The organism is Terrilactibacillus laevilacticus (assembly GCF_006517395.1).
Classification (GTDB): domain Bacteria; phylum Bacillota; class Bacilli; order Bacillales; family Sporolactobacillaceae; genus Terrilactibacillus; species Terrilactibacillus laevilacticus.
Window position 1 is genome coordinate 346,028 of record NZ_VDCY01000001.1, and the last position, 115,343, is coordinate 461,370.

The 115,343-nt window shown below is 36.9% G+C and carries 107 protein-coding genes (2 of these 107 running past the window's edge); all 107 read left to right on the top strand.

Going from position 1 to position 115,343, the window contains the following annotated elements:
• Positions 1 to 1,580: the end of a chromosome segregation protein SMC gene (gene smc, locus FG390_RS01515; protein WP_141189246.1), read on the top strand. It extends 1,990 nt beyond the left edge of the window; the window shows 1,580 of its 3,570 coding nt (coding positions 1,991-3,570); its start codon lies beyond the left edge, outside the window; it ends in the stop codon at positions 1,578 to 1,580.
• A 10-nt stretch (positions 1,581 to 1,590) separates the two neighbouring features.
• On the top strand, positions 1,591 to 2,592 hold the full coding sequence (gene ftsY, locus FG390_RS01520; protein ID WP_141189247.1) for a signal recognition particle-docking protein FtsY: 1,002 nt from the start codon (positions 1,591 to 1,593) through the stop codon (positions 2,590 to 2,592).
• Positions 2,593 to 3,086: 494 nt separating this feature from the next.
• A complete protein-coding gene (locus tag FG390_RS01525; protein ID WP_141189248.1) occupies positions 3,087 to 3,422 on the top strand; it encodes a putative DNA-binding protein in 336 nt (111 codons plus the stop codon).
• A 10-nt stretch (positions 3,423 to 3,432) separates the two neighbouring features.
• A complete protein-coding gene (gene ffh / locus FG390_RS01530) occupies positions 3,433 to 4,779 on the top strand; it encodes a signal recognition particle protein (RefSeq protein ID WP_141189249.1) in 1,347 nt (448 codons plus the stop codon).
• 109 nt (positions 4,780 to 4,888) lie between these two features.
• A complete protein-coding gene (gene rpsP / locus FG390_RS01535) occupies positions 4,889 to 5,161 on the top strand; it encodes a 30S ribosomal protein S16 (RefSeq protein WP_141189250.1) in 273 nt (90 codons plus the stop codon).
• Positions 5,162 to 5,382: 221 nt separating this feature from the next.
• Positions 5,383 to 5,907 (top strand): ribosome maturation factor RimM, encoded by a 525-nt coding sequence (rimM, locus tag FG390_RS01540; protein ID WP_141189251.1) that lies wholly within the window; start codon positions 5,383 to 5,385, stop codon positions 5,905 to 5,907.
• On the top strand, positions 5,897 to 6,637 hold the full coding sequence (trmD, locus tag FG390_RS01545) for a tRNA (guanosine(37)-N1)-methyltransferase TrmD (RefSeq protein ID WP_141189252.1): 741 nt from the start codon (positions 5,897 to 5,899) through the stop codon (positions 6,635 to 6,637). The genes rimM and trmD overlap by 11 nt, the downstream gene beginning before the upstream one ends.
• A gap of 128 nt (positions 6,638 to 6,765) precedes the next feature.
• A complete protein-coding gene (gene rplS / locus FG390_RS01550) occupies positions 6,766 to 7,107 on the top strand; it encodes a 50S ribosomal protein L19 (protein ID WP_141189253.1) in 342 nt (113 codons plus the stop codon).
• A gap of 406 nt (positions 7,108 to 7,513) precedes the next feature.
• Positions 7,514 to 8,383, top strand: coding sequence for a ribosome biogenesis GTPase YlqF (gene ylqF, locus FG390_RS01555; protein ID WP_141189254.1), 870 nt, complete (start codon positions 7,514 to 7,516; stop codon positions 8,381 to 8,383).
• Between the two features lie 238 nt (positions 8,384 to 8,621).
• Entirely contained in the window at positions 8,622 to 9,386 is a 765-nt protein-coding gene (rnhB, locus tag FG390_RS01560; RefSeq protein WP_141189255.1) for a ribonuclease HII, read from the top strand.
• Positions 9,387 to 9,397: 11 nt separating this feature from the next.
• Positions 9,398 to 10,885 (top strand): hypothetical protein, encoded by a 1,488-nt coding sequence (locus FG390_RS01565; protein WP_141189256.1) that lies wholly within the window; start codon positions 9,398 to 9,400, stop codon positions 10,883 to 10,885.
• Between the two features lie 2 nt (positions 10,886 to 10,887).
• On the top strand, positions 10,888 to 11,178 hold the full coding sequence (locus tag FG390_RS01570) for an EscU/YscU/HrcU family type III secretion system export apparatus switch protein (RefSeq protein WP_141189257.1): 291 nt from the start codon (positions 10,888 to 10,890) through the stop codon (positions 11,176 to 11,178).
• 495 nt (positions 11,179 to 11,673) lie between these two features.
• Positions 11,674 to 12,543, top strand: a complete 870-nt coding sequence (dprA, locus tag FG390_RS01575) for a DNA-processing protein DprA (RefSeq protein ID WP_141189258.1) — start codon at positions 11,674 to 11,676, stop codon at positions 12,541 to 12,543.
• Between the two features lie 575 nt (positions 12,544 to 13,118).
• Positions 13,119 to 15,197, top strand: coding sequence for a type I DNA topoisomerase (topA, locus tag FG390_RS01580; protein ID WP_141189259.1), 2,079 nt, complete (start codon positions 13,119 to 13,121; stop codon positions 15,195 to 15,197).
• 17 nt (positions 15,198 to 15,214) lie between these two features.
• The gene (trmFO, locus tag FG390_RS01585) at positions 15,215 to 16,522 is read left to right on the top strand and encodes an FADH(2)-oxidizing methylenetetrahydrofolate--tRNA-(uracil(54)-C(5))-methyltransferase TrmFO (protein ID WP_141189260.1); all 1,308 of its coding nucleotides are present in this window, start codon (positions 15,215 to 15,217) and stop codon (positions 16,520 to 16,522) included.
• A 528-nt stretch (positions 16,523 to 17,050) separates the two neighbouring features.
• Entirely contained in the window at positions 17,051 to 17,593 is a 543-nt protein-coding gene (gene hslV / locus FG390_RS01590; RefSeq protein ID WP_141189261.1) for an ATP-dependent protease subunit HslV, read from the top strand.
• A gap of 16 nt (positions 17,594 to 17,609) precedes the next feature.
• The gene (gene hslU / locus FG390_RS01595; protein WP_141189262.1) at positions 17,610 to 19,001 is read left to right on the top strand and encodes an ATP-dependent protease ATPase subunit HslU; all 1,392 of its coding nucleotides are present in this window, start codon (positions 17,610 to 17,612) and stop codon (positions 18,999 to 19,001) included.
• A gap of 150 nt (positions 19,002 to 19,151) precedes the next feature.
• On the top strand, positions 19,152 to 19,928 hold the full coding sequence (gene codY / locus FG390_RS01600) for a GTP-sensing pleiotropic transcriptional regulator CodY (protein WP_141189263.1): 777 nt from the start codon (positions 19,152 to 19,154) through the stop codon (positions 19,926 to 19,928).
• 306 nt (positions 19,929 to 20,234) lie between these two features.
• A complete protein-coding gene (gene flgB / locus FG390_RS01605) occupies positions 20,235 to 20,615 on the top strand; it encodes a flagellar basal body rod protein FlgB (RefSeq protein WP_141189264.1) in 381 nt (126 codons plus the stop codon).
• 1 nt (position 20,616) lies between these two features.
• Entirely contained in the window at positions 20,617 to 21,063 is a 447-nt protein-coding gene (gene flgC / locus FG390_RS01610) for a flagellar basal body rod protein FlgC (RefSeq protein ID WP_141189265.1), read from the top strand.
• Between the two features lie 11 nt (positions 21,064 to 21,074).
• Complete coding sequence (fliE, locus tag FG390_RS01615; RefSeq protein WP_246092621.1) at positions 21,075 to 21,377, top strand: flagellar hook-basal body complex protein FliE; 303 nt, start codon at positions 21,075 to 21,077, stop codon at positions 21,375 to 21,377.
• A gap of 43 nt (positions 21,378 to 21,420) precedes the next feature.
• Positions 21,421 to 23,016, top strand: a complete 1,596-nt coding sequence (fliF, locus tag FG390_RS01620; RefSeq protein WP_141189266.1) for a flagellar basal-body MS-ring/collar protein FliF — start codon at positions 21,421 to 21,423, stop codon at positions 23,014 to 23,016.
• Between the two features lie 13 nt (positions 23,017 to 23,029).
• On the top strand, positions 23,030 to 24,040 hold the full coding sequence (gene fliG / locus FG390_RS01625; protein WP_141189267.1) for a flagellar motor switch protein FliG: 1,011 nt from the start codon (positions 23,030 to 23,032) through the stop codon (positions 24,038 to 24,040).
• Positions 24,033 to 24,770, top strand: coding sequence for a flagellar assembly protein FliH (fliH, locus tag FG390_RS01630; RefSeq protein ID WP_181406321.1), 738 nt, complete (start codon positions 24,033 to 24,035; stop codon positions 24,768 to 24,770). The genes fliG and fliH overlap by 8 nt, the downstream gene beginning before the upstream one ends.
• Positions 24,767 to 26,068, top strand: a complete 1,302-nt coding sequence (fliI, locus tag FG390_RS01635; protein WP_141189269.1) for a flagellar protein export ATPase FliI — start codon at positions 24,767 to 24,769, stop codon at positions 26,066 to 26,068. The genes fliH and fliI overlap by 4 nt, the downstream gene beginning before the upstream one ends.
• A 13-nt stretch (positions 26,069 to 26,081) precedes the next feature.
• The gene (gene fliJ, locus FG390_RS01640; RefSeq protein ID WP_141189270.1) at positions 26,082 to 26,519 is read left to right on the top strand and encodes a flagellar export protein FliJ; all 438 of its coding nucleotides are present in this window, start codon (positions 26,082 to 26,084) and stop codon (positions 26,517 to 26,519) included.
• Positions 26,520 to 26,542: 23 nt separating this feature from the next.
• The gene (locus FG390_RS01645; protein ID WP_141189271.1) at positions 26,543 to 27,172 is read left to right on the top strand and encodes a MotE family protein; all 630 of its coding nucleotides are present in this window, start codon (positions 26,543 to 26,545) and stop codon (positions 27,170 to 27,172) included.
• Between the two features lie 217 nt (positions 27,173 to 27,389).
• On the top strand, positions 27,390 to 30,020 hold the full coding sequence (locus FG390_RS01650; protein ID WP_141189272.1) for a flagellar hook-length control protein FliK: 2,631 nt from the start codon (positions 27,390 to 27,392) through the stop codon (positions 30,018 to 30,020).
• Between the two features lie 3 nt (positions 30,021 to 30,023).
• Entirely contained in the window at positions 30,024 to 30,488 is a 465-nt protein-coding gene (flgD, locus tag FG390_RS01655) for a flagellar hook assembly protein FlgD (RefSeq protein WP_141189273.1), read from the top strand.
• Positions 30,481 to 30,876 (top strand): TIGR02530 family flagellar biosynthesis protein, encoded by a 396-nt coding sequence (locus FG390_RS01660; RefSeq protein WP_141189274.1) that lies wholly within the window; start codon positions 30,481 to 30,483, stop codon positions 30,874 to 30,876. The genes flgD and FG390_RS01660 overlap by 8 nt, the downstream gene beginning before the upstream one ends.
• 69 nt (positions 30,877 to 30,945) lie before the next feature.
• On the top strand, positions 30,946 to 31,752 hold the full coding sequence (locus FG390_RS01665) for a flagellar hook-basal body complex protein (protein ID WP_141189275.1): 807 nt from the start codon (positions 30,946 to 30,948) through the stop codon (positions 31,750 to 31,752).
• A gap of 53 nt (positions 31,753 to 31,805) precedes the next feature.
• Positions 31,806 to 32,042 (top strand): flagellar FlbD family protein, encoded by a 237-nt coding sequence (locus FG390_RS01670; protein ID WP_141189276.1) that lies wholly within the window; start codon positions 31,806 to 31,808, stop codon positions 32,040 to 32,042.
• Complete coding sequence (locus tag FG390_RS01675; RefSeq protein ID WP_141189277.1) at positions 32,021 to 32,461, top strand: flagellar basal body-associated FliL family protein; 441 nt, start codon at positions 32,021 to 32,023, stop codon at positions 32,459 to 32,461. The genes FG390_RS01670 and FG390_RS01675 overlap by 22 nt, the downstream gene beginning before the upstream one ends.
• A gap of 36 nt (positions 32,462 to 32,497) precedes the next feature.
• Positions 32,498 to 33,493: a flagellar motor switch protein FliM gene (gene fliM, locus FG390_RS01680; protein WP_141189278.1), complete on the top strand. Its 996-nt coding sequence runs from the start codon at positions 32,498 to 32,500 to the stop codon at positions 33,491 to 33,493.
• Complete coding sequence (gene fliY / locus FG390_RS01685; RefSeq protein ID WP_141189279.1) at positions 33,486 to 34,700, top strand: flagellar motor switch phosphatase FliY; 1,215 nt, start codon at positions 33,486 to 33,488, stop codon at positions 34,698 to 34,700. Before fliM ends, fliY begins: the two co-directional genes overlap by 8 nt.
• A gap of 21 nt (positions 34,701 to 34,721) precedes the next feature.
• A complete protein-coding gene (locus FG390_RS01690) occupies positions 34,722 to 35,084 on the top strand; it encodes a response regulator (protein WP_141189280.1) in 363 nt (120 codons plus the stop codon).
• A gap of 11 nt (positions 35,085 to 35,095) precedes the next feature.
• Positions 35,096 to 35,758 carry a flagellar biosynthetic protein FliO gene (locus tag FG390_RS01695; RefSeq protein ID WP_141189281.1) on the top strand — a complete coding sequence of 221 codons (663 nt, stop codon included), beginning with the start codon at positions 35,096 to 35,098 and terminating at the stop codon, positions 35,756 to 35,758.
• Positions 35,751 to 36,428, top strand: a complete 678-nt coding sequence (gene fliP / locus FG390_RS01700) for a flagellar type III secretion system pore protein FliP (protein ID WP_141189282.1) — start codon at positions 35,751 to 35,753, stop codon at positions 36,426 to 36,428. The genes FG390_RS01695 and fliP overlap by 8 nt, the downstream gene beginning before the upstream one ends.
• Before the next feature lie 26 nt (positions 36,429 to 36,454).
• Positions 36,455 to 36,724 carry a flagellar biosynthesis protein FliQ gene (gene fliQ / locus FG390_RS01705; RefSeq protein WP_141189283.1) on the top strand — a complete coding sequence of 90 codons (270 nt, stop codon included), beginning with the start codon at positions 36,455 to 36,457 and terminating at the stop codon, positions 36,722 to 36,724.
• A 44-nt stretch (positions 36,725 to 36,768) separates the two neighbouring features.
• Entirely contained in the window at positions 36,769 to 37,518 is a 750-nt protein-coding gene (gene fliR / locus FG390_RS01710; protein WP_246092623.1) for a flagellar biosynthetic protein FliR, read from the top strand.
• The gene (gene flhB / locus FG390_RS01715) at positions 37,518 to 38,594 is read left to right on the top strand and encodes a flagellar biosynthesis protein FlhB (RefSeq protein WP_141189285.1); all 1,077 of its coding nucleotides are present in this window, start codon (positions 37,518 to 37,520) and stop codon (positions 38,592 to 38,594) included. The genes fliR and flhB overlap by 1 nt, the downstream gene beginning before the upstream one ends.
• 21 nt (positions 38,595 to 38,615) lie before the next feature.
• A complete protein-coding gene (gene flhA, locus FG390_RS01720; RefSeq protein ID WP_141189286.1) occupies positions 38,616 to 40,652 on the top strand; it encodes a flagellar biosynthesis protein FlhA in 2,037 nt (678 codons plus the stop codon).
• Entirely contained in the window at positions 40,649 to 41,746 is a 1,098-nt protein-coding gene (locus tag FG390_RS01725) for a flagellar biosynthesis protein FlhF (RefSeq protein ID WP_141189287.1), read from the top strand. The genes flhA and FG390_RS01725 overlap by 4 nt, the downstream gene beginning before the upstream one ends.
• Complete coding sequence (locus FG390_RS01730; protein ID WP_141189288.1) at positions 41,721 to 42,554, top strand: P-loop NTPase family protein; 834 nt, start codon at positions 41,721 to 41,723, stop codon at positions 42,552 to 42,554. The genes FG390_RS01725 and FG390_RS01730 overlap by 26 nt, the downstream gene beginning before the upstream one ends.
• On the top strand, positions 42,551 to 43,609 hold the full coding sequence (locus FG390_RS01735; RefSeq protein WP_141189289.1) for a protein-glutamate methylesterase/protein-glutamine glutaminase: 1,059 nt from the start codon (positions 42,551 to 42,553) through the stop codon (positions 43,607 to 43,609). Before FG390_RS01730 ends, FG390_RS01735 begins: the two co-directional genes overlap by 4 nt.
• Positions 43,610 to 43,914: 305 nt before the next feature.
• A complete protein-coding gene (locus FG390_RS01740; RefSeq protein ID WP_141189290.1) occupies positions 43,915 to 45,924 on the top strand; it encodes a chemotaxis protein CheA in 2,010 nt (669 codons plus the stop codon).
• A 58-nt stretch (positions 45,925 to 45,982) separates the two neighbouring features.
• Entirely contained in the window at positions 45,983 to 46,453 is a 471-nt protein-coding gene (locus tag FG390_RS01745; RefSeq protein WP_141189291.1) for a chemotaxis protein CheW, read from the top strand.
• Positions 46,453 to 47,070 (top strand): chemotaxis protein CheC, encoded by a 618-nt coding sequence (locus FG390_RS01750; RefSeq protein WP_258311540.1) that lies wholly within the window; start codon positions 46,453 to 46,455, stop codon positions 47,068 to 47,070. The genes FG390_RS01745 and FG390_RS01750 overlap by 1 nt, the downstream gene beginning before the upstream one ends.
• A gap of 4 nt (positions 47,071 to 47,074) precedes the next feature.
• Entirely contained in the window at positions 47,075 to 47,557 is a 483-nt protein-coding gene (locus tag FG390_RS01755; RefSeq protein WP_141189292.1) for a chemotaxis protein CheD, read from the top strand.
• A 37-nt stretch (positions 47,558 to 47,594) separates the two neighbouring features.
• A complete protein-coding gene (locus tag FG390_RS01760; protein ID WP_141189293.1) occupies positions 47,595 to 48,350 on the top strand; it encodes a FliA/WhiG family RNA polymerase sigma factor in 756 nt (251 codons plus the stop codon).
• Positions 48,351 to 48,433: 83 nt separating this feature from the next.
• Entirely contained in the window at positions 48,434 to 48,931 is a 498-nt protein-coding gene (locus FG390_RS01765; RefSeq protein WP_141189294.1) for a DUF6115 domain-containing protein, read from the top strand.
• Positions 48,932 to 49,074: 143 nt separating this feature from the next.
• Positions 49,075 to 49,833 carry a 30S ribosomal protein S2 gene (gene rpsB, locus FG390_RS01770; RefSeq protein WP_141189295.1) on the top strand — a complete coding sequence of 253 codons (759 nt, stop codon included), beginning with the start codon at positions 49,075 to 49,077 and terminating at the stop codon, positions 49,831 to 49,833.
• 213 nt (positions 49,834 to 50,046) lie between these two features.
• Entirely contained in the window at positions 50,047 to 50,931 is an 885-nt protein-coding gene (tsf, locus tag FG390_RS01775) for a translation elongation factor Ts (RefSeq protein ID WP_141189296.1), read from the top strand.
• 136 nt (positions 50,932 to 51,067) lie between these two features.
• Complete coding sequence (pyrH, locus tag FG390_RS01780) at positions 51,068 to 51,793, top strand: UMP kinase (protein WP_141189297.1); 726 nt, start codon at positions 51,068 to 51,070, stop codon at positions 51,791 to 51,793.
• Between the two features lie 2 nt (positions 51,794 to 51,795).
• Positions 51,796 to 52,353 carry a ribosome recycling factor gene (gene frr, locus FG390_RS01785; RefSeq protein ID WP_141189298.1) on the top strand — a complete coding sequence of 186 codons (558 nt, stop codon included), beginning with the start codon at positions 51,796 to 51,798 and terminating at the stop codon, positions 52,351 to 52,353.
• 454 nt (positions 52,354 to 52,807) lie between these two features.
• Positions 52,808 to 53,584, top strand: a complete 777-nt coding sequence (gene uppS / locus FG390_RS01790) for an undecaprenyl pyrophosphate synthase (RefSeq protein WP_141189299.1) — start codon at positions 52,808 to 52,810, stop codon at positions 53,582 to 53,584.
• A 13-nt stretch (positions 53,585 to 53,597) separates the two neighbouring features.
• Positions 53,598 to 54,389 (top strand): phosphatidate cytidylyltransferase, encoded by a 792-nt coding sequence (locus FG390_RS01795; protein WP_141189300.1) that lies wholly within the window; start codon positions 53,598 to 53,600, stop codon positions 54,387 to 54,389.
• 57 nt (positions 54,390 to 54,446) lie between these two features.
• The gene (locus FG390_RS01800; protein WP_141189301.1) at positions 54,447 to 55,604 is read left to right on the top strand and encodes a 1-deoxy-D-xylulose-5-phosphate reductoisomerase; all 1,158 of its coding nucleotides are present in this window, start codon (positions 54,447 to 54,449) and stop codon (positions 55,602 to 55,604) included.
• A gap of 39 nt (positions 55,605 to 55,643) precedes the next feature.
• The gene (gene rseP, locus FG390_RS01805) at positions 55,644 to 56,906 is read left to right on the top strand and encodes an RIP metalloprotease RseP (RefSeq protein ID WP_141189302.1); all 1,263 of its coding nucleotides are present in this window, start codon (positions 55,644 to 55,646) and stop codon (positions 56,904 to 56,906) included.
• 237 nt (positions 56,907 to 57,143) lie between these two features.
• Positions 57,144 to 58,790, top strand: a complete 1,647-nt coding sequence (locus FG390_RS01810) for a proline--tRNA ligase (RefSeq protein ID WP_141189303.1) — start codon at positions 57,144 to 57,146, stop codon at positions 58,788 to 58,790.
• A gap of 213 nt (positions 58,791 to 59,003) precedes the next feature.
• Entirely contained in the window at positions 59,004 to 63,296 is a 4,293-nt protein-coding gene (locus tag FG390_RS01815) for a PolC-type DNA polymerase III (RefSeq protein ID WP_141189304.1), read from the top strand.
• A 427-nt stretch (positions 63,297 to 63,723) separates the two neighbouring features.
• On the top strand, positions 63,724 to 64,194 hold the full coding sequence (rimP, locus tag FG390_RS01820) for a ribosome maturation factor RimP (RefSeq protein WP_141189305.1): 471 nt from the start codon (positions 63,724 to 63,726) through the stop codon (positions 64,192 to 64,194).
• A gap of 38 nt (positions 64,195 to 64,232) precedes the next feature.
• Entirely contained in the window at positions 64,233 to 65,381 is a 1,149-nt protein-coding gene (gene nusA / locus FG390_RS01825; protein WP_141189306.1) for a transcription termination factor NusA, read from the top strand.
• A gap of 14 nt (positions 65,382 to 65,395) precedes the next feature.
• Positions 65,396 to 65,671, top strand: coding sequence for an RNase P modulator RnpM (rnpM, locus tag FG390_RS01830; protein ID WP_246092624.1), 276 nt, complete (start codon positions 65,396 to 65,398; stop codon positions 65,669 to 65,671).
• Positions 65,664 to 65,978 (top strand): YlxQ family RNA-binding protein, encoded by a 315-nt coding sequence (locus tag FG390_RS01835; RefSeq protein ID WP_373681512.1) that lies wholly within the window; start codon positions 65,664 to 65,666, stop codon positions 65,976 to 65,978. The genes rnpM and FG390_RS01835 overlap by 8 nt, the downstream gene beginning before the upstream one ends.
• 4 nt (positions 65,979 to 65,982) lie before the next feature.
• Positions 65,983 to 68,130: a translation initiation factor IF-2 gene (gene infB, locus FG390_RS01840; RefSeq protein WP_141189308.1), complete on the top strand. Its 2,148-nt coding sequence runs from the start codon at positions 65,983 to 65,985 to the stop codon at positions 68,128 to 68,130.
• Positions 68,130 to 68,408: a DUF503 domain-containing protein gene (locus tag FG390_RS01845; RefSeq protein ID WP_181406344.1), complete on the top strand. Its 279-nt coding sequence runs from the start codon at positions 68,130 to 68,132 to the stop codon at positions 68,406 to 68,408. The genes infB and FG390_RS01845 overlap by 1 nt, the downstream gene beginning before the upstream one ends.
• A 13-nt stretch (positions 68,409 to 68,421) precedes the next feature.
• Positions 68,422 to 68,778: a 30S ribosome-binding factor RbfA gene (gene rbfA, locus FG390_RS01850; protein WP_141189310.1), complete on the top strand. Its 357-nt coding sequence runs from the start codon at positions 68,422 to 68,424 to the stop codon at positions 68,776 to 68,778.
• Between the two features lie 199 nt (positions 68,779 to 68,977).
• Entirely contained in the window at positions 68,978 to 69,901 is a 924-nt protein-coding gene (truB, locus tag FG390_RS01855; RefSeq protein ID WP_141189311.1) for a tRNA pseudouridine(55) synthase TruB, read from the top strand.
• Between the two features lie 5 nt (positions 69,902 to 69,906).
• Entirely contained in the window at positions 69,907 to 70,857 is a 951-nt protein-coding gene (locus FG390_RS01860; RefSeq protein WP_141189312.1) for a bifunctional riboflavin kinase/FAD synthetase, read from the top strand.
• Between the two features lie 173 nt (positions 70,858 to 71,030).
• A complete protein-coding gene (gene rpsO / locus FG390_RS01865; protein ID WP_141189313.1) occupies positions 71,031 to 71,300 on the top strand; it encodes a 30S ribosomal protein S15 in 270 nt (89 codons plus the stop codon).
• A 507-nt stretch (positions 71,301 to 71,807) separates the two neighbouring features.
• Positions 71,808 to 73,919 (top strand): polyribonucleotide nucleotidyltransferase, encoded by a 2,112-nt coding sequence (locus FG390_RS01870; protein ID WP_141189314.1) that lies wholly within the window; start codon positions 71,808 to 71,810, stop codon positions 73,917 to 73,919.
• Between the two features lie 517 nt (positions 73,920 to 74,436).
• On the top strand, positions 74,437 to 75,402 hold the full coding sequence (locus FG390_RS01875; protein WP_141189315.1) for a polysaccharide deacetylase family protein: 966 nt from the start codon (positions 74,437 to 74,439) through the stop codon (positions 75,400 to 75,402).
• Between the two features lie 156 nt (positions 75,403 to 75,558).
• A complete protein-coding gene (locus FG390_RS01880) occupies positions 75,559 to 76,818 on the top strand; it encodes a M16 family metallopeptidase (protein WP_141189316.1) in 1,260 nt (419 codons plus the stop codon).
• A 537-nt stretch (positions 76,819 to 77,355) separates the two neighbouring features.
• Positions 77,356 to 78,255, top strand: a complete 900-nt coding sequence (gene dpaA / locus FG390_RS01885) for a dipicolinic acid synthetase subunit A (RefSeq protein ID WP_141189317.1) — start codon at positions 77,356 to 77,358, stop codon at positions 78,253 to 78,255.
• Positions 78,252 to 78,845 (top strand): dipicolinate synthase subunit B, encoded by a 594-nt coding sequence (dpaB, locus tag FG390_RS01890; protein WP_141189318.1) that lies wholly within the window; start codon positions 78,252 to 78,254, stop codon positions 78,843 to 78,845. Before dpaA ends, dpaB begins: the two co-directional genes overlap by 4 nt.
• Positions 78,846 to 79,035: 190 nt before the next feature.
• Positions 79,036 to 80,088: an aspartate-semialdehyde dehydrogenase gene (asd, locus tag FG390_RS01895; protein ID WP_141189319.1), complete on the top strand. Its 1,053-nt coding sequence runs from the start codon at positions 79,036 to 79,038 to the stop codon at positions 80,086 to 80,088.
• Between the two features lie 18 nt (positions 80,089 to 80,106).
• Positions 80,107 to 81,348: an aspartate kinase gene (gene dapG / locus FG390_RS01900; protein ID WP_141189320.1), complete on the top strand. Its 1,242-nt coding sequence runs from the start codon at positions 80,107 to 80,109 to the stop codon at positions 81,346 to 81,348.
• A gap of 12 nt (positions 81,349 to 81,360) precedes the next feature.
• On the top strand, positions 81,361 to 82,245 hold the full coding sequence (gene dapA / locus FG390_RS01905) for a 4-hydroxy-tetrahydrodipicolinate synthase (protein WP_373681513.1): 885 nt from the start codon (positions 81,361 to 81,363) through the stop codon (positions 82,243 to 82,245).
• 323 nt (positions 82,246 to 82,568) lie between these two features.
• Positions 82,569 to 84,236 carry a ribonuclease J gene (locus tag FG390_RS01910; protein ID WP_141189322.1) on the top strand — a complete coding sequence of 556 codons (1,668 nt, stop codon included), beginning with the start codon at positions 82,569 to 82,571 and terminating at the stop codon, positions 84,234 to 84,236.
• A gap of 304 nt (positions 84,237 to 84,540) precedes the next feature.
• The gene (locus FG390_RS01915; protein ID WP_141189323.1) at positions 84,541 to 85,281 is read left to right on the top strand and encodes a ClpP family protease; all 741 of its coding nucleotides are present in this window, start codon (positions 84,541 to 84,543) and stop codon (positions 85,279 to 85,281) included.
• Positions 85,282 to 85,283: 2 nt separating this feature from the next.
• Complete coding sequence (locus FG390_RS01920) at positions 85,284 to 85,511, top strand: YlzJ-like family protein (protein ID WP_181406322.1); 228 nt, start codon at positions 85,284 to 85,286, stop codon at positions 85,509 to 85,511.
• 204 nt (positions 85,512 to 85,715) lie between these two features.
• A complete protein-coding gene (locus tag FG390_RS01925) occupies positions 85,716 to 88,031 on the top strand; it encodes a DNA translocase FtsK (protein ID WP_141189325.1) in 2,316 nt (771 codons plus the stop codon).
• Positions 88,032 to 88,186: 155 nt separating this feature from the next.
• A complete protein-coding gene (locus FG390_RS01930; protein WP_141189546.1) occupies positions 88,187 to 89,260 on the top strand; it encodes a BMP family lipoprotein in 1,074 nt (357 codons plus the stop codon).
• A 187-nt stretch (positions 89,261 to 89,447) separates the two neighbouring features.
• Positions 89,448 to 90,971, top strand: a complete 1,524-nt coding sequence (locus tag FG390_RS01935) for an ABC transporter ATP-binding protein (RefSeq protein WP_141189326.1) — start codon at positions 89,448 to 89,450, stop codon at positions 90,969 to 90,971.
• Positions 90,968 to 92,029 (top strand): ABC transporter permease, encoded by a 1,062-nt coding sequence (locus tag FG390_RS01940; protein WP_141189327.1) that lies wholly within the window; start codon positions 90,968 to 90,970, stop codon positions 92,027 to 92,029. Before FG390_RS01935 ends, FG390_RS01940 begins: the two co-directional genes overlap by 4 nt.
• Positions 92,030 to 92,995, top strand: a complete 966-nt coding sequence (locus FG390_RS01945) for an ABC transporter permease (protein WP_141189328.1) — start codon at positions 92,030 to 92,032, stop codon at positions 92,993 to 92,995. It abuts the gene before it with no gap.
• A gap of 148 nt (positions 92,996 to 93,143) precedes the next feature.
• Positions 93,144 to 94,238 (top strand): BMP family lipoprotein, encoded by a 1,095-nt coding sequence (locus FG390_RS01950; RefSeq protein ID WP_181406323.1) that lies wholly within the window; start codon positions 93,144 to 93,146, stop codon positions 94,236 to 94,238.
• 238 nt (positions 94,239 to 94,476) lie between these two features.
• Entirely contained in the window at positions 94,477 to 95,763 is a 1,287-nt protein-coding gene (yfmF, locus tag FG390_RS01955) for an EF-P 5-aminopentanol modification-associated protein YfmF (RefSeq protein WP_141189329.1), read from the top strand.
• Positions 95,760 to 97,043, top strand: a complete 1,284-nt coding sequence (yfmH, locus tag FG390_RS01960; RefSeq protein WP_141189330.1) for an EF-P 5-aminopentanol modification-associated protein YfmH — start codon at positions 95,760 to 95,762, stop codon at positions 97,041 to 97,043. Before yfmF ends, yfmH begins: the two co-directional genes overlap by 4 nt.
• 60 nt (positions 97,044 to 97,103) lie before the next feature.
• Positions 97,104 to 97,838 carry an elongation factor P 5-aminopentanone reductase gene (gene ymfI, locus FG390_RS01965; protein ID WP_141189331.1) on the top strand — a complete coding sequence of 245 codons (735 nt, stop codon included), beginning with the start codon at positions 97,104 to 97,106 and terminating at the stop codon, positions 97,836 to 97,838.
• A gap of 148 nt (positions 97,839 to 97,986) precedes the next feature.
• The gene (locus FG390_RS01970; RefSeq protein WP_141189332.1) at positions 97,987 to 98,244 is read left to right on the top strand and encodes a DUF3243 domain-containing protein; all 258 of its coding nucleotides are present in this window, start codon (positions 97,987 to 97,989) and stop codon (positions 98,242 to 98,244) included.
• A gap of 384 nt (positions 98,245 to 98,628) precedes the next feature.
• The gene (locus tag FG390_RS16185) at positions 98,629 to 98,742 is read left to right on the top strand and encodes a DUF3388 domain-containing protein (RefSeq protein ID WP_141189333.1); all 114 of its coding nucleotides are present in this window, start codon (positions 98,629 to 98,631) and stop codon (positions 98,740 to 98,742) included.
• A gap of 104 nt (positions 98,743 to 98,846) precedes the next feature.
• On the top strand, positions 98,847 to 99,722 hold the full coding sequence (locus tag FG390_RS01980) for a helix-turn-helix domain-containing protein (protein WP_141189334.1): 876 nt from the start codon (positions 98,847 to 98,849) through the stop codon (positions 99,720 to 99,722).
• Positions 99,723 to 100,023: 301 nt separating this feature from the next.
• A complete protein-coding gene (gene pgsA, locus FG390_RS01985; RefSeq protein WP_141189335.1) occupies positions 100,024 to 100,602 on the top strand; it encodes a CDP-diacylglycerol--glycerol-3-phosphate 3-phosphatidyltransferase in 579 nt (192 codons plus the stop codon).
• A gap of 116 nt (positions 100,603 to 100,718) precedes the next feature.
• On the top strand, positions 100,719 to 101,966 hold the full coding sequence (locus FG390_RS01990) for a competence/damage-inducible protein A (RefSeq protein WP_141189336.1): 1,248 nt from the start codon (positions 100,719 to 100,721) through the stop codon (positions 101,964 to 101,966).
• Positions 101,967 to 102,351: 385 nt separating this feature from the next.
• Positions 102,352 to 103,389, top strand: a complete 1,038-nt coding sequence (recA, locus tag FG390_RS01995) for a recombinase RecA (RefSeq protein WP_141189337.1) — start codon at positions 102,352 to 102,354, stop codon at positions 103,387 to 103,389.
• Positions 103,390 to 103,703: 314 nt separating this feature from the next.
• On the top strand, positions 103,704 to 105,269 hold the full coding sequence (gene rny, locus FG390_RS02000) for a ribonuclease Y (RefSeq protein WP_141189338.1): 1,566 nt from the start codon (positions 103,704 to 103,706) through the stop codon (positions 105,267 to 105,269).
• 168 nt (positions 105,270 to 105,437) lie between these two features.
• A complete protein-coding gene (locus FG390_RS02005; protein WP_141189339.1) occupies positions 105,438 to 106,232 on the top strand; it encodes a TIGR00282 family metallophosphoesterase in 795 nt (264 codons plus the stop codon).
• 157 nt (positions 106,233 to 106,389) lie between these two features.
• The gene (locus FG390_RS02010) at positions 106,390 to 106,650 is read left to right on the top strand and encodes a stage V sporulation protein S (protein ID WP_141189340.1); all 261 of its coding nucleotides are present in this window, start codon (positions 106,390 to 106,392) and stop codon (positions 106,648 to 106,650) included.
• Positions 106,651 to 106,721: 71 nt separating this feature from the next.
• Positions 106,722 to 107,648 carry a dipeptidase gene (locus tag FG390_RS02015; protein WP_141189341.1) on the top strand — a complete coding sequence of 309 codons (927 nt, stop codon included), beginning with the start codon at positions 106,722 to 106,724 and terminating at the stop codon, positions 107,646 to 107,648.
• Positions 107,649 to 107,761: 113 nt separating this feature from the next.
• Positions 107,762 to 108,220 (top strand): CBS domain-containing protein, encoded by a 459-nt coding sequence (locus FG390_RS02020; RefSeq protein WP_141189342.1) that lies wholly within the window; start codon positions 107,762 to 107,764, stop codon positions 108,218 to 108,220.
• 367 nt (positions 108,221 to 108,587) lie between these two features.
• Positions 108,588 to 110,096: a tRNA (N6-isopentenyl adenosine(37)-C2)-methylthiotransferase MiaB gene (miaB, locus tag FG390_RS02025; RefSeq protein ID WP_373681514.1), complete on the top strand. Its 1,509-nt coding sequence runs from the start codon at positions 108,588 to 108,590 to the stop codon at positions 110,094 to 110,096.
• Positions 110,093 to 110,479: a YlbF/YmcA family competence regulator gene (locus FG390_RS02030; protein ID WP_141189344.1), complete on the top strand. Its 387-nt coding sequence runs from the start codon at positions 110,093 to 110,095 to the stop codon at positions 110,477 to 110,479. Before miaB ends, FG390_RS02030 begins: the two co-directional genes overlap by 4 nt.
• 356 nt (positions 110,480 to 110,835) lie before the next feature.
• On the top strand, positions 110,836 to 111,381 hold the full coding sequence (cotE, locus tag FG390_RS02035) for an outer spore coat protein CotE (RefSeq protein ID WP_141189345.1): 546 nt from the start codon (positions 110,836 to 110,838) through the stop codon (positions 111,379 to 111,381).
• 193 nt (positions 111,382 to 111,574) lie between these two features.
• Complete coding sequence (mutS, locus tag FG390_RS02040) at positions 111,575 to 114,220, top strand: DNA mismatch repair protein MutS (RefSeq protein WP_141189346.1); 2,646 nt, start codon at positions 111,575 to 111,577, stop codon at positions 114,218 to 114,220.
• 65 nt (positions 114,221 to 114,285) lie between these two features.
• Positions 114,286 to 115,343: the 5' portion of a DNA mismatch repair endonuclease MutL gene (gene mutL / locus FG390_RS02045; RefSeq protein WP_141189548.1), read on the top strand. 853 nt of this gene lie beyond the right edge of the window; 1,058 of the gene's 1,911 nt are visible here — the first part of the coding sequence; the start codon lies at positions 114,286 to 114,288; the stop codon falls past the right edge of the window.

Genomic DNA, 115,343 nt, shown 5'->3' on the forward strand with positions numbered 1-115,343 from the left:
GAAGTCAAAGAGAAAGACAGGTCAGTTTAATTGGAAGAAACCGTGAAATTAGTCAATTAAAGATTCAATTAAAGGAAATGAAAAGCAAGAAAGCTGAATTGGAAGAGTCTTTTACGAGTTTGAAAACGTTTTTTGTAGATCATGAAATGCAATTGGAATCATATCGCGAACAATTACAACAGCGTATGATTGAAAAAGAGCATTTAGAGAGCCGCTTAAGAGAAATTGAAATAAGAAAGAATAACATTCTTGATAAGCATCACAATTTAACAAGAGAGCATCGTGATTTTCAAGAGGAAAAGAAAGCACTTCAAGATCGAATGGATAAACTTAAGCAGGAGCAATCTGTTTACGATCAAAAAGGGCGAGATCTTCAAAATGAAATAAATGAATCAACAAAGAAAAAGAAAACTCAAGATTTATCAAAAGACGAACTTCAAGAGGAAATAACGACATTAAAAATTCAAGTAGCCAAACAACAACAAGTGGTAACCCATCTTGAAGATAAAACAAAAGAAATGAAAGAACAGTTAGATGGATTAACTTCTGAACTGATGGAAGCGACTGATAGCGTTCAAGCCTTACATGATCATGTGTCCTTACATTTGATGGATCAGGAAACCATTAACCAGAAAATCAAAAAAAGTAGAGAAGAAAAAGAGACGTTAACGGCCCAACTTGATACGAAAAAGGGAACACGACAACGGCTCCAGCAAGATCTAAATCTAAACGAACAAAAGTTAAAATCCATTCAGCACAACTTGGATACAATATCAGAGGAATTAAGGCAGGAAGATATAAAGCTTGAACGATTAGATATTCAGTTGGATAATTTGATTGATGCTTTAAGAGAAGATTATGAAATGAGCTTCGAGACAGCTAAAGAAAATTATCCTCTGACAATCGAAACACATGAAGCTCGAACAAAGGTGAAACTCATCAAAAAAGCGATATTAGAGCTTGGTGTTGTAAATTTAGGAGCCATTGAAGAATATGAACGTGTTTCATCTCGGCGAAATTTTCTTAGTAATCAACGTGATGATTTACTTAAAGCTCGTGAAACACTGATTGGCGTGATGGATGAAATGGATGAAGAGGTTACGAAACGTTTCAGCGAGATATTTTATAAGGTAAGAGATGAGTTTAAAGAAGTCTTCAAATCTCTATTTGGTGGAGGAGAAGCGGATCTTAAGTTGCTAGATCCGAATGATTTACTATATAGTGGCGTGGATATTTTAGCACAGCCACCAGGGAAGAAACTTCAACATTTATCTTTACTTTCAGGCGGCGAACGAGCATTAACCGCGATCGCCTTACTTTTTGCTATATTAAAAGTTCGTCCTGTTCCTTTTTGTGTTCTTGACGAAGTTGAAGCTGCGTTAGACGATGCGAATGTGGATCGCTATGCGGATTTCTTAAAAACATTTAGTCATGAAACACAATTTATCGTTGTAACACATCGAAAGGGTACGATGGAAAAAGCAGATGTACTCTATGGTGTTACAATGCAAGAATCAGGCGTTTCAAATTTGGTTTCTGTGCGGTTAGAAGAAACACCAAAGTTACTCGCAACATCATAAGGAGGTCAACATGAACTTTTTTAAAAAAATAAAAAATAAAATTACAGGGCAAACCGAATCTGTCACTGAAAAATTTAAAGGTGGTTTGACTAAAACCAGGCAATCGTTTGCTAGTAAAGTGAATAACCTTGTAAAGCGTTATCGAAAAGTAGATGAGGAATTCTTTGAAGAATTAGAAGAAGTGATGATTAGTAGTGATGTCGGAGTTAATACTGTCCTAGAATTAATTGATCAATTAAAGGATGAAGCTCGGACACGTAATATTAAGGAGACCGAAGAACTTAAAGATGTCATCGTTGAGGTCTTATCCGGTATGTTAACTAAAAAGGATGAAGAAAATGAGCTAACATTTAATCCGAATGGTATGACCATTTTTCTTGTGGTCGGCGTTAATGGTGTCGGAAAAACGACAACCATTGGGAAACTAGCACATAAACTTAAACAAGAAGGCAAAACAGTCATGCTAGCAGCTGGTGATACATTCAGAGCGGGCGCGATTGATCAATTGGAAGTATGGGGAGAACGAAGTGGAGTTAATGTCATCAAGCATCAAGAGGGTTCTGATCCAGCCGCTGTTGTCTATGATGCGCTAGTAGCGGCCAAATCTCGCAAAGTGGATGTCTTAATTTGTGATACAGCTGGCCGACTTCAAAATAAAGTCAATCTTATGAATGAGCTTGAAAAAGTTAAACGTGTCATAGCTAGAGAATATCCTGGAGCACCACATGAAGTCCTATTGGTTCTTGACGCCACAACTGGTCAAAATGCTTTAAGTCAGGCCAAACAATTTAGTCAAGCAACGGGAGTCACAGGAATTGTATTGACAAAATTAGACGGAACGGCAAAAGGTGGTATCGTTCTTGCTATACGACATGAACTGGATATACCGGTTAAATTAATAGGGCTTGGAGAAGGCATCAACGATTTACAAACCTTTGATTCTGATCAATTTGTGTATGGTTTGTTTAGTGACTTATTCTCAGAGGAAACGGAGTCAGATGATCATGAATAAGAGTTCTCATAACCCTATTTTTATAATCATCTCATTCTCTTAAGTTTTCTCTTACTTAAATAGATTTTTACGAAAAGTGAGTGTGCAAAAAGGTGACAAATGAAAAGGTTACTAGCTAGTACGCTAGCACCCTGCCAGAACGCCAGTACTAGCCCGTCCTGGGCGTCGGAAGGATAAGAGCGGCGAAGGTTTTCTTTGGACCGGCATTCCTCGCGTTGTGGTAGCTTTAGGCGCCAGCGTGAGTGATTTTAGATAGAGATCCTCTTGTATCCGCTACATGAGGACCGGTAAAACGAGCGGGCGCCGAGGATTCGCACAATCATTTGGTGACTTTTTAAAGCAACCTCTAAAAGTAGATGAAGAAAGATTTAATAAAGATGGTTCTCTAGCCGGGAAAACGTATGACATCAATCAAGAAATAAACTTGACAATCATGACTAAATTCTATAATATTAGTCTGTAAAGCTTTTGTACTTTACAAGGGGATTTTTTATATGCTTGAAAAAACGTTACGTGTGAGTGCTTTGTATGACTTTTATCAAAATTTGCTCACGCCCAAACAGCAACAATATATGACCCTTTACTATCTCAATGATTTTTCATTGGGGGAGATTGCAGAAGAATTTGAGGTCAGTAGGCAGGCTGTTTATGACAATTTAAAGCGTGCCGTCGTCATGCTTGAGTCGTTTGAGTCGAAATTAGAGCTTTTAAGCAAGTATCAAACGAGGCTTAAGCTGTTTTCCGAGCTTCGATCGTGTCTTCTCGATATAGATTCAAGTCGACTTGAGAACATCGATCATATTATGGATAAGCTTGAGAATTTAGATTAGGAGGCGCAGCATGGCATTTGAAGGTTTGTCAGACAGATTGCAAGAGACAATTAAGAAAATTCGTGGCAAAGGAAAAGTATCTGAAGCTGATGTAAAGCAAATGACGCGAGAAGTGAGACTTGCTTTACTTGAAGCCGATGTTAACTTTAAAGTTGTAAAGGATTTTATTAATCGTGTAAAAGAACGGGCTATTGGACAAGAAGTCTTGAAGAGTTTGACGCCAGGTCAACAGGTGATCAAAATTGTTCAAGATGAATTGGCTGGATTGATGGGCGGAGAACAAAGCAAAATTCAATTCTCGCCGAAACCACCAACCGTTATTATGCTAGTAGGACTTCAAGGTGCTGGTAAAACAACAACAACTGGAAAACTAGCTAATTATATTCGAAAAGCCAACAATAAAAATCCACTTCTTGTTGCAGCAGATGTATACAGACCTGCAGCAATTAAGCAATTACAAACTCTCGGCGGACAGCTAAGTATGCCCGTTTTTACAATGGGAGACAAGGAAAGTCCAGTTACGATTGCCAAAGAAGCGATCAAGAAAGCAAAAGAAGATCATCATGATATTGTCTTCATTGATACAGCAGGTCGACTCCATGTTGATGACACACTAATGGAAGAACTTGAGGAAATTAAAGCTGTTACAGATCCGAATGAAATCTTCCTTGTTGTGGATGCCATGACGGGGCAAGATGCGGTCAATGTGGCAGAAAGCTTTAATGAACGGCTTAATATTACTGGTGCAATTCTTACAAAACTTGACGGAGACACGCGTGGTGGTGCAGCTTTATCTGTAAAAGCAGTTACAGGTACACCAATCAAATTTGTTGGTATGGGAGAAAAGTTAGATGCTCTAGAACCTTTCCATCCTGAACGAATGGCATCCCGTATTTTAGGGATGGGTGATGTCTTATCTTTAATCGAAAAAGCACAAGCTAACGTGGACGCTGAGAAAGCAAAAGAAATGGAAAAGAAACTTCGAACAATGAGTTTTACGTTCGACGACTTCTTAGAACAAATTGGCCAAGTTCGAAATATGGGTCCTCTAGAAGATTTACTCGCGATGATGCCAGGAGCCGGAAAGCTCAAAGGTTTGAAAGATGCCAAAATTGATGATAAGAAAATCGGTCAAATTGAAGCCATCATTCGTTCAATGACGCCACTTGAAAAATCTGATCCTGATATTATTTCGGCGAGTAGAAAGAAACGTATTGCACTTGGAAGTGGAACCACGATCCAAGATGTTAACCGTCTCTTAAAGCAATTTAAAGACATGAAAAAAATGATGAAGCAATTTATGGGCAATACCAAAGGGAAAAAGCGTAAAAATCCTTTTAACTTACCATTTATGTGATCAGGCCTTTATAGAATTAAAGAGTATTCAAACGTGAGAACACACTTTAATAAATAGGCACTTAGGATAGATCATAAAAATTAATAATAAAAAATTGGAGTGTTACATTATGGCAGTAAAAATTCGTCTAAAACGTATCGGAGCAAAAAAACGTCCTTTTTATCGTGTAGTTGTAGCTGACTCACGTTCACCACGTGATGGCCGCTTTATTGAAGAAATTGGTACTTACAATCCAGTTGCAAATCCTGCGCTTGTTAACATTGATGAAGCAAAAGCACTTGATTGGTTAACAAAAGGCGCTCAACCATCAGATACTGTACGTAATCTTTTCTCAAACGAAGGAATCATGGAGAAATTCCACCTTTCAAAAAATCAAAAATAAAGTAAAAGAGATAATGTGAGGGTTGGAGAGGAATACTAAGAAATAAAATCCTCAGGCCTTAATACATTTATAAAAAAGAGGAGGGGTGCGTTTACCCTTCCTTTTTTTTACACCGTTAGGAAACATCATGTTAAAAATAGTGTAACGGGAATCTATAAATCAGTATTAGTTGCATGACCGCTGTTGTTAGCACTACATATTCAAGAAGGGAGTGTATACATATGTTAGACTGGCTTTACGTTGGAAAAATTGTGAACACGCATGGCATAAGAGGCGAAGTCAGAGTCATAAGTGATTCAGATTTCACCGATGAACGTTTCGCAAAGGGAAGCAAGTTGTATATTCGAAATGCTAAAAGTAATCGATATCAGCCGATCATCGTCCAAAACTATCGAAGACACAAACAATTTGATTTACTGACGTTTCAAGGCTATCCAACGATTAATGACGTCGAACCCCTTAAAGGTAGTGAACTCTTTGTATCAAAAGAACAACTATCTGATCTGGAAGAAGATGTCTTTTATTATCATGAAATTATTGGATGCACAGTCGTCACAGATGAGGGAAGGGTACTCGGAGAAATTAAAGAAATATTGTCTCCGGGTGCCAATGATGTATGGATCGTTAAAACAGGTGGAAAAGATATTTTGCTTCCTTATATTGATGATGTTGTTAAAGAAGTTGATATCGAAAATAAACAAATTAAAGTTCATTTACTTCCGGGATTGATTGACGATGAAAGTTGATATTTTATCTTTATTTCCAGAGATGTTCAGTGGTGTATTTCAACAATCTATCTTAAAAAAAGCATCAGACAAAGGACTTGTTGATTTTGAAGTGACCGATTTTAGAAAATATACGACGAACAAACATCATAAAGTGGATGACTATCCTTATGGTGGAGGCGCTGGTATGGTTCTTATGCCTCAACCTATTTTTGATGCGATGGATCATCTAACCCAAGATTTAACCCAAAAACCAAGAGTGATATTGATGACTCCTCAAGGTACAACGTTTAAGCAGAAGCATGCTGAAGAATTAGCACATGAGGATCATTTGGTTTTTATTTGCGGGCATTATGAGGGGTATGATGAACGGATTCGCGAAGCTTTAGTTACAGATGAATTTTCAATTGGAGATTTTGTTCTTACAGGGGGTGAACTTGCCTCAATGGTCATGATCGACAGTATCGTTCGTTTACTGCCTGGGGTTCTTGGAAATGATGATTCAGCGGTGACCGATTCATTTTCAACAGGATTATTAGAACATCCACAATATACTCGTCCGAGTGATTTTAGAGGCATGAAAGTTCCCGAGGTGCTTCTTTCCGGAAACCATGCTCTTATTGATACCTGGCGTCGGAAAGAATCCATATATCGAACATTTCATAGACGTCCAGACCTACTGGAAGGAAGAACGTTTACTAAGGAAGAATTAGCATGGTTAGAGGAATTTAAAAAAATAGAAGGAAAATAAGATTTTGTCATATCTTGCATAGTCTACAGAGTTATGATATGATATTTTTTGTGGCAAATGCCAGTAATACGATGTTCCGCTGCAATAGATAAGATTGTAAGAGCATTTGTACGGAAGGAGGGGCATTTATGCAGGAACTTTTAAATGAAATTACAAAAGAACAATTAAGAACGGACTTACCTGATTTTAGACCTGGTGATACATTGAAAGTGCACGTTAAGGTTGTTGAAGGTACACGCGAACGTATCCAAGTATTTGAAGGCGTTGTGATCAAGCGTCATGGCGGTGGAATCAGTGAAACTTTCACAGTTCGTAAGATTTCTTACGGAGTTGGAGTTGAAAGAACATTCCCGGTTCATTCACCTAAAATTGACAAAATCGACGTTGTTCGTCAAGGTAAAGTACGTCGTGCGAAACTTTATTACCTACGTAGCCTTCGTGGTAAAAAAGCCCGTATCAAAAGCAAATAATCAATCTGAAAAAGAGCTTGTTTCGACAAGCTCTTTTTTTCCACTATATGAGTTTTTTTAAGATATCTTAAATCATTCAAAATGATATCACTGGTTAAAAGTATCATTGGCCAAAAACGATAATTACCGGTTTGATCTGATCACAAAATGAATCGGATCCGATCAAACGAGTAAATCATCTTTATTGTTTATCAAAAATGTTAATAATAGAGGTTGTTCAAAAAGTCATCAAATGATAAGCTACGAATCTCGGCGCCCGTTTGTTTTTCCAGTCCTCATGTAGTAAAAATCTACATTCTGGTCCTCAATACAGCGCCGCCTTGATCTTCTTGCTTCTAATTTGCCGCCTTTTTGAACACATACTAATAAGTGATACATAACTTCATTTTTTAAAAGGGGTGTACCTATGTCTATTCAATGGTATCCTGGTCATATGGCTAAAGCCAAACGACAGATGATCGAGAAAATTAAACTGATTGATGTTGTCATAGAACTTGTAGATGCACGTATCCCGGAATCGTCGAGAAACCCGTTAGTTGATGAGATTTCATCAGGCAAACCAAGAATACTTATATTAAATAAAGTCGATATGGCTGATGATCGTGTAACAATTTCGTGGGCTAAAAAATACGAGGAGCAAGGTTATAGTGTATTGAAAGTCAATGCACAAACAGGAGCTGGAACAAAAAATATCCCAGACCTCGTACATAGACTCACGGTGGACAAGCGTGCAAAACTTGAAAATAAAGGATTTAATTCAAGAGGTGACCGTGCCTTAATTTTAGGTATTCCAAATGTCGGGAAGTCAACCTTGATTAATCGGTTAGCGAATAAAAAAATTGCTAAAATTGGGAATCGACCAGGGATAACAACGGCACAACAATGGATTAAAGTGGGAAAAACAATGGAATTATTAGATACGCCAGGTATTCTGTGGCCTAAATTTGAAGATCAATCAGTTGGATTGAAATTGGCGGCAACAGGAGCCATCAAAGATGATCTTCTTGATTTTCAGGATGTATCAGTATTTCTATTAAAATGCTTGCTACTGCATTATCCTCATGAGTTAAGTAAACGATACAATCTTAATGATTTACCTCAATTCGAAGTTGAACCAACCATTGATGATATTGTAACGGTTCTAGATGACATTGGTAAGCGACGCGGTTGTATGATGAGCGGTGGTTATATAGATTATGATCGTACCGCCGAATTGATTATTCGAGAATTCCGCGGTGAAAAATTAGGAAAGATTTCGTTAGAACGTCCCGAATAACTAAACGATTGACTAACCCCTCTGAGTGATTATTCAGAGGGGTTACTTGTTGTTTTATTTTTGATAGAATAGAAACTGGCGAGATTCATATTTTTAAGAAAAAGACTGGAATTTTAGTTGGATTAACCGATACATAAAATAAAACATCTATAATGGCCATTATTCTCGCGAGAAACGCCGTCATGCTCCTTCATTGTTGGAGTGATAACTAATGAGATATATGAAAGAGTGATTTAATTTGCAGCAATTATCGATAAAAAAACTCGAAATGACATTATTTGATAAAGATCAGCTTTCAATAGAAGATCGAGATAGATTAGAGCAGGATCCTCGAAAAGGTGTCCAAAATCTATTAAAACGATGGGATAGAATACAAGAAAAAAAACGTCACATGCGACTTAAATATGAAGAGATGCTTCAGTTTGAGAGAAAACAATATGAGCAAGGGATCAGATATATTTCCGGGATTGATGAGGCAGGACGTGGGCCACTCGCGGGTCCTGTTGTCGCAGCGGCTGTCATATTGAAGCCTGACACTCAGTTATATGGAATAAATGATTCAAAACAACTGTCTAAGTCTAAACGTGACTATTTTTTTCAATGGATAAAAGAAGAAGCTGTGAGTATTGGTGTTGGCATGGTTACTGCAAAGGAAATTGATCAAATAAATATTTATCAAGCAGCCAAGAAAGCCATGTCACAAGCAGTAGATAACCTGGATCTTGTTCCAGAGCATTTACTTATTGATGCAATGACCTTATCTACACCTATACCTCAGACCTCATTGATTAAAGGGGATGCTAGGAGTATCTCGATTGCAGCTGCATCGATTATCGCAAAAGTTACGCGGGATAAACTAATGGAAGAGATGGATGAAGTCTACCCAGGATATGGATTTTCACATCATGCGGGTTATGGGACGAAAGAGCATTTAGAAGCGATTAAACAACTTGGTCCCTGCCCACTGCATCGATTAACGTTTGCACCATTACAATCAAAGTAAAGGGTGAGGGTATGAATATACAACCATATGCGGTTAATCAAAGCCAAATCATTGGTACATATCAACCTGAGCAAATATTAAAAGGCAAAATTAGTGAAGTTCTTCCTGACCGAAGAGCCATCATTGACATTGGTGAAAAACGAATGGTTGCTAAAGTCGATACCGAGATTAAGATCGGAAATGAATATCTATTCCAAGTGAAACAGAATAAAGATCCTCATATTTTACATGTTATAGGGGGATCAGCTTCACTTAATAATGAAAAATCCGATCAAAAAATGGTTTCTGATCTCCTTAGGGCCTTTCATCTCCGTAATAATCAAAAAATGAGACAAATTGTTCACTTCTTTCTTAATCAACAGGCTTTATCTAAATCGTTCCTTGAGACAGTGTATTCTCTTCTCCCAAAAAAGTCGACGCTAAATGACCTAAAAACCATACAGTTTATGAATAATAGAAAAATTCCTCTTGAAGCGTCTTTTTTTCAAGCTCTTAAATATTCAGGATCAGAGCATTATGGAATAGAAACAGTTAAAAATATCATCGCCTTAATTGATCAAGAGACATCACAGTCAACGTCGATGGAACATTTTAGAGGTGTTTTTAATACGCTTTTAGATTCGAATAAAAATAGGATATCAGACGATCAATTTTTTAAGGAGATAAAACAACCTGAACATCTGGAGATAAAGCGATACTTATTACAATCTTTTTTTAAGAATAAGGGAAATCAGGATGTCATTTCTCACTTTCTTTCAAACTTAGGGAAAAAACCGACTATCTTAATCGATCATCTATCCGACTTTATTAAAGAACAATTAAATACGGAAGAGATTAAGGAATTAAAACAATATATGCTCTCGAATGGTGGACTGAAGAATTATGACACTGTTAGCATTATCCAACAACTGAAATTACTTGGATTACATCATGAACATGATCTTTGTCAGAGTTTGTTATCAGAGGAGAAGATGATCTTAAATGATTCTTTAAAAGAAGGTGCTCTAAGATTAATCCAAGATCATGAGACTCCGAGTGTCATAAAACGGCAAGCTAACGAATTACTACAAAATATCACAGGACAACAAATCCAGTTGATCTCATCTGATCCAGCACTACTGCAATTTGTGACTCAGCTTCCATGGCCTAGTCATGGGCAAATTGAGACAATCAAAGTCTATTGGGAAGGGAAGAGGCAAGGGAAGGGATTAGATGCAGACGATTGCCGCATCATTCTTTCATTAAAATTAGAGACATTGAAAGAAACACTCGTCCATATTCGAATTCAGCATCGTTCATTGACTATTCAAGTACAAAATGACGACCCATTAATAAAGGGATATCTTAAACAATACGAGAGTGGACTAAAAGAACGACTTCAAAAATTAAATTATCAGCTCGTTTCACTTACAGCCATTGAACACATTGATTCTTATCTAAAAGAAAAGGTTGATCACCATCTCCCGCCATCTGATTATAAAATGGATGTGAAAATATAATTATGGAAAATAGCCATCAAGAAAATTCTAAAAAAGCGATTGCACTTCGGTATCAGAAAGATCAAACAGATAGCCCCGTTGTGACGGCAAAAGGGACTGATCATGTAGCAGAACAAATTATTCGAGTAGCTAAGGAGCACGACATACCCATCCAAGAGGATGAAAATTTGGTAGCCTTATTATCAGAACTTAACATGAATGACATGATACCGAAAGAGCTATATGAAGCTGTTTCAGAGATTTTCCGCATGATCTATCACCTTGACCAAGATATTAAATTAAAAAAGTCATAAAATGATCACATTTATTTAAGGGAGATCATCACTTTGCGTCAAATGTTTATATAAGTGCGTGTTCAAAAAGGTGACAAATGAAAAGGGTTACTGGCTAAATACGCTGGCATCCTGCAAGAAACGCCAGTACTAGCCCGTCCTGGGCGTCGGAAGGCTAAGAGCGGGCAAGTTTTCTTAGAACCAGCATTCCTCGCGTTGTGGTAGCTTCAGGCGCCAGCGTGAGCGATTTTAGCCAGCGATCCTCTTGTATCCGCTACATGAGGACCGGAAAAACAAGAGGGCGCCGAGATTCGCAAGTTATCATTTGGTGACTCTTTGAACAACCTTTATAATAGAAGAAATTTTTCATTCTCGCTATGTAAACGATCAATACAAGTTTTTTTAATTAAAATGTCACGAATGAGCCAAAAGTCAATAGCGCTGATTTTTAAGCTTTGGCATAACTTTTTTATTTTAAATCCAAAAGAAAGCATTAAGTATGAAAGGAAGATGTCTTTGGATAAACGATCATGGTTGATTTATCTTCATCATTGCCATTCTGTTACCAACCTTATGCTACGTAAAATTCTATTCAATTGGGATAATCTAGGCCCTATCATTACTTGGTCTGATCACGAAATCAAGACAATATTAAGGTTAAGTCAACAACGTTTTGCTCAATTTAAAACCGAACTTGAAAGACCATCAATAAATGATATGGAGAAGGAATACCAAAACAACCAAATTCAAATCGTGACGATTCTCGATGATGATTACCCATTCTTGTTAAAAAAAATATTTGATCCTCCCATCATCTTATATGTCAAAGGTTCTCGCTCTTTGTTAAATGATCATAAATTGTTAAGTGTTGTAGGTACAAGACACCCAAGTAGTTATGCAAAAAAATGTATGGAAAAAGTTTTACTGCCTTTAGTTAAAGAAAAATGGACGATTGTTAGTGGACTAGCCATCGGAGTTGATACACTTGCTCACCATATTGGACTGAAATCCAAAACAATAGCTGTACTCGGATCCGGTCTATATCATCCATACCCCTCTCAAAATCACTCTTTATTTGAAGAAATAGCGAGAAAACATGTCGTAATCAGTGAATATCCTCCCTCTAGGTACCCAAGAAAATGGCAATTTCCAGAAAGAAACCGAATCATTAGCGGGCTTTCAAAAGCGACGATCATTGTCGAAGCAAAAGAGAGAAGTGGTTCTTTAATAACGGCAGATCAAGCGTTAGAACAAGGACGTGAGGTTTTAGCCATTCCAGGCTCAATATTAGAACCGAACGCAAGAGGAACGAATAAATTAATTCAACAGGGGGCTAAACTAGTGATGGATAGTGATGATATTCTATCTGAAATCGCAATTGACTAAATTAGAATAGAACAATGTTTTATATTTAGCCAAGAAAGTTTTATCCCACCTTAACGGGCAGTAAAGATCCCCACCTCGAGATTCCGAGTATTCAAAGAAGATAGGAGATGATCAACTGCCCGTAAAGGTTCGATTGGTTCAGGCTTACCATTAATTTTTTGATTTTTTTCATTTCTTATGCTATGATTACTGACTGCTAGGATCACCATAATTAAGATAAAATTGGGTTGGCTTTTTCTATCCGTTCATCATTAAATCCAATCGGATAAAAAGCAACTTAAAAACGACATTTTTTTCCTTAATAAAGGAATATATTGATTAAAGTGCGTTTTCAATAAGGCGACAAATTAGAAGCAAGAAGATCAAGGCGGCGCTGTTTTGAGGACCGGAATGTAGGTTTTACTACATGAGGACCGGAAAAACAAACGGGCGCCGAGATTCGTAGCTTATCATTTGGTGACTTTTTGAACATCCTCTTAAAGAATGAATATTTTTAACGCATCATGTTTGACAAATAATCATACAGTCATTAAGATTAGTGAGGATTTATTAATTAGAGAAAGGGGGAGAATTTTTTGGTAGATTATCTTGTCATCGTTGAATCTCCCGCTAAAGCGAAAACGATAGAAAGATATCTTGGCTCAAAATACCATGTTAAGGCCTCCATGGGACATGTCCGGGATTTGCCCAAAAGCCAAATGGGTGTTGATGTAGAGGATCATTTTAAACCTAAATACATTACGATTCGTGGTAAAGGTCCTGTATTAAAAGATTTAAAAACGGCAGCCAAAAAAGCTAAGAAAGTTTATCTCGCAGCTGACCCTGACCGCGAAGGGGAAGCGATTGCATGGCATTTGGCTCACAGCTTAGATATTGATGAAAAATCGAAGTGCCGAGTTGTTTTTAATGAAATTACTAAACAAGCGATAAAAGATGCTTTTAAAGAACCAAGAAAAATAAATATGGATTTGGTTAATGCCCAACAAGCTAGACGAGTGTTAGATCGCTTGGTGGGTTATAACATTAGTCCTTTGTTATGGAAAAAAGTTAAAAAAGGTTTAAGTGCAGGTCGGGTACAATCCGTAGCCCTTCGGATGATCATCGAAAGAGAAAATGAAATTAAAGCTTTTGAACCTGAAGAGTATTGGTCAATTAAAGGTCTATTTAAAACCGGAGATGAATCATTTGAAGCTTCTTTCTATGGTTTAAACCAAAAAAAGACCGATCTCAAAACAAAAGATGATGTGGACAGTATATTATCTAAAATAAAATCAGATGAGTTTGAAGTCAAAAATGTACAGAAAAAAGAAAGACTCAGAAATCCTGTTTTACCTTTCATTACATCTTCTCTTCAACAAGAAGCTGCTCGTAAATTAAATTTTAGAGCTAAAAAAACGATGATGATTGCACAGCAATTATACGAGGGTATAGAAATTGGGAAACAAGTAACTGGTTTAATTACTTATATGAGAACAGACTCCACTCGTATATCAGATGTTGCCAAAGCAGAAGCAAAACAATTCATAAGTGAACATTATGGAGAATCATACTTAGGTAAAGAAAATGGCAAAAAGAAAAAAACATCAGAAAAAACTCAGGATGCTCACGAAGGGATTAGACCGACTTCTGTTAATCAACAACCTAAAGCCATTAAAGAATATTTAAGCCGTGATCAATTTAAATTATATAAGTTAATTTGGGAGAGATTTATTGCAAGTCAAATGGCACCGGCTGTTATGGATACAGTTAGAGCAGATCTTGTCCATGCGGATTGCACTTTTCGTGCGACAGGATCGAAGATTAAATTTCCTGGTTTTATGAAAATTTATATAGAGGGAAATGATGATAGTTCAAAAAATGACGATGATCGTTTTTTGCCTGAACTAACAGATGGCATGATGGTTAAGAAAGAAAAAGTCGATCCAAAACAGCATTTTACCCAACCACCACCACGTTACACTGAAGCAAGGCTTGTTCGTACAATGGAGGAAATCGGGATCGGACGACCGTCAACTTATGCACCCACCATTGACACGATACAACGGCGTGGTTACGTAACATTAGATGATCGAAAATTTGTTCCTACAGAATTGGGCGAAGTCGTTCTAGAACTTATTGTTGAATTTTTTCCGGAAATTATTGATGTTGATTTCACGGTCAAGATGGAAGATAATCTTGACGCTGTCGAAGGTGGAGACATCAATTGGATCGATGTTATTTCTGACTTCTACAAAGACTTTGAATCTCGATTAGAGGTCGCTGAAAAAGAAATGAGAGAAGTCGAAATAAAAGATGAACCAGCTGGAATCCAATGTGAAAATTGTGGCCATGAAATGGTTTATAAGATGGGTCGATATGGGAAGTTTTTAGCATGTTCTAATTTTCCAGATTGCCGGAACACAAAACCTATTTTGAAGAAAATGGGAGTTGAATGTCCAAAATGTCATGAAGGTGAAATTGTTGAACGTAGAAGTAAAAAACGACGAATCTTTTATGGCTGTGATCATTATCCAGAATGTGATTTTGTTTCTTGGGATAAGCCCATTCAAAGGTCCTGTCCAAAATGTGGAGAATTTCTCGTTGAGAAAAAACTTAAAAAGGGAAAAGTTGTTCAATGTTCACATTGTGACTATAAAGAAGATCAAACGAATTAGAAATAAAGGAGAAAACAATGTCTGTACAAGCTGTTCATGTTATTGGCGCGGGACTTGCAGGAAGCGAAGCGGCTTTTCAACTTGCAAAGCGTGGGGTACCTGTTAAACTTTACGAAATGCGTCCCGTAAAACAAACCCCTGCACATCATACTGACAAATTTGCAGAGTTGGTCTGTACCAATTCTCTCAGGTCAAATGATTTAACAAATGCTGTCGGCGTATTAAAAGAGGAAATGCGCCGCTTGGATTCGCTTATTTTATCCGCAGCAGATGCTTGCAGCGTGCCTGCTGGGGGTGCTCTTGCCGTCGATCGTCATGAGTTTAGCGATCGAGTGACGCAAGCGATTAAAAATCATCCATTAATAGAAATTGTTAATGCAGAGGTCACAAGTATACCTGATGGACCAACGATCGTAGCAACCGGACCATTAACTTCAAAAGAATTAAGTGATGCTTTATCAGATCTAACGGGAGAAGATTATTTCTACTTTTTTGATGCTGCAGCTCCCATTATTGAAATCGATAGTATTAACCGAGATATTGTTTATCTTAAATCTCGATATGATAAAGGAGAGGCGGCTTATTTAAATTGTCCCATGACAGAGGAGCAATTTGACCGCTTTTATGAAACGTTAATCCAAGCAGAAACGGTACCACTCAAGAGTTTTGAAAAAGAAATTTTCTTTGAAGGATGTATGCCAATCGAAGTAATGGCTAAACGCGGGAAAAAAACGATGTTATTCGGTCCAATGAAACCTGTAGGCCTTGAAGATCCAAAGACAGGTAAGCGTCCATTTGCGGTTGTTCAATTAAGGCAAGATAACGCTTCGGGAACCTTATACAATATTGTAGGTTTCCAAACGCATCTAAAGTGGGGCGCACAAAAAGAAGTTATTCGTCTTATTCCTGGATTAGAAGATGCCAATATAGTAAGATATGGCGTTATGCATAGAAATACGTTTATTAATTCTCCTAAATTGTTAAAACCAACTTATCAATACAGAGAGAGGGAAAATCTATTTTTTGCTGGACAAATGACTGGAGTAGAGGGATATGTAGAATCAGCAGCATCTGGCCTTGTTGCTGGCATAAATGCTGCAAGAATTGCTCTAGGAAAAGATCCAGTGACTTTCCCAGAGGAAACGGCCATTGGTAGTATGGCTCACTATATAACAACGGCAAATGCAAAGAACTTTCAACCAATGAATGCCAACTTTGGATTATTTCCGGTGTTACCTGAAAAAATCCGAAATAAAAGAGAAAGAAATGCTCAGCACGCAAAAAGGGCACTTGATACAATTCAGAATTTTGTTACAAAAATGTAAACAGAGTTGCTAACTTGTTATTGTTGTGATAATATTTAGGATATTCAAAACATAAACACATTTTATTGATCTATGAGTGAGAAACGGATAAAGCGAAAATAGCGATAAAGAGTGGCAAGCAAAAGCAGTCAGGTTAGAACATTGGTGAAACAAGATCTACTTTTGTTCATTGATGATTCTTACGTTTGTGCTGCTTTTATATATCTATGTCTCTTAAATTAAATTTTATCTGATAAAGGATATGTTTGAATGCGTTTTCCATTAAAACACCGTATTTTATGTTTTGAAATTTTTTTGGCCAATATAACATGGTCCGACAGAGCCTGTCTTCGACTTGTTTTCTTTCGCTTTAGGAGAGTCAAAGTAATAGATCGCATAATGACGAATAAAAAGAATATTTTTAACCATACGTATCTTTGGCCCGAGAATTAGTTAATTTATATTTTAGCTAAGGCATTGACCATTGATGTGTTTGGATGTTTAATGACACGGTTATGATTGATCTTAAGTGGTAAGGAGGATGGAGACTTGGAAACATTTCATGCAACGACAATCTTTGCGATTCAGTATAAAGGCACAAGTGCAATGGCAGGTGATGGACAGGTTACTCTTGGTCAATCTGTTATTATGAAACATTCTGCAAAAAAAGTGCGTAAACTATACAACGGGCGAGTTATTGCAGGATTTGCTGGATCTGTAGCTGATGCCTTTACTTTATATGAGAAGTTTGAAGGCCGACTAGAAGAATACAATGGGAACTTACAAAGAGCAGCCGTAGAGTTAGCCAAGGAATGGCGAAACGATAAGATGTTACGACAGCTTGAGGCCATGTTAATTGTTATGGATAAGAAGGATTTGTTACTCATTTCAGGTACAGGGGAAGTCATTGAACCTGATGATGGAATACTCGCCATTGGTTCAGGTGGTAACTATGCCCTTGCTGCAGGAAGAGCGCTTAAGAGTTATGGTGGAGAGGATTTGACAGCGAGCGAGATTGCTAAAGAAGCCTTGCGCATAGCAGGCGAAATCTGTGTGTTTACAAATGATCATATTATTGTCGAAGAGTTATAAATAAGGAGGATTTCCGATGGCATCATCATTGACACCTAAGCAAATTGTTCAGAAATTGGATCAATTTATTATCGGTCAAGATAAGGCAAAACGAGCCGTAGCAGTTGCATTAAGGAATCGCTATCGCCGAACTCTGTTAGATGACAAAATGCGTGAAGAAATTGTTCCTAAAAATATCCTCATGATAGGACCTACAGGGGTTGGAAAAACTGAGATTGCTAGACGTTTAGCCAAGTTAGTCGCTGCCCCATTTGTTAAGTTGGAAGCCACAAAATTTACAGAAGTCGGGTACGTTGGTAGGGATGTTGAATCGATGGTCAGGGATCTCGTAGAAACAGCAATCCGATTAGTTAAAGAAGAAAAAATGGCAAACGTTCAATCGAAAGCAAAAGATGCGGCTAATAAAGAGCTTGTTAAGTTGCTTGTACCTGGGAAACAAAAAACGACCCAGGCAAAGAATCCATTAGAAATGTTGTTTAGTGGCCAAAAATCTGAACAAGAAACGGAAGAAGAAATAACGGACTCAATAAAAGAAAAGCGAAGACAAACAGCTAGACTTCTAGAACTTGGAGAACTAGAAGATCATTTGGTTACCATTGAGGTAGAAGAAACTCAGACGAGTGGCATGTTTGACATCTTTCAAAACTCGGGTATGGAACAAGCGGGTATTAACTTTCAGGACATGTTAAGCAGTGTCGTGCCAAAGAAAAAGAAAAAAAGAAAACTAACTGTAAGTGAAGCAAGAAAAGTTTTAACTCAAGATGCGGCCTTAAAGCTCATCGATATGGACGAAGTGACACAAGAGGCTGTTACAAGAGCCGAGGAAACGGGTATCATTTTTATCGACGAAATAGATAAAATTACCAGTAAAGGTCAAAATTCAGGTGATGTCTCAAGAGAAGGCGTTCAAAGAGACATTCTTCCGATCGTTGAAGGTTCTACCGTGATGACGAAATATGGCGCTGTTAAGACTGACTATATTCTATTTATTGCAGCGGGAGCTTTTCATCTATCTAAACCATCTGATCTGATTCCAGAACTTCAGGGACGGTTCCCAATACGTGTTGAATTATCCAGCTTGTCTGTTGATGATTTTGTCAATATTTTGGTTGAACCCAATAATGCGTTATTAAAACAATATCAAGCATTATTAAAAACTGAAGGTATGAATATTAAATTTTCTGACGAAGCTATTCATAAGCTCGCTTCCATTGCTTATGAAGTGAATCAAGAGACGGAAAATATTGGTGCAAGACGGTTACATACCATTTTAGAGAAGTTGCTGGAAGACTTATCTTTTGAAGCACCAGAAATAACTTTAGAGGAAATAACGATTACACCAGAGTATGTCGAAGAAAAATTATCTAACATTGTAAAAAATAGGGATTTGAGTCAATACATTTTATAATTCCATTTTTTATATCAATTTAAAGCCTTCAATTCTTATAGAAAATCTTGTGTTTGTCGTTCTAAGCTATACCTATATGAACGATGCTAATCTAAGTTGATTTTTAGAATTGTCAACGGTTTAATAACCAATATCAGGAGGAAGTAATTTATGTCATTATTAGAAAAAACAAGAAAGATCAATAATATGCTTCAAGGAGCAAAAACTCCAGTTAACTTTAATGAAATGGCTGAAACTTTAAGAGATATTATTGAAACAAACACTTTTGTCGTCAGTCGCCGTGGTAAACTTTTAGGTCTATCTTTAAAACTAGAAATTGAAAATGATCGTGTGAAAAACATGTTTGAAAGCAAACAATTTCCAGAAGAGTATACACAAAGTTTATTTACGATAACAGAAACTTCTTCAAACCTTGATGTAAATAGTCCGTTTACTGCTTTTCCGACAGAAAACAAAGATTTATTTTCTAATGGTTTGACGACAATAGTCCCAATCGTTGGTGGTGGAGAACGTCTTGGTACATTAGTGCTTTCACGAATTTCTAAAGAATTCACAGATGAAGATTTAATTCTAGCTGAATATGGAGCAACCGTTGTAGGTATGGAAATTCTTCGAGAAAAAACCGAAGAAATTGAAGAAGAAGCTCGTGAAAAAGCGATTGTTCAAATGGCAATAAGTTCATTATCTTATAGTGAATTAGAAGCTATCGAACATATTTTTGAAGAATTAGATGGCAAAGAAGGTCTACTTGTCGCAAGTAAAATAGCTGACCGAGTAGGTATTACTCGTTCTGTTATCGTAAACGCTTTGAGAAAACTTGAAAGTGCGGGTGTCATCGAATCTCGATCTCTTGGGATGAAAGGAACATATATTAAAGTTTTAAATGACAAATTTTTATTTGAGTTAAATCGTATAAAAGGTGAATAAGCCAAACCGAAATTCTAAAGGGTCTATCCGTAATAGCGGATGGACCTTTTTTGGTGTAAAAAAAGAGAATTAGAGGATATGTTCCTTTACCGATGGGTGTTACACTTTTGTAAAATAAATGCCATGATAAAAAGGAGTAATGTCTATTGACAAATTAGAAATATATATGATATAAAAATAGATCTTTATACCTAATTCGATAGAATTTTATTATGAGCAAAATGTAGAATTTAGTGGAAATACGTAGACAAAGCGCGAATTATTGTTAAAATAATGTTATAGACTTGTAGTATTAGGAGGTTCGTAATGGATATTTTCTCAAATACATTGATACCAAAATTAGAAAATGCGATGAACCGTTCCATTGCGATCCAAAATGTAACAGCTCAGAATGTTTCGAATGTCGATACTCCAAATTATAGGGCGAAGCAAGTTGTTTTCCAAGATGAACTTGATCGCGCTATACAGGCAAAAAAAACGGAATCACGGCATCTTTCATTTTCAGGTGATCATGCAGATTATCGTATAGTAAACAGTACGGTTGGTGCTATTCAAAGTAATGGAAATAATGTTGACATTGATGCTCAAATGACGACATTGGCTCAAAATCAAATTTATTACCAGGCTCTAGAAACAGCTATTAATCACAAATTTAATCAAATTAAAACTGTATTAGGAGGAAACTAGAATGGGGATGTTTGATGGGTTGAATATCTCTGCTTCTGGATTAACGGCTCAAAGGCTACGTATGGATGTTATTTCTTCTAATATTGCCAACGCTGATACCACAAGGGATAAGCAAGTGAATGGACAATGGCAGCCTTACCGGCGAAAAATTGTGGAAATGTCACCGGCAAATAGCCCTTTTCAATCTTTTTTAAATCAAGCTGTAGGGTCTTCTGCGGGAAGTGGAGTTAAGGTTACAGAAATTACGGAGGATCAAACCCCTTTTAACATGACCTATGAACCGTATCATCCAGACGCTGATAATAACGGGTATGTCAGAACACCCAATGTAGATCCATTGAAAGAAATGGTAGATTTAATGAATTCACAAAGGTCTTATGAGGCTAATGTGACCGTCATGAATGCTAATAAAAGTATGCTTACAAAAGCACTTGAGATCGGAAAGTAGGTGATTAAACGGTGGATATATCAGCCATTAATATGAAGGGACTTCAGAATGTCATTACTTCTTCAAAAACAGATTCGTCGGTTAGCAAAACATCAAGCTCTTTTTCAAACATATTCGACAAAGCCATCAATGCTCTGAATGAATCCCAGAAGGAATCGGATCAAGCAGTCACAGATCTTATCTCAGGTAAAAATCAAGATCTACATAATGTCATGATCTCTCTGACTAAATCGGATGTCCTTATGCAGACAGCCACGCAATTTAGAAACAAAGCCATTGATGCTTATCAAGAAATTATGAGAATGCAAGTATGATAAACCTGCCAACTCGACTTGATAGCATGATATGGAGGTAGCAATGAAAGAAAAAGCATTAAACCTATTTAAGCTAATAAAAGAAAAGTGGCAGGGTACAAGCAAAAAACAAAAGAGTTGGATGATTGGCTCCTTTCTTTTTGTTATTATCCTTACGATTGTTATATCAATGTTAATGTCAGTAAAACACTATACCCCGTTGTATAGTAATTTATCCGCTGATGAAGCTGGGCAAATTAAAGAAACGCTGGACAGTAAAAAAGTACCTTATCAGCTATCTAATGGGGGTACAACCATTAGTGTTCCGAAAGAAGAAGTAGATCGTTTAAAAGTAGAATTAGCATCACAAGGTATACCTAAATCTGGTGAAATTGACTATTCTTTTTTTGGGAAAAATGCCAGCTTTGGCATGACAGATAAAGAATTCGACGTATTAGAACGTGCTGCCATGCAAACGGAACTCGCCCATTTAATCACCCAGACGAAAGGTGTTAAATCTGCCAAAGTGATGATCAACTTACCTGATAGCAACGTTTGGGTTGGTCAGGATGCTGATGCAAGTAAAGCATCAGCTTCAATTGTTCTAAACTTAGATCCGGGTTATCAACTTTCTGATAATCAAGTTCAAGGGCTATATCATTTAGTATCAAAAAGCGTTCCTAACCTCCCTGAAGATAATATCGTCATCACTGATCAATACTTTAACTATTATGACAAAAAAACATTTGACGGATCTTCTGGTGATGGATCCACGTTAGCTCAATATGATCAACAACGCCAAATAAAACAGGATATTGAAAGAGGAATCCAACAAAAGGTAAGTCAAATGCTTGGAATGATGATGGGTAATGATAAAGTTGTAGTCAATGTGAGCACAGCACTTGACTTTACAAAGCAAAAATCAACTGAGGAATTGGTTGAGCCTGTTGATAAACAGACAATGGACGGTCTTCAAGTATCTTCCGAAAAAATTACAGAAACGTATTCTGGCAACGGTGCTGGTGGACAGGTAGGAACGGGAAATCAAGACGTAACGACATATCAAGGAAACACGAATTCTAATGGTAATTATAAAAAAGTCGAAGAACGAGTTAATAATGAATTTAATCGCATTCATCGAACGATTGTTAATAGCCCTTATACAATTAAGGACCTTGGTATTCAGGTCATGGTTGAGCCACCTAAACCAAATCAACCTTCTTCTTTATCTGCACAGAGTGTTAATGACATAAAACAAATTTTAAACACAATTATTAAAACCTCATTAACAGACAGCCAAGGAGCTGAATTAGATCCAGCCACAATTAGTCAAAAGTCTGTGGTTTCTGTCGGCAAGTTTAATGGGAAAACAAACACCACACAGATTCCAAAGCAATCGAATCTTTGGTTTTATATTACTGGTGGTATTTTGCTTGCCATCATTATCTTGCTCATCATTTTGTTATTGAGAAAAAGAAATAAGGATCAAGAAGATGAGATTAACGATCAATCTATTACAAATCCAAGAGTCGCAAACCTTGAAGAAGCGATCGAATCAGATTCTCCAGAGAAAAATAAATACCGTCAATTGGAACAGATGGCAAATCAGAATCCAACTGAATTTGTTAAATTACTTAGAAGCTGGCTTTCTGAAGATTAAGGAGGGCTGACAGGTGAAGCATAAAGAGTTAACAGGACGACAAAAGGCGGCTATTTTATTAATTACATTAGGTGCCGAGGTCTCTAGTCAAATTTTCAAACACTTAACCGATCAGGAAATGGAAGACTTAACCTTAGAAATATCGCAAGTGAGAACGATTGATAAGGATATAAAGGCCCAAGTGGTTGATGAGTTTTTTCAAACAGCCATGGCACAAGAATATATATCACAAGGTGGAATTGGCTACGCTAAAAAAATATTAGAGAAAGCCATTGGTCCTGAAGCGGCCATAGATGTTATCAATCGCTTAACATCGACACTTCAAGTTAAACCTTTTGACTTTATGAGAAAGACAGATGCTCATCAAATTTTGAATTTTATTCAGCAAGAGCATCCACAGACGATTGCTTTAGTCCTGTCTTATCTAAATCCAGATCAAGCAGCCCAAATTCTGTCAGCACTCCCTCAAGAACGTCAAGCAGACGTAGCAAAAAGAATCGCAACAATGGATCGCACTTCACCTGAAGTGATCAGTCAAGTGGAACGTGTATTAGAAAAGAAACTCTCGGCAACGGCGGTCACTCAGGATTATACGCAAACAGGTGGAATTGCCGCTATCGTTGATGTTTTAAATGGTGTTGATCGTACAACTGAGAGAAATATTTTAGATAACCTAAATTTACAGGATCCTGATTTAGCGGATGAGATAAAAAATCGTATGTTTGTCTTTGAGGACATTATTGTCCTTGATGATCGTGCTATACAACGAATCATTAGAGAAACCGATAATGAAGATCTTGTCCTTGCATTGAAGACAGCCAGTGAAGAAGTGAGAAAAGTCTTATTCTCGAATATGTCTGAGAGAATGGCTGAAACTTTCCGTGAAGAAATGGAATTCATGGGTCCAGTTAGATTACGAGATGTGGAAGAAGCACAAACACGGATCGTTAATATCATTCGAAAACTTGAAGATGCCGGCGAAATAGTGATCGCACGTGGCGGGGGAGATGATATTATTGTCTAATGTCATTAAGTCGCCTTTTCATAGAGAAAAGAAAAAAATTATTAAGCTTGAAACGATAAAACTCGAAGAAAATAAACAAACTAGTGCAGATCTGACTACTGAAAACATGATCCAACAAGCACAGCAAAAGGCTGATGAAATTCTCACACAAGCCAAAAGAATAAGTGAACAACTTTTGGAAGAGAGAAAACAAGAGGAATTACACTTCAAAGCATACTGTGAGCAACAGGTTCTAGAAAAAAGAAAAGAAGGTTATGAAGATGGTTTTTCAAAAGGTGAGTCAGAAGGATATGAGGCTTATTTAGACAAATTAAAAGAGGCAGACAACATCATCGTTAAAGCCAATCATACGTATCAAAAGATCCTATCAAAAGCGGAACCTGACATCATTCTTTTATCAATACAAATTGCAGAAAAAATTATTTCTACGTCATTAGAGAGTGGGAAAGAAAACTGGATCAGTCTCGTCAAAGCAGCTATAAATGAAGTAAAAGATCAGGATGAGATCCATCTCACAGTATCTCCAACGTGGTTTGAATATTTAAACGATTGTTTTGATGAATTACAGACGTACATGAACCAATCTCAACTTTTTATCCATTGTGACATGGATATGAAAGATCATGATTGTGTTATCGAAACACCTCTTGGAAAAATTGATGCAAGCGTGGATACTCAATTATCTGTCATTAAATCCAAGTTGTTAGATATTTTAGGAGAAAGCCAATGAACTTGGCGTATTTAACAGATCAGATTAATACCATCGATCCGTATCGACGCTTTGGAAAAATTACAAGAGTGGTTGGGTTATTGATTGAATCTAAGGGACCTGCTTCGTCCATCGGTGATGTATGTATCATAACAATTAAAAAAAGCCATAAGAAAATTAATGCTGAAGTTGTAGGTTTTCGAGATGAAAATATTTTACTTATGCCTTATACAGATGTCACACAAATTGCACCAGGAAGTCTAGTTGAAACGACAGGAAAACCTCTACAAATAAAAGTGAGTGAGAAATTAATCGGTCATGTATGTGATAGTCTTGGTCATCCTTTAGATGGTTTTCAAATTCCGAGTGGATTTGACCAGGTACAGACAAGTCAATCACCACCCGATCCATTATCTCGGCCGAGAATTACTGAAAAACTCGAACTTGGGGTTAAATCGATTGATGCTCTTCTAACAGTAGGAAAAGGGCAACGGGTTGGAATATTTGCTGGTAGTGGTGTAGGAAAGAGTACGTTAATGGGAATGATTGCTCGGAACACATCGGCAGACTTGAATGTCATTGCACTTATTGGAGAACGAGGTCGTGAGGTTCGGGAATTTCTAGAAAAGGACCTTGGAAAAGAAGGGATGGCAAGATCAATTGTCATTGTGGCAACGAGTGATCAGCCAGCACTCAAACGAATAAAAGGTGCGATGACAGCTACCGCGATCGCAGAATATTTTCGAGCGCAAGGTAAAAGTGTCTTGATGATGATGGATTCTTTAACAAGGGTGGCTATGGCCCAGCGTGAAATTGGTCTTGCAGTAGGTGAACCGCCAACGACAAAAGGCTATCCACCATCTGTATTTGCTCTGCTCCCACAGTTATTAGAACGTACGGGAACAGATCAAAATGGATCAATTACAGCTTTTTATACGGTACTTGTTGATGGCGATGATTTAGATGAACCGATCTCTGACACCGCAAGAGGGATTTTAGATGGTCATATTGTTCTTGATAGAGCTTTAGCTCAAAAAGGACAATATCCTGCCATTAATCTTTTGAAAAGTGTAAGCCGCGTGATGAGCGGTATAGTAGATCAAGATCATCGGATGGCGGCAAATCGATTTCGGTCGTTACTAGCTAAATATGTCGATTCAGAAGATCTCATTCAGATTGGAGCTTATAAAGCTGGAACCTCAAAGGAAATTGATGATGCTGTGAAATATTATCCTTCGATCCTACAATTTTTAAAACAGGATGAGACAGAATCCAGTCCACAACAAGAGTCTATATCTCAGTTGATATACCAATTTTGAGAGGGTGGTATAAATGGCATTTGAGTTTTCTTTAGAGAGGATTTTGAATTTAGCAGAAAGCGAAAAAAGTCAGTTAGAAATAGAATATCAAGCTGTTTATCAATTATTTGAGCAATTAGCGCATCGCTTATTTCAATTAATAGAAAAAAAGAATACCATTCAATCTTGTTTGCAAGAAAAATTCAACGAATCTATTTCCATTCATCAGATCACACATGAATTAGATACGATTGATTTATTTGATAGGAAGATTCAAGAACAAACAAAACAGTATGAAGAAGTGAAGCAACGTTTAGAAAAATTTCAAGATATTTTACAAGCAAAAAACACAGAAATCAAAAAATATGAACGTTTAAAGCAGTCGCAGCTTTCTCGTCATAAGATAAACAAAAAAAAGAAAGAATTGCAAAAGATGGACGAAACGGGTGCGCTTAGGTTTATAAGACAATAAAAGACTAAGGGGTTATGTGAAAAATGGAGAAGACAAGTCTTGCATTAAAAACGATTAAAGCGCTACTTGTCATTATCATTCCTATCATATTTTTGGGTATATTAACATTGCTGATTATGAATTTTGTTGGATTAAACCCAATGGCAGAAATGAAAAGCTTGATCAATGGAAAATCGGAAAAAACACACCAACTTGCCAATAAAGGAAACACCGTTCCTAATGATGCAACGGCCATGAGAAGGGAGATCGCATCACAATCAAAAACGATTAATAAGTTACGTGATGAAATCACTCAAAAATCGGATCAAATTGATGCCTTAAATAAGCAGATTCAAGAAACAAGTTCAAATAAACCAAAAAAACAAACTGATCCATCACAAGCTAGTCAGTCAAAAGCGAATTTGGTTAATCAAACTTATCGAAATATGGATCCAGAAAAAGCAGCAGCAATCTTTGAAAAAATGAGTGTTAAAGATGCTTCGGATTATATAAACATGCTTGACAATAAAACAAAAGCTCAAATTTTAAATAATATGGATCCAGCGAAAGCAGCCGATATTACGAAATTACTCAAGCCATCAAAGAATCAGCAAGAAGCTAGTATTGACAATACAACAGATTCTTCTAGTACGGGAACATTGTCTAGTCCTTGAAATGATATGCCTTAATCATTTTTTGGAAGTGTCATTTTCGTGAAAGATAGGGATTTGTATTTATTCTTATAGAGGTTGTTCAAAAAGTCACCAAATGATAAGCTGCGAATCTCGGCGTTGGCTCGTTTTTCCGGTCCTCAAAACAGCGCCGCCTTGATCTTCTTGCTTCTAATTTGTCACCTTTTTGAACACGCACTTATAGTGAAAGGAGGTGAAAATGTTGCAGACGAAAACCATTGCACAGAAAATTTCTGTTAAGTCATCCATATTAACGAATAAAAAGAGCTCAACAAAATTAAAGATGGGTCCTCAGGTAACTTTTCGAAGTTGGATGAAAATGAAGAAGGGATCAAATCTAATTGGTAACCCAGAGAATTTAAAAAAGGATAAAACGCTTGATGATACGATCGTACCAAGTTCGGTTGATCATATTGCTCCATCAGAATTAAAAAAATCCTCTTTTATCGAGGAAACCGTTCATAAAGACGTTGATAATTTAGACTTAAATTACCGTCAACATTCTCCATCTGATCATTTAATAAGTGAAGAGATGGGACCAAAACAGACGATTTCGGTTTCACAGAATGCTGATCAAGTCTTTCAGGACGAATTCGTGAAGAGTGAAAAAAGACCACATCTTTTTAAGGAAGATAATGCCTTATCTCCGTCTAAACATGAAAAACATCTCACTCGCTCGAAAAAAGAGAAAGTTGTCACCTCTCTTTTACATACGAATTCTCGTGTCATACCTGTTATGGAACAAGGACAATATGAGCGGTTAGATGGTAAACAGAATCTGATCGATGATTCCAAGTACGATACACTTCGTCACGCAATAGTGACACACATTTTTAACCAAGAGCCGATGCAAACTGGAAGAAAGTTTAATTCACAAAACGAAATGACGGTTGCATCAAACAAAGATTCTACAGATAAAAAGCTTAATCACCGACTTGATCAAAATAGAGAAGGTCATGCTTATGAAAATAATTCTCATGTAAAAGATGTGGGAAAACCTAAATGGCCTCTTAGAAATACAACTATGAGAGATGAAATCAATCAGGTTAAACATCCTAATGAAGGGTCTTATGGAGAACTTTATCATGGAACGAATCGCGAAATGGTTGAGAGTAACTCACCAAATCCGTTGTTAAAAGGGTTTAAAAAAGATATTGACGGTTTGAGTATTGAAAATCGACTTAATAACACTAAAAAAACACATGCTTTAAAACAAACAGCAAACTCAAATCAGTCCATGTCTATAAATAATCCCAATTTATTACGGAAAGATAGATTGAGTGATTTCACGAATAAACTCGTATCAGTTGATAACAAACAAGTCAACCGTTCATCTATTTTAAAAGGTAAGACAATTCCAGAAGAGCATTCGATTGTTAACAGGACAGAAGTCGATGTTCAATCAAAAAATATGTCTCATTTATTAAAGTCAGGCCGTGTTAATGAAGATAGAGGATCCAAAAAAATCGATACCCCATCTTCTCAAATAAACGTCCCGGAACGAGATAAAAACAATGTAAACTTTAGCTTATGGAATAAGAAAACTTATGAAAAATCAGCTTATCTTCATTCAGAAGATAATAAAAATATCCAGTCCTTACTGAGTGAAAACAGAATAATAAAGAAGATAAATGAATCTCCTTCTTTACAAAATTCAGTCCAAGCGATACATCATCATGATGAAACAAATAAGCATCAATTTAATGTTAAGGACCAAATTACGGAAAAACATAATGCCAATATTAATTCAGTCCTTCGCAAAAATAGACTTTCTAAAACACGACCTATTAGAGAAACATTGAAAGAACAGAGTGAGCAAACCTTTTTAAAAGATAATCCAAACAAGACTCTTAATCAAAAGCATCGTCAGCCTTTGAAGGCTAGTCATCTGTTACAAACGAATCAAACTGCAATTTCTTATGAAGACAGAAAAGAAATTAACAATCAAAATAATGCAATACTTGGATCTAATTTACTGAATAAAAAAGCAGATGTTAAAAAAGAACAAAATATTCAAGCTCATTCAGATTCACCTATTCCGATAGTTACGGGAAGAAAACAAAATAAAGTTGAAGACGCAAAAAAAACTTATTCATATGAAAAATCAAGTCAAAAGGATGTAAGGTATACTGAATTTCATTCTGAGACAATGGATAAGAAAGAAAGTCAAAATGCAGTTCAAGATCGGAATCATGATTATTCTAGCAATTTAAAACACGGAGTAACGAGAAGTCAACTATCAAGATTAGAGCAAGAAAAAGTCATGCGAATAACACATCAAGATGATTCATTAAGTCATGGAAAGCCTTTATTTCAACCAATTCATGGTCAGATGAGTAAGATTGAACAACTCTCAATCTATGAAAATAATCAATCTGCCGCAACAAATTCAGTACCGGCTCAAATAAGTGAAAAAATAGTGGCATGGCTAGAAAATTCTCACATGGATTTAAATAGGATAAACACTCAAGAACTAACCATTAAACTGAATCCAAGCAACTTGGGAAATATCCACATTGTTTTAAATCAAGACGAAAATGGATTATCTGCTAATATCTTCTCAGAATCTGACGACACTCAGAAATTATTGCAATCGGGCATACACGAACTGAAAGATATATTAATGTCAAAAGATATTGTTGTTCGGGAACTACATGTCCATAAGCATGAGCCAAATGAGTCTAAGCCAAATAATCAAGGGAATTTTAATCAGAACTTTTCTGAAGAAAGAAATCAAGAACAACATAAACGACGTCATAAAAAAAGTGAGTTGTCTCAAATAAAAACATGGCCACTTGATTTTCATGATTTCTTAGTTAAGGAGGTATAAAAAATGGTTGTTCAAGCGGCTTCTAATGATTATTACCTACCTAAAAAGTCTGATACGACCAGCACATCAAATGGCATCTTAGGAAAAGATGATTTTTTAAAAATCCTTATTACACAATTACAAAATCAAGATCCGACTCAACCAATGGATGACAAGAGTTTTATATCACAGATGGCTTCATTTACAACACTTGAACAAACGCAAAATATGAATGACATGCTTGAAAAATTTGTTAACGGTCAATCGCAAAATCAATTATCTAATTTGTCAACCATGATTGGTAAACAAATCGAATGGAATAGCACATCAACAGATGATGAAGGAAACACATCAACCCAATTGATAAAGAGCACAATTAAGAGCGTAACCATGCAAAATGGATCTGTAGAATATATAACAAATGATAATCAGACCTTAAGTCCTTCTCAAATCGTCACGGTATCGGAAGGGCAAGAGTCAAATGTCTAATATCAATCGTTACCAATATCACCCATTCCCTATCGAACAAGGGATTAAACAAAATAATGTCAAACAAAATCAAACGAATAAAACATCTCATTTCGATCAATTGTTGGCAAATAAGTTGGAACACCTTCCAGTGAAGATATCGAAACACGCTAAACAGAGGATGGATGAAAGAAATATTAATCTATCAAACGCACAATGGAATAAGATGCACACAAAACTAATAGAAGCAAAAAATAAAGGAATTACAGATTCTCTTGTTATTACTCAAAATGCTGCACTTGTTGTCAGTGCACCTAAAAATACGGTGATCACCGCCATGAATCGGAAAGAAGCAGAAGCACATATTTTTACAAATATTAATGGAACCATCATTTTAAATGATATTTAAGGCTGGACCTATTGAGGAAGCCAAAGGTTGTTGACTGACAGATACAACCAAAACTAAGGAGGAATTGACATGTTAAGATCTTTATATGCTGGAGTAAGTGGATTGAAAAACTATCAAACTCAGCTAGATGTTATTGGTAATAATATTGCGAATGTAGGTACAACAGGCTTTAAAAAAGGAAGAGCGAATTTTAGTGATTTATTTAACCAAACATTGACGAGTTCAACCCCTTCTCAAAATGCTGCAAATACGAATGGAGTTGGCGGAACTAATGCCTCTCAGATCGGGCTTGGCTCACAAATTGGCTCTATTGATACGATAGCATCTCAAGGAAATGCCCAAACAACTGGACGCACGCTTGATTTGATGATTCAAGGTGAGGGATATTTTCAAGTAACTGATGGTACAAACACCTACTACACTCGTGCAGGAAATTTTTATTTAGATGAAAATCGTGATCTTGTCACTTCTGAAGGTCTTAAAGTTCTAAGTAGTGGTCAAAACGGTACACCTATTAACTTCAACCCAAATAATTATAGTTCCATTACGATTAGTTCTGATGGAACGATTTCAGGAATTAGAAAATCAGATCAACAATTGGAAACAATAGTTCGAATAGGAGTTGCTACTTTTGCCAATCCAGAAGGACTAGAGAAAGTAGGAGGCTCTCTCTTTGCTCGTTCAGCTAACTCAGGTGCTGCTGAATATACCGGCCAAGGTGAAGTAAAATCTGGCGCACTTGAAATGTCTAACGTTGATTTAACAGACGAATTCACAGGTTTAATCACTTCTCAAAGAGGTTACCAAGCGAATGCCCGTGTCATTACAACAGCCGACCAAATCCTGCAAGAGTTAACGAACTTAAAACGTAACTAATTAAAGTAAGGGGGAAGACTTGGGGCCGTTAGAATGCCCTAAGTTGTCTTACGATGATTGAACTGACAAAGTTAAATGGGCATTCTTTTTATCTCAATGTTTTTTTAGTCGAACAATTTGAATCGTTACCAGATACGACGATAACCTTAACGACGGGTAAAAAATTAGTTGTCAAGGAATCGATGGACGAAGTTAATCAAAGAATCGTCTCTTTTATGAAAAATGTTCCACTGGTTTCGTCAGCTGCCATTCATGAGGGGGTGTCCTCTTGTTCAAAAGCAAGGGAATGAATATTTTATTTACGATTATGGCTATTTTTATTTTTGTAGCTGTTGCCGGTTTCTTTGTCGTGAACATGATACATGAACACAAGACATCTGCACAAAAAAAAGACATTAGTATTGATACCATTGTTAATGATTTGACAATCGATACAGAAGAAATGACAACGAATATGAAAGATAACCATTTTGCGAATGTGCAATTCAAAATTCAAGTATCTAGTAAGGATGCAAAAGAAGAACTTACGAAACGTGAATTTCAAGTCAAAAATGCCATTATATTAATACTTTCAAATTTAACACCAAATGACCTTCAAGGTTCTAAAGGTATTGATCGCCTTCAGCAGTTAATAAAAGATCAAATCAATGCATTCTTAAAATCAGGGCGAGTCGTTAATGTTTATACAACCAAGAAGCTCATCCAATAGTCTAAGCTGGTTTGAAGTAGAAAAGAGGTGCCATAAATGTCTGATGTTTTATCACAATCCGAAATAGACGCTCTTCTTTCGGCCATCTCTACGGGGGAAATGGATGCTGAAGAATTAAAAAAAGAAGAAAATGAAAAAAAAGTGCGTAAATATGATTTTAAACGTGCTTTACGTTTTTCAAAAGACCAGATTCGTAGTTTAAGTCGGATCCATGAGAATTTTGCTAGATTATTGACCTCTTATTTTTCTGCTCAACTAAGGACTTATGTGCAAATTAACGTGGCGTCAATTGATCAATTACCTTTTGAGGAATTTATTCGATCAGTACCAAAAACAACGGTAATAAATTTATTAGAAGTACCACCCCTAGAAGGTCAACTGATTATCGAAGTCAACCCTCATATTGCTTATGCGATGTTGGACCGGTTATTAGGCGGATATGGCAACAGTATGAATAAGATCGATCAATTAACTGAAATTGAGTCGAATTTGATGAAGCAGCTCTTTAAACAGGCTCTCTATACGTTTGAAGAGGCTTGGTCATCTGTAGAACAAATAAAATTGAAAAAATTGGATTTTGAAACAAATCCATTATTCCTGCAAATGATTTCGCCTAACGAAACCGTCATTGTCATTTCTCTTTCAACGACGATTGGTGAATCTAGTGGAATGATTAATATTTGTTTACCACATATGGCACTAGAACCTGTTATCCAAAAATTATCCATGCATTATTGGATGAATGAGAAAAAATTTGATAAAACACCGGATGAAGAGTTGGCACTGAAAAAAAATATCGAAAAATCCTCTGTTCCTTTAAAAGTGATCTTTGGAGAATCGGAAATTAGTGTTGAAGAATGCTTAAATTTAGATGTTGGCGACGTGATTAAACTAGATCAAATGGTGGGTTTGCCAATTAAGGTTAAAGTGGGAGAGATCGATACTTTCTTAGCTCAACCTGGAAAGAAAAATAAACATATGGCTGTCCAAATAATTAAGCAGATCGAGGGAGGGGATGAAACAAATGAGTGATGGCGGAAAACTGACGCAAGAAGAGATAGATGCGCTTCTTGGGAATAGTACAAATAATATAGAAGAATCTTCAATCTCAGTGGAAAGTGAATTAAAGACATCTTCCCATAATCTTAGAGATTTTCTAAGCGAAATGGAGAAAGATGTTTTAGGAGAGATTGGGAATATTTCATTTGGTAGTGCAGCAACGGCCCTATCTACCCTTCTAAATCAGAAGGTAGATATTACTACTCCAACAGTCAGTTTAATAGAAAGAGATGAGTTGGAAAGTAAATTCCCCGTACCATATGTTTCTATTCTAGTAAATTATACTGAAGGCTTTACAGGTTCTAATTTACTGATCATTAAAATGCATGATGCAAGTATCATTGCTAATTTAATGATGGGTGGAGATGGCCAAGGCGTATCAGATGAAATTAGTGAAATGGAATTGAGTGCGGTACAAGAAGCGATGAATCAAATGATGGGGTCTTCTGCCACTTCCATGTCGACAGTTTTTGATCGTAAAGTGGATATATCTCCACCAAAAACTAAGATCATGAACTTAAAGGAAAATGAAGGGATCGAAAATTTGCCTGAAGATGATTTGATGCTTCAGATATCGTTTGATTTAAAAGTGGGTTCATTAATCGACTCAAACATTATGCAAATTATCCCTCTCGACTTTGCTAAAACACTCGTTGAAAAATTATTAAATCAATCAGAGGAGACTCATGCTGCGACTCAGGTTGATACAACTACGGATAATCAAATATCCGTGGACGATGAGGAGGAAATAAATCATTATTCAAGTTTTAAAGATGAGGAATCCTCTTACTATATCAGTGAAGAAGAACACGTGCGGTCTGAACCTAAACACGAATTCCAACAACCTAAGAAAAAGCCCGCTTATCAAGACGTTCAAACCGCTGAATTTTCAACATTTGAAGAAGAAAATAATCCGACGCATCCTCAAAATATTGGTATGCTAATGGATATTCCACTTAATATAAGCGTTGAGTTAGGTAGCACAAAGAAGACAATTAAAGAAGTTCTTGAACTTGGCCCTGGATCGATCATAGAACTAGAAAAATTAGCTGGCGAACCCATAGACATTTTAGTTAATCAGAAGTATATTGCTAAAGGGGAAGTCGTTGTAGTAGATGAAAACTTTGGGGTTAGGATTACAGAAATATTAAATCAAAAAGATAGACTAAATAAAATATAGATATTAAATGGAGGAATAACAATGGGACAACGTATTTTAGTAGTTGATGATGCTGCATTTATGAGAATGATGGTTAAAGACATTTTAACAAAAAATGGATATGAAATTGTGGGAGAAGCATCTGATGGTTATGAAGCCGTTAGTAAATATGAAGAGCTTAAACCCGATCTTGTGACATTGGATATTACGATGCCAGAAATGGATGGGATTAGTGCATTGAAAAAAATAAAAGAAATTGACCCACAGGCTAAAATTATTATGTGCTCGGCTATGGGACAACAAGCCATGGTTATTGATGCGATCCAAGCCGGAGCAAAAGATTTTATCGTTAAACCTTTCCAAGCTGATCGGGTGATTGAAGCGATTAAAAAAGCGATAGGTTAGGGAGTAAAGAGGTGGCAAATGTGTTTCGAAAGTGGCTAATGATAAGTCTTGTCATTGTTCATATTATTGTTGGACAAGATGTCAAAGCATTGGCAAATAGTTCTGATAATGATAATTCTGTCTACAATCAATTTAATAATCAAAAAAATGATTCAAAGAAATCGGATCATAACACCAACCAGTCACAAACAACCCATTTAGGACCAAACGTTTTTCTTATTTTCCTAAAATTGATTGGGGCTTTAGCCATCGTTTTGGCATTGATTTATGTTTTATATAAATTAATGCTTAAACGTTCAAAATCATATCAAGAGGCGGGAGCAATTCGAAATATTGGTGGGGTATCCGTTGGTCATCGTCGCTCGGTTCAATTAATTCGTGTAGGTGATGAAGTACTGGTCGTTGGCGTGGGAGAAAATGTTCAATTATTAAAAGAGATCGATGATCGTGAATTAATTAAGACATTAACTGAGAAAAAAACCGAACCTGATGTGTTTCAAAAGAACATGAAGAAAATGATGGAATGGACGGTGGATAAAACTCAGAAAAAAAATCAACCAACACAAAGTCGCTCATTTCAATCCATTTTCTCTGATAAAATCAAATCACTGCAATTAAATCGAGAGAAGCACTTAGAGATGGCCATTAAAGAAGAGGATAACAAGCATGAATAATCTTATTCCAGGATTAAATACGAGCATGATATCAAATAATCCTCATGATGTTGCAACAACCGTGCAGTTATTGGTGTTACTCACGGTACTATCCCTTGCGCCGGCGATTCTTTTGCTCATGACATCATTTACACGCATTATTATCGTTTTGTCATTTGTTAGAACATCCCTTTCGACACAGCAAATGCCACCTAATCAAGTGTTAATAGGTCTTGCCTTGTTTTTAACTTTCTTTATCATGGGGCCAGTTTATCATCAGATTAACCATGATGCTCTCACGCCGTATTTAAAAGGAACGATCTCTCAGAAACAAGCCGTCAAGAAAGCGCAAGATCCATTGAAAGTGTTTATGGCTAAGGAAACAAGACAGAAGGATTTAGCTTTATTTATGAATTATGGTCATTACAAACAACCTAAAACAGTAACAGATATCCCAATGACAGCATTAGTGCCAGCATTTACTATTAGTGAACTAAAAACAGCCTTTGAAATGGGGTTTATGATTTTTATCCCTTTCCTAGTAATCGATATGGTTGTGGCCAGTGTCCTAATGGCCATGGGGATGATGATGTTACCGCCGGTCATGATCTCTTTACCATTTAAAATATTACTCTTTATTATGGTGGATGGGTGGTATCTTATTGTCAAATCGATCCTTTCGAGCTATTGATTTGAGTAGAAAGGCGGTGTAAGTAAATGAGTTCAGAAATGATATTATCGATTGCTGACAAAGGTGTTTATACGGTTCTTATGGTATGTGGACCACTTTTAGCTATTTCGCTCATTGTTGGACTTGTTGTAAGTGTTATTCAAGCAACGACCCAAATACAAGAACAAACGCTTGCATTCGTTCCTAAAATCGTTGCTGTATTGTTTGGCTTAATTATTTTTGGACCTTGGATGCTTTCAAAAATGTTAACTTTTACGCAAAATATCTTTGCGAATCTTGATCAATTTATTAAATGAAAGGCTAAACCACTGTGTCCATATTAAATGAGTTTCCAGCATTTTTGTTGATATTGGTACGCTTGACGAGTGTCTTTGTTGTATTACCTATTTTTTCTTATCGAACCATTCCGGCTGCTGTTAAACTGGGACTCGCATTAATTCTTTCGTTTATTGTAGCAACGGTGCTTGTACACAAACAACCCATTCAGTTTAATGAATTATATGTTCTTCTCATTTCAAAAGAAGTGTTAGTTGGGCTAACGATTGGATTTGTGAGTGGTTTAATTGTTTATGCCATTCAATTCGCAGGAGCTTTTATCGACATTCAAATAGGATTTGCTATCGCAAATACCATAAACCCTGAGAACGGCGCAACCTCTCCGATAACAGGACAATTTTTATATACTTTAGCTATTCTATTTTTTTTAGGAATTAATGCCCATCATATGTTGCTTAATGGTGTGTTATATAGTTTTTCTCTTGTTCCAATCAATCAGTTATCCATTCATTTGATGGATGGAACAACAGTTCATTTTGTTGTCACGGTATTTTTGCAAATGGTGGCCATTAGTTTCCAAATGGCTCTACCAATTGTAGGAAGCTTATTTCTTGTCGACGTCGCGCTTGGATTAGTGGCGAGAACCGTTCCGCAGATAAATATCTTTGTTGTCGGCTTGCCATTAAAAATTGTCGTTGGATTCATTTTACTTATCTTTATTTTTCCGATTTTATTTATCATGTTTCGCTCTATTTCTGACTCTATGACCCAAATCATGGTTGAATATATGAAGTATTTGGGAGGAAATTCGTAATGTGGAGACTAAATCTGCAATACTTTGCAGGTGAAAAGACTGAAAAGGCGACACCTAAAAAGCGACAAGAAGGAAGAAAAAAAGGTCAAGTCGTAAAAAGTATTGATTTAAGCACTGCATTTTCCATGCTTGCCTTTTTTTTATTATTTATGGCCATCAGTGCGAATATGGGTCAATCATTATTACAATTTATGTCAGATATTTATACTAACTGGTTAAATACACCATTAAACGAACACAATATCCAAACCTTTAGTCTTCATGTTTTCAAAGCTTTTGGTGTATTAATCGCACCTATTCTTATTTTGGCGTTAATTATGGGGATTGGGAGTCAGTTAATGCAAGTAGGATTTGTTTTTTCAACAGAATCCCTCCAATTCAAAATGGAACGATTGGATCCAATCCAAGGTTTTAAACGGATTTATTCGTTAAGAGCCATCGTGGAATTTATAAAATCTTTACTGAAAATACTCGTCATTGGATGGATTACATTTTCTGTTTTGTGGCTTAATCGTTCGAGTGTCCTACAAACCATGGTTAAGCCCATAGGTGAAAGTCTTCTTATCATCGGAAAAGTTGTTTTACAAATGGGAATCGCTTCTTCACTTGGACTCATCGTTTTAGGTTTTCTTGATTATTTATATCAAAAATTTGATTATGAAAAAAATATGAGAATGTCGAAGCAAGATATTAAGGATGAGTATAAAAAAAGTGAGGGTGATCCATTAATTAAGTCTAAGATTAAAGAAAGACAAAGGCAGATGGCCATGCGTCGTATGATGCAAGAGCTGCCAAAGGCTGATGTCGTGATTACCAATCCGACTCATTTTGCCGTTGCTTTAATGTATGATAATAGCCAAATGGAAGCACCAAAAGTTGTTGCCAAAGGTGCAGATTATCTTGCTTTAAAAATACGTGAGATAGCGAAACAAAATGATATTGTTATAGTAGAAAAAAAGCCGTTAGCGAGAGCCATGTACAAAGAATTGGAAATTGGTGACTCAGTACCCGAAACTTTTTTTAAGGCGGTCGCAGAAATTTTAGCCTATGTTTATCGATTGAAAGGCAAAGTCTAGTTGGTCATGAAGGAGGACCCCATGAAATTACGAGATTTAATTGTGGTTTTTGGTGTTATTTTAATTGTCATAATGCTAATTATTCCACTCCCTTCTTTTATTTTAAGTTTTCTTATCATTATTAATATTACTATTGCACTCATTGTATTGCTTGTTTCTATGAATATGAATGAGCCTTTACAATTTTCTGTTTTTCCTTCATTACTCTTAATTTTGACTTTGTTTCGATTAGGTCTAAATATTTCAACGACACGTCTTATCCTTGGTGAAGGTGAAGCCGGAAAAGTTATTTCTACATTTGGACAATTTGTCGTTGGCGGTAATATTATTGTTGGTTTGGTGATTTTTCTTATTCTCATCATTATTCAATTTATTGTAATTACCAAAGGGGCTGAACGTGTATCGGAGGTTGCTGCTAGGTTTACTTTGGATGCGATGCCAGGTAAACAAATGAGTATTGATGCTGATTTAAATGCAGGATTAATAAATGAATTACAAGCAAAAACCCGCCGTGAAAAAATTGAACGAGAAGCTGATTTTTATGGAGCCATGGATGGTGCAAGCAAATTTGTAAAAGGTGATGCCATCGCAAGTATCATTATTGTCAGCATTAATCTGATTGTAGGGATTATTATTGGTATGGTTCAACAAGGATTAGGCTTAGCCGAAGCTTCCCAAACATACTCGTTATTAACGGTTGGTGATGGCATTGTTAGTCAAATTCCCGCACTGCTTATTTCTACAGCTACAGGTATTGTTGTAACAAGGGCTGCTACAGATGATAGTAATATCGGTCAAGATATTCGGACTCAACTTCTAGCTTATCCTGTTATGTTGATAGTTGCAGGTTCTGTTATCTTAGTTCTTGGTTTAACTCCGATTGGTTTTGTTTTGACTTTGCCTATAGCAGCTTTATTAATTATAGGGGGTTACCTGTTAAGGCAAAATGGAAGCAAGCAAAATGAATTAGATGAAATAGCAGAAGGACAAGCCTTAGAAGAAACGTTTAAAAGTCAAGAAAGTGTCATCGATTTAATTCAAGTAGATCCCATTGAATTTGAATTTGGATACGCCCTAGTTCCTCTAGCAGATAGTAGTCAAGGCGGAGATCTTTTAGATCGGATTGTCATGATAAGAAGGCAACTTGCAGTAGAAATGGGTGTTGTCCTTCCGATTATACGGATACGAGATAATATTCAATTAGAGCCAAATCAATATCGAATTAAAATAAAAGGCAGTGAAGTGGCGAATGGAGAATTACTATACGATCATTATCTTGCCATGAGTCCAGGCATTGATGACCCAGCCATTCAAGGAATCCAAACAACTGAACCTGCTTTTGGTCTACCCGCTTTGTGGATAACCGAACAAATGAAAGAAAAAGCGGAACTTTCGGGTTACACAGTTGTTGACCCGCCATCTGTTGTTACAACCCATTTAACAGAAGTATTAAAACAGCATTTGCATGAATTGTTAGGCCGTCAAGAAGTAAAACAATTAATTGATCATTTAAGAGAAAAGAATGCGACTCTTGTAGATGAAGTTTCGCCTGAATTATTAAACTTAGGTGACATCCAAAAGATACTTGTCAATTTACTAAGAGAAAAATTATCTATTCGAAATCTTCCTGTTATTTTTGAGGTAATGGCTGATTATGGGGCATTGACAAAAGATCCAGATTTATTGACTGAATATGTAAGACAAGCCTTGTCTAGGCAGATTACTGATAAATACACAGATGAAGACAAAACATTAAAAGTCATTACGATAAGTCCAGATATGGAACGTCGGATTGCAAGTGCGGTACAGAAAACCGAACACGGCCATTATCTGGCTTTAGGAACAGAAGATTCAGGGCAATTTTTGAAAGAAGTTTCAAGTTACGTAGAGCAATGGGTAGATGCTGAAAATGAACCTGTCATTCTTTGTTCACCAGCAATTAGGCGATATATCAGACAACTTATCGAAAGGTATTTTCCAAATGTGGCTGTTCTTTCTTATAATGAATTGGAAGCTTATGTGCAAGTTCAAAGTATTGGGGTGGTGAATGCAGCATGAAGATAAAAAAAATAGTGGCACCAACCATGTCTCAGGCTATGGAAAAAGTTAAGAAAGAGCTTGGATCTGATGCAGTGATCTTAAATACAAAAAAGGTAAAAAAAGCTCGACTTTTCAATTTATTAAAAACTGAATATATTGAGGTTCTTGCAGCGATGGATCCAGAACCCTTTCCTGAAAAAAGAGTCCGACCAGACTTGGCAAGACATGATGAAAAGATATCAGATATGAAGAGAACGATCATCCCTCAAAAAGTAGCACCCTTGAATATGGAATTACCGCATCCAATAGAAAGAATAAAAACAAGTTTGATTGATCAAGGGCTAGAAATCGAGCATGTTGATGTTTGTACCCAAGAAATGATTAAAAACTGGTATCTTAGTGATGAAACGATGACGTATCATGATTTGTTACTCGTTGTAAAAAAACATTTGGTTAAGCATCTTACTCGTCATCAGTTTAATCAGCCAACGTCATCTTCACATATGATCACAGTTGTTGGACCAACAGGAGTTGGGAAGACAACGACACTAGCTAAACTAGCTGGTCGCTCAGTATTAGATGAAGGCAAATCTGTGGCTTTCATGACGACTGATACATTTCGAATTTCAGCCATTGATCAATTAAAAACCTATGCTAGGATTCTAAACATTCCTTTATTTGTTGTTTATAATCATCAAGATTTTAATAAAGTAAAAAAACAACTGGAATCGTATGATATTGTTTTTATTGATACGGCAGGTCGAAACTATCTTGATGAAACTTATGTAAAAGAATTAAAAGGTTTAATTCAATTTAATCAACATATGACAAATTATCTTGTATTATCTGCTACGGCAAAATATGTTGATATGAAGCAAATTGTCCATCGCTTCTCCACAGTTCCAATCCATGCTTTTATTTTCACAAAAATGGACGAGACATTGACTTATGGCGCTATGATAAGTTTACTGCTTCACTTTAAAAACGTTCCATCTGCCTATATAACCAATGGTCAAAATGTTCCAGATGATTTGATTCAAGCAAATCCAAGTCATCTAGTGGATGAATTTTTAGGGGGGATAGATCGTGATAGATCAAGCAGAGAGTCTTAGACTACGCATGGAAAATCATCATCCATATGTTCCAAACTATCTTGCTATTTCAGGACATTCTCGAAATTCATCACAATCCTGTTTTTGCTTAACTTTATCACAATCTTTATCTGAATTTGGCAAGAGAGTCTTGGTTATCTATCTAGGAAACGAAGTACAGCCATGGACAGGAGTTCCACAATCTATAAGTATTGCGGAAACATTAAACAGAAAACAACCGATTAAGAATGCTATGGTTCGATATCATGACGTTTCATACATGAGAAGTGGTTCGCAATTGATTGACAATCTCAAGAAAAATAATGAATGCCTAAGCGAGCTAAAAATGAGCTTTAATGAAATAAAGAATGACTTTGATTGTTTTTTATTTGATTTTGAACATGTCAATGACTTTGAAAATTATGGATCTGTTTTTGATATGTTGCTGTTTTTATCAAAGGGAACTGAACAAGCCGTCCTTTCGACATATTCGATGCTTAAAAAGTTTCGACAGTTGTATCAAGATTTAGAACTTGCCTGTGTTCTAATTGAGGAGAAAACACTTGGTGATGCAATAAAAATTGGAGAGAGACTTATAAAGATTTCAGATCGGCACTTAAAAAAGGCATTTAAATGGGCCTGTATCTTTCCATCTAATTCTGACGATACGGATACCATGAGTCATCCTTTTTCTATGCAAAATATATTTTCGAGAATCTGTGCACGAAAATATTTACATTATCTAAGTCAGTTGGATGATCAGAAAAGCACAAGATTTTTTGATCGTATTGAAAAATGCTTACAAACGGTAAGAATTGATCAATCATGAAAAAAATATCCGTTTTAGTCGTTGATGATTCCGCGTTTATGAGAAGAATGCTGCAAGATATGATTAATAGTGATCCAGATATCGAAGTGGTTGCTACTGCGAGAAATGGAGAAACAGCCCTGAAAAAAACATTAGAACTGAAACCTGACGTTATAACACTAGATGTTGAATTATATGAAGAAAATGGGTTAGATGTTTTAACAAAAATAATGGCACAATGTCCTACTCCTATTTTAATAGTATCTGGCGGAACTCAAAAAGGCGCTGATGCCGCGCGTGAAGCCATCAAAAGGGGAGCCATTGATTTTATCGCAAAACCTTCTGGTCAGATCTCGCTTGATATTGAAGTTATCAAAGAAGAATTAATTGAAAAAATTAAGCAATGTAAGGAAATAGACCTTCGAATGAATGGAAAGCTTGCCGATAATAAACATGAAGAACGAAAAAGGCAAGCGAGTGACCATACAAAGAGGAGTCATCCATCACGTAAAATAATATGCATTGGTGCATCAACGGGTGGTCCAAAAGCGTTATACGAAGTGATCTCTCGTCTTCCTAAAGATCTTCAGGCAGCGGTACTTATTGTCCAGCATATGCCTAGCAAATTTACAAAGTCATTAGCAGAGCGATTAAATGAAACATCGTCATGCAATGTAAGCGAAGCTGTCCATGGAGAAATCATTCAAAATGGACACGCTTATATCGCACCAGGAGGTCATCATATGACCATAAAAGAAGACGGAAAAAACCTCAGAATTGACTTGATAGATACCCCGCCTTTGCATGGTGTGAAGCCAGCATTTGATGTTCTGCTTCAATCCTTATGTCCCCTAAATCAGTATCAATTTATCATAGCTATCTTGACGGGAATGGGGAAAGATGGGGCAGAAGGGACAAAACTGTTAAAAAAAAGAACGTGCTGTTATACGATTGCAGAAAGTAGAGAAACAGCTGTTGTTTTTGGGATGCCAAAGATGTTAATTGAAACGGTAGAGGTTGATGAAGTATTGCCAATCTATCGTGTTGCATCTTCAATCATTAATCAAGTCTATTAATCTATAAGTGCGTGTTCAAAAAGGTGACAAATGAAAAAGGTTACTGGCTAAGTACGCTGGCATCCTGCAAGAAACGCCAGTACTAGCCCGTCCTGGTCGTCGGAAGGATAAGAGCGGCGGCAGTTCTCGAGGACCGGCATTCCTCGCGTTGTGGTAGCTTCAGGCGCCAAACCACAGGACGTGAGCGCTTTTAGCCAGCGATCCTCTTGTATCACTACATGAGGACCGGAAAAACAAGCGGGCGCCGAGATTCGCAAGTTATCATTTGGTGACTTTTTGAACAACCTCTATAAAGGAGTGATTTCATGGATACCAATCAATATCTCGTTTTATTTATCGATGAAGGAAGAGAACATTTACAAAATTTGAATGATAAAATGCTTGTTTTAGAGAATGATCCAAATGATTTAAGTGTTGTGAATGAGATTTTTCGCTCAGCCCATACCTTGAAAGGAATGTCCGCTTCAATGGGTTTTGAAGATATGGCCAATTTAACCCACAAAATGGAGAATGTTCTTGATGCTTTAAGGCACAAACAGATTGAAGTGACATCTGATATGATGGATGCACTTTTTGAATCAATTGATCATTTAGAAGCGATGTTGGACCAAATTATCCAAGGACAATCTGATAAGAGGGATGTTTCAGATATTGTAAAAAAATTACAAGTAATAGAAAAAAACGGAACGATCTCAAATAGTGATGAACCAATCAACTTATCTCAATCAACAAATGTAGCCGCTATCTCGAAGCCAAAAAATAACGAGCAATATGATTTAAATGATACCGAGTGGGCTATGATTTCTCAAGCAAAAGATGCAGAGTTGTCCGCTTATTTTATCAAGGTTAACTTAACTGAAGATTGTATGTTAAAAGCAGCGAGAGCAGTCATGGTTTTTCAAGCTATTGAAGGACGAGGAGATGTTATAAAAACAACACCTGACACAGAAAAAATAGAACAAGCAGAATTTGACTTAATCTTTACCTTCATTTTTATTACAGGTGAATCTCCTGATAAAATAAAGCGCGATATTTTAACAGTTTCAGAAATTGATAAAGTTGAAATTGATGAAATTACTCCTAGAAAAACGGAAGACAACATAAAAACGAGCGATCATCCAACAGAGAAAAAAGAGTTAGATAAATCTAAAAGTACGGCCCCGGTTCAAGTAAATAAAACCATACGGGTTAATCTTGATCGATTAGATCATTTATTAAATCTATTTGAAGAATTGATTATTGATCGTGGTCGACTTGAACAAATTTCTAATGAAGTTGGGGATCAACATTTAAAATCACAAGTCGAAAAAATACACCGAGTCTCAAATCAACTTCAAGAAACAATCTTAAATTTAAGAATGGTACCTGTTGAAACCGTCTTTAATCGTTTCCCAAGGATGGTTCGAAACCTCTCAAAAGATTTAAATAAAAAAATTGAGTTAGTCATAACAGGGGCTGATACAGAAGTCGATCGATCAATTGTTGATGAACTAGGAGATCCGCTTGTTCATTTACTTCGTAATTCCTTAGATCATGGAATTGAGCTTCCAGAAGTTAGATTAAAAAACGGAAAAAATGAAACTGGAACGGTTCAACTTCGAGCATTTCACAGTGGTAATCACGTCATCATTGAAATTGAAGATGATGGAGCGGGAATTGATCGTCAAAAAATCATTGCAAAAGCAATTGAAAATGGGTTAATCACCTCAGAGCAATCTTCTAAGTTATCGGATCAAGAAGTGTTTCATTTAATGTTTGCGTCTGGATTTAGTACAGCAGAAAAAATCTCGGATATTTCTGGTCGAGGCGTCGGGCTGGATGTCGTTGAGAGCAACATAAGAAAAATTGGAGGTACAGTAAGCGTCGAATCGACGTTAGGCAAGGGGTCTCGGTTTACCGTTAAATTACCTCTAACACTGTCAATCATAAATGCGATGCTCATCAAATTAGGGGAAGAAACCTATGCCGTTCCTATTTCTAGTATTGTCGAAACAATGTTATTACGACAAATTGAATTAAAGACAGTCAATAAAAAGGATGTCCTTATTTATCGGGATACAGTTGTTCCTTTTGTAGATTTAAGGCACATTTTACAAGTTCCAAATTCAGACTGTGTCTCATCTAAACAAGCTGTGATGATTGTAAAACAATCAAATCATTACCTTGCTTTTGCCGTTGATGAGCTATTAGGTCACCAAGAAATAGTCATTAAATCACTTGGAAATTATTTAAAGAGTGTTAAAGGAATATCAGGTGCCACCATTCTTGGAGATGGTCGTGTTGCCTTAATTTTAGATTGTGAAGCCATTGCATAAGCTCTTATTTAACAGGGAGAATCACGTCTCATAGTGTCAAATACAAGGGGGAAAAAAGATGAACCAATTAGGTCAAAATACAAAATTCATTCTTTTTGAATTAAATGAAGAAACGTTCGGAGTACCTATTAATCAAGTCGTTTCCATTGAGCGGCCTCAGGCAATTACACGGGTTCCGCATGTTCAAGACTACGTAAAAGGAATTATGACAATAAGAGGTTTAATGGTTCCAGTCATTGATATACATAAGCGATTCAATATGGCCGAATCACTCAAGGCGACAGAAGAGAGAATAATTATCGTTGAGATAGATGACATGATGGTTGGACTTTATGTAGATTCTGCTCATCAAGTTGTGGATTTAAGTCCCTCTCAAATTGAAGATACTCCGGAGATAGTGGGTGGACTTGAGGCAGAGTATATTGATGGTATTGCGAGGTATAAAGAGGATAAATTGCTTGTTTTACTTAATTTAAAAAAAGTGTTAACCACAAATGAAGTTAATGATTTAAAGAAAATAGAGGTATAATGATGAATCCTAATAGGCAGTCATTCTTAGAGGATCTTCGTCTCGATATCTTAAAAGAAATAGGTAATATTGGCGCAGCACATGCCGCTACATCTTTATCGACTTTATTAAATAAACGTATAGATTTAAAAATTCCTTCTGCTCAAGTGGTTCCCATTTCAGAAGTAAACGGGCCAAAAAGAGAAAATAATGTTGCCGCCACTTATACGTACATTGATGGTGACATCCAAGGGCATTTTTTTATGCTATTTAAAGAAGAACATGCTAATACGCTTGTTTCTAACATCATACCAGATACAACAATATATGACGGTGACTTAGGTGAATCAGCTTTTTGTGAAATTGGAAATATTTTATGTGGTTCATATCTATCTGCATTATCTAAATTTTTAAATATTACGATCAATCAATCACCCCCTATATTATCTATTGATATAGCCGCCGCCATCCTGGGTGAAGGATTAATCGAATTATCTATGGAATCAGATTCTGTTATTATGATTGAGACAGTTCTTGACGATAAAATCAACCATCATCAAATGGATGGTGAGCTCGTATTTCTTCCCAATCCAGACTCAATGGACCTTATATTTAAATTGGCATTAGGGGGAGAATAAATGTATGATTCTTGTCGGGCTGTCAGAAATTAAACTTGCTAACAAGGAAGAATCACTTAGAACCATTGGACTTGGTTCATGTGTAGGTGTCATTATTTTTGATGTGGATAAAACGATCGCTGGAATGGCGCATATTATGCTGCCAGAATCGAAAATTGCTAAACCAGGAAGTCGTTTTTTGTTAGGGAAATTTGCTGACACGGCAATCCCTGAACTTGTTAAGTTGATAGGTTCTTATGATATTCCAATAACTCGTCTACGTTCAAAAATGGCTGGGGGAGCAGAGATGTTTAAGGGTTCTCGTCTGACTATGATGGGATCCATTGGTCAAAGAAATATTAAAGCTATCAAAGAACAGTTACATCGATTTGATATTCCTATTATTGCTGAAGATGTTGGTGGTCATAGCGGGAGAACGATTGAATTTTATACTCATTCATCTATCTTATCGATTCGTACAGTAAACCGTGATGAGAAACAGATATAATTACATTTTGTAAATGAAGGGTTAAGGGGTGAGGAATATGGCGATATCAATAATGGATCAAGAAAAGCAATATTGGAAACGTTGGATAGATCATCGTGATCCAGAGGCCGCTGATAACCTCTTAAAAATTTACTTGCCATTGGTTCATTATCATGTTCAACGAATTAGTGCTGGTTTACCAAATTCGGTAAGTAGAGATGAATTGATGAGTCATGGTATGTTTGGCCTCTATGATGCATTAGAAAAATTTGATACAACGCGTGATTTAAAATTTGATACATATGCTTCATTTCGTATACGAGGATCCATTATAGATGGTTTAAGAAAAGAGGACTGGATGCCTCGTTCATTAAGGGAAAAAAATAAAAAAATCGAAGCGACGACAGAAATGTTAGAACAGAAATATTTGCGATCTGTGACGATAGAAGAAGTTGCAAGTGCTTGTGAGTTATCCATCGATGATGTGGCAAAAGTCGTTTCAGAAGATATGTTTGCCAACCTCATTTCTTTAGATGAAGAATATGAAAATGATAAAGGTGAATATCCCGTCGTTTTCGTTGAAGATAAATCCGTTCCAACGCCTGATCAAGTTATTTTAAAAAATGAGAAATATAAAATGCTGAGCGAAGACATTAAAAGACTTAATGAGAAAGAGCAGCTTGTCATTACATTATTTTATTATGAGGAATTAACGCTAACAGAAATTGGCCATATTTTAGATTTGTCGACATCACGTATTTCACAAATCCATAGTAAGGCGATTTATAAGCTTCGTAACTATTTAACACCCTGATGTTTTTGAGTGTGCTCAGGTTTTTAACTAACCATAACAATAATCTTAGAACGAATATAAGCAAGATTTAAGGAGATAACATCATGACATTATGGATGATCTTTAGCTTAATACTACATTTATTAGCTTTTTATCTCATTATTCAACTCGTGCAGAGATTGAAACATGTAGAACAACAGCATCCTGAAGAGTTAAAAAGAGAAATTGAAGAGATGATGACAGCCTATTTGACAGATATACAACAAGAGAATGATCGATTTATCCAAGAACTAAATAAACAAAAGAAAAACGAAGAAATAAAATCAAATAAAAAAGCAAATCATGAAGAACGAGACAAAATTAATGATGATATAGATAATGTGATAAATAAGAGTTATCAACAAGCGACTGAGGATGCAGATATAGATTGGATCCCCCCAATTAAATCAACAAGCGAAGAAAAGTATGAGTCATCCTTATTAGCGAAGGCACTTCATTTAAAGCAAAAAGGGCAATCAATAACGGAAATAGCTAAAGCTTTGGGACGCGGTGAAGGGGAAATTGCCCTCTTATTAAAAATTAATGAAAAAAAGACGCTATAAACTTGTATTAGCCACATGTTTATGGTATATTAAACAACGGTGTCAATCACACACGCTCAATAATCTATGCATTGGTGCTGAAGATCAGTAATGTATTAGAAATGATTTGAGCGGCGGAATAAAACCATTAGGAGGAAAGCATTATGGCAGTTATCTCAATGAAACAGCTTTTAGAATCTGGTGTTCATTTTGGTCACCAAACACGTCGTTGGAACCCAAAAATGAAACCTTATATCTTTACAGAAAGAAACGGTATCTACATTATTGACCTTCAAAAAACGGTTAAAAAAGTAGAAGAAGCTTATCAGTTTGTAAGAAACATTGCAGCTGATGGTGGGAAAGTTCTTTTTGTAGGAACGAAAAAACAAGCCCAAGAATCTGTGAAATCTGAAGCAGAACGTTCTGGTATGTATTACATTAATCAACGTTGGTTAGGTGGTACCTTAACGAACTTTGAAACGATTAGAAAACGTATTACAAGATTAAAACAAATTGAAAAAATGGCTGAAGATGGCACTTTTGATGTACTTCCTAAAAAAGAAGTTGTCGGTCTAAAAAAAGAATTAGCGCGTCTTGAAAAATTCTTGGGTGGTATCAAGGACATGGAATCTCTTCCACAAGCTTTGTTTGTTATCGACCCTCGTAAAGAAAGAATTGCGATTGCAGAAGCACGCAAATTAAATATACCGATTGTTGCTATCGTTGACACGAACTGTGATCCTGACGAAGTAGATGTTATCATTCCTGGTAATGACGATGCCATTCGTGCCGTGAAACTATTAACTGGTAAAATCGCTGATGCAGTGCTTGAGGCTAATCAAGGTGAAGAGCTAGATGTTTCTAGTGCTCCTGAAAACGTTCAAGAAAAAGAACAAGTCCAAGAACCAGTAGAAGCTGAATAAAGACAAGATTTTAAGGGGTGATAAGGGGTGTGACCCTTATCACTTTTTTTGCAAAAAGAAGAGAATTGATGTTGTCATGATATAAATGATTGAAAACAACATGATTTTTGATTAGCACACTGGGTAAAATATCTAAGGTGCATGTTCATTATTAATCTATATGTTTTCTATATATCGATGTATGCATATTAATCAAATAAAGGAGGATGTCAAATGGCAGCAATAAGTGCAAAACTAGTTAAAGAACTTCGTGAAATTACAGGTGCAGGGATGATGGACTGCAAAAAAGCTTTAACTGAAACTGATGGAGATATTGACAAAGCTGTTGATTTGTTAAGAGAAAAAGGAATGGCTAAAGCAGCGAAAAAAGCAGACCGTGTGGCTGCAGAAGGTTTAGCTCAAGTTAAAGTTGAAGGTAACAAAGCAGTCATTCTTGAAGTTAACTCTGAAACGGACTTTGTTGCAAAAAATGATCAATTTGTTCAATTAATCAGTACGTTAGCTGATCATTTATTAAAAAACAATCCATCAACTGTTGAGGAAGCTCTTTCTCAAAACTTAGAAGGTCAAGACCAAAAGGTTGAAGAATTCATTAATAGCGCCATTGCGAAAATTGGTGAAAAAATTTCATTGCGTCGCTTTACTATAGTTGATAAAGCTGATGATGAAAACTTTGGTGCGTATCTACATATGGGTGGTCGAATCGCTGTCTTAACGAAGGTTAAAGGTGGAGATGAAAGTATTGCAAAAGATGTAGCTATGCATGTTGCTGCTGTTAACCCTCGTTATCTCTCTAAAGATCAAGTATCTCAAGAAGAAGCCGCTCATGAAAAAGAAGTTCTTAAACAACAAGCATTAAATGAAGGTAAACCTGAAAAAATCGTTGAAAAAATGGTTGAAGGTCGTATGAAGAAATTCTTCCAAGAAATCTGCCTTGTTGATCAAAACTTTGTTAAAGATCCAGATGTTACGGTCAGCAAATACTTAGCAAATAATCATGCATCAGCTGAAGGCTTTGTTCGATATGAAGTAGGCGAAGGCATGGAAAAACGTCAAGAAAACTTCGCTGAAGAAGTTAAAGCACAAATGAAACAATAAGCTATATAATGACATACAGAATGTTCAACAACTATAATTAAATTGTCGCTTGCGGCTTTGAACATCATCTAAAATAGGGGCGCGGATACGTGCCCCATTTTTAAAATAGAGAGTAGATAGGAAGGGGTATTCATACATGTCAAATGAAGCAAAATATAAGCGGGTAATACTTAAATTAAGTGGTGAAGCATTAGCTGGGGATGTAGGTTTTGGTATTGACCCAAAAATTATTTTATCCATTTCTGAACAAATTAAAGAGATTGCAGATCTAAATGTTGAAGTGGCCGTTGTGGTTGGTGCAGGTAACATTTGGCGCGGCAAAACAGGTAGCGAAATGGGAATGGATCGTGCGACAGCTGACTATATGGGAATGCTTGCCACAGTTATGAATGCCCTTGCCCTCCAAGATAGCTTGGAAAGTCTAGGAGTTGGAACTCGTGTTCAGTCTTCTATTGAAATGAGACAGGTTGCAGAACCTTACATTCGCAGGCGCGCTATCAGACACTTAGAAAAGAAACGCGTCGTCATTTTTGCAGCTGGAACGGGTAATCCTTATTTTTCAACAGATACTACCGCAGCGCTTAGAGCAGCGGAAATTGAAGCTGAAGTCATATTAATGGCTAAAAACAATGTTGATGGCGTTTATTCTGCTGATCCAAAAGTTGATGAGGCCGCGGTTAAATATGATAGTATTTCATATTTAGATGTTCTTAACGAAGGGCTTGCTGTCATGGATTCTACAGCCTCTTCTTTATGTATGGATAATGATATTCCACTTGTTGTTTTTTCAATCACAGAAATCGGAAACATTAAACGAGTTGTGTTAGGTGAAGAAATTGGAACTGTCGTAAGGGGGAAATAAAAATGGCAAATGAAGTCATTAACGATGCTAAAGATCGGATGGATAAAGCTTTAGCCGCTCTTAAACGTGAACTGTCTACCATACGCGCTGGGAGAGCTAATCCAAGCATTTTAAACAAAATAACAGTTGAATACTACGGGGCACAAACCCCTCTAAATCAGTTAGCAAATATTACAGCACCGGAAGCTAGGCTTTTACTCATTCAACCCTATGATAAAACAGCAATCGGAGAGATGGAAAAAGCCATTCTTAAATCTGATTTAGGAATTTCACCAACTAATGATGGTGATGTTATACGTATTGCCATCCCTGCATTGACTGAAGAACGACGCACGGAACTTGTTAAAATCGTGAAAAAAACATCTGAAGAAAGCAAGGTAGCTATTCGAAATATTCGTCGGGATGCAAACGATAACTTGAAAAAATCAGTGAAAAATAAAGAGTTAACAGAAGACGATCAACGTGATTTAACCGATCAAATACAAAAACTTACAGATGGCTACATCTCAAAGATTGATGATACTGTAAGTGAAAAAGAAAAAGAAATGATGGAAGTTTAAGCGAGTGTTCAAAAAGGAGACAAATTAGAAGCAAGAAGGCTAAGAGCGGCGCCGTTTTGAGGACCAGCATTCCATATGATGTGGTAGCTTCAGGCGCCAGCCACAGGACGTGAGCGATTTTAGCCAGCGATCCTCTTGTATCTCCTTCATGAGGACCGGAAAAACAAGCGGGCGACCGAGATTGACAGCTTATCATTTGGTGACTTTTTGAACAACCTCTTTAAGATAAAAATGCCCTCTATATATAAAGGGGGCTTTTACTTTTTCATATCTTGTTAGTAATATACATATAGCAACCTATTTTGAATAGGTACTTTCTTTACTAAACCATGAAAATTCTATACACTAAGGATGGTATGGCTATATTACATATAATATCGAGTCTATTGACAAATATAACGGTTAATTAACGAAAAGTATGTTCTAATATTAGACAGACTCTGGAGGAAGTTGTATGCTAGAAAGGTTTTCCTTAAAAAGGGGCAAAACAAAAACACATCGTCGTGAAGAATTGGCGAATCAGGACCTCAATGTTCCGGATCATGTTGCAATCATTATGGATGGAAATGGGAGATGGGCCAACAAAAGAGGATTACCACGAATAGCAGGACACCGTGAAGGAATGAAAACGGTCAAAGAAATTGTCCGTGAAGCAAGTGAAATAGGGATAAAAGTCCTTACTCTTTATGCCTTTTCAACGGAAAATTGGAAAAGACCTAAAGATGAAGTTGAATTTTTAATGAAGTTACCGGAACAATTTTTATCAAGTTATCTTGTTGAACTCATTGATAAAAATGTTCAAGTGCAAGTGATGGGTGATCTAGATAAAATCCCTTCTCATACGCTTCGTGCTGTTACTCAGGCTAAAGAAAAAACCAAGAAAAATACAGGAATGATTCTAAATTTTGCTCTTAATTATGGTAGTCGACATGAAATCACTTGTGCTGTAAAATCTCTTATACATGATATAGAGAAAGGCATTCTGAGTAAAGAAATGATCGACGAAGACATGATTTCTAATTATTTGCTAAGCAAATCACTGCCAGATCCAGATTTGCTTATTCGCACAAGTGGCGAACTCCGAATAAGTAATTTTATGCTTTGGCAAATCGCTTATACAGAATTTTGGTTTACAGATAAATTGTGGCCCGACTTCTCAGTTAGCGACTTACATGAAGCCGTCAAGCATTTTAGTAGCCGCAAAAGACGATACGGCGGCGTAACGAGCTAGGGAGGTTACAGTTTTGAAACAACGTATTATGACGGCCATCGTTTTTGGTATAGTCTATCTTGGGTGTTTGTTCATTCATCCAGTGCCTTTTTCTATTTTGGTCACTGCGTTTGCGGTGATCGCCTTTTATGAATTATTAGCGATGAAAGGAATTAAATCGACTGAATTTCATTCTATCGTTGGCTTTATTTTTGTCGCAGGCTTAGTATTAAGGCCTTTATGGGACAACTATATTGTCGGTGTATCCACACTTAAGATGGTTGTTATTCTATTAATTTTCCTCTTTGCAAGTATCGTGTTTACGAAGAATAGAATAACATATGATGACATGGCTTATCTTTTCTTATCTGCTTTCTATATAGGCTTCAGTTTCTCGCTTCTTGCAGCAGCTCGTTTTCATGGGTTATGGCTTGTTTTGTTCATACAAATTATGATGTGGGTAACGGATAGTGGGGCTTATTTTGTCGGACGAACGTTTGGCAAAAGAAAACTTGCCCCGCACATTAGTCCGAATAAAACAATTGAAGGCTCAATTGGTGCTGTTGTCGTTGCACTAATTGTTGCCATTATTCTTTATATGTTGGTACCATCTCAAACGATTCAATCTTTGAATCATTTACTGTTCATAACACTCATTGTATCCATATTTGGCCAATTGGGTGATCTGGCAGAATCGGCAATAAAAAGACATTACGGTATAAAAGACTCCGGTAAAATTTTACCAGGCCACGGTGGTATATTCGATAGATTCGATAGTCTCCTTTTTGTTTTACCTATTTTATTTGTTTTTCATTTTTTAGGTTAGTTGTTTTGACAAAAGAGCAAGTCTTTTAACTAAGGCTTTATAGAGAGGAAGGATAGAATGAAACGACTTAGTATTTTAGGGGCAACCGGGTCTATAGGTACTCAGACATTTGATATTATTGGAACCCACCCAGAAGAATTTTCTGTCGTTGCTCTTTCTTTTGGCGAAAATATTGAGAGGGCGCTCCCATATATTCATCAATATCGCCCAAAGCTTGTTTCGGTAAAAAATGATCGCATTAAAGAAAGATTACGACCTCTGGTTCCTTCCTCTGTCAAAATTTTAGCAGGAATTGAAGGTTTAATTGAAGTCGCAACTCATCCTGATTCAGATATGCTAATCAACGCTGTATTAGGCAGTATTGGTCTTGAACCAACTCTTGCTGCTATTGAAGCGGGTAAAATGATAGGACTCGCCAATAAAGAAACACTCGTCACAGCAGGTCATTTGGTCATGGAAAGAGTAAAGGAAAAAGGCGTAACCCTCCTCCCCATTGATAGCGAGCATTCAGCCATATTTCAATCGATGCAAGGGCAGGATAAAAAAGCGATTTCGCGTCTCATTATAACGGCCTCAGGTGGAAGTTTCAGAGACCTCAGTCGAGATGAATTGAAAAATGTTTCGGTAGAAGATGCACTGAAGCATCCAAATTGGTCGATGGGTGCAAAAATCACCGTTGATTCGGCAACACTAATGAATAAAGGATTAGAAGTCATTGAAGCACACTGGCTCTTTAATATCCCTTATGAGAAAATTGATACAATTATACATAAAGAAAGTATTGTTCATTCACTAGTTGAATATCATGATAAAAGTGTTATTGCACAGCTAGGGGTGCCAAGCATGCACGTTCCGATCCAATATGCGTTAAGTTATCCTAAAAGACTTGAACTTCCACAAGAAAAAAGGTTAAACTTATGGGAATTAGGAGCCCTTCATTTTGAAAAAGTCGACACAGAACGGTTTAAATGCTTAGATTTTGCTTATCAAGCGGGTAAATTAGGCGGAAGTACACCAGCCGTATTGAATGCAGCCAATGAACAAGCTGTTGATCATTTCTTGAATAAGCGTATTTCTTTTTTGCAAATAGAAGACTTAGTTGAGAGAGCTTTAAATGAACATCAAATGGTATCAAACCCAACACTAGAGGACATCAAAGAGATTGATATAAGAACGAGACAGCAGGTTAATGACTGGGTAAAATCATATGTGTAATGATGGATTAAGTGAATGACAAACAAAGGTGGTTAGATCGTGGAAACATTTATTTCAGTCGTCATTATTTTTGGTGTCCTTATTGCTATCCATGAATTCGGACATTTGATCGTAGCCAAAAAATCAGGCATTTTATGTAGAGAGTACGCGATTGGTTTTGGACCAAAGCTATTCTCCATTAAAAAAGGAGAAACGGTCTATACTCTGCGTTTACTCCCTATTGGTGGCTTTGTACGTATGGCGGGTGAAGATCCAGAAATTATTGATATCAAACCTGGCCACCGTATTGGTCTCCTGTTTAATCATCAACAACACGTTAATAAAATGATTATTAATCATCTTGATAAATATCCTGATGCAAAACTTATCACCGTCGAAACAGCAGATTTGGAAAAAGACTTAGTCATTAAGGGATATGAATCAGAGGACGGGGATTTGATTGAGTACCCACTAGATCGAGAAGCTGAGTATGTTGTTGACGAACAAGCTTTTCAAATTGCTCCGCTAGATCGACAGTTCTCATCAAAAAGCAAAACAGCACGATTTTTAACTATATTCGCGGGTCCTTTTATGAATTTTTTACTTGCGTTTATCATTTTTGTTGTTTATTTTTCTATACAAGGAGTTCCTTCAAATGCTCCCAAGCTTGGACAACTAGTTGAAAATAATCCTGCTGTCCAAGCGGGTTTACACCAGGGCGATCGTGTCATTCAAATTGATGAACAGCCCATTAATTCTTGGCAAGACATCATGACGTATGTTAATCATCACCCGAATAGCCAATTGACGTTCACCATTGATCGAAATAATCAACAACAGAAGATCGATGTTAAAACAGATTCAAGAAAAGGGCCATCAGGTAAACAAGAAGGTTTCATTGGCGTTTATGCACCGACAAAACACTCTTTCGTCGCTTCTTTAAAAGGTGGAGTCACGCAAACCTATTTTTGGATTAAACAAGAATTAGTTGGCTTAAAAATGCTTGTAACAGGTGCCATCGGTTTAGATCAATTATCGGGTCCTGTAGGTATTTATAATGCAACTGGCCAATTTGTATCTCAAGGTTTTCTCATTGTTCTAAATTGGGCGGCGTTCCTAAGTATTAATTTGGGTATTATTAACTTGCTACCACTTCCTGCTCTTGACGGTGGACGACTTTTATTTATTATTGTCGAACTGCTAAGAGGCAAGCCCATTGATCCACAAAGGGAATCCATTGTCCACTTTATTGGATTTGCCTTATTAATGCTACTCATGGTAGTTGTTACATGGAATGACATTCAAAAAGTCTTTTTACACTAATTGAGGTTGTTCAAAAAGACACACACTATTTGTTAAAAATGTTCGCACAGAAGGTTTTTCGTTAGAACCTTCTGTGTAGTATGTTTTGAAACGTTTTGCCTGATTGAATAGTAAAACTTGCCATTATATAATAGATGATATCTTAAGCTCTAAATTGATTATAATTTACTTATAAACGATGACTTCTTTTTAGCGGTATCGCTAGATTATTCTAAATGAAATATTGAGGTGCACTTGATGAAACAAAGTAAACTATTTATCCCAACTTTAAAAGAAACACCTGCTGATGCTGAATCAGCTAGTCACCAGTTTTTAGTTCGCGGAGGTTTTATTAGACAAATTGCTGCGGGTATTTATTCTTATTTACCACTTGGCAATAAAGTCCTACAAAAAATTGAAACTATTATACGTGAAGAAATGAATAACACTGGAGCTCAGGAACTTTTGATGCCCGCTATTCAACCAGCAGAACTATGGCATGAGTCTGGACGATGGAATGTATATGGACCAGAATTAATGAGATTGAAGGATCGGCACGGACGTGACTTTGCACTTGGTGCAACCCATGAAGAATTGATTACAAGTTTAATACGTGATGAATTAAATTCTTATAAGAAATTACCCATGACCCTCTACCAAATTCAAACTAAATATCGAGATGAGAAAAGACCGCGTTTTGGTTTGTTAAGAGGAAGAGAATTTATTATGAAAGATGCCTATTCCTTCCATACTAGTCAAGAAGACTTGGATCAAACATACAAAGATATTTATGATGCCTATACACGTATTTTTGACCGTTGTGGTTTAAAATATCGCGCTGTTATTGCAGATTCTGGGGCTATTGGTGGAAAAGATACACATGAATTTCAAGCACTAGCTGCTATTGGAGAAGATACGATTGCTTATTCAGATGAATCATCCTATGCTGCGAATCTAGAAATGGCAGAGGTCATTTTTCAAGAAAATAAACAGTCTGGAACACCTGATACCTTACAAGTGATGGATCAGTTTTTTGAAGGAGATCCTGAGCGGAAACTCAAATTGGTTGGATTTAAATCAGATGATCAGAACATACTCGTGCTTGCATGCAATGATGATGAAATTAATGAAGTTAAAGTAAAAAACTTCCTTAAATTAAGAACTATTGAAACATTAGAAAATAGTGAACTTGAAAATTACGACATCCAACAACTTCCTGAGGATGTTACCCTTTTAAGCGATCAAAGCGTCAAAAATGTCGTCAATGGATATCTTTACAATGCCTCAAATAAGTCTACTTATGTTAATATAAATGTAGAACGTGATTTTCCTGAGATTCACTGTGTTGATCTTCGAGTCATCAAAGAAGGGGATTTATCACCTGATCATAAAGGGAAAATTAAGTTTGCTCGGGGAATTGAAATTGGACAAGTCTTTAAACTTGGTGAAGTGTATTCAAAATCGATGGGTGCTTCGTTCCTAGATGAGCAAGGAAAAAGTAAGCCCATCATTATGGGATGTTATGGGATTGGTGTTTCTAGAACATTATCTGCTGTTGTAGAACAATATCATGACGATAAAGGATTATGTTGGCCAGTTGCTCTAGCACCATTTCATATCCATGTCATTCCTGTCAATGTGAAAAATAATGACCAATTATCGTTAGCTACTCTATTACATGAACAACTAAGCGCTAAAGGTTGGGATGTTTTGATCGATGATCGGCAAGAAAGAGCAGGAGTTAAATTTGCGGATAGTGATCTCATTGGTTGCCCAATTCGCATTACAGTAGGAAAAAAAGCTTCTGAAGGTATTGTAGAAGTAAAAATTAGACAAAGTGGTGAGCAGCTTGAGTTGCAAGTTGAGTCACTTGAACAATTCATTTATTTAACTCTAGAAAAATAGTTTTTATACCTTTACTATTTTTGTAGGGCAAAAAAGTGGAAATGACACCCTAAGGGCACCTTTCCAGAAATCGATCAGTTAATCGTCTCACATTGAGGAATATTGGCAGTCCAGGTGTTGCCCATATTCCTTCTATTTGAACGGTGCCAGTGAAATAGGCGCCGTTCTTTTCATTCATCTTGCTTTAAATTTTGAAAGAAAGGGGAGTTGAACATGAATGAAGGAAAAACGAATCACGATCGTTTTATGATTCTTCTCAGACAACTCGAAGCCCCTACTGAAGTGATCGAAAAATATTTTAATGGTGGTCAGATTCATAAGTTAACCGTTTTTCAAGAAACTCGTCAGTGGGTGTTTACTTTTGGACTAAAAAAACCACTGCCTTTTCATGTTTATGACTGGTTAGATCGTGAGTTAAAAAAACAATTTCATAATATAGCAAGCGTATCTTTTAAAATTAATACTGACTCAGTTGATGATGCGTCACTTTTTCAAGATTATTGGTTATATTTTCTTGATCACGTTCCTGAGCTGTCCCAAGGAATTAAATCCGTATTAAAGCAGCAAAAACCGCATATTGACTCCGGTAAATTAATATTAGAGGCCTCAAATGAGGCGGAATCATTATTGATAAAACGTAAATGTGAACAGCCTTTATCTCTCTTTCTAGTAAGCTGTGGATTCCATACACTTCATCTTGAAGTCAATCTTAAACGGAACGACACGGCATACGCAGCCTTTAAAAAGCAACGAGACGAAGAAGATAAGCAGAAGGTGATTGAAGCGGTTATTGAACAGGCCAAGGCAAAAGAAAAGCAAGCTGAAGATACACCAGCAGGTCCATTTCAAATAGGATATGATATTAAAGATGATCCAGTTCCGATAAACCAAATTCAAGATGAAGAACGGCGAATAACAATACAAGGTTACGTATTTGATGTGGAAACACGTGAACTTCGAAGCGGACGTACGCTTTTACTATTTAAAATCACCGATTATACAGATTCCATTCTCGTTAAGACCTTCTCCAGAGACAAAGATGATGCCAGCAAATTCTCGGCTTTAAAAAAAGGAATATGGGTAAAAGTTCGAGGTGGTGTGCAAAATGACACTTTCGTAAGGGATTTGGTTATGTTAGGGAATGATATAGAAGAGATCAAGCCCGAGCGTAAGAAAGACACTGCTCCTGAAGGAGAACGAAGAATTGAATTGCATGCTCATACTTTGATGAGTCAAATGGATGCAGTTGTATCAGCTACGAGTTTAGTCAATCGAGCTAAGGAATGGGGACATAAAGCTATCGCCATAACAGATCATGCTGTCGTCCAGTCATTTCCAGAAGCTTATTCAGCAGGAAAGAAAAATGGTGTTAAAGTTCTGTACGGTGTAGAAGCCAATCTTATCGACGATGGTGTCCCTATTGCTTACAATGAACAAAAGCGCATCCTACAGGACGATACCTATGTCGTTTTTGATGTTGAAACAACTGGTCTATCTGCTGTTTATAACAAGATTATTGAACTTGCGGCAGTCAAAATGAAAGATGGGGAAATCATTGAACGATTTGAATCCTTTGTCAATCCTCATGAACGATTATCGCAAACGATCATTGATTTAACGAGCATCACGGATGATATGCTTGCAAGTGCTCCAGAAATTGAAGACGTATTAAAACGATTTCATGACTTCGCTGGCGATGCCATATTAGTGGCTCACAATGCCAGTTTTGATATGGGGTTTCTAAATAATGGTTACGAACAAATTGGCCTTGAAAAGGCAACGAATCCTGTCATCGATACTCTCGAACTCGGACGGTTTCTATATCCTGATTTAAAAAATCATCGGCTAAATACTTTATGTAAGGTGTTTAATATTGATTTAACCCAGCATCACCGGGCGATTTATGATACAGAAGCGACAGGATATTTATTATGGAAAATGCTTAAAGATGCAGATGAAAAGTCTATTGTGTTTCATAATCAATTAAATGACAATATGGGAAAAGGAAGCTTTGAACGTGTGAGACCAACTCATATTATTCTACTCGTTAAAAATCAGGAAGGACTTAAGAATCTCTACAAACTTGTTTCACTTTCTCATTTAAACTATTTTTATCGAGTACCACGTATCCCGCGTTCACTACTTGAAAAGCATCGAGAGGGTCTCTTGATAGGTTCAGCTTGCGACAAAGGTGAATTATTTGAGGCCATGATGCAAAAATCAATAAAAGAAGCTGAAGAAGTAGCTAAATTCTATGATTATATTGAAATTCAACCACCGGGGAATTATGCCCATCTCATTGAAAAAGAATTGGTAACTGACGAATTAGCTCTTCGTGAAATTTTAAATAATCTTGTTAAAATGGGTGAAAAACTTAATAAACCCGTCGTGGCAACCGGAAATGTTCATTATTTAGATGAAAACGATCATCTTTATCGAAAAATCCTGATAGCATCTCAAGCGGGCAACCCATTAAATCGTCAAACCCAACCAAAAGTACATTATCGTACAACGGATGAAATGATGGAGTGTTTGTCTTTCTTGGGGGAAGAAAAAGCAAAAGAAGTGGTTGTAACCAACACGCATAAAATAGCGGATTCCATCGAGGAAGTCACTCCGGTGCAAGATAAACTCTTTACACCGAAAATTGACGGTGCTGAGGAAGAAGTTAAAGAGATGAGCTATCGGGAAGCCCATCGACGTTATGGTGAGGATTTACCAGAAATCGTCGTCAAACGATTAGAAAAGGAACTTCAAAGCATCATTGGTCACGGTTTCGCCGTTATTTATCTCATTGCCCATAAATTGGTTAAAAAATCACTGATCGATGGTTACTTAGTCGGTTCAAGGGGATCAGTTGGTTCTTCACTTGTTGCAACAATGATGGACATTACAGAGGTTAACCCTCTTGCACCTCATTATGTCTGCCCAACATGTCATCAATCCGAATTTTTCACGGATGGTTCTGTTGCTTGTGGTTTTGACCTACCTGATAAGGAATGTCCTAATTGTCATACACCATTTAAGAAAGATGGCCATGATATTCCGTTTGAAACGTTCCTCGGGTTTAAAGGAGATAAAGTCCCTGATATTGATTTAAACTTTTCTGGTGAGTATCAACCTGTTGCCCATAACTACACAAAAGTATTGTTTGGAGAAGATAAAGTTTATCGTGCAGGAACCATTGGAACAATAGCAGATAAGACCGCTTACGGTTATGTCAAAGGGTATGAAGGGGATATCAATGCCCATTTTAAAGGCGCTGAAATTGATCGTTTAGCCAAAGGATGCACAGGTGTAAAACGTACAACTGGTCAACACCCTGGTGGAATCATTGTTGTTCCAGATTATATGGATATTTTTGACTTTACGCCAATTCAATTCCCAGCAGATGACAAAACATCAGAATGGAGAACCACACACTTTGATTTCCATTCCATACACGATAACTTATTAAAACTGGATATTCTTGGCCACGATGATCCAACAGCGATTCGGATGCTTCAAGATTTAAGTGGTATGGATCCTAAAACAATACCGACAGATGATAAAGAAGTGATGAAGTTATTTAGTTCAACGGAGTCTTTAGGTGTTACTCAAGATCAAATTCGCTGTAAAACGGGTACTCTGGGGATTCCTGAGTTTGGTACGCGTTTTGTTAGACAAATGCTTGAAGATACAAAACCAACCACATTTGCAGAGCTAGTTCAGATCTCAGGTCTCTCACATGGTACAGACGTCTGGCTTGGAAACGCACAGGAATTAATTAATAATGGAACTTGTGTCCTTAAAGATGTTATTGGATGTCGGGATGACATTATGGTCTACCTCATGCATAAAGGGTTAGAACCATCTCTTGGATTTAAAATAATGGAATCCGTCCGTAAAGGTAAAGGATTGCAAGATGAATGGGTCGATGAAATGAAGAAAAATAACGTTCCTGATTGGTATATTGACTCATGTTTAAAAATTAAATACATGTTCCCAAAAGCGCATGCCACTGCCTATGTATTAATGGCCATTCGGATTGCTTATTTTAAAGTTCATCATCCGATTCTCTTTTATGCAACCTACTTTTCTGTACGGGCAGACGACTTTGACATCGACGTGATGAGGCGTGGTTCACATGCCATTCGAGGCAAAATTGAAGAAATAGAAAAGAAAGGTCTCGATGCATCTCCAAAAGAAAAGAACTTATTGGTTGTTCTTGAACTAGCACTTGAAATGTGTGAACGTGGATTTAATTTTACTTCTGTCGATCTTTATCGTTCTAAGGCAAGTGAATTCATTGTTGATGGAGATACTCTCATACCTCCATTTAATGCCCTCCCTGGTGTAGGTACAAATGCAGCCATTAACGTTGTCAAAGCGCGAGAAGAAGGCGAGTTTCTATCGAAAGAAGATTTACAAAAACGGGCTAAACTTTCTAAAACAGTTGTTGAATATTTAGACCAACATGGTTGTTTGGAAGGAATGCCAGATGAAAACCAACTGTCTTTATTTTAGATAGTTGCAATCATATCTTTAAAGTAGTAATCTCGTAGTTAGGTTTTCCTTTTATCCCGCCTTAACGGGCTAGTCAAGATCCCCACCTCAGATTCTGAGTATTCAAAGAAGATAGGTGGGGGATCAACTGCCCGTAAAGGTCCGATTAGTTCAGGCTTTCCATCAGTGGAAGATGACGCAGGCTAAAAACTAGGTGTCCTGTCGCAACGTCTGCACGAGCACATCCTGTGCGTCGAAAACCCCCACTGATGGAAGTTTCAATTTATTGATGTCTTTGTGAATGGAAGATATTTCCTCGCCGTATTTAGTAAAAGTTGCCTTTAAACAAAAGGTATGTTATATTAACTTTGGAGATACTAATGAATAGGTCGTTTTAGAAGAGTGAGGAGATCCTCACTCTTTCGTTTTCGAAAGGAGGTATAAAAGTATGGCAGGAAAAATATCAGAACAAACAAAGGAACTCATCCTTCCGATCTTAGATCAACTTGATATTGAACTTGTTGACCTCGAATATGTTAAAGAAGGTAAGAACTGGTTTCTTCGTGTATTCATTGATTCACCAAAAGGCGTTGATTTAGATATGTGTACAGCGGTCAGTGAACGTTTGAGCGAAGCACTTGACAAAGATGATCCGATAAAAGAGGCTTACTTTCTTGAGGTATCGTCAGCAGGGGCAGAAAGACCACTGAAAACAAATGAAGATTTGAAAAAAGCGGTCCAAAAGCAGGTACATATTACAACATATGAACCCATAAATGGAGCAAAACAATTTGAAGGAAAACTGATTCATGCAGATGAACAGGCTGTAACACTTGCAATTAAAAATAAAACGAGGGTTGAAGAAATAACTTTACCCGTTGAAAAGATTGCAAGTGCAAGACTTGCGATCATTTTTTAATGCTAAAGTAGTTTGCATAAAGGGGAGAAAATAAGACAATGAGTAGCGACCTATTAGATGCTATGACTGCGCTAGAAAAAGATAAAGGAATTAGTAAGGAAGTTCTTATTGATGCATTAGAAGCAGCGCTGATTTCTGCATACAAAAGAAATTTTAATCAAGCGCAAAATGTTCGTGTTGATATAAATGAAGGACTTGGTCAAATTAAAGTTTTTGCACGAAAAGAAATTGTAGAAACGGTAGAAGATCAAAGACTCCAAATTTCACTTGAACAAGCAAAAGCGATTAATCCACATTATGAACTTGGAGACACTGTTGAGATTGAAGTAACGCCTAAGAATTTTGGCCGTATTGCTGCACAAACAGCAAAACAAGTTGTCACTCAACGTGTACGTGAAGCTGAACGTGGTGTGATTTTCTCTGAATATATTGATAGAGAAGACGATATCATGACAGGAATCGTTCAAAGACTGGATCACCGTTACATTTATGTTGATTTAGGAAGAGTTGAAGCGTTACTTCCATTAACGGAACAAATGCCAAATGAGTCCTATCACCCACATGATCGCATTAAAGTGTATCTTACAAAAGTTGAAAATACGACAAAAGGACCTTCGATCATGGTATCAAGAACTCATCCTGGACTTTTAAAACGGTTATTTGAACTTGAGGTACCAGAAATATTTGACGGAACCGTTGAGATTAAATCAATCGCACGTGAAGCGGGCGATCGCTCGAAAATAGCGGTACATGCTGATGATGCAGCTGTTGACCCAGTCGGTTCATGTGTTGGTCAAAAAGGTGCACGTGTTCAAACCATTGTAAATGAATTAAAAGGCGAAAAAATTGATATTGTCCGTTGGTCTGAAGATCCAGTGACTTATGTTGCAAATAGTTTAAGTCCTTCAAAAGTTCTTAAAGTCATTGTAGATGAAGAAAACAAGGCGACAACGGTTGTCGTACCCGATTACCAATTATCACTTGCAATTGGAAAAAGAGGGCAAAATGCAAGACTTGCAGCTAAGTTAACAGGATGGAAAATAGATATTAAAAGCGAATCAGACGCTCTTGAACAAGGGTTGCTTTCTGAAAGTGATAACAATGAAGAACCACTTCCTGCAGCCGAGGAGCTCCCAAGTGATTTTGATGAGAATGAAGAACTAAAATCAAACACTGAAGACGAATAAGTGGGGTGAAAGACGTGAAAAAGCGTAAAGTACCCATGCGCAAATGTATTGTCACACAGGAATCTGCTGAAAAAAAAGCTTTATTTCGTGTTGTTCGGTCACCTGAAGGTGAAGTATCATTAGATTTAACGGGTAGAAAAAATGGCCGGGGAGCTTATATTTCTATGAAGAGAGAAGTTGTTGATAAAGCAGAATCAAAAAAACTGTTATCAAGACATCTCGAAGCTGACGTGCCTCAAGAGGTATTTCAAGCGATGCGGTCATATTTAGAGGAGAACCATATTGACTAGGCAATGGCAATCGTTATTGGGTCTCGCCGCAAGAGCCCGAATGATCATTTCAGGTGAAGAACAAGTGATCCAATCGATAAGAGCTAAGAAGGCATTTGCCGTCATCATGGCAAACGATGCCTCTAAGCGAACGAAAAAAACGATATCAAATAAATGCAATTACTACGATGTACCACTTCTCATAGTAGATAATCGAGAAGTGCTAGGTAGGGCGATTGGCCAACCTGAACGTGTCCTTGTTGCGGTGACAGATCAAGGATTTGGTCAGCGAATGATCGCGTTGTTAGATCAATCTACACGGGGGTGAACATATGAGTAAGATGCGTGTCTATGAATATGCAAAACAACATCAATTAACGAGTAAAAAAGTGATTATGGAATTGAAACAAATGGGAGTAGAAGTTTCGAGCCATATGTCGGTTATAGAAGATGATGTCATTGGAAAATTAAATCATAGTGTGAATCCTTCTACAAAAAAAGAGACCAAAGAAAAGCAAACTGAAGGACAAACAAAAAATAAAACAAACAAAGAGGTAAGTGTGGAAGCTATAAAAACGCAAAACAAATCAAATCAAAACCAAAATCGTGGCAAAAATGACAATCGAAAAAGAATGAAAGATAACAGTAATAACAATAACAAAAGGTTTAACAAGAAAAGAAATAATAATAAACGTACATCACCGTCTGTAAAACAAGAAATTAAATTACCTGAGAAAATGACCTTTTTAGGTTCTTTAACAGTTGCCCAATTTGCAGAAAAACTTGGTAGAGAATCAACTGAAATCATTAAGAAATTAATGATGCTTGGTGTTATGGCTACTAAAAACCAAGATTTAGATAAAGATACGATTGAACTCTTAGCGAATGACTATGGTGTTGCTGTAGAGGAAGAGGTCGTGGAGGATGAAGCTCAATTTGAAGATCGTGAATTTGAAATAGATGAAGATACGGCGATAACAAGACCACCTGTTGTGACCATAATGGGTCATGTTGATCATGGTAAAACAACCTTACTGGATTCCATTAGACACACAAAAGTCACTGCGGGAGAAGCTGGAGGCATTACACAACATATAGGCGCCTATCAAATTAGTCACGAAGGCAAGAAAATTACCTTTCTAGACACGCCAGGACACGCTGCTTTTACAACAATGAGAGCTAGAGGGGCAGAAATTACTGATATTACGATCCTTGTTGTTGCAGCAGATGACGGTGTTATGCCACAAACAGTCGAAGCGATTCATCACGCTAAAGCAGCAAATGTACCTATTATTGTTGCTGTTAATAAAATTGATAAAGAGGGCGCAAATCCAGATCGCGTGATGCAAGAATTAACAGAGCACGAACTCATACCCGAAGACTGGGGTGGGGATACTATCTTTGTTAAATTATCCGCACTCAGTGGAGAAGGTATTGATGAACTTCTTGAAATGATCTTGCTTGTTGCCGAAGTAGAAGAATATAAAGCAAATCCTAATACACTGGCACGAGGCACCGTTGTTGAAGCTGAACTTGATAAAGGCAGAGGGCCGGTTGCCACCTTACTCGTACAAAATGGTACCTTACACGTAGGAGATCCAATCGTTGTTGGCGGAGCATTCGGTCGAGTAAGAGCCATGGTCAATGATCTCGGCAAACGGGTGAAAATGGCAAAGCCAGCAACTCCGGTAGAAATCACTGGTTTAAATCTTGTTCCTAATGCTGGTGACCAATTTATGGTCTTTGAAGATGAGAAAAAAGCGAGACAAATTGGAGAAACTAGAGCTGAACGTCTTGTATTAGCTCACAGAAAAGAAACAACGAAAGTTAGTCTAGACGATCTCTTCCAAAAAATCCAAGAAGGCGACATAAAAGAAATTAATGTCATCATCAAAGCGGATGTACAGGGCTCTGTAGAAGCTCTTGCAGGATCTCTTCGTAAGATAGAAGTAGAAGGATGTAAAATAAACATTATCCATACGGGTGTTGGAGGTATAACGGAATCTGATATAATTCTTGCATCAGCTTCAAACGCCATTATTATTGGATTTAATGTTCGACCTGATAATCATGCTAAAAGTACTGCAGAAGCAGAACAGGTTGATATCCGTTTATATCGTGTTATTTATGATGCTATCGACGAAATGGAATCTGCGATGAAAGGTATGCTTGATCCTGAGTTTAAAGAAAAAGTCATTGGCCAAGTGGAAGTTAGAACAACGTTTAAAGTATCTAAAGTAGGGACGATTGCTGGTTGTTATGTCACTGATGGTAAAATTTCGCGATCAGCAGGAATCAGGCTTATCCGTGATGGTGTTGTGATTTATGAAGGAAATGTGGATACATTGAAACGTTTCAAAGATGATGCTAAGGAAGTTTCTGCAGGATACGAATGTGGTATTACATTAGAGAACTTCAATGATATTAAAGAAGGCGATACCATGGAAGCTTTTGTTATGGAAGAAGTTAAACAAAAATGATCATTGGCGCTGCAGTTTGTGAATGTATTCTATATGATGCACAGTCATTAAAAGACAAACGCGCCATTATTAAAAGTATATTATCAAAAGCAAAGCAGCGCTATAATCTCTCAGCAAGCGAAATAGATTTTCAAAACGTCTGGCAAAGATCAAAGTTTGCTTTTGTATCTGTTGGAACATCGAGGGTGCAAATTGAGCGTGAATTACATCATGCTCTTGCTCTCATCGATCAAAGAACGGACATTGAACGAACTGTGACAAGTTTCGAATGGCTTTAAAGTGAGGTGCAACATGGCAAATTTACGTTCTCACCGTATTGGTGAACAGATGAAGAAAGAATTAAGTGATATTATTCAAAATAAAATCAAGGATCCTAGAGTCGGTTTTGTTACCGTTACAGGTGTCGAAGTTACTGGTGATCTTCAGCAATCAACAGTCTATATTAGTGTTCTAGGAAGTAATGAGGATAAAGAGAACACGATTACAGGTTTGTCAAAAGCCAAAGGGTTTATCCGCTCAGAAGTAGGGAAAAGAATACGGTTGCGCAAGACACCAGATATCATATTCAAATTTGATGAATCTATTGAATATGGCAATCACATTAATCAACTTCTTCATGAGCTCAACCATAATGATGAAATGAAGTAACGATCAAAAGAGTTGATTAAGTTTCCATATACTACTTTTTTAATCACTATTGTGCTAAAAATGTAAGAGACGGGGATAGACAATGTTTACGTCTATCCTTTTCTCTATGCTTTATGAAACTCTTACAATGATTCTGTTCTAATTCTTTGACTCCATTAGAAGTGTCTTGATTCTGTTAAGCTTTAAAGAAGGTGAGTAAATGTCGTCATATACTGGGATTTTACCGCTCTACAAACCTAAGGGAATAACTTCACATGATTGTATTTTTCGATTAAGAAAAATTTTACGTTACAAAAAAATCGGTCATACTGGAACATTGGATCCTGAAGTTGACGGTGTTCTTCCAATTTGTTTAGGTAGAGCTACAAAAATATCGGAATACTTACTTAATTATCCAAAATCATATCGTGGAATTATAAGACTCGGACAAGCAACAGATACCGAGGATGCGACTGGACAAGTGATCGAGGAGAAAAAAGTTCAAAGAACATTAAATCGGCAGGATATTGAAGGTGTTTTTAATTCTTTCAAAGGTGTTATTCAACAAGTCCCGCCCATGTATTCAGCTGTTAAAGTCAATGGAAAGAAACTATATGAGTATGCCCGTGCAGGTATGACAATAACCAGGCCTGTAAGACAAGTGACCATATATGATTTAAGGATTCACGGGAATCAGTCAGTGTTTGAATCAGAGATACCCTTTGATGTTAAATGCAGCAAAGGTACATATGTACGAACATTAGCCGTTGATATCGGAAAAAAATGCGGATATCCAGCGCATTTAGGAACATTAACTCGTACATCGGCTGGTCCTTTTCAGGTGAATGATTGTTTGACTTTTGAAGAAATTGAACAAGCTGTACATGAAAATAGATTTTCAGAATGTCTTTCGACTATTTCTTATGCCCTTCAATATATGCCAAGTTTGTCCGTTGACAAAAATTTAGAAGAGAAAATAATAAATGGCGCTGTCCTACCATTAATGACACAAGAAGGCAAAAGTCCATTTGCCATCTTTAATCAAGCGGGGGATTGCTTAGCTATTTATCAAAAGCATCCTGACAAAGAGGGGTTAATGAAGCCTGTAAAAGTTCTCCTAATAAAAGAAGATGATAGAAGGTGAGAAGGATGGAAATTATTCATTCAACGAGTCCAGGAGATATCCGGTTAGATGCGGCCAAAGAGAAAGTCGTAGCTCTTGGGTATTTTGATGGTGTTCACAAAGGTCATCAAAAAGTCATTAAAACAGCTGTTGACATTGCAAAAGAAAAAGGTATGCAATCCGTAGTTATGACCTTTCACCCACATCCTTCTGTTGTGCTAAGTCCCAAGTCTAAGCGGAAAAGTTACATAACACCTCCAGACGTTAAAGCAGAGTTGTTTGCAGAATTGGGGATTGATGTAACTTATTTTATCCATTTTGATCTTAATTTTAGTCGACTATCACCACAAGAATTTGTGGATTATTATTTAATCAAACTTCATGCCAAACATATTGTCGCCGGGGATGATTTTACATTTGGCCAAAAAGCAGCAGGTAATATGGTGAATATTAATGATTATTCGAGAAGTATGTTTAATCATACCACTGTGCCATTTGTTAATGTTAATGGAGAGAAAGTAAGTTCAACAATCATCCGTTCTCTCATAGAAGAGGGAGATTTTTCAAATGTTTCCACCATGTTAGGACGTCAATATGAAATTAGAGGTACTGTTGTACACGGAGACAAACGTGGTAGGTTATTAGGATTTCCTACAGCTAATGTTTCATGCAGTGAAGAATTCATCATTCCAAAAAATGGGGTTTATTTAGTGAACTTTGATTCACAAGGAAGATCTCTCAATGGAATTTGTAGTGTTGGTGTTAGACCAACGTTCTTTGATAAGGAGGTTCCAGTAACGGTAGAGGTTTATATCTTAGATTTCCATGGTGATTTATATGACCAAGAGGTTAAAGTATCTTGGATTAAGAGACTTCGAGATGAGGAAAAATTCGATTCTGCAGAAGCACTCATTCAGAGAATGGAACAGGATAAAAAGGAAGCAGCTGCTTTCTTTATGGCTAACGGCCGAATTTAAGGATTATTTGGATTTATTTTTTGTCATAAATGCATAACTATGACTTGAATTGTCGATATAAAAAGTGTAAAATAGATTTTGTACGACTTTCGTACTTTAACCATATCGTGGCATATCGATTCACCAACGATTTGCTAGGATAATTGGGGATAATTTATAAGGAGGTGAAAAGGATGGCTTTAACAAAAGAGCGTAAAAATGAACTCATAAATGAGTATAAAACACACGATAAAGACACTGGTTCACCAGAAGTCCAAGTTGCTGTCCTAACTGAACAGATCAATACGTTGAATGATCACTTACGTACTCACAAGAAAGATCATCACTCACGTCGTGGTCTTCTTAAAATGGTAGGTAAACGTCGTAATCTATTAACTTACTTGCGTAACAAAGACGTTACACGTTATCGCGAACTTATCAATAGTCTTGGATTACGTCGATAAGATGAACAAAAAGCGGGATAATTCCCGCTTTTTTGTACTTTTTAATAACGGTTCAAATTGACGACAAATACATAAAATTGATTTGACGATTTGTTTGAGACTAATTTTTGACGTATTGATAAAAAATAAGTGGGTATTAACTCTGTATATTAAAGTGCGAGTTCAAAAAGGTGACAAATTAGAAGGGTTACTGGCTAAGTAAGCTGGCATCCTGCAAGAAACGCCAGTACTAGCCCGTACTGGGCGTCGGAAGGATAAGAGCGGCGCAAGTTTCCTTAGGACCGGCATTCCACATGATGTGGTAGCTTCAGGCGTGAGCCACAGAACCTGAGCGATTTTAGCCAGAGATCCTCTTGTATTCGCTACATGAGGACCGGAATAAATAAGCGGGCGCCGAGATTCACGCTATCGTTTGTTGACTTTTTGAACAACCTCTTAAAGATGTATATATAGGATTTATATATAGCTGCAAAGAATTAGTTTGAATAGAAAGGAGCCACATTTAACATGGAACAATTAAAACATACGTATACCATGGATTGGGCAGGAAGGCCACTTACTGTAGAAATTGGGCAACTTGCCAAACAAGCCAATGGCGCTGTTCTCGTTCGTTATGGAGAAACAGTTGTATTATCAACAGCCACAGCTTCCAAAGAACCAAAAGATCTTCCGTTCTTCCCTTTAACCGTGAACTATGAGGAAAGACTATATGCTGTGGGGAAAATACCTGGAGGCTTTATTAAAAGGGAAGGGCGTCCAAGTGAAAAAGCGATTCTTGCTAGCCGTCTTATTGATCGTCCCATTCGTCCCTTGTTTGCTGATGGATTTCGTAATGAAGTTCAAATTGTAAGTATGGTCATGAGTGTCGATCAAGATTGTCCATCAGAAATGGCAGCTATGATCGGCTCATCTTTATCACTTTGTGTTTCTGATGTTCCTTTTGATGGTCCAATAGCAGGTGTCATTGTAGGACGTGTGGATGGCGAGTTTGTTATAAATCCAACGGTCGAACAAGCAGAAAAAAGTGATATTCACTTAACAGTAGCAGGAACGAAACATGCCATTAACATGGTTGAAGCAGGAGCAAAAGAAGTACCTGAAACAGTGATGTTGGATGCCATTTTGTTCGGTCATGAAGCAATAAAAGAATTAGTGGCTTTCCAAGAAAAAATTGCGGCGGAAATTGGCAAAGAAAAAATGGAAGTAACATTATTTAAAGCTGATGAGGAACTTGAAAAACTAATCAGAGAAATACTTGGGACAAAATTGACTGAAGCCATTCGTACTAAAGAAAAACATGCGCGCGATGAAGCAATTAACCAAGTTAAACAATCAGTTATAGAAACTTTAACCGAAAATGACGAAGAAGATGTCGATCTTGCGATGGTTGAAGATGTTTTATATAAAATGACAAAAGAAGAAGTTCGACGGATGATTGTACGTGAAAATATCCGCCCAGATGGCCGGAAAAGTAATGAAATCAGACCGTTATCATCGCAAGTTGGCATTCTTCCAAGAACACACGGTTCAGGATTGTTTACACGTGGTCAGACTCAAGCCTTAAGTATTTGTACACTAGGTGCACTTGGAGATGTCCAAATTCTTGACGGGTTGGATATGGAAGAATCAAAACGCTTTATGCATCATTATAACTTCCCGCCATTTAGTGTCGGAGAAGCACGTCCGATGCGTTCACCTGGACGTCGTGAAATTGGGCATGGGGCACTTGGTGAACGTGCGCTGGAACCGGTTATACCGTCTGAGACAGATTTTCCATATACCATTCGTTTAGTATCAGAGGTACTTGAATCGAATGGATCGACTTCTCAAGCAAGTATTTGCGGTAGCACACTTGCCATGATGGATGCAGGTGTTCCTATTAAAGCACCAGTCGCAGGTATCGCCATGGGTCTTGTCAAATACGAAGATGACGTTGTGGTATTGACGGACATTCAAGGTATGGAAGATGCTCTTGGTGACATGGACTTTAAAGTAGCCGGAACAGAAAAAGGGGTCACAGCCCTTCAAATGGATATTAAAATTTCTGGCATTAACCGTGAAGTATTAGAAACAGCGTTAACACAAGCAAAAGAAGGTCGCATGACGATTCTTAAATCTATGCTTCAGGCACTCCCAGAACCACGTAAAGAACTTTCAAATTATGCACCGAAAATTTTAACAATGCATATTAAACCTGATAAGATTCGAGACGTTATTGGCCAAGGTGGAAAAGTCATTAATAAAATTATTGAACAGACAGGCGTTAAAATTGATATCGAACAAGATGGTACGGTATTTATTGCTTCAACAAATCAAGCCATGAATGAGAAAGCAAAAGGTATCATCGAAGACATTGTACGTGAAGTAAATGTTGGAGATATTTTCTTAGGTAAAGTCAAACGTATTGAAAAGTTTGGCGCTTTCGTTGAGTTGTTTAATCAAAAAGATGGTCTTGTTCATATTTCAGAACTTGATCACAAACGTGTTGCAAAAGTTGAAGATGTTCTCAATATAGGTGATGAAGTACTGGTTAAAGTTATCGATATCGATAAACAAGGTCGAATCAAACTTTCTAGGAAACAGGCCCTTCCAGATGAAAACAAAAAAACTGAAGCATAAGAGATAAAGAGGTGGTTTGACCGCTTCTTTTTTTCTTAATTTGGTCTATCAAAGAATAAAGTGAAACTTCCATCAGGGGGATTCTTTAGACCTTTACGGGCAGTTGACCCCACGCCAATCTTCTTTAAATACTCAGAATCCTGAGGTGGGGGTCTTGACTAGCCCGTTAAGGCGGAATAAGTGGGATAAGATTTGGACAAACTTGGAGACATCGTGTCATCCAAGTTTTTTAGTGTTTAAGTGCGTGTTCAAAAAGGTGACAAATTAGAAGCAAGAAGATCAAGACGACGCTGTTTTGAGGACCGGAATGTAGGTTTTTGCTACATGAGGACCGGAAAAACAAGAGGGCGCCAAGATTCGTAGCTTATCATTTGGTGACTTTTTGAACAACCTCTTTAAGAATTAAGATAAAATTATCGATGCTTTTTTATCATTCATCGGATTCTTCATTTTTCAAGCTCTCAGATGTTCTAAAACAAGCTTATCGGCATAAGGTTGTACAAGGGAGGGTGGACGATTGAAGAAAAAATGGTACATTTCGATTTTTTGTCTTTTTACGGTTGTAGTTTTTGGATCCATACTAGTATTTGTCTTTCCTAAACATAATGCAACGTCGATTAAAACGAATGAAACGGCTGCAAATCAAAAGGTTTTGTATCAACAAATAAAGGATTATCATAGCAATATAAGTGAAAAGCCGCAGGACGCACGAAACGATCCAGTTTGGAAAGCAATACCCGGTTATAATGGTTTAACCATTGATACTCGGAAAAGCTTCCAACAGATGAAAAAAAACAATACATTTAATCCGAAAAAATTGGTGTATAAAGAGGTTCCACCAAAGAAGCATCTTGATGATATATTACCAGCTCCGATTTACCGTGGAAACCCAAAAAAACCGATGGTCGCTTTCTTAATAAACGTATCGTGGGGTAATGAATACATCCCTCAAATGCTTAAAATATTGAAGCACAATCACATACATGCTACTTTTTTTCTTGATGGAAAGTGGGTAGAAGATAATTCTAAATTGGCCTTAATGATCGCGGAGGGTGGACATGAAATTGGAAGTCACGCTTACGGCCATCCAGATTTAAATAAGATGACAAAATCAGACGTGTCAACAAGTCTGAAGAAAGCTAACAGAGTGATTGAAGCGACATTAGATTTAAAACCAAGGTTGATGGCTCCACCTAGTGGAAGTTTTAATCAACAAACAGTCTATGTATCACATCAACTTGGTATGAGAACAATTCTTTGGACAGTAGATACGGTTGATTGGAAACATCCTGATACGAGATCTATGGTGATGCGTGTTATCAGTCGAACGGAAAACGGGTCGATGATTCTGATGCATCCAACAAAAGAATCGAGTCGTGGGCTAAATAGGATGATAAAAGGGATTGAGAACAAAGGCTTCCGTTTCGGCACAGTATCAGAAATGCTAAGTGAAGAACGTGTTTTACCAAAACCTGGAAAATAAATTAATTTATTTTTTTATATGATGAAATAGAAAGAACCCTGACCTAGAGCCTCACTTTAGATAAAAATGATTTTAAGTTTATCTATTTGTCCTTGCTATTTGTGAATGTTATGATGATACGAGATATTGAATATTTGGATACAGGAGGAACATCACGTGATAACAAAGCATGTTTGTTCAAACGGTGTACGGATCATACTAGAAACTCTGCCGACCGTCAGATCAGTAACGATTGGTTTTTGGGTGGCAACGGGTTCTCGTTATGAAAACGAAAAAAACAATGGCATTTCCCATTTCATTGAACATATGTTATTTAAAGGTACTGTGAATCGAACTGCAAGGGAAATTGCTGAAAGCTTCGATCGTATTGGCGGACAGGTTAATGCGTTTACATCCAAAGAATATACTTGTTATTATGCAAGGGTTCTGGATGAACACGCTGAATATGCTGTTAATATTTTATCTGATATGCTTTTTCATTCAAAACTCGATGATGAAGATATAAATAAAGAAAAGCAAGTTATTGGTGAAGAAATAAAGATGTATGATGATACACCAGATGATCTTGTTCACGACTTATTGAGTGAAGCAAGTTTTGGGAAACATCCACTAGGTTTTCCGATTCTAGGAACAGAGCAAACGATTCAATCTTTCACACAACAAGACTTAAAAGATCATATGACGGCATTCTATACACCTGATAATATCGTCGTATCCATAGCTGGGAATGTTGACGAAAAGATCATCCCCATAGTGGAACGTATATTTGAAACGACGCCTAAGAGAATCCATCGCCAAAAAATTCAAAAACCGACCTTTAGACCGGATCATTTACTTCGTAAAAAAGAAACAGAACAAGCTCACGTTTGCCTTGGCTATGAAGGAATCGCCAATAACCATGAGACTCTATTTCCTCTTATTGTGATGAATAATATCCTTGGAGGAAGTATGAGTAGTCGATTATTTCAAGAAATTCGTGAAGATCGAGGACTTGCATACTCAACTTTTTCATTCCATACCTCCTATAAAGATAGTGGGATCCTTACTTTGTACGGTGGGACAGGTCGGGATCAAATGGATGAACTGTGTGATGCACTATTAAAAACAGTTGAGAAAATAGCTGATCAGGGTGTTACCCAAAACGAATTAGAGAATAGTAAAGAACAGTTAAAAGGGAATATGATGCTTAGTCTAGAAAGTACGAGTAGCCGAATGAGTCGTAACGCAAAAAATGAATTAACATTAGGAAGGCAAAGAGAGATGGATGAAATGATTGAGAAGATTAATAGTGTGACTCTTAACGATGTCTCTTCGATTGCGAAGACCATTTTCAATCAGCCTTTTTCTTATTCTATTGTCAGTCCGGCGGAAGATATACCAAAAGCCTTTCAACCTATTAATCCCATTTCTAAGTAAAAGTAAAAATCTCTTATTGATTCAAAATGATAATTAAATCATCTAAAAAACAGATTGTCGACAAAAGGTATCGAGAGCATGCTCTTCGGTGCCTTTTGTCGATTTTCGTATATGAAGGTTATTTTCCGCTCCAGGTGCTTGATTTCCTATTGTGTTCGCCGAGCTTCCTCGTTGCAAGCTCCTGCAGGGTCTCGTTTGTAATACTAATCCCCCAGAGTTTAGCGACTTAATACTTTAGGCTGCGCCTAACCGAAATTATCACCCCCTTTCCATTGGGCCTCCCCTTCGCACACTTGAAGAGGGAGACTTCTTTCGGAATTATGTTAAATCATTTCCACAAAAAGAAAACCTTTTTGAACAACCTCTTATAATATATTTCGATTCATTTTGTAGCACAAAGGCGCCTAGAAATCATATGATATGGTGAGCGTTAAGATCTGATACGGTGAATTGTTTTAAACAAACAATTCATAAATGGTTAATTCGCTATGTCCCTTAGTCATAAGGGAGATTGAATAAGAGGGGAGAGACCAATGAATGCTTACGAATAAACACCTTGTCATTTTAGGTGGTGATGCTAGGCAAATTGAAGTCATTGAAAAACTCAATGAACTTGATGCTCGTTTGTCACTTGTTGGATTTGATCAATTAAATCAACATTTCAGCGGTGCATCAAAAGTTGAACTTGAAGAAATTAATCCAAAAGAGGTTGATGGTATTATCCTTCCTGTTAGCGGAGCAAAAGAAGATGGTGAAGTTAAAGCCATTTTTTCGGAAAAACCGATTCGTCTGATAAAAAAATGGTTTACAGAAACGCCTGAATATTGCTCTCTATATACAGGTATATCAACCCCATATCTTGATGAACTGACATCAGAATATAATCGAGAGATGGTTAAATTATTTGAGCGTGATGATGTTGCCATTTATAATTCCATTCCAACCGTCGAAGGAACCATCATGATGGTGATTCAACATACGGATATTACGATACATCATTCTAAAGTCGTTGTACTTGGTTTGGGTAGAACAGGTATGTCGATTGCAAGAGCTTTTGATGCGCTTGGCGCTATTGTAAAAGTGGGTGTAAGAGATCCCGCCCAGATAGCAAGAATAACGGAGATGGGCCTAAAACCTTTCTATACACGTGATTTGGCCAAAGAGGTTCGTGATATTGATGTTTGCATTAATACGATTCCAGCCCCCATCTTAACAAGTGAAGTTCTTTCTCAAATGCCTGCTAATGCCTTTATTATAGACGTTGCCTCTTTACCTGGTGGGACAGATTTTAGATATGCAGAAAAACGCGGGATAAAAGCCATTATAACGCCTGGTTTACCTGCTCTAGTGGCACCAAAAACGGCGGGTCGAATTATTGCTAATGTGTTAGCTGAACTTTTACTTCAAAAGTTTGAAAAAGGGGAGAATAACGCATGAATTTAAAAGGGAAACGGATTGGATTTGGGATAACAGGATCACATTGTACTTATGGTGAAGTCATACCGCAGGTTCAATCATTGTTGGATGCGGGAGCGGATGTTGTTTGTTTTGTCACATATACTGTAAAAAACACCGTAACTCGATTTGGAGATGGAAAAGACTGGGTTAAAAAAGTGGAAGATATGACGGGTCATGAAGTTGTCGATTCCATTGTGAAAGCGGAACCATATGGACCTAAAACACCCCTTGATTGTATGGTTATCGCTCCGTTAACAGGAAACTCCATGAGTAAGTTTGCTAACGCTATGACAGATTCACCCGTTTTAATGGGGGCAAAAGCGACCCTTCGAAGTCACCGGCCTGTCGTTTTAGGGATTTCAACGAATGATGGTTTAGGTTTAAATGGTAAAAATATCGCACAATTATTAGTGGCAAAGGATATCTATTTTATTCCATATGGTCAAGATAATCCCATTCAAAAACCAAATTCTTTAGTGGCAAGAATGTCTCTTCTAAAGGAAACAGTGGAGCACGCCCTTGATGGTGAACAAATTCAACCTATTTTAATAGAAAAATTTCGTGATTAATCCTCATTCATCTTTTATTTTACGTTGTATATGTTAAAATAGAACGTAATTATTAGGGAGAAACATTTTCTTTTGTTTCTCCTCTGACTTTAAAATAGATGCAACACTTTCTTATTGAGAGTTTTAACTTTAAACAATTAATATATAGTATTACTCTTGTCATGTTGCAATAAATAGGGAGAGATGTTGAGTGTATCAATCGAATGGCTTTCATGTTGCAGTGGTCGGTGTTACGGGTGCTGTAGGAACGCGTATGTTAAAAATGCTAGAAGGTTCACCACTTCCAGTCGGTAAAATAAGCCCCCTAGCATCAAAACGGTCAGCTGGTAAAACAGTTGAATTTGGCGGTAAAGAATGGACCATAAAAGAAGCAACACCTGAAGCTTTTGAATCTGTTCAGATTGCTTTATTCAGTGCGGGTGGATCGGTTTCAAAAGAACTAGCACCTGAAGCAGTAAAGAGAGGCGCTGTGGTTATTGATAATACAAGTGCATTTCGGATGGACAAAGATACACCACTTGTTGTTCCAGAAGTAAATGAAAAAGAATTATTTAATCACAATGGAATTATTGCAAATCCAAATTGCTCAACCATCCAGATGGTCGCTGCCCTTGAACCTATACGTTCAGCATATGGTCTAAGCCGTGTGATCGTTTCCACATATCAAGCGGTATCAGGTGCTGGAGTTTCAGCTATTAAAGAATTAAATGAACAAACTGAAAAATTTTTAAAAGGGGAAGAAATCACGCCAGAAGTTTTGCCAGTCAAAGGCGATAAAAAACATTATCAATTAGCTTTTAACGCTATTCCACAAATTGATTTATTTCAACCAAACGACTACACGTTTGAAGAAATGAAAATGATCAATGAAACCAAAAAAATTATGGGTGATGACTCCATTAAAGTATCGGCAACTTGTGTGAGATTGCCTGTTGCCATCAGTCATGCTGAATCGGTCTATATCGAAATCGATCGAGATGATGTATCTTCAAGTGATATTAAGCAGCTTTTGAGCGAAGCACCTGGTGTTGTGCTTGAAGATGATCCAGCAAATCAAATTTATCCAATGCCACTTCATGCTATTGATAAAAAAGAAGTTTTCGTTGGTCGAATAAGAAAAGATCCTGATGTACCAAATGGTTTTCATCTATGGGTCGTATCTGATAATCTTCTTAAAGGTGCGGCATGGAATTCTGTGCAAATTGCTGAAAGCTTGCATAAATTAGGATTAATAAAAGCATAAAGAGGGAGCCATCATGAGATGAAACTTATTGTTCAAAAATTTGGCGGTACATCAGTAGCAACGGAAGAGAATCGATTAAAAGCCATTGAACATATCTCAAAAGCAGTACAAGATGGTTACAAAGTTGTTGTCGTCGTATCAGCCATGGGTAGATCTGGAGCTCCATATGCAACAGATACCTTGCTCAGTCTAGTCAATGACCATTATATATCTGCTCGTGAAAAAGATTTACTCATGTCATGCGGCGAAGTTATATCTTCGATTATATTCTCGAATTTGCTTAAATCTAAAAGCATCTCATCAGAAGCATTAACAGGAGGTCAGGCCGGTTTTTTGACTTCTGATATGTTTACGAATGCTAAGATTATCGATATGAAAGTCGATCGATTGAGATTTTTATTAAGGCAACTTGACGTTGTTGTCGTTGCAGGCTTTCAAGGGCAAACAGATACCGGTGAAATCACAACGCTCGGTAGAGGTGGAAGTGATACGTCTGCTGCCGCTTTGGGCGCTGCTCTTCAAGCTGAATGGATTGATATATTTACAGATGTTGAGGGCGTCATGACAGCGGATCCTCGGATTGTGAATGATGCCCGGCCGCTTTCTGTTTTGACTTACCAAGAAATTTGTAATCTAGCTTATCAAGGAGCGAAGGTGATTCACCCAAGAGCCGTTGAAATTGCGATGAATGCTAAGATACCTCTTCATATTCGTTCAACCATGTCGAATGATCTTGGTACGTTAATCACGTCAATAAAAAAGGCCAATTACGGTCAGGACATTCAAGAAAGACCCGTTACAGGGATAACTTATGTAAAAAATGTCACACAAATTCGAGTACAAGCAAAAAAAGATGACTACGATCTTCATTCCAAAGTGTTCAAATCGATGGCAGATAAACAAATCAGTGTCGATTTAATCAATATTAGCCCACGGGGAGTCATTTATACTGTCCCTGAAGAAGTAACGGAGACAGCTACTCAAACATTAAAGGAATTAGGTTACGAACCGATCGTTTTGCCTGGATGTGCAAAAGTATCTGCAGTTGGAGCGGGTATGGCAGGTGTTCCAGGCGTTGCATCAAAAATAGTGACCACTCTCACTCAAGCAGGAATTCAAATTTTACAATCTGCTGACTCGCATAACACAATCTGGGTCCTTGTAAAACAAAACGATATGATAGAAGCTGTTAATACTTTGCATAGGGCATTTGAACTAGAGAAACAAGGTAGCGTTGATAGAATAGACCATACGAAATAGGAGATGAGAACAGTGGATTTTGGGACATTACTAACGGCGATGGTGACACCGTTTGATGATGATGGGAATGTAAGTTATGACAAAGTAACCCATCTCGTTGAACATTTAATTAAATCAAAAACAGAAGGAATCGTTGTAGCTGGGACGACAGGTGAATCACCAACGCTCACATCAGATGAGAAGCTGAAACTATTTGAACATGTTGTTAATGTTGCAGATGGACGTGTCAAAGTTATAGCTGGAACAGGAAACAATAACACAAAGGAAACCATCGCTTTCTCTAAAAAAGTAGAAGCTCTTGGTGTGGACGCCCTCATGCTTGTTGCCCCTTATTATAGTAAACCCAATCAAAAAGGGTTATACGAGCATTTTAAAACGATAGCCGAAAATGTTACGAAAGAAGTTATGATATACAATATTCCAGGTCGATCATCTGTGAATGTTAGTGCCGAAACAATCATTGCCTTATCTAAAATAAAAAATATCACTTCAGTCAAAGAAGCCAGTGGAAATTTGGATCAAATCGCCACAATTATTGAAGGAACGGATCGTGATTTCTATGTATATAGTGGCGACGATGGGTTGACATTACCGATTCTTTCTGTCGGAGGACACGGGGTTATTTCAGTAGCCTCTCATATTATTGGTGAACAAATGAGAGAAATGATTGACTTATTTAAAGTTGGACAGAATGAAAAAGCAGCAAAAATTCACTTATCGATACTTCCACTTATGCGTGAACTATTTAAAGCACCTAATCCCGTGCCAGTTAAAACCTTATTAAATCGACAAGGAATTGATGTTGGTGGTGTTCGGTTACCTATGGTTCCTTTAACTGAAACAGAGGAAAAAGCATTATTAGACATAGCTAGTAAAACCCTTCAACCATTAGTCTAAAATTTATTTAATAAGATTAAAGGACTTAATTCCGAATATAGAAAACTAGAGAAGTTTTCTTCCTTGATTTGGAGTTAAGTTCTTTTTTTTGTTCAATGGAAAAGAATAAATGGGTGTTATCAAACAAATTTTCTGATGTTGTGCTCGTACATAAACTACCCTGATTCAATATATGACAGCATCATCTGTCATGGAAAAGATGTTTTTTTATTAAAAAGGTGATAGAAGTTGTACTTTGAATGAGGATTTGGGTATAATAAAGTCAATGATTAGTTCGGGTTGTTCGAGTTGATGGCTGCTATAGAAAATAGGAGGAATACCCATTGTCAAATTCTAAATCAGACGAAGTGAAGATTTATGCAATGGGCGGCGTTGGCGAATTAGGAAATAACATGACAGTCATTGAAGTGAATGATGATATTTTTATCATTGATGCGGGACTTATGCATCCACAAGAGGATATGCTAGGAATCGATACAGTCATTCCTGATGCAACATATTTAATAGAAAATAAGGAGCGTGTTAGAGGTATTTTTCTAACACATGGTCATCAAGTTCATATTGGAGGTCTTCCTTATCTATTAAGAAAGTTAAATGCTCCTGTATACGCGACTAAATTTACCTTGGCACTCTTAAAAGAAAAATTAAAAGAATTTGGAAAAGGTAAAGGAAAGGATAAGTTTGTAACCATTGAACCTGGAAGAAATTTGAAATTGGGTTTTCGAAGAATTTCTTTTTTTAGGACTAATCATAGTGTCCCTGATTCAATTGGAATGGCAATTTATACTTCCCAAGGGGCAATCGTACATACTGGTGATTTTAAATTTGATTATACACCGGTTGACGGGAAAAAGGCGGATATAAGCAAAATGGCTCGGATTGGGGACCGTGGAGTTCTTTGTTTACTTTCAGACAGTAAGAATGCTGAAATACCAGGAAAAACGGACTCAGATGCAGTTGTTGGAGCTAATCTTAAAGATCTTTTCTATGTTGCAGAAGGAAGAGTTATTGCATCATTATATGCTACAAATATACATCGAATTCAACAATTTATTGATGCAGCGGTTTTGAATGATCGTCAAGTCGTTCTTGATGGTCGTTATTTAGAACGGATTGTATCAATTGCTATAAAGCAGGGATATTTGTCAATTCCAGAAAATACATTCATTAATTGGGATGAAGCAAAAAAACAAAACGATAGCGACATAGCCATCTTAACAACAGGACACGCTGGTGATCCAGTATCATCCATGACTCGTATTGCTAATCATGCACATAAACGAATAACACCCAAACAAAATGATTTATTTATATTTGCTGCATCCTCGACCCCATCAAATGAAAAAATCGTGACTAAAGCAATCGATGATTTAATGCGGATGGGTGTTCACGTCATTCATGGGAAACGTGTTCATGTATCAGGTCATGGGGCTCAAGAAGAATTGAAATTAATGCTGCAATTAATGAGACCTAAATATTTTGTTCCCATCCATGGTGAGTTTAAAATGCTCATTGCTCATCAAAAACTAGCCATTCAATCAGGAATTCCAGACTATCACATCTTTTTATTAGATAAAGGAGATGTCATTGAATTTAATGATGGAACAGCAAGACAAGCAGAAAAAGTACCAGCTGGTCATCTTTTGGTTGACGGTCTCGGAGTAGGAGACGTTGGGAATATTGTACTCAGAGACCGAAGACTACTCTCCCAAGACGGAACACTTGTCGTGGTTGTCACACTTGGTAGACAAACAAAGAAAATCTTATCTGGACCTGAGATCATTACACGTGGGTTTGTTTATGTTCGAGAGTCTGAAAAACTAATTGAAGATGCGAGTCAAATTGTGTCTGAAGTGATTTCTAAATCATTAACAAAGAATGTCTCTGAGTGGTCTTCTTTAAAGAATGGGATACGAGATGCATTAAGTCGATATTTATACGAGAAAACCAAACGCCGTCCAATGATATTGCCAATTATCATGGAAATATAAATCAAAAAGAACGTCACACATTCGTGATGTTCTTTTTGATGCGTACGTGGTTAAATTTATTAATACATAATCTGATCTTTATGAAATGGCCATGTTAATTGAATAGTGGACGTTATTTTGGCTCTATTAGTATAATCCCCTTGCATCACACAACTTTCATCTCCAATTTCAATTCTAGTTGAGCAAAATGAGTCAAGAACTTAAGATCTAACATTAACTTAAGACATATATATAATAAAAGTTTGTATCAAATAGGAATCTCCTTCTCATACTAAGAAAAGTGATAAATAAAGGAGTTGGAGATATGTCTGATGAAGAATTAGAGAAGGAGTTGGAAGAAGAGGTTAAGCATTCTTCTGAACAAAACGCAATACTTAATCAAATTCAAAAGCTAGGTCAAATGAAAGCTCCTGAACAAACCGTTTCAAATATCCATTGTTTAACAATCATAGGACAAGTGGAGGGACATTTAGCTCTTCCTCCTAAAAATAAAACAACAAAATATGAACATCTTATTCCACAATTAGTGGCCATCGAACAAAGTGAGCAAATAGAGGGTCTTTTAGTTATCCTTAATACAGTTGGTGGCGACGTTGAGGCAGGACTTGCCATTGCTGAAATGATCTCTACCTTATCAAAGCCAACGGTGACTCTTGTTATGGGAGGATGTCATTCCATTGGCATCCCGATAGCTGTTGCATCTGACTTTTCTTTCATTGTTGAAAGTGCAGCTATGACCATACATCCTGTTCGTCTAACGGGGATGGTTATTGGTGTTCCGCAAACATTTGAATATTTAGAGAAGATGCAGGACCGCATTACTAATTTTGTGGTTAAACATTCAAAGATAACTGAAGAACGTTACAAGGAACTAATGTATAGCCGAGGTAATCTAACACGAGATATTGGAACGAATGTGATTGGTGAAGATGCTGTTAAGTATGGTCTTATTGATCAAATTGGTGGTTTAGGAAAATCATTAATTAAATTAAACGAATTAATAGCTCTTTACAAAGGCAAGTCGGATGAGCAGGTGGTACAATGATCTTGTACACCATCTATCCTGAAGAAGTGATATTTAGTGATAATGAGTGCGAAAAAAATAATCAAATGACATTGACGGTTCAAGGTGTTACGCTTGTTGTGGAAGTTGAAAACCACAATCAGTTAAAAATTGTTCGACTCATTAGTTCAGATCCCCAAGACTTTTTGGATGAACGATTTCAACCTGGGGAACAAATCATCATGAAGCCTTTGCTCCGCACAAAAAATTAATGGCATTTCGATTAAGATTTAGGCTTTTTTCTAATAGATTGTATTTAGCCAAAAACAACCATGTTTACGAAAAAAGCTCAGATTTAAATTGAGTAATAACAGGTTAGGTTAGTCGATGAAAAGTACCAAATGATAAGCTGCGAATCTCGGCGCCCGCTCGTTTTAACCTGTTATTATTCACCCAAAATGTCAGAGGTGATCATAATGGCAAAAAGAAAAAAAAGAAAAATGCAGAAAAAAGGTTGGAAAGATGTTTTCATATATGAAGTGATCGGTCTGGTTATGTTTGCTTTGATTTGTATTGGACTTGCTAATTATGGAATTGTTGGAGAGGTCCTTATTCAAAGTTTAAGATTTTTTACCGGTGATTGGTATTTGATTGTTTTTATTTATTTACTTATTCTTGCAATCTACTACATTATTAAACATAAACAACCCGTATTTTTTACTAGACGGTTGGTCGGTTTCTACCTTCTCTATTTTTCCATCCTATTATTAAGTCATGTCAAATTGTTTACGGATCTTTCTTCAGCCAACGAGTGGCAGAATACATCTGTCATCATGAATACATGGGAGTTGTATCGAGGACAGTTAACCGGAGTTATTTCAAGCGATCGACTTGGTGGAGGAATGCTCGGCGCTCTTGGTTTTGCTTTCTTTTATATTTTATTTGATGCACCAGGGACGATGTTTATTTCCTTTTTCTTTATTGTGATATCCTTAATTTTGATAACAGGGCGATCACTTAAAGAAACTTTTGGCTCTATGTTTGGGAGTTTCTTTAAAAAATTATCACAATCCATCGAGCAGCAACGTGTAAAATTTGCAGCCAATAAGCAATTAAAAAAAGAAAGGAAAGAAAGACATAAAGAAGAGAGACAAGCCAAGATTGAGGCAAAAAAAGAAGAATTGGATCAAATGGAGTCTATTCAAGATCAACCGCCCATCATTCATGATTTTTCAGAGACCGAAGCTCTTGCTAAGGAGCCAATAAAAGAAGAAACGACACAGCCACCTGTTGTTTCAAATAAACAGGAAGAAGAGCAATCTGGACCTGAGTTTGCAATGACGACACCAGAAGATGCCGATTATAAGCTTCCTTCATTGAATCTATTAAATCATCCAAAGAAAAATACACAGCAAAATGAGAAAAAGTATGTAACCAATAATATACAAAAACTAGAACGAACGTTTCATAGCTTTGGCGTACGAGCAAAGGTAAAGAAAGTCCATTTGGGACCAGCCGTAACGCGTTATGAAGTTTATCCAGATGTTGGCGTTAAGGTCAGTAAGATTGTTAGTTTAACCGATGATTTAGCACTGGCTTTAGCAGCGAAAGAGATAAGAATTGAAGCACCTATCCCAGGAAAATCTGCGGTCGGAATTGAAGTACCTAATCAAGAAATCACGATGGTCAGTCTCAGAGAGGTTTTAGAATCAGATCAAGCAAAAAAACAAACGTCGAAATTAGCTATAGGTCTTGGTAGAGACATTTCAGGAGAACCGATACTAGCTGAACTAAACCGTATGCCGCATTTATTAGTAGCTGGAGCTACAGGGAGCGGGAAAAGTGTTTGTATTAACAGTATTATTACAAGCCTTCTAATGCGAACCAAACCCCATGAGGTGAAACTACTTATGATTGACCCTAAAATGGTCGAACTTAATGTCTATAATGGTGTCCCACACCTTATGTCACCAGTTGTTACTAATCCAAAGAAGGCATCTCAAGCTCTGAAAAAGGTCGTTGGCGAAATGGAAAGACGATATGAACTTTTTTCACATAGTGGGACAAGAAATCTAGAAAGTTATAATCAGCATGTTAAACGATATAATGAAGAAAATGATGAAGACCAACCGCTTATGCCATACATTGTGGTGATTATTGATGAATTAGCAGATTTAATGATGGTTGCATCAAAAGACGTTGAAGAAGCGATTACACGCCTTGCTCAAATGGCGCGTGCTGCCGGCATTCACTTGATTATTGCTACACAAAGACCATCCGTAGATGTCATTACGGGCGTTATTAAAGCCAATATTCCCTCGCGTATTGCATTCAGTGTGTCATCTACTACGGACTCGCGTACGATTTTAGATTCTGGTGGAGCAGAAAAGCTTTTAGGAAAAGGAGATATGCTCTTCTTCCCCATTGGCGCTTCAAAACCAACGCGTATTCAAGGCGCATTTTTGACGGATGACGAGGTAGAGAAAGTAGTCGATTATGTTATATCTCAGCAAAAGGCTCAATATCAAGAGAATATGATACCGACGGATGAACCAGAATCAAACGTCCATGAGATAGATGATGACCTTTATGATGAAGCTGTACAATTAGTGACGCAAATGCAAACAGCCTCTGTGTCAATGCTCCAAAGGAGATTTCGAATAGGCTATACAAGAGCTGCAAGGCTAATTGATGCAATGGAAGCGAGAGAAATAGTTGGTCCCTACGAAGGAAGTAAGCCTCGAACAGTTCTTGTTAATAAGCAACCAGATGATGATGCGTTAACTCAATAGTGAGTATTTGATAAAAGTCAATTATTTTCAAAAACGACGAATTTATTATTTTTTTCGTCGTTTTTTATTTATCTTTTTAATTAGATAAGATATAGTAATGTTGTGTGCTACTTATACTAATTTTAAAGGGAGGACTTTGGGTGCTAAAAAAGAAAATGATGGCACTTGCTACTGTCGTCACGTTAGCAGGAACAATTCTTTCTGCATGTGGAGGGGCGAGCACTTCAGATAATAGTAGTAAAAAAGAAGAAAAGGTTAAGATAGGAATGGTTACAGATTTAGGTGGGGTCAATGACAAATCGTTTAACCAGTCAGCATGGGAAGGATTACAATCATTTTCGAAAAAAAATGATTTAAAAGCAGGAACAAAATCGGATGATGACGTTCGTTATTTGCAATCTACACAAGCAACAGATTATACGCCGAATTTGAATCAATTGATTCACCAAAACTTTAATCTAGTATTTGGCGTAGGCTACTTAATGGCGAGTGATGTGACGAAGGTTGCACAGCAAAATCCAAAAGCCAATTTAGCCATCATTGATAGTGTTATCGTTGATAAAAGTAATAAACCTTTGAAAAATGTAGCTAGCATTACTTTTAAAGAAGAACAAGGTTCTTTCTTAGTTGGTGTCGTTGCAGGTCTTACAACAAAAACAAATAAAATTGGCTTCGTTGGCGGAATCAATTCGGAATTAATTAAAAAATTCGAAAATGGATTTAAAGCAGGTGTTAAATCTGTAAATCCAAAAGCAGAAATATATTCACAATATGCTGGTGCTTTTGATGCACCTGATAAAGGACAAGCCATTGCGGCTACCATGTATGGAAAAGGTGCTGATATTATCTATCAAGCGGCCGGTGCCACAGGTAATGGAGTATTTACTGAAGCAAAATCTGAGAAAAAACACGGTAAAAAAGTATGGGTTATTGGTGTAGACCGCGATCAATATGAAGAAGGGTTACCGGAAAACGTCACTTTAACTTCTATGGTAAAACGTGTTGATAAAGCTGTAAATGATGTATCACAACAAACGAAAGATGGTCACTTTCCTGGTGGACAAATCTTATCGTTTGGCTTAAAGGAAGATGGCGTTGGCATAGCCCCATCAAAACAAAACGTATCAAAAGATATCATTAATCAAGTTAATGATTATAAAAAGAAAATCATCAATGGATCCATTAAAGTACCGACTACGGATAAAGAATTTAAAGCATTTAAATCATGATTCATCATTAAATATGAATTATAGATGGACAAGGGTTCATGATACCTTGTCCATCCTTTTGACATGGTATCAATTTTGTAACAGTGTTTTAAAAAATATATGTGACAAAAGTAGGATAAGACGGATACAAGTTGAACCAAAATTTTTATTTTTAAAATATTGATATTACATGACGGGGGAATAGCATATGTCATTTGTGATAGAAATGAGAAACATTAGAAAAGAGTTTCCCGGGGTTGTAGCAAATGATAATATTACCCTACAAGTGGAAAAAGGCGAAATTCATGCTTTATTAGGTGAAAATGGTGCTGGCAAGTCAACACTTATGAATGTCCTTTTTGGCTTATATCAACCTGATAAAGGTGAAATATATGTTAAGGGAAAGAAAGTCCATATTTCTGACCCCAATGTAGCGAATGAACTTGGTATAGGTATGGTGCATCAACATTTTATGTTGATTGACAAGTTTACAGTCGCTGAAAATATCATTTTGGGCAGTGAACCGACGAAATATGGACAACTGAATCTTAAGGAAGCAGTCAAAGTCGTTCAGCAACTTTCAGATAGATATAACCTTGATGTCAATCCAATGGAAAAAGTTGAAAATATCTCCGTTGGAATGCAGCAAAGGGTTGAAATCCTTAAAACACTTTATCGTGGATCAGACATTTTGATTTTTGATGAACCAACAGCTGTATTAACGCCTCAAGAAATTAAAGAACTCATGAATATTATGAAAACACTTGTACAAGAGGGAAAATCGATTATCTTAATCACACATAAATTGAAAGAAATAATGGAAGTTTGTCATCGATGCACCGTTATTCGTCGCGGTAGAAGTATTGATACAGTTCATATATCTGAATCTACGCCTGATTTGCTTGCGACAATGATGGTCGGTCGGAAAGTTGATATTAAAGTCAATGATCAAGCATATGACCCAAAAGAAGTCGTTCTTGATATTAAAGGTCTAACAGTTTCAGACTCACGAAAAGTGTCCATTGTAAATGGTCTCGATCTAACTGTACATGGTCAAGAAATTGTAGGTATTGCGGGTGTTGATGGTAACGGTCAAACGGAGCTTGTTGAAGCTATTTCCGGACTCAGGAAAATAAAAGAAGGAACCATCTCACTTAACGGTCAAGATGTAACCAATAAGCGGACAAGAAAAATAACTGAGGCAGGTTTGGGTTATATTCCAGAAGATCGTCATAAACATGGCTTAGTTTTAGACTTCTCTGTTAGAGAAAACATCGTTTTGCAAACCTATTACAAAAACCCTTATTCTAAAGCAGGTATCCTTAATAATAAAAAAATTACGAAAAAAGCAAAAGAATTAATTAAAGAATATGATGTTCGTACGCCAAGTGAGTTAACCCTAGCAAGATCTCTGTCGGGTGGAAATCAACAAAAAGCGATTATTGCACGTGAAATTGATCGGAGTCCAAAAATGCTCATTGCAGCACAACCGACAAGAGGGCTAGATGTGGGTGCAATTGAATTTATTCACGGGAAACTCTTAGAAGAAAGAAATAAAGGGAAAGCTGTTTTACTTGTTTCATATGAATTAGATGAAATTTTGAATCTAAGTGATCGAATCGCTGTTATATATGAAGGAAAAATTATCGACATTGTCAATCCTAAAGAGACTAATGAAAATGAGCTAGGATTATTAATGGCAGGACAAAGGAAGGCGGTTAAAGAGGGATGACAAAAATATTAAAAAATGTTCATTGGTTTAATATTATTGTGCCAATCATCGCCGTAATACTAGGGTTGTTGGTTGGAGCCATTATTATGCTCCTAACAGGGTACAACCCGATACTCGCCTATCAATCCATATTAGAATCTGTATTTTTACAGCCTTATTATACTGGTGAAACAATACGAGCGATTATACCTCTTATTCTAACGGGACTAGCTGTCGCTTTTGCTTTTCGCACGGGGTTATTCAATATTGGGGTTGAAGGCCAGCTGCTTGTAGGCTGGTTTGCTGCTGTGGCCGTAAGTTTAATGTTTTCAGGACTTCCTAAACTCATCTTACTTCCATTAGCCATCATAGTCTCAGCTCTTGCAGGAGGACTATGGGGATTTATACCAGGTCTATTAAAAGCACGATTAAAGGTTCACGAAGTGATCATTACAATTATGATGAACTATATTGCTCTCTACACAACAAATTATCTTATTAAACACTTTTTATATGCTGAAGGAGAAAAAACACCTAATATTCCTGAGGCTGCTTCACTTGCTTCAACGTTTTTATCTAATCTGACTCAAGGGTCAAGACTACACTGGGGAATTATCGTTGCTCTTCTAGCTGCGTTAATTGTATGGTTTTTGTTATGGAGAACAACAAAAGGGTACGAGTTACGTGCGGTCGGGTATAATCCACATGCTTCTCGATATGCTGGTATGAATGTCAAAAATAATATTGTTCTTTCTATGGTCATCTCCGGTGCACTTGCGGGTGTTGCAGGCTCTATGGAAGGTCTTGGTACGTATCAATACATGATGATTAATTCTACATTCATAGGTATCGGGTTTAATGGCATCGCTGTAGCCTTATTAGGTATGAATACATCGATTGGTGTGATTATAGGAGCTGCTTTGTTTGCTATACTGCAAACGGGGTCAATCACGATGCAATCAACAGCTGGTGTACCAACAGAAATAGTCTCTATTATTATTGCGGTAATAATTTTCTTTATTGGTTCAAGTTATATTATACGTTGGTGCTTATTGCGTGTAACGAAAGGAGGAAAATAAATGGACTTCATGCAAATTTTGGCCATTGTTATTCCTTCAGCCATTTTGACCGCAACACCTTTAATTTTCACAGCCTTAGGAGGTGTTTTATGTGAAAGATCAGGTGTTGTTAATATTGGTTTAGAAGGGTTAATGGTCGTTGGTGCATTTAGCGCCGCCATTTTCACGTATTTCTTTGAACAGCATGGACTTGGAGCTGCATCACCATGGCTTGCGCTTTTAATCGCTGGTCTCTTAGGTGGCGTTTTTTCGATCATTCACGCCATTGCCTCTATTTCATTTCGAGCAGAGCAAGTAGTCAGTGGGGTAGCCATTAACTTTTTAGCTCAAGGCTTGTGTTTATTCATGGTAAAATTACTATTTGATGGGAAAGGTCAAACGCCTTACATTGCTCATCGAATTGACAAAATAGATATTCCATTATTACATGATATACCGATCATTGGTCCATTATTGTTTTCAAATGTCACTTATATTTCTTATATTGCGGTTATCATTTCATTTTTTGTATGGTATGTCATCTATAAAACGCCTTTTGGTTTGCGACTACGTTCAGTGGGAGAACATCCTCAGGCCGCTGATACACTAGGGATTAACGTGACTAAAACACGTTACATTGCGGTTATCCTTAGTGGAGTATTTGGTGGCCTAGGTGGCGGTGTTTATTTGGTCACGATTGCCTCAAATTACAGTGTGTCTACCATTGCTGGTCAAGGTTTTTTAGCGATTGCTGCTATGATTTTTGGAAAATGGCATCCAGTAGGTGCTATGGGAGCGGCCTTGTTCTTTGGACTTGCTCAATCATTAAGTATTACAGGTCAACAAGTTCCCGTGTTAAATCATTTACCAGATGTCTTCTTGTTAATCGCACCTTATGTCATTACAATTTTGGCTCTTGCAGGATTTGTAGGACGAGCAGATGCTCCTAAAGCAAGTGGAATTCCTTATATTAAGGGAAAACGTTGATGTGCATATTCCGCGTTTAGGAGGAAAGAATATTCAATATAAAATGGGAAATAAACAAATAAAGTCTATTTTTTCGACAATTAATATTTATCTTTGACAAAAGATAAGCTATAGTAATTATTGAGTTTAAAAATTAGGGGGTATAGACGTGCTAAAGAAAAAATTGTTAGCTTTAGCAGCCGTGATTACAATCTCTGGAACGGTTCTTTCTGCATGTGGAGGAGCTAGTTCAGACAATGGCGGCAAAAAAAATGAAAGTAAATTTAAAGTAGGAATGGTAACAGATACGGGTGGTGTTGATGATAAGTCATTTAACCAATCCGCATGGGAAGGTTTAACTACTTTTGCTAAAGATAATAAATTATCTGCTGGCAAAGCAAACTCTGAAGTTCGTTATTTACAATCAAATCAAGCATCTGATCACATTCCTAACCTTAACCAACTTGTACATCAAAACTTTAATTTAGTTTTTGCAACAGGTTTCACGATGGTTGAGGATATTTCAAAGGTGTCTTCTCAAAATCCAAAATCACAATTAGCCATTATTGATAGTGTTGTTACTGGGAAAGATAAAAAACCTCTAAAAAATGTTGCGAATATTACCTTTAAAGAACAACAAGGTTCTTTCCTCGTTGGTGTTGTTGCTGGATTATCAACAAAAACAAATAAAATTGGATTTGTTGGTGGAATAAACTCTGCACTTATTAAAAAGTTTGAAAACGGATTTAAAGCAGGGGTTAAAACTGTTAATCCTAAAGCAGAAATCTATGCACAGTATGCTGGCGCTTTCGATGCTCCAGATAAAGGTCAAACAATAGCTTCAACATTATATGGTAAAGGCGCAGATATTATTTATCAATCAGCTGGAGCAACAGGTAATGGTGTCTTTACAGAAGCCAAAACAGAGAAAAAAGATGGTAAGAAAGTTTGGGTTATCGGTGTAGATAGAGACCAATATGATCAAGGGTTACCTGAAGATGTTACATTAACATCAATGGTTAAACGTGTAGACAAAGCTGTTTATGATGTATCTAAAAGAACGAAAAATGGAGATTTTCCAGGTGGCGAAATCCTTGAATATGGTCTTAAAGAAAACGGTGTAGGTATTGCACCTTCAACTCAACATGTGTCAAAGGATATCCTTAATAAAGTCAATGATTATAAACAAAAAATTATTGATGGATCGATTACTGTACCATCGACCGATAAAGAATATAAAGCGTTCCTTTCAACTCTAAAATAATTCAGATTTCTAAAATCCCTACATCATCAAGTAGGGATTTTTTTCTTTTTAGAAGATTTCATCAGAAGCCAACTAAAAATCAAATGTTTCCCTATTTCTCATGTTCGAAAATGAAAAGGACATCATAATACCATTCGTTTTAGAATACATTTTTGAAGAGTCATATGAGTATACTTCTGGTTATGTATAAGCCTATTAGGGTAGAATAACAAATAGAGAAGTGTGAAGGAGTGAGAAAATGACTTATATTCAGGAAAAAGTGACGTCAATAGGTGGATTAACAAGCCATCTCGTTCAAACAGATAAATTTAAAACCAATACGTTATTGTTACAATTTAGGGCACCACTTGAAGAAGCAACCGTAACAAAACGCGCATTACTGAGTTATGTGTTAAAAAGTGCAACAGCAAAATCTCCAACATCACAGGAACTCCAAAGTCGGCTAGATTATTTATATGGGGCAACTTTATCATCATCTCTTTCTAAAAAAGGTGAGCAACATATTATATCTTTTGTCATGACCATCGCAAATGAACGGTTCCTATCTAATGAGCAGGAACTCCTAAAACAAGCTCTTTCGCTACTAGGGGAATTAGTCTTTGATCCTCTCGTCGACGAACATGCTTTTGATAGTAAAACCGTCGGTAAAGAAAAGAGAGCCCTAAAAGCCAGAATTCAATCTATTTATGATGATAAAATGCGTTATGCCAGTCAACGGTTGATTGATGAGATGTGTGAAAATGAACCTTTTCACCTTCATACATATGGTTATGAAAATGATTTGGATTCTTTAACTCCAGTTGATTTATTTGAATACTATATAAAAATGATTAATGAAGATGCGGTTGACTTATTTATGATTGGACAAATCGATGAAGAAAAAATTATTCCTGAATTGGAACGTATCTTTCCATTTACAAAAAGAGTGGAAAAGCTAGAGGGGATTCAAAATCAGGAAACCACCTTTCCAAATCAAGAACGCGTCATAAAAGAAAGTCAACCTATTGAACAAGGGAAATTAAATTTAGGTTTTCGAACGAACGTACGACTTGGCGATCCACTATATTATGCATCTCAAGTTTTTAATGGTTTGTTCGGTGCTTTTCCTCATTCAAAATTATTCATGAACGTGAGAGAAAAAAATAGTCTTGCGTATTATTGCTCATCAAGCTATGAGAGCTTCAAAGGATTTATCATTGTCATGAGTGGCATCGAATTTTCTAATTATGAAAAAGCTCGAACGATCATTATTGATCAGTTATCTGACATTCAAAATGGGGCATTTTCGGACCACGAAATGTCATTGACAAAAGCGCTGCTCAAAAATTCAATTTTAGAATCACTAGACAATCCATTTTCTATTGCGGATATCTTGTATCAACAGGTTGCTTCAGGAGTTAAATTTACAATTGAAGAATTTATTGATGGTATAGAGAATGTCACAACAAAAGAGATTGTTGAAGTTGCCAATCAAACGAAATTAGATACCACATATTTTTTACAAGGTGCGGTGAAAACAAATTGAAAAAACAATATTTTTCTCAATTAGATGAAACCATTTTTTTTCATACACTAGACAATGGGTTGAAAGTCTACATGTTGCCGAAACAAAGTAACAAAACATTTGCCACATTTACAACACAATATGGTTCAATTGATAATACGTTTAAACCACTCAATCAAGAACAAGTGGTTACTGTACCAGATGGGATTGCTCATTTTCTAGAACACAAGATGTTTGAAAAACCTGATGGCACAGACGTTTTTCATGATTTTGGCGAGCAAGGGGCTTCTGCAAATGCGTTTACCTCTTTTAATCGTACGGCATACCTTTTTTCAAGCACGTCAAATGTTGATAAGAATTTAAACACACTTATTGATTTTGTTCAAACACCAGCATGGACAGATGAAAGTGTAGAAAAAGAAAAGGGGATTATTGGGCAAGAGATTAGAATGTATGATGATAATCCAGATTGGCGCTTGTTTTTTGGGCTGATAGAAAATATGTACCATCATCATCCAATAAAAATTGACATCGCTGGTACCGTTGAATCTATCAGTCATATCACAAAGGATTTGCTTCTCGATTGTTATCACACATTCTACCATCCAAGTAATATGATTTTGTTTGTCACCGGTCCGATCGATCCAGAGCATATTATTCATCTTGTTGAGGATAACCAAGGGAAAAAGGACTACACGAATAAAAAGGCGATTGAACACGTGTTTCCGGATGAACCTCGTCGTGTTGCTAAAAGTGAATCCATTTTACACATGGCCGTGCAGACACCAAAATGTCTGATTGGTTTTAAAGAACCTAAACCCTACCGGTCTGGAAAAGAATTGATGAAACATGAGATCGCTGTTAATTTATTACTTGAACTCATGTTTGGAAGAGGGACTGAACGATACAGAACGTTGATTGATGACGGATTAATTGATGAGAGTTTTTCTTTTGAATATACAGAGGAATATGGGTTTGGCTTTTCAGCTATTGGAGGAAATACAGAGCAACCAGAGCAGTTGAAACAAAAACTGAGAGAAATGGTTATAAACTTTAAAAATGAAACGATTGATACAAAGTCCTTTGATAATGCAAGGCGTAAAAGAATGGGAAGTATTTTGAGATCATTGAATTCATTGGATTATATCGCAAATCAATTTACCCGATACAAATTTAATCAAATGGACCTTTTTGAGTTAATACCTGAACTAGAAAAATTAACCATCGAAGATTTAAAGCAAACTCTACATGAACATTTTTCTGAAGAGGGCTTTACGTCTTGTACAGTATTAAAAAAATAGACTTCGTTAATCAATCAATATGGATTTTTAACATAACCAAAAGATAAAAAGGTGACTGTGATGAACAAAAGGACAGCATTAATTACTGGGGCGAGTGGAGGAATTGGTCTAGAGACAGCAAGGAAGTTAGCAGCTGAAGGTTGGTCACTTTACTTACATTATTACCAAGGCAGTACGCCAATACAATCTCTTTCTGATGAGTTGGCTGTTAAGTATCCAAATCAGTTTTTTTCTACTATTCAGGCCGATTTATCTGTAAAAACCGGACCTAAGGATCTAATCGAACAATTAATGGATCCTATCGATTGTGTCATTTACAATTGTGGGAGAAGTCATGTCTCACTAATGACGGAAGTCGATCATGAAACATTAGATGCCTTTATTCAATTAAATTTAACGAGTCCGTTTGTTATCCTTCAAGAATTGCTACCTCATATGATTCGTCAAAAAGAAGGTAAAATTATTTTTGTCTCATCCATTTGGGGAATAACAGGTGCTTCAATGGAAGTGATGTATTCGATGGTAAAAGGCGGACAGAATACGTTAATCAAGGCGCTAGCAAAAGAGGTCGCACCAAGTCAAATTTCAGTTAATGGAGTTGCACCTGGAGCTGTGGATACACAAATGATGAAAGACTTTAGTGCTGAGGATTTGGCTTTTATTAAAGAGGATATTCCGATGGGTCGATTAGCCAATCCAACCGAAATAGCCGATTTAATTGGTTATCTTGTTTCTCCTTCTGCCAATTATATAAACGGACAAATTATTTCAATTAATGGTGCCTGGTATTGTTAACAATTTGTCCATTTTATGAAATAGCCGAGAACACTCGTGACTTTAGTCATGAGAGGTTCAGAAGGAAAAATGAGGGAGAATACATATTTCAGCGATAATGAGTCATCCTAATGATGCAAGTCTATTTTTACTTATTAGGAGGAATATTATGTCAGTATTAGAAAATTGGGATCAATGGAAAGATTTCCTAGCTGATCGTCTCCATCAAGCTGAATCTGTTGGATTGAGTCAAGATACTATTGCTAACTTTGCCACTCAAGTCGGTGATTATTTGTCAACAAAGGTTGATCCAAAAAATCAACAAGAGCGTATGCTTTCTGATTTATGGAGTGTAGCAGATCAAAATGAACAACGTACGATTGCAAACTTAATGATTAAGCTTGTTGATAATAATGGTACACATTGAGTCAAACTTATCATGTTCTAAAAAAGGAATGTCTTTACGGCATTCCTTTTTTATACTTCAAGTGTAAAAAGGTATTAAGTATAAGTGCAACTAGCGTAATCTTCTTCAATTAAGCATCGAATTGCCTATAAGGCAAATGACACATTCTTGGTCTCTGTCTGCGCATTACAGGTGGCCAATCGGCAAGTTTTCTTTACAACGAAAACAAGAGTCTTTTATTCATAATACGAAGATCTTCCTTGAAAGCTACGACTATTTATTATACATTAAAGATAATGGTTTTTTGAATTAAGATTATAGGAAGACACATAAACGCTAACTGGTCAAACACGGTATTTTGAGTAGGATGATCAAGGGGACTTGGTTATGCTCTAAAATCCATATATGGCCATAAACGGGGTGAAAGATAAATTATTGAACTTCCCAGTAATTAAAATTATGGAACACCCTGACGTTTTTGTTAAGTATAACGAATACTCTCTAGAGAATTTTGATTAATTAATATAAGAAATTATTTTCATGAGAAGCTGGTTTATAATGAAACTAAATAATAGTTGTGATTATATATAGATTTTAATTTAATATTGGCAGGTGTTTAGTGAGTGAGTGAATTAGGACAGGCATTAAAAGAAGCACGAAAGGAAAAAGGTATGTCACTCGATGACGTGCTTGAAATTACTAAAATTCAAAAACGCTATTTAGCAGCCATTGAAGAAGGTCAATTTGATCAATTACCAGGTGAATTTTATACTAGAGCTTTTATTAAAAATTATGCCGAAGCCGTAGGCCTTGATTCGGGTACCATCTTTGAAGAATATGCGAATGAAATTCCCAAGACAAGGCAGGCACCGGTTGAACCACAGTTACCTCCCAGATCAAGTCGAACGAATAAATCAGCTCCGCGAGTACGTCAGGGAAAAAGTGGGTTAAGAACCATCTTACCAACTGCAATTATTGTTATCTTTATAGTTGTTGTTCTTATCGTTGTTTGGATGTTTTTACAACATACAACAAGCCCTTCATCACTGAAGAAAGATGAAAATAATAGCACGATATCTTATGAACAAAAAGATACACCGAAACCTAAAAAACAATCATCAACAAATAAAACAACAGAAAAGATAACGAAAGACAGCGCGAAAACCGACAATCACCAATCAATCAAACTGGACAGTACACAAGGCGGCGTATCAAATTATACTTTATCCAATACGAATAAATTTGTTGTCGACATTAAAACGAAAGATGGTCAGCAGTCTTGGGTAACGGCTCAAGATACTTCATCAACAAAACGCTTAGCCTATGGGATGGCAACAAGCAAAAAGCCGATTCACTTTGATGCAACAGGTAGTAAAAAAGTTCATTTTAACATTGGAAGTTCAACGGTTGCTGAAATGAAAATTAACGGTAAATTATTTAAATTTCCGAACCAAAATAGTGTACAAAAGTTTAATATTACTTTTGATAACGAAGAGTAGAGTCATCACAGAAGATGGCTCTTTTCCACTGAAAAAAAGCGTACATATAAGAGGTCACATGAAAAAGTCACCAAATAATAAGCTGCGAATCTCGGAAGCCCGCTTGTTTTCCGGTCCAAAGAAAACTGGCGCCGCTTTTTGCCTTCCGACGCCCAGGATGGGCTAGTACTGGCGTTTCTTGCAGGATGCCAGCGTACTTAGCCAGTAACCCTTATCATTTGTCACCTTTTTGAACACACACTATAAGAAAACTTAACGTAAAAAAATTTTATTTATTTTGTATTTTTAGGAGGAATTCAGCATGAATATAGCCAATAAATTAACTGTAGCAAGAATTTTTTTAATCCCCGTATTTCTCATCTTTCTTTTAGTTCCTATGGACTTGGGACATTTCACTTTAGGACAAGCAAACATTCCAATTTCTCAATTCATCAGTGGTATTATTTTCATTATCGCTTCATTCACAGATTGGCTAGACGGTTATTATGCTCGGAAACTTCATCTCGTAACGAATTTCGGTAAATTCCTTGATCCGTTAGCAGATAAATTATTAGTGATGTCTGCTTTTGTGTCATTTGTGGGTATGAACCAAATGCCTGCTTGGATGGTCATTGTTATTTTAGCACGTGAGTTTGCTGTTACAGGTCTTCGATTAGTCGCTGTTGAGGAAGGATCTGTTATTGCTGCAAGTAAAATTGCAAAATGGAAAACTTTCTCGCAAATGCTCGCTATTATTCTCTACTTATTTAGTAACGTTCCATTTGGCTTGGATCATTTTCCTCTCCACTATATCATTCTTTGGGTTGCGGTTTTAATGACAGTTATATCAGGGTTTGATTATTTTTACAAAAATAGAGACATTATTTTTAAATCAAAATGATCTTTGATTATGATACTCATAAGTGGATCGTTTGCTAAAGTATGTGGCTCGAGAGTATGATACAAGTGAGGAAATAACACTTTGTTTATTTGTCAGAAGGATGAGAGGGGATTGCCATGAATGCAGAGTTAATTGCTGTAGGATCAGAATTGTTACTTGGTCAAATTGCAAATACAAATGCTCAATTTATTTCGGAACAATTGGCACAACTTGGGATTAATGTCTTTTATCATACGGTTGTTGGTGATAATCAAGAACGACTATCGTCTGCTATCAAGATTGCAGAATCAAGGTCTGATATGATCATATTTACAGGAGGACTTGGTCCCACAAAGGATGATCTAACAAAGGAGACGATAAGTCGTGAACTAGGGAGAAAACTAGTAGTAGATCAAGAAGCCTTAAACAGCATCTTGTCATACTTTAAAAAAACAGGAAGGGTCATGACTGAAAATAATCGAAAACAAGCTCTCATTATAGAAGGTTCCGACTCGCTCCCTAATCGTCATGGCATGGCTCCTGGTATGTTAATAGAAATTAAGAACAAAACCTATATTTTACTTCCAGGACCTCCGAATGAGATGAAACCCATGTTTGTGAATTCTGCAGTTCCTCTACTAGCAAAGATGCAGACAAATCCCTTGCATTCCCGTGTTTTGCGCTTTTTTGGAATTGGCGAGTCGGCATTAGAAACAGAGTTGATGGATTTGATTGATACCCAATCTAATCCGACGATTGCCCCTTTGGCAAAGGAAAGTGAAGTAACCATTCGTTTGACAGCTAAACACGAAAAGAAAGACGTGGCTATACAATTACTTGATGACATAGAAGAAAAAATCTCCTTACGAGTCGGTGACTATTTGTATGGTTATGGTGAACAGTCTTTACCTGAAACCGTCTTTTGCTTGTTAAAAAAACATCAAAAAACGATAGCATTTGCTGAAAGTTTAACTGGGGGACTTGCTAGTCAATTATTGACCGACATACCTGGAGCTTCTGAAGTATTTAAAGGTTCTATTGTCAGCTATACAAATGAAGTGAAATCTGAAGTTTTGGGTGTGCCAACTCAGACACTTGAAACTTACGGTGCTGTTAGTGCAGAGTGTGCCAAGGACATGGCAAAGAATATCCAATCGAAATGCAAAACAACGATTGGTTTAAGTTTTACAGGAGTCGCAGGTCCTGATAAAAGTGAAAACAAAGAGGTCGGCACAGTGTTCATCGGACTTGCAGACGCTCAAAATGTCTATAGCTTTCCGTATCAATTTTCTGGTACAAGATCACGAATTCGTCTTCAGTCGGCTAAAACAGGCTATGATCTTGTTCGGCGATATCTTCGTCAATTGTCGCCATTTGGGAAATAATCTTCAAGAGGATGTTCGAAAAGTCATCAAATGATAGGCTACGAATCTCGGCGTACGCTTGTTTTTCCGGTCCTCTTGAAGCGGATGCAAGAGGATCTCTAGCTAAAATCGCTCAACGTGTGGCTGGCGCCTGAAGCTATCACAACGCGAGGAATGCCGGTCCAAAGAAAACTGGCGCCGCAGGTGTTATGATCCGTTATGTGAGATAAAATAAAAAACGAATAAATGTTCGTCAAAACTATTGTTATCTTCTAAAAAAAAAGCTATTATATTAATATGAGTTCAAGAAGTGCTCGCATTAGGTAAATGAATCATTCTAATTATCAATGACCAAGATCGTTTTTTGAACAAACTTGAAGAAGCAAGTTAATTAAGGAGTGATTTGATGGGTGATAGAAAAGCAGCCTTAGATATGGCTTTAAGACAAATAGAAAAACAATTTGGTAAAGGTTCCATCATGAAATTAGGTGAACAACCAGAACAACGTGTATCGACTGTGTCAAGTGGCTCTCTTGCCCTTGATATTGCTATGGGTGTAGGTGGTTACCCTCGTGGAAGAATTATAGAGGTTTACGGTCCTGAATCTTCAGGTAAAACAACAGTTGCTCTCCATGCTATTGCAGAAGCGCAAAAAATGGGTGGCCAAGCGGCTTTTATCGATGCGGAACATGCCCTTGACCCTATTTATGCTGAAAAATTGGGTGTCGATATTGATGAACTCTTATTGTCGCAACCTGATACAGGAGAACAAGCGTTAGAGATTGCTGAGGCTCTTGTTCGAAGCGGAGCGGTTGATATTATTGTTATCGATTCTGTTGCTGCTCTCGTTCCAAAGGCTGAAATCGAAGGTGATATGGGTGATGCTCACGTCGGACTACAAGCCCGCCTTATGTCTCAAGCCCTTCGAAAACTTTCAGGTGTCATTAGCAAATCTAAAACCACGGCAATCTTTATCAATCAAATCCGTGAAAAAGTAGGGGTTATGTTTGGAAATCCAGAAACGACACCAGGTGGGCGAGCATTAAAATTCTATTCATCTGTCCGTCTTGAAGTACGTCGTGCCGAGGCACTTAAACAAGGGAATGACATCGTTGGGAATCGTACACGTATTAAAGTGGTAAAAAACAAGGTAGCACCGCCATTTAAACAGGCAGAAGTCGATATAATGTATGGTGAAGGTATTTCCAAACAAGGTGAAATTTTGGATATAGGATCAGATTTAGACTTCATTCAAAAAAGTGGTGCATGGTATTCGTATAATGATGAAAGACTTGGTCAAGGACGTGAAAATGCAAAACAATTCTTGAAAGAGAATGAAGAAATTTGTAATGCAGTAGTGAAACAAATCCGTGATTACCATCACTTGGATCAAAACGTTAGCGAAAAAGATGAGCAAATAGCAGAACAAAGTGAATTACTTTAAGAAAAAATGATCATAATGGGGATAGATGTGGAGCAAATACACATCTATCCTCTATTTCTATTGGTTATAAAACTTTTAGTTTGTCCTTTATAACTCAGTCTTTATGAAATAAGAGATTTTTGTGTAAAATGGTCCATATTTTCTCACTATTAAAAAGATCAGCCTCGAAAGAAAAACCCCTCAGGTTGACAACCTCTTAGAGCAAATATACAATTGACATGTATATTATTAAATTATTAATTTGAAATGATATGCTAAAAACGTAAATTTTATTTAATTTTAATGACAATAAGAAAAGGCAAGGAGGTGAAAAGATGTTATCTTCTGTTGTATTCATCATCTCCATTGCTCTAATCTCTGTAGTTTGTCTTTTCGTTGGTTATTTTATTCGAAAATTAATCGCAGAAGCCAAAATTGCAACTGCCGAAAACGCTGCAAGGCAAATCGTAGAAGAAGCAAAGCGGGAGGCAGAGGCACTAAAGAAAGAAGCTCTTCTTGAAGCAAAAGATGAGATTCACACTTTACGTACTGAGGCAGAAAGTGAAATAAGAGAGCGTCGAAATGAACTTCAAAGACAAGAAAATCGCCTTGTTCAAAAAGAAGATTTACTCGATCGAAAAAGTGAAACCCTTGATAAAAAAGAGGATGTATTAGAAAAAAGGGAGGATTCTCTCAATAAAAAATATCGACAAATTGAAGAGATGGAAAGCAAAGTGGAGGAACTGCTACGCATTCAACATACTGAGCTTGAGCGTATTTCTGGTTTAACCAATGAGGAAGCAAAAGATATCATTTTGAACCAAGTTAGACAAGAAACAGCCCATGAAGCAGCGCAGCTCATAAAAGAAATTGAAACACGAGCTAAAGAAGAAGCAGACAAGAAGGCAAAGAATTTACTTTCACTCGCTATCCAACGTTGTGCAGCTGATCATGTTGCAGAAACGACCGTTTCAGTTGTCAACTTACCAAATGATGAAATGAAGGGTCGAATCATTGGTAGAGAAGGGCGAAATATTCGGACACTAGAAACATTGACGGGTATCGACTTAATTATTGACGATACGCCTGAAGCGGTTATTCTTTCTGGTTTTGATCCAATACGAAGAGAAACAGCAAGACTCGCATTGGAAAAACTTGTTCAAGATGGTCGAATTCATCCTGCTCGTATTGAAGAAATGGTAGAAAAATCAAGAAGAGAAGTAGATGAAATGATTCGTGAATACGGCGAACAAACAACGTTTGAAGTTGGAATTCATGGATTGCATCCAGACCTTATCAAGATTCTAGGAAGATTGCGCTTTAGAACAAGCTATGGCCAGAATGTATTGAAGCACTCAATCGAAGTGGCCTATTTAACGGGTCTGATGGCTGCTGAATTAGGTGAAGATGTTACCCTCGCGCGTCGATCTGGACTTCTCCATGATATAGGAAAAGCGATCGACCATGAAGTTGAAGGAAGTCATGTTGAAATTGGTGTTGAACTAGCAACGAAATATAAAGAACATCCTGTTGTAATCAATAGTATTGCTTCGCACCACGGTGATACTGAATCAACTTCTGTTATTTCAACTCTAGTTGCAGCAGCAGATGCCTTATCAGCTGCTAGACCAGGTGCAAGACGTGAAACGCTAGAAAACTACATTAAACGTTTGGAGAAACTAGAAGAAATTTCAGAGTCTTTTAAAGGCGTGGAAAAATCATTTGCCATTCAGGCTGGACGTGAAATTCGTATCATGGTTCAACCAGATGTCATTGATGATGCAAGTTCTTACAAATTAGCACATGATATTACGAAAAAAATTGAAAATGAGCTCGATTACCCTGGTCATATCAAAGTAACGGTCATTCGCGAAACAAGAGCCGTTGAATATGCAAAATAAAAAAAGCGACAGATGTCGCTTTTTTTATTTTGGCCAAAAAGAAACAGTCGGAATCCTAAGTGTTTACTCTAGGGAAGAATTCAAGCTATAATAAGAAGGAATATGTTAAAGAGGCACTATAACTGACTAACTGACTGGTTTATTGAAGAATTTAGTAAGGGGATTATTATGAGAATATTATTTATTGGTGATGTGTATGGAAAATTAGGAAGACAAATGATTGACGAACATCTAGCACGATTAAAGAAACATTATCATCCGACACTTACCATAATCAATGCAGAAAATGCCGCACATGGAAAAGGAATCACAGAAAAAATATACAAACAATTAATGGAACAAGGTGCGGACGTCATAACTATGGGTAATCATACATGGGATAATCGCGAAATATTTGAATTTATCGATCGAGCAAATAAATTAGTTAGACCTGCAAATTTTCCAGAAGATACTCCTGGTGTTGGCTTTCGGATTGTCCAAATCAATCAATGGAAGGTTGGAATTGTAAATTTACAAGGTCGCGTATTTTTGCCGCCAATCGACGATCCCTTTCGCAAAGCAGAATCGATTATTAAAGAAATAAGAAACGAGACACCTATTATTTTTGTTGATTTTCATGCCGAAACAACAAGTGAAAAATTGGCTCTTGGTTGGCACTTGGATGGGAAGGTCTCAGCGGTTGTTGGGACACATACACATGTACAAACAGCTGATGAACGTATTTTTCCAAACGGGACAGCGTATTTAACGGATGTAGGGATGACGGGGCCATATGATGGAATTATTGGTGTACAAAGGGATACTGTCATTAGACGCTTTTTGACGCAAATGCCTGCTCGTTTTGAAAGCGAAACGGGCGCAGCACAATTGAGTGCTGTCGTTATTGATATAGATGAAAGTACGGGTAAGGCCAAGAAAATAGAGAGATGTCTTATTAATCCAGATCATCCTTTCTTAAAATAAGAATTCTATTTTGTCATTTACCACTGTGCTTGCATAATTTCAAGATATAAAAAGTAAATGCATCAATCGTGATAAAATTATGATTAAAGCAGGAATACCCGTCCTTTTAGTGAATATAATTAGATATGCGGATGACAATCTATAGGGAGGAACAGGAATGGATATATTAAAAGTTTCAGCAAAATCTATACCTAACTCCGTTGCTGGTGCACTTGCTAACACTGTCCGAGAAAGAGGTACGGCAGAAATTCAAGCGATCGGCGCAGGTGCCTTAAATCAAGCTGTAAAAGCAGTTGCGATTGCACGAGGATTTGTAGCACCAGGGGGATTAGATCTAATTTGTATTCCAGCATTTACCGATATTCTAATTGATGGAGAAGAGAGAACCGCGATTAAATTGATTGTCGAGCCTCGTTAATTCGATAACCAAAGAACTATAAACCTGTTTGTTCATAAGAACAAGCAGGTTTTAGGCATGGGGAGGAAATCATGTTACCTATTTTTGATGGTCATTGCGATGTCCTATTTAGACTTGATGATGATTCAAATTTATCTTTTAATAAAGAAAATGGTTTACATAGTTCAGCTCCTTTACTACGTAAAGGCGGGGCAAAGGTTCAATGTTTTGCACTTTACATTGGTGAGAGCATTCCTGAGGAGTCTAAGTATTCAAATGTCTTACACATGGTCGATACTTTTTTCAATCAAGTTATTGAACCAAATCAGGATATGGTCCTTGTACGAACAAAACAAGAAATTGATGAACTTCAAGACCACCAGATTGGAGCTATGCTTACGTTAGAGGGTTGTGATGCGATCGGTCATGACCTAATTAAATTGAGAACATTATATCGTTTAGGTGTCAGATCTGTAGGATTGACATGGAATCATGCTAATTCTTGCGCAGACGGAGCACTTGAACCAAGGGGTGGTGGACTAACCCGGTTTGGCTTTGAAGTTGTACGAGAAAATAATAGCCATAAGGTTATGACCGATGTTTCTCATCTAAGTGAAAGGAGTTTTTGGGATGTCATTGAAGCAGCCAAATATCCTATTGCTTCCCATTCCAATGTTAAACGATTATGCGATCATCCTAGAAATCTAACAGACGAACAAATTACGGCTCTTTTTACTAACGATGGATTTATTGGTGTGACCTTCGTGCCAAAATTCTTAACAACCCAAGCCAAGGCTTCTATTTCGGACATACTTAGACATATTGAATATTTATGTGAACTAGGTGGTGTGAGTCACATTGGTTTTGGATCTGACTTTGACGGAATAGATGAAACACCGAAAGATATGAAAAACTATGGAGATTATCCTAAATTAGTTGGAGCACTACTTAAACGTTACTCTGAAGAACAAGTAAAAGGCTTTCTTTTTAAGAATTTCTATGATTGCTTACCTGGATAGCCGTCACAAAATGATCATTTTGTGATTGCATCTTTCCCTGTTTTTTTCTAATAAATGAGGTACAATAAAGATGAGTATTTGGAGAAATTTGATATCAGGAAGGGTGCATTCATATGAAAGTTAAGGAAATCATGATTGAAGACGTCTTAATGATTGACAAAAATGAAAGCGTAACCAATTTAATGAAATGCCTTACAGAAAATAAAATAGGAGGCGTCCCTGTCGTCGATGAGGATCACCATTTGCTTGGGATGATCAGTGATGGAGATGTTATTCGTGCCTTATCGCCAAAAGAACAAAATATATTTGATTTCTATTCATTAATCGTTCTGGTTGAAAAACCTGAGTTAAAAGAGCGAATTAGAAGATTTCTTGAGAAATCAGTTGAACAAGTCATGACAAAAAGAAAAATTGAGGTTGTCAAACCAGAAGACAGCCTTCAAGATATATTGAATATTCTATCACATCATCATTTTAAAAAGATCCCTGTCATTAATAACGACAATAAAGTGGTTGGTGTTGTAAGTAGAGGGGACGTTATTCGCTATATTACAAAGCAAATGCTGGAATAGATCGTGTTCTATATAAAGGACGTAAGGGTAAAATTCCTTGCGTCCTTTTTCATTTCACATAAAAGTACCGATTCCTTCATGCATTATATTATTTAAAAAAACCAATATAGGGAGCGCTCTTAGACATCTATTATCTTTTCTAATTCAATCCCTTTTGTTATACTAAGAAGGATTTGTTATCTCTAAACAAGAGTTTTATAGCTCGTTTTTTTGTCGAAAATAATAGTGAAGTTTGATTTGAACATGGGTTTCTGAACCGTTTGGTCAACTCATGTAATCTTTTATAAATACTAACCTTTGATAATATCAAACACATGACTTACGATAAAAACAGAGAATCAAACAAAACAAAAAGGAGGCCCTTTTCGTGTCTGAAAATAAAAAAGAGGTAAAACAAGAAAAAGACTACTCGAAATACTTTCAATCGACTTTTAAAGCTCCTTCGTTAAAAGAGGCAAGAAGGCGCCGTAAAAATACAATTCAATATTTGAATGATTTTAGTATTCCTGAAGATATGAAGTCAATTGGTCAAGGAAAGCAGTTTATGATTCAAACGTATGGCTGTCAAATGAACGAACATGATACAGAAGTCATGGCGGGCATTTTATCGGAAATGGGCTATACGGCAACAGAAAATCCTGAAGTTGCTGACGTCATTCTTCTCAATACATGTGCCATCCGTGAGAATGCTGAGAATCGAGTGTTCGGAGAAATCGGTCATTTAAAAACGATGAAACGGGATCGACCTGATTTTATTTTGGGTATTTGCGGATGCATGGCTCAAGAAGAATCCGTTATCAATACCATTTTACAAAAACACCCACAAGTGGATCTCATCTTTGGTACACACAATATACATCGCCTGCCACAACTTCTTAAAGAAGCTTTATTTAGCAAAGAAATGGTCATGGAAGTCTGGTCAAAAGAAGGCGATATTGTTGAAAACTTGCCTAAAGTTAGAAATGGAAATATTCGTGGCTGGGTGAACATCATGTATGGATGTGATAAATTCTGTACATACTGTATCGTTCCCTATACACGAGGAAAAGAACGGAGCCGACATCCTAAAGAGATCATCGAAGAAGTTCGTTCACTTGCAAGACAAGGCTATAAAGAAATCACATTGCTTGGTCAAAATGTCAATGCTTATGGGAAAGATCTTAAAGAACTAGAAAACTATGGTCTTGGCGATCTTATGGACGAGATTCGTAAAATTGATATTCCACGCGTTCGATTTACGACAAGTCATCCACGTGATTTTGATGATCGCCTTATTGAAGTGTTGGCGAAAGGTGGAAACTTAGTCGAACACATACATTTGCCTGTACAATCTGGAAATAGTGATATATTAAAAATAATGGGCCGAAGCTATACAAGAGAACGTTATCTTGAATTGTTCCACAAAATTAAGAAGGCAATTCCACATGCCTCATTTACGACTGACATTATTGTTGGTTTTCCAAATGAAACGGATGAGCAATTTGAAGACACCATGTCTCTTGTAAAGGAATGTGAATTTGACGGCGCCTACACATTTATTTATTCACCACGCGCGGGTACACCAGCGGCAAAAATGGAAGACAATATACCGATGGAAGTGAAGAAGGAACGTCTCCATCGGTTAAATAAACTTGTTAATGAATTTGCGTTGAAAAAAAATAGTCAATTATACGGTGAAGTTGTCGAAGTTCTTGTAGAAGGAACAAGTAAGAAAAACTCTGACGTCCTTAGTGGTCATACGAGAACGAATAAAGTTGTCAACTTCCGTGGACCAAAATCTTTAATTGGTGAATTGGTCAATGTTCGTATCACAGAAACGAAAACATGGTCTTTAACAGGTGAAATGGTGAAAGAAGCGAGTGTTGTAAACGAATGACGCTTTATTCAAAAGAGGATATCCTGAAAAAGGCAGAAGCCATTGCAGACAAGATTGGAAAAATGGAATTGGTTGAAATCTACCGTCAAGCAGAGCAAAAAATTGATAAAAATAAAAAAGTTCAAGACCTCATTGCTCAAATTAAAAGACTACAAAAAGAATCTGTTAATCTCCAACATTTTCAAAAGCATGAGGCGTATAAACAAAATGAAGCCAAAATAGAAGCCTTAAATCAAGAGTTGAATAGCATTCCTATTGTTCAATCCTTTAGACAATATCAAGAGGAAGTGAATGATTTACTGCAATTCGTAACAAGTGATTTGTCTCAGAAGGTATTAAAAACCTTAGAGCAGACTGAATCACCCAACAGTTTTGATAAATAAATGTTAGATTTAAAAATTAAATGCCTGTTCAAAATGTGACAAATTAGAAGCAAGAAGGCTAAGAGCGGCGTCAGTTCCTGAGGACCGGAATGTAGGTTTTTACTACATGAGGACCGGAATAAACAAGCGGGCGCCGAGATTCGCAGCTTATTATTTGGTGACTTTTTGAACAACCTCTTAAAGGGCTTATCCAACAAAAAGACATAGAATAATCAATCTAAAACAGCACCTCTTTTATCTTTCTTCATACTCTGTGATTAAAAGGAATGAGCGGGCGAATATCTTTATTTTTTCAATCACACTAGTTATTCGTCCAGCATAACATGACAGAGAAGATGGTAAAGGAGGTTTGACTCTTGTCAGAACATGCTTATAGAGAAATTATAACCAAGGCGATCTGTGGAAGAGGGAAAAAATTCAACCAAACAGCACATGCAATCTCACCAACACATAAACCTTCAAGTATTCTTGGTTGCTGGGTTATCAATCATAAGTTCAAAACTAGCTACCAAAAAGACGTTGTTGTGGTTGAAGGAACGTATGACATTAACATTTGGTATTCTTTCAATGAGAACTCCAAAACAGAGGTTGTAAGTGAAACAGTTTCTTATAAAGATATTGTTCCGCTAACCTTAAGAGATAAGAAAGTGATCTCAAACAAAATGGATGTAACTTGCAAAGCGCTACAAGAACCTAATTGTTTGGAAGCTAATATTTCTCCAAACGGATCAAAAATTGTTGCTCAAGTGGAAAGAGAATTTCTCGTTGAAGTCATTGGTGAAACAAAAGTAAAAGTTCAAGTTGAAGATGAGGGGCTTTGGGAAGATACTGATTTAGAAGAAGACATTGATATTGAAGACTCTCTAAAAGACTTGGATTCTGAATTTCTTGAAAAAGAATAACAGCTAGGAGGAGAAGAAGAAATTCTTCTCCATTTATTTTAATTTTAAATCACAAAAATGATAAAGGTTGTATGATTCTATCTACCGTTATTTAAGTTGTCGTTGCTCTAAGAGTATGTCTCATACAAAGATGAGATATGGTATAATACATACTTAAGAAGATCTAGATTTAGATTTAGGAGCGACGATTTACATGGCTTACACCCCTATGATTCAACAATATTTAAAGGTAAAAGCAGACTATAAAGATGCTTTTTTGTTTTTTCGATTAGGTGACTTCTATGAAATGTTCTTTGAGGATGCCTTAAAAGCAGCCAAAGAATTAGAAATAGCCCTAACTGCACGTGATGGAGGAGTAAAAGAAAAAATACCCATGTGCGGGGTACCCTACCATGCAGCCAAACAATATATTAAAGTTTTAATCGAAAAAGGATATAAAGTTGCGATATGTGAACAAGTAGAAGATCCAAAAACCGCAAAAGGCGTCGTTAAACGAGAAGTCATTCAAGTTATCACGCCAGGTACGATAATGGATGATCAGTCATTAAAGCCGAAACAAAATAACTATCTTGCTTCCATTACACAAACGGATGCAAAGCAAATAGGTTTTGTTATCAGTGATCTAACTACTGGAGAGATCCGTGTGACTCTTCTACAAGATTTTGACTCATTGCGTCAAGAAATTTTAATTTATGGAATCAAAGAATTAATCGTAGCACCAGAGGAGGACCAAGACTTGACTCGGGATCTCCATCTCCATTTGGATGTGACTCTTTCTTATGAAAATAACGTCGCGGTTCCAACTTCCTTAGAACATCTGATTAAACCTTTGTCTCAAGTTATTCTAAAGGAAACGGTGTCAAGATTATTAAACTATTTAATACGCACACAAAAGCGTTCACTTGATCACTTACAAAAAGCTGAGCATTATTATGTGAATGATGCCATGCTCATTGATAGTAACTCGAAACGAAACCTAGAACTTACAAAAACCATACGTGATCATAATACTTATGGTTCCCTTGTTTGGCTCTTAGATGAAACAAAGACGGCCATGGGTGGACGGAAATTAAAACAATGGATTGATAAACCTTTATTGAACCAAGATGAGATAGAGGAGAGACTTTCATGTGTTGAAGCATTAATCAAACATTTCTTTGAACGAGATGCAATTCGAGAAGCCCTTGATAACGTATATGATATGGAGCGGCTCGTAGGTCGCGTTTCCTTTGGAAATGTGAATCCTCGTGAATTGGTTCAATTAAAACGATCACTTCACGAAATACCAGCACTAAAAGATATTTTGAAAAATGTCGATGAACAAAGTTTAAAGACTTTAGGTGAAAATATGGATCCATGTAAAGACGTCTTTGAGCTTATTCAGCAAGCGATATCCGATGAACCTCCTTTATCGGTAGCAGAGGGAAATATTATACGTGATGGTTATAATGAAACCCTTGATCAATACCGGCATATCTGCAGGAATGGGAAACAATGGATTTCTGAACTTGAACGAAAAGAAAGAGAAACAACGGGAATTAAATCACTAAAAATTGGATACAACAAAGTTTTCGGTTATTATATTGAAGTGACAAAAGCAAATATTAAATATCTTCCAGATGGGCTTTATGAAAGAAAGCAGACGCTGGCTAATGCTGAACGTTATATTACTCCAGAACTAAAAGAAAAAGAAAGACTTATATTGGAAGCAGAAAGCAATCAGATCGACTTAGAATATACACTGTTTTCAGAGTTGAGACAAAAAGTAAAGACCTTTACTAGTCGACTTCAGAAATTAGCTAAATTTATTAGTCATCTTGATGTTCTGCAAAGTTTTGCCGTTGTAAGTGAAACGAATCGTTATGTTAGACCGCATTTTTCTCATGATCGAACGTTAAACATTGAAGAGTGCCGTCATCCTGTCATTGAAAAAGTGATGAAAAATAATGAGTTTGTGGCTAATGACATCGTAATGGAAGAAGATTGTCAAATTCTTTTAATTACGGGACCCAATATGGGAGGAAAAAGTACGTTTATGCGGCAAACGGCGCTTTGTGTAATTATGGCGCAAATTGGATGCTTTGTTCCGGCCACAAAGGCGACATTGCCGATCTTTGATCAGATTTTTACGCGGATAGGTGCGACGGATGATCTTGTTTCTGGTCAAAGTACCTTTATGATGGAAATGCTAGAAGCACAGTATGCGTTAACACATGCTACGCAGGATAGTCTTATTCTTTTAGATGAAATTGGACGTGGAACGTCTACTTATGACGGTATTGCACTAGCACAAGCCATCGTTGAGCATATCCATCATCATATTTCTTGTAAAACATTATTTTCTACACATTATCATGAACTGACTTTTCTAGATCAAACGTTGCCAAAACTTGAAAATGTTCATGTTCAAGCGGTTGAAGAGAACGGACATGTCGTGTTTCTCCATAAAGTTAAGCGTGGACAAGCTGATAAAAGTTATGGTATTCATGTTGCTGAACTTGCTGGTCTCCCGCACTCATTATTAAATCGAGCAACCACGATACTCGCGGATTTGGAAGAAAAAAAACCCGATAAAATAGTGAATGAGAGCCGGGAAGAATTTAAATCAGATGTGGACAGAAACGAAGAAACGGCAGTAACAATTGAACAAAATCATGCTGAAACTAGGTCCGAGCAACTTAACTTCTTTCCCGATCAAGCGACGTCGGAGCAACAAAATAAAGGTTACTCAAAGAAAGAAGAAGATGTCCTTCAAGCTCTTAAAAATCTTGAATTAATGATGATGACGCCGATGGATGCCATGAATCAATTATTTTTATTACAAAAGAAATTGAAATAAACGATGATATAAACGTGGCAACCCGTTCGTAACAAAATGAATAATCAGTCAGGGGAGTGATTATGTTGGGAATCATCAAACGACTGAGTGAACCACTAGCAAACAAAATTGCTGCAGGAGAAGTGGTAGAGCGACCTGCTTCGATAATCAAAGAACTTGTTGAGAATGCGATTGATGCTAAAGCAACAGTGATTGAGGTTGAAGTTGAAGAAGGCGGTCTCAAGAAAATAAGAATCGCTGATAATGGTCATGGTTTTGCTCCAGAAGATTGTGAAATTGCATTTGAACGACATGCTACGAGTAAAATATACCATGAATCGGATCTTTTTCATATTCGATCGCTAGGATTTCGAGGAGAAGCTCTTCCAAGTATTGCATCAGTCTCGTACCTAGATCTCGTAACGTCAACTGGGGAGGGGCCTGGCACACACCTTAAATTAGAAGGTGGGCGTGTGATTGAAAAGAACCATGCCCAAAGTCGAAAAGGAAGTATTATTACTGTCACTCATCTATTTTATAATACACCGGCAAGATTAAAATATTTAAAAACCATTCATACCGAACTTGGTAAAATCACAGATATGATGAATCGGCTGGCTTTAAGCTACCCGAATACGAGATTCACCTTAAAGCATAATGATAAGTTACTATTCCAAACAAATGGTAGTGGTGACTTAGCTCAAGTTTTGGCCGCTATATATGGAATTCAAACAGCTAGAAAAACATTGCCTTTTAAAGGGGAATCACTTGATTTTAAAATTCATGGTTTACTTGTTAAACCTGAACTTACTCGTGCAGGGCGTCAATATGTCTATATCTTCATTAATGGAAGATACATTAAGAACTTCCGCCTTTTTAATGCGATAACGAATGGCTATCATACACTTTTACCGATCGGTCGAAATCCTATCGCAATTTTGCACATTACAATGGATCCAACGTTAGTTGATGTGAACGTCCATCCAGCAAAACTCGAAGCGCGGATAAGTAAAGAAAATGAACTATGTGAGTTAATCGAAAATACCGTCAGAGCCCGTTTTCACCAAGAGAATCTTATACCTGAGGTACCAAAAAAAGAAAGAAAAGAAAAGGTAATCTCAAAGCAACAGTTTTTAAAATTTGA

Coding starts and splice junctions, on each gene's coding strand:
- FG390_RS01765 (WP_141189294.1), top strand. CDS start 48,434: ATGACATTATGGATGATCTTTAGCTTAATACTACATTTATTAGCTTTT.
- FG390_RS01915 (WP_141189323.1), top strand. CDS start 84,541: ATGTCTGATGAAGAATTAGAGAAGGAGTTGGAAGAAGAGGTTAAGCAT.
- FG390_RS01735 (WP_141189289.1), top strand. CDS start 42,551: ATGAAAAAAATATCCGTTTTAGTCGTTGATGATTCCGCGTTTATGAGA.
- flhB (WP_141189285.1), top strand. CDS start 37,518: ATGTGGAGACTAAATCTGCAATACTTTGCAGGTGAAAAGACTGAAAAG.
- rpsO (WP_141189313.1), top strand. CDS start 71,031: ATGGCTTTAACAAAAGAGCGTAAAAATGAACTCATAAATGAGTATAAA.
- FG390_RS02030 (WP_141189344.1), top strand. CDS start 110,093: ATGACGCTTTATTCAAAAGAGGATATCCTGAAAAAGGCAGAAGCCATT.
- FG390_RS01690 (WP_141189280.1), top strand. CDS start 34,722: ATGGGACAACGTATTTTAGTAGTTGATGATGCTGCATTTATGAGAATG.
- FG390_RS01990 (WP_141189336.1), top strand. CDS start 100,719: ATGAATGCAGAGTTAATTGCTGTAGGATCAGAATTGTTACTTGGTCAA.
- mutS (WP_141189346.1), top strand. CDS start 111,575: ATGGCTTACACCCCTATGATTCAACAATATTTAAAGGTAAAAGCAGAC.
- pgsA (WP_141189335.1), top strand. CDS start 100,024: ATGAATATAGCCAATAAATTAACTGTAGCAAGAATTTTTTTAATCCCC.
- FG390_RS01725 (WP_141189287.1), top strand. CDS start 40,649: ATGAAGATAAAAAAAATAGTGGCACCAACCATGTCTCAGGCTATGGAA.
- FG390_RS01930 (WP_141189546.1), top strand. CDS start 88,187: ATGATGGCACTTGCTACTGTCGTCACGTTAGCAGGAACAATTCTTTCT.
- dapG (WP_141189320.1), top strand. CDS start 80,107: ATGAAACTTATTGTTCAAAAATTTGGCGGTACATCAGTAGCAACGGAA.
- uppS (WP_141189299.1), top strand. CDS start 52,808: ATGCTAGAAAGGTTTTCCTTAAAAAGGGGCAAAACAAAAACACATCGT.
- truB (WP_141189311.1), top strand. CDS start 68,978: ATGTCGTCATATACTGGGATTTTACCGCTCTACAAACCTAAGGGAATA.
- FG390_RS01660 (WP_141189274.1), top strand. CDS start 30,481: ATGTCTAATATCAATCGTTACCAATATCACCCATTCCCTATCGAACAA.
- FG390_RS02020 (WP_141189342.1), top strand. CDS start 107,762: ATGAAAGTTAAGGAAATCATGATTGAAGACGTCTTAATGATTGACAAA.
- infB (WP_141189308.1), top strand. CDS start 65,983: ATGAGTAAGATGCGTGTCTATGAATATGCAAAACAACATCAATTAACG.
- rimP (WP_141189305.1), top strand. CDS start 63,724: ATGGCAGGAAAAATATCAGAACAAACAAAGGAACTCATCCTTCCGATC.
- fliP (WP_141189282.1), top strand. CDS start 35,751: ATGAATAATCTTATTCCAGGATTAAATACGAGCATGATATCAAATAAT.
- trmFO (WP_141189260.1), top strand. CDS start 15,215: ATGTCTGTACAAGCTGTTCATGTTATTGGCGCGGGACTTGCAGGAAGC.
- FG390_RS01670 (WP_141189276.1), top strand. CDS start 31,806: ATGATTGAACTGACAAAGTTAAATGGGCATTCTTTTTATCTCAATGTT.
- FG390_RS16185 (WP_141189333.1), top strand. CDS start 98,629: ATGGCCATAAACGGGGTGAAAGATAAATTATTGAACTTCCCAGTAATT.
- dpaA (WP_141189317.1), top strand. CDS start 77,356: ATGCTTACGAATAAACACCTTGTCATTTTAGGTGGTGATGCTAGGCAA.
- yfmF (WP_141189329.1), top strand. CDS start 94,477: ATGACTTATATTCAGGAAAAAGTGACGTCAATAGGTGGATTAACAAGC.
- rimM (WP_141189251.1), top strand. CDS start 5,383: ATGTTAGACTGGCTTTACGTTGGAAAAATTGTGAACACGCATGGCATA.
- FG390_RS02005 (WP_141189339.1), top strand. CDS start 105,438: ATGAGAATATTATTTATTGGTGATGTGTATGGAAAATTAGGAAGACAA.
- FG390_RS01525 (WP_141189248.1), top strand. CDS start 3,087: ATGCTTGAAAAAACGTTACGTGTGAGTGCTTTGTATGACTTTTATCAA.
- FG390_RS01925 (WP_141189325.1), top strand. CDS start 85,716: ATGGCAAAAAGAAAAAAAAGAAAAATGCAGAAAAAAGGTTGGAAAGAT.
- ymfI (WP_141189331.1), top strand. CDS start 97,104: ATGAACAAAAGGACAGCATTAATTACTGGGGCGAGTGGAGGAATTGGT.
- FG390_RS01940 (WP_141189327.1), top strand. CDS start 90,968: ATGACAAAAATATTAAAAAATGTTCATTGGTTTAATATTATTGTGCCA.
- rpsB (WP_141189295.1), top strand. CDS start 49,075: ATGGCAGTTATCTCAATGAAACAGCTTTTAGAATCTGGTGTTCATTTT.
- FG390_RS01745 (WP_141189291.1), top strand. CDS start 45,983: ATGAACCAATTAGGTCAAAATACAAAATTCATTCTTTTTGAATTAAAT.
- FG390_RS01810 (WP_141189303.1), top strand. CDS start 57,144: ATGAAACAAAGTAAACTATTTATCCCAACTTTAAAAGAAACACCTGCT.
- recA (WP_141189337.1), top strand. CDS start 102,352: ATGGGTGATAGAAAAGCAGCCTTAGATATGGCTTTAAGACAAATAGAA.
- FG390_RS02015 (WP_141189341.1), top strand. CDS start 106,722: ATGTTACCTATTTTTGATGGTCATTGCGATGTCCTATTTAGACTTGAT.
- dpaB (WP_141189318.1), top strand. CDS start 78,252: ATGAATTTAAAAGGGAAACGGATTGGATTTGGGATAACAGGATCACAT.
- FG390_RS01645 (WP_141189271.1), top strand. CDS start 26,543: ATGGAGAAGACAAGTCTTGCATTAAAAACGATTAAAGCGCTACTTGTC.
- rpsP (WP_141189250.1), top strand. CDS start 4,889: ATGGCAGTAAAAATTCGTCTAAAACGTATCGGAGCAAAAAAACGTCCT.
- fliJ (WP_141189270.1), top strand. CDS start 26,082: ATGGCATTTGAGTTTTCTTTAGAGAGGATTTTGAATTTAGCAGAAAGC.
- FG390_RS01755 (WP_141189292.1), top strand. CDS start 47,075: ATGATTCTTGTCGGGCTGTCAGAAATTAAACTTGCTAACAAGGAAGAA.
- rplS (WP_141189253.1), top strand. CDS start 6,766: ATGCAGGAACTTTTAAATGAAATTACAAAAGAACAATTAAGAACGGAC.
- nusA (WP_141189306.1), top strand. CDS start 64,233: ATGAGTAGCGACCTATTAGATGCTATGACTGCGCTAGAAAAAGATAAA.
- ylqF (WP_141189254.1), top strand. CDS start 7,514: ATGTCTATTCAATGGTATCCTGGTCATATGGCTAAAGCCAAACGACAG.
- fliM (WP_141189278.1), top strand. CDS start 32,498: ATGTCTGATGTTTTATCACAATCCGAAATAGACGCTCTTCTTTCGGCC.
- FG390_RS01760 (WP_141189293.1), top strand. CDS start 47,595: ATGGCGATATCAATAATGGATCAAGAAAAGCAATATTGGAAACGTTGG.
- frr (WP_141189298.1), top strand. CDS start 51,796: ATGGCAAATGAAGTCATTAACGATGCTAAAGATCGGATGGATAAAGCT.
- flgC (WP_141189265.1), top strand. CDS start 20,617: ATGGGGATGTTTGATGGGTTGAATATCTCTGCTTCTGGATTAACGGCT.
- ftsY (WP_141189247.1), top strand. CDS start 1,591: ATGAACTTTTTTAAAAAAATAAAAAATAAAATTACAGGGCAAACCGAA.
- FG390_RS01870 (WP_141189314.1), top strand. CDS start 71,808: ATGGAACAATTAAAACATACGTATACCATGGATTGGGCAGGAAGGCCA.
- hslU (WP_141189262.1), top strand. CDS start 17,610: ATGGCATCATCATTGACACCTAAGCAAATTGTTCAGAAATTGGATCAA.
- FG390_RS01970 (WP_141189332.1), top strand. CDS start 97,987: ATGTCAGTATTAGAAAATTGGGATCAATGGAAAGATTTCCTAGCTGAT.
- rbfA (WP_141189310.1), top strand. CDS start 68,422: ATGGCAAATTTACGTTCTCACCGTATTGGTGAACAGATGAAGAAAGAA.
- FG390_RS01665 (WP_141189275.1), top strand. CDS start 30,946: ATGTTAAGATCTTTATATGCTGGAGTAAGTGGATTGAAAAACTATCAA.
- FG390_RS01650 (WP_141189272.1), top strand. CDS start 27,390: ATGTTGCAGACGAAAACCATTGCACAGAAAATTTCTGTTAAGTCATCC.
- FG390_RS02010 (WP_141189340.1), top strand. CDS start 106,390: ATGGATATATTAAAAGTTTCAGCAAAATCTATACCTAACTCCGTTGCT.
- trmD (WP_141189252.1), top strand. CDS start 5,897: ATGAAAGTTGATATTTTATCTTTATTTCCAGAGATGTTCAGTGGTGTA.
- rny (WP_141189338.1), top strand. CDS start 103,704: ATGTTATCTTCTGTTGTATTCATCATCTCCATTGCTCTAATCTCTGTA.
- FG390_RS01740 (WP_141189290.1), top strand. CDS start 43,915: ATGGATACCAATCAATATCTCGTTTTATTTATCGATGAAGGAAGAGAA.
- FG390_RS01565 (WP_141189256.1), top strand. CDS start 9,398: ATGAATATACAACCATATGCGGTTAATCAAAGCCAAATCATTGGTACA.
- FG390_RS01860 (WP_141189312.1), top strand. CDS start 69,907: ATGGAAATTATTCATTCAACGAGTCCAGGAGATATCCGGTTAGATGCG.
- fliY (WP_141189279.1), top strand. CDS start 33,486: ATGAGTGATGGCGGAAAACTGACGCAAGAAGAGATAGATGCGCTTCTT.
- flgB (WP_141189264.1), top strand. CDS start 20,235: ATGGATATTTTCTCAAATACATTGATACCAAAATTAGAAAATGCGATG.
- FG390_RS01750 (WP_258311540.1), top strand. CDS start 46,453: ATGATGAATCCTAATAGGCAGTCATTCTTAGAGGATCTTCGTCTCGAT.
- fliI (WP_141189269.1), top strand. CDS start 24,767: ATGAACTTGGCGTATTTAACAGATCAGATTAATACCATCGATCCGTAT.
- fliQ (WP_141189283.1), top strand. CDS start 36,455: ATGAGTTCAGAAATGATATTATCGATTGCTGACAAAGGTGTTTATACG.
- fliF (WP_141189266.1), top strand. CDS start 21,421: ATGAAAGAAAAAGCATTAAACCTATTTAAGCTAATAAAAGAAAAGTGG.
- pyrH (WP_141189297.1), top strand. CDS start 51,068: ATGTCAAATGAAGCAAAATATAAGCGGGTAATACTTAAATTAAGTGGT.
- FG390_RS01945 (WP_141189328.1), top strand. CDS start 92,030: ATGGACTTCATGCAAATTTTGGCCATTGTTATTCCTTCAGCCATTTTG.
- FG390_RS01800 (WP_141189301.1), top strand. CDS start 54,447: ATGAAACGACTTAGTATTTTAGGGGCAACCGGGTCTATAGGTACTCAG.
- FG390_RS01570 (WP_141189257.1), top strand. CDS start 10,888: ATGGAAAATAGCCATCAAGAAAATTCTAAAAAAGCGATTGCACTTCGG.
- FG390_RS01935 (WP_141189326.1), top strand. CDS start 89,448: ATGTCATTTGTGATAGAAATGAGAAACATTAGAAAAGAGTTTCCCGGG.
- flhA (WP_141189286.1), top strand. CDS start 38,616: ATGAAATTACGAGATTTAATTGTGGTTTTTGGTGTTATTTTAATTGTC.
- codY (WP_141189263.1), top strand. CDS start 19,152: ATGTCATTATTAGAAAAAACAAGAAAGATCAATAATATGCTTCAAGGA.
- tsf (WP_141189296.1), top strand. CDS start 50,047: ATGGCAGCAATAAGTGCAAAACTAGTTAAAGAACTTCGTGAAATTACA.
- flgD (WP_141189273.1), top strand. CDS start 30,024: ATGGTTGTTCAAGCGGCTTCTAATGATTATTACCTACCTAAAAAGTCT.
- ffh (WP_141189249.1), top strand. CDS start 3,433: ATGGCATTTGAAGGTTTGTCAGACAGATTGCAAGAGACAATTAAGAAA.
- FG390_RS01815 (WP_141189304.1), top strand. CDS start 59,004: ATGAATGAAGGAAAAACGAATCACGATCGTTTTATGATTCTTCTCAGA.